The organism is Streptomyces sp. NPDC107654, assembly GCF_055639035.1.
On sequence record NZ_JBVKBI010000008.1, the window covers coordinates 114696 to 230038 of the forward strand.

Sequence of the window (115343 nt, forward strand, 5' to 3'; positions counted from 1 at the left end):
GGCAGCACCGCCGTACCGGCGACGCGGTGCTCGGCCAGCCAGGGCCGGGCCCGCGCGTCGAGTTCGCCGGTGAAGACGGAGCCCCGGATGTCGGGGGCGGACACGGCGGGGCCCAGCACGGGGTGTTCCCGGTCCGCCCGCCGGGGGGTGGCCGCGAGCCAGTACCGGCGGCGCTGGAAGGGGTAGGTCGGCAGGTCCACCCGGCGTGCGCCGGTGCCCTCGAAGTACTCCGTCCAGTCCACGTCCACGCCGTGGACGTGCGCTTCGGCGAGGGCGGTGGTCAGGGCCCGGGGTTCCGGGAGACCGGGCCGGAGCAGGGGCACCACCGCGTGCTCGCGGCCGGCGAGGCAGTCCCGGGCCGCCACGGTGAGCGCGGTCCCGGGGCCGACCTCCACGAGGACGGCCGCGCCGTCGGCCTCCAGCCGGGCCACGGCGTCCCGGAACCGCACCGGCTCCCGCAGTTGGCGCACCCAGTACTCGGGCGAGCACAGGTCGGCGGCGGAGGCGGGACGGCCGGTGGCCGCGGAGACCACGGGCAGTGAGGGTTCCCGGAAGGTGACGCCCCGCGCGATCCGCCGGAACTCGTCGAGCATGCCGTCCATGTGCGCGGAGTGGAAGGCGTGGCTGACGCGCAGCCTCCGGGTCCGGCGGCCGGCCCGCGCGAGCCGGGCGGTCAGCGCGTCCACCGCGTCCGCGTCACCGGAGACGACCACGGAGGCGGGCCCGTTGACGGCGGCGAGCGCGACCCCGTCCGTCAGCAGCGCCGCGACCTCCTCCTCGGGTGCCTGGACGGCCGCCATGGCACCGTGGACGGGCAGCGCCTGCATCAGCCGGCCGCGCGCCGCCACCAGCGTGGCCGCGTCCTCCAGGCTCAGGACGCCCGCGACATGGGCGGCGACCAGCTCGCCGAGGGAGTGTCCGGCCAGCACGGCGGGCCGTACGCCCCACGACCGCAGCCGGTGTGCCAGCGCCGTCTCCACGGCGAACAGGGCCGGCTGGGTGTAGTCGGTGCGGTCCAGCAGGGCGGCGTCGGCGGTGCCCGGCTCGGCGGACAGGACCTCACGCAGGGGCCGTTCGAGGAACGGGTCGACGTATCCGCACACCTCGTCCAGGGCCTTGGCGAAGACCGGGTCGGCCGCGGCCAGTTCGCGTCCCATGCCGGGCCGCTGGCTGCCCTGGCCGCTGAAGAGGAAGGCCACGGTGCCGTCGGCGGTGCGTCCGGTCAGGGCGCCGGGCCCGGGCGTCCCGGTGCCGGCGAGCCGCTCCAGGGCGGCCGTCCGCTTCTGCGGTCCGGCGACGACGGCCGCGCGGTGGCGGAGCGCGGAGCGGGTGGTGGCGAGGCTGAAGGCGAGGTCGGCGGCGGGGGTGTCGGGGCGGGCGCGCAGGTGCTCCAGCAGGCGCCGTGCCTGGTCGCGCAGGGCCGACGGGGTCGAGGCCGACAGCAGCCAGGGCGCGCCGTCGTCCCGCGGCTCCCGGGCGGGGTCCGCGGGCGCCGGGTCCGGGCCGGGTGCGGCCGGGTCGTCGGGGGCCTGTTCGATGACGGCGTGGGCGTTGGTGCCGCTGATCCCGAAGGAGGAGATGCCGGCCCGGCGCGGCTCTCCGGTGGCGGGCCAGGCGACGGCGTCGGTCAGGAGCCGTACCCCGCCGGCCGACCAGTCGACGTGGGGGGTGGGGCGGTCGACGTGCAGGGTCCGCGGGAGTGTCCCGTGGCGCATGGCCTCCACCATCTTGATCACGCCGCCGACGCCCGCCGCGGCCTGCGCGTGCCCGATGTTCGACTTGAGCGAGCCGAGCCACAGGGGCCGGTCGGGGTCGTGCTCGCCGCCGTAGGTGGCCAGCAGGGCCTGGGCCTCGATGGGGTCGCCCAGCACCGTGCCGGTGCCGTGCGCCTCGACGGCGTCGACCTGGCGGGCGGTCAGTCCGGCGGCGGCCAGCGCCTGCCGGATGACCCGCGCCTGCGCCGGTCCGCTGGGCGCGGTCAGCCCGTTGCTGGCGCCGTCCTGGTTGACCGCGCTGCCGCGCACCACCGCGAGGACGCGGTGACCGTTGCGGCGGGCGTCCGAGAGCCGTTCCACGAGGAGGACCGCGACGCCCTCGCCCCAGCCGGTGCCGTCCGCGCCGGCGGCGAACGACTTGCACCGGCCGTCGGGGGCGAGGCCCCGCTGGCGGCTGAACTCGATGAACGGCCCCGGGGTCGCCATGACGGTGGCGCCTCCGGCCAGGGCGAGCGAGCACTCGCCGGAGCGGAGCGCCTGGGCGGCGAGGTGCAGCGCCACCAGCGACGACGAGCAGGCGGTGTCCACGGTCACGGCGGGGCCTTCGAGGCCGAGCGCGTAGGCGACGCGGCCGGAGGCGACGCTGCCCGCGGTGCCCGAGCCGAGGTAGCCCTCCACGTCCTCGGGGGTGCCGCCCGCGGCCCAGGAGCCGTAGTCGTGGTACATCACGCCCGCGAAGACGCCCGTGTCACTGCCGCGCACCGACAGCGGGGCGATGCCCGCCCGTTCGAACGCCTCCCACGACACCTCCAGCAGCAGCCGCTGCTGCGGGTCCATGGCGAGGGCCTCGCGCGGGCTGATGCCGAAGAAGCCGGGGTCGAAGTCGGCGGCGCCGTCCAGGAATCCGCCGTGGCGGGTGGCGATGGTGCCGCGCCGGCCGGGTGCGGGGTCGGGGTCGTACCGGCCGTCGATGTCCCAGCCCCGGTCGCGGGGCATCTCGGCGATGGCGTCGCGGCCGGACACGACGAGGTCCCACAGGTCCTCGGGGGAGGTCACGCCACCGGGGTAGCGGCAGGCCATGCCGATGATGGCGATGGGCTCGTCGGCGGGGCCGCGGACCGGGGCCGCGGTCGCCGCCGTGGTCGCCGCCGTGGTCGCCGCCGTGGTGCCGGACAGCAGCACGCGCAGGCGGGCGGCGAGGTCGCCGGGGGTCGGATGGTCGAAGACCATGGTCGTCGGCAGCCGCAGGCCGGTGTGGGCGCCGAGCCGGTTGCGCAGTTCGATCGCGGCGAGCGAGTCGAAGCCGACTTCCGCGAAGGTGCGGTCGTCGGGGACGTCCCGCGCGCTCTCGTGGCCGAGGATCGCCGCGGCCTCGGCCCGCACCAGCTCGGTCAGCTCGCGCAGTTGCTCGGCCTCGGGCAGGGCGGCGAGGCGTCCGGCGGGGGCGGTGCCGCCCGGCTCCGCGGGGGACGCCGTGCGCCGCCGGCGTGCGGGCGGCGCCAGGGCGCGCAGCAACGCCGGTGCGGTGTCCGCGTCGAGCCGGCGCGGGTCCAGGTGGAGCGGTGCCACCAGCGGCTCGTCCCCGGCCAGGGCGGTGTCGAACAGGGCCAGCCCGTCCGCCTCGGGGATCGGCCGCATGCCGAGGTTCGCCAGCCGGCGGCGCGCCGGGGCGTCGACTCCGCCGACCATGCCCGTGGTGCCCTCCCACAGGCCCCAGGCCAGGGACAGGGCGGGCAGTCCGCGCCGGCGGCGGTGTACGGCGAGGGCGTCGAGGAATCCGTTGGCGGCGGCGTAGTTGGCCTGGCCGGGGGCGCCGAGCAGACCGGCCGCCGAGGAGAACAGCACGAAGGCGCACAGGTCCATGTCCCGGGTCAGCTCGTGCAGGTGCCAGGCCGCGTCGGCCTTCGGCGCCATGACGCGGCGCACCCGGTCCGGGGTCAGCGCCTCCACGGTGCCGTCGTCGAGGACGCCGGCCGCGTGGACGACGGCGGTCAGCGGACGCTCCGTCGGCAGCGCGGCCAGGAGACCGGCCAGGGCCTCCCGGTCGGCGGCGTCGCACGCGGCGACGGTCACCTCGGCGCCGAGGGCGCGCAGCGCGGCGGCGAGGCCGTCCGCGCCCTCGGCCGCCGGACCGCTGCGGCTGGTCAGCAGCAGGTGCCGCACGCCGTACCGGGCGACGAGGTGCCGGGCCAGCAGTCCACCGAGCGCCCCGGTGCCACCGGTGACCAGCACGGTGCCGTCGGGGTCGAACACCGGGGGCGGACCGGCCGGGGTGCCGGTGGGGGGCGGGGTGGGGGTGGGGCCGGACGGGTGGGCGGGCGGGGTGTCGGTGGGGGGTGGGGCGGAGGACCGGACGGGCGGGGCACCGGTGGCGGTTGGGGCGGACGACCGGACAGCCGGCGCACCGGCCGGGTCCATGCCGGACGAGCGGGCGGCCGGAGGGTTCGTGGGGGCGAGGCGGGGGACGAGGAGGCGGCCGGCTCGGACGGCGACGGCCGGCTCGTCCGCGCCGAGTGCCGTGGGCAGGTCCCGGGGCAGTTCGCCGGGGGCGTCGGTGTCCACCAGGACGATCCGTCCCGGATGTTCCGACTGGGCCGACCGCAGCAGGCCGAGGGCGGCGGCGCCCGGCAGGTCGGTGACGTCCTCCTCGGGTCCGGCGGCCACGGCCCCGCTGGTGACGACGGCCAGACGGGTACCGGTGAACCGGTCGTCGGCGAGCCAGGCCCGCAGCTGCTCCAGGGTGTGGGCGGCGCGGTCCGCCGCCGCGCGGTCCGGCCGGTCGGCGGGCGGGGTGTCGAGGAGCGGCAGGAGCAGCACGCCGGGGGGAGCGGCGGCCGAGTCGAGCGCCTCGGCGAGCGGCGCGGTTCCGCCGTACGGCGCCGGTACGACCGGTGTCCGCGGCGGGGCCCAGGTGAGGCGGAGCAGCGGTTCGCGGGGGCCCGCGCCCTCGGTGAGCTTCCCGGCCGGGCGCAGCGCCAGCGACCCGGCGGTGAGGACCGGCCGCCCGGTCCGGTCGGCCACCTCGACGGTGACCGTGCCGGGTCCGCCCGGGGTGAGCCGTACGCGGGCGGCGACGGCACCGGCCGCGTGGAGGGACACGCCGTGCCAGGAGAACGGGAGGGAGGCGGTGTCGGGGGTCCCCGGGAGCGTGCCGAGGCCCAGGGCGTGCAGGGCGGCGTCGAGCAGCGCGGGGTGCAGGCCGAACGCGCGGGCGCTGTCGTGCTGTTCGCCGTCCAGGGCGACCTCGGCGAACAGCTCCTCACCGTGCTGCCAGGCCGCGCGCAGGCCCTGGAAGGCGGGGCCGTAGTGGAGGCCCTCGGCGGCCAGGCGGTCGTAGAGCCCGTCCAGGTCGAGGGGGGTCGCGCCGGCGGGTGGCCAGGGCTCCGGGTCGTCGTCGGTCCGGGGCGGCTGTGGGGCCGTGCCGGACAGCACACCGGTGGCGTGCCGGACCCAGGGCTGCCCGGTCAGGGCGTCCTCGTCGCGCGCGTACACCTCGACCGGCCGCCGGCCGTCCTCGCCGGGCGCGCCGACCCGGATCTGCAGCTGCACGGCCCGGTCGGCCGGGATCACGAGGGGGGCGGTGAGGGTGAGTTCCTCGACGTGGTCGCAGTCCGCGTGCAGGCCCGCGCGGAGCGCCAGTTCCAGGAACGCGGTGCCCGGCAGCAGCACGGAGCCGCCCACGGCGTGGTCGGCGAGCCAGGGCTGGGCGGCGGGCGTCAGCCGGCCGGTGAACAGGTACTCCTCGGAGTCCGCCACGAGCACGCTCGCGCCGAGCAGCGGGTGGTCGGGGAAGCCGAGACCGGCCGCGGAGACGTCGACCCGGTCGCGGGCCGGTGCCGTGAGCCAGTGGCGCCCGCGCTGGAAGGCGTACGTCGGCAGCTCCACCCGGCGCGCGTGGGTGCCCTGGAAGAACGCCTCCCAGTCGACGCCGGCGCCGCGCGTGTGGAGGTGGCCGGCGGCGGTGGTCACCGTGGCGGTCTGCGGGCGGCCGGCGCGCTGTGCCGGTACGGCCGCGGAGACGGCGCTCAGGCAGGCCTCGGCCATGGGTGTGAGGGCCGCGTCGGGCCCGAGTTCGAGGAAGGTCCGCACCCCGGCGGCTTCGAGGTGGCGTACGGCGTCGGCGAACCGGACGGGCCGGCGGGCGTTGCGCACCCAGTACTCGGGGGTGCACAACTCGTCGGCGTCCGCGGGCGCTCCGGTGACGGTGGAGACGAAGCCGATGCGGGGCGGCCGGAGGTCGAGGCCGGCGGCGATCCGCCGGAGTTCCTCCAGCATGGGGGTGACGCGGGCGGAGTGCGAGGCGTAACTGACGTTCAGCCGACGGGTCTTGCGGCCCTGCCGGGCGAAGTGGTCGGCGAGCGCGGTGACGGGCTCCTCGTCGCCGGTGAGGACCACCGCGCCGGGGCTGTTGACGGCGGCGATCTCGGCGCCGTCGGTGAGCAGGGGACGGACCTCGTCCTCGGCGGCGGCGACCGCCACCATGGCGCCGCCGACGGGGAGTTCCTGGGTGAGCCGGCCCCGTGCGGCGACCAGGGCCGCCGCGTCGGGGAGGGAGAGCACGCCGGCGGCGTGGGCCGCGGCCAGCTCGCCGCCGGAGTGGCCGAGGACGTGGTCGGGTTCGACGCCCCAGGAACCGAACAGCCGGAACAGGGCCACTTCTACGGCGAACAGGGCGGGCTGGGCGTAGGCCTGTCCGGAGAGGAGCGTGTCGCCGCCCGGGGCCGGTTCGGCGAAGACGGCGGGGCGCAGCGGGGTGGGCAGGTGCCGGTCCAGTTCCGCGCAGGCGGCGTCGAAGGCGTCGGCGAAGGCGGGGAACGCGGCGTACAGGTCGCGGCCCATGCCCGGGCGCTGGCTGCCGCCGCCGGTGAACATCATCGCGAGGCCGCCGGGGGCGGTGCGCCCGTGCAGCAGCCCGGGCGCCGGCCGGCCGGCCGCGAACTCATCGACGGCGCGCAGCAGTTCCTCCCGGTCGTCGCCGGTGAGGACCGCGCGGTGCTCCAGGGGGGTGCGGGTGGTGAGCAGGGAGTAGCCGACGTCGAGCGGGCCGGCGCCGAGGTGGCGGCGCAGGTGCGCGGAGAGGCGGGCGGCCTGGGCGCGCAGGGCCTGTTCGGAGGCGGCGGTCAGGGCCCACAGGGCGGGCCTCGGCGGCGCCGTCCGGGCCGTGGACCGGGGCTCCTCGGGCCGGGGCTCCTCGGACCGGAGCCCCTCGGGTCGAGGCTGCCCGGACGGCGTCTCCTCGGACGGCACTTCCTCGGACGGTGGTTCCTCGATGACGACGTGGGCGTTGGTGCCGGAGAAGCCGAAGGACGAGACGCCGGCGCGCCGGGGTGTCCCGGCGCGGGGCCACGGGCGGGGCTCGGTGAGGAGTTCCACGGTGCCGGAGGACCAGTCGACGTGCGGGGTGGGCTCGTCGACGTGGAGGGTCCTGGGCAGCAGCTGCTCGCGCAGGGCGAGGACCATCTTGATGACGCCGCCGACGCCGGCGGCGGCCTGGGTGTGGCCGATGTTCGACTTGAGGGAGCCCAGCAGCAGGGGGCGTTCCGGGGCGCGGCCCTGGCCGTAGGCGGCGAGCAGGGCTTGGGCCTCGATGGGGTCGCCGAGCGTGGTGCCGGTGCCGTGCGCCTCCACGGCGTCGACGTCGCCGGGGCCGAGGCCGGCGTCGGCGAGGGCCTGCCGGATGACCCGTCGCTGCGCGGGCCCGTTGGGGGCGGTCAGGCCGTTGCTCGCGCCGTCCTGGTTGACCGCGGTGCCGCGGACGACGGCGAGGACGCGGTGGCCGTTGCGGCGGGCGTCGGAGAGCCGCTCCAGCAGGAGCACGCCGGCGCCCTCCGCCCAGCCGGTGCCGTCGGCGGCGGCCGCGAAGGACTTGCACCGGCCGTCCGGGGCGAGGCCCTCCTGGCGGCTGAAGTCGACGAAGGGCAGCGGGGACGCCATCACGGTGGCGCCTCCCGCCATGGCGAGGGAGCACTCGCCCTTGCGCAGCGCGGTGACGGCGAGGTGCAGGGCGACCAGGGAGGAGGAGCAGGCGGTGTCGATGGTGACGGCCGGCCCCTCCAGGCCGAAGGTGTAGGCGATGCGGCCGGAGGCGATGCTGCCGGAGGTGCCGGTGCCGAGGTAGCCCATGACCTCCTCGGGCAGTTCCTTCAGCCGGGCGGCGTAGTCGTGGTACATGATCCCGGCGTAGACGCCGGTGCGGCTTCCCCGCAGGGTGGCCGGGTCGATGCCCGCGTGCTCGAAGGCCTCCCAGGCGGTCTCCAGCAGCAGCCGCTGCTGGGGGTCCATCGCCGTCGCCTCGCGTGGGCTGATACCGAAGGGTGCCGGGTCGAAGTCGGCGACGTCGTACAGGAATCCGCCGGCGTGGGCGTGGCTGGTGCCGGCGTCCTCGGCCTGCGGGCCGTGCAGGGCGCCGAGGTCCCAGTCGCGGTCGGTGGGGAAGGCGGAGACCGCGTCCCGGCCCTCGGCGACGAGCTGCCAGAGGTCCTCGGGGCTGCGGACGCCGCCGGGGTAGCGGCAGGCCATCCCGACGACGGCGACGGGTTCGCGGGCGGCGTCCTCGGCTTCCCGCAGCCGCTTGCGGGTCTGGCGCAGCTCCGCGGTCAGCCGCTTGAGGGAGTCGAGGACCTTGTCGTCGTACGGTGTCCGGTCGGTGCCCGTCATCAGGCGTTCCCCAGTTCCTCGTCGATGATGTCGAGCAGCTCGCCGAGGTCGGCGGCGTCGAGTGCGTCGTCCGCGTCGTCCATGCCGTCGTCGGCGTCGGCGCCGGTGACGGCCTCGTCCCAGGCGGCGAGCAGGCCCTTCAGCCTGAGCCGGATCTCTGCGGCGGCCTCGGGGTCGCCGGACAGCTGCGGGAGGGTGTCGCGGAGCCGGTCGAGGTCCGCGAGGGCGGTGTCGGCCGGGTCGGGCGCGGCGGGGACGAGGGTCTCCTTCAGATGGGCGGCGAGCGCGGCGGGTGTGGGGTGGTCGAAGACCACGGTGGCCGGGAGCCGGACGCCGGTGGCGGCGTCGAGCCGGCCGCGGATCTCCACGGCCGCGAGGGAGTCGAGCCCGGACTCGGTGAAGGACCGGTCCGCCGGTACGGCGTGCGGCGAGCTGTGGCCGAGTACCGCGGCGGCCTGGGTGAGGACGAGGTCGAGCAGCAGGCTTTCCCGTCCGGCGTCGTCCAGCGGGAGCAGCCGGTCGGTGAGCGACGGCCCGCCCACGGTCGCGGGGGCGGTGGCTCCGGGGGCGGTCGCGGGGGTGGGGGCCGGGCGCACCAGGCTCCTGAGCACCGGCGGGAAGTCGGGGTTCCGGCTGCGTGGCCGGAGCAGCGGCAGGTCGAACCGGGCGGCGACGAGGACGGGTTCCGGCCGGCGGAGCGCGGCGTCGAACAGGGCCAGTCCGGTCTCGGGGGTGATCGCGCCGAAACCGGCGCGGGTGATGCGGTCGCGCTCGGCGTCGGTCAGGCCGCCCGCCATGCCGCCCCGCTCCTGGTGCCACAGGCCCCAGGCGAGGGAGGTCGCGGGCAGTCCGGCGGCGGCGCGGTGCGCGGCGAGTCCGTCGAGGAAGCCGTTGGCGGCGGCGTAGGCGCCCTGTCCGGCGGAGCCGAGGACCCCGGACGCCGAGGAGAACAGGACGAAGGCGGCGAGCGGCAGCTCCTGGGTCAGCTCGTGCAGGTGCCGGGCGGCGACGGCCTTCGGTGCCATGACGCCGGCCAGGCGCCGCGGGGTGAGGGAGCCGAGGACGCCGTCGTCCAGGACGCCCGCGGCGTGCACCACCGCGGTCAGCGGCCGGTCGGCCGGTACGGCGGCGAGCAGCGCGGCCAGCGCGTCGCGGTCCGCCGCGTCGCAGGCGGTCACCGTCACGTCGGCGCCCAGCGCGCGCAGGCCGGCGGCGAGTTCGGCCGCGCCCTCGGCGGCCGGGCCCCGGCGGCTGGTCAGCAGGAGGTGGCGCACGCCGTGCGCGGTGACGAGGTGCCGGGCGAGGAGCGCGCCCAGGTCGCCGGTGCCACCGGTGATCAGGACCGTGCCGTCCGGGACGCGGACGGTCCCGGGCTCGCCGCCCGGTGGGACCGTGCCGTCCGGGACGCGGACGGTCCCGGGCTCGCCGCCGGGTGCGGGGGTGCGGTCCAGCCGGGGGACGAGCAACCGGTCGCCGCGCAGGGCGAGTTGCGGCTCGTCCGTGGCGAGGGCGGCGGACAGGGCGGCCCAGGCCGCGTCGCTGCCGTCCAGATCGGCGACGACCACCCGGCCGGGGTACTCCGCCTGCGCGGCGCGGGCCAGTCCCCAGACGGCCGACTGGGCGGGAGCGTGCAGCCCCTCATCCGGGGTGCAGGCGACGGCTCCGCTGGTGACCAGCACCAGCCGCCCGCGCGCGGACCGCTCGCTGTCGGCCAGCCAGGACCGGAGGGTGGCGAGGGCCTCCGCGGCGGCGGCCACGGGGTCCGGGGAGCCGTCGTCGGCGGGGGTGACCGGTACGAGGGCGAAGTCGGCGTCCGTGCCGGGGTGGGTGCCGGTGAGGGCGGTGGGCGCGGGGGTCGCGCCCAGCCAGGTGAGGGTGGGCGGTTCGGTGGGCGTGGGGGCGGGGGCCGGGGTCCAGGCGACGCGGTACAGGGCCGCCGACTCGTGGGCGGGCTCGGTGCCGAGGTGACGGGCGGACACGCGCCGTGCGGTCAGGCGGGCGACGCCGGCCACCGGGTCGCCCCGGCCGTCGGCGATCCGCAGGGTGACGGTGTCCTCGCCGGCCGGGGCGATCCGCACCCGCAGGCGTGTGGCCCCGGCGGCGTGCAGCCGGACTCCGGACCAGGAGAACGGCACCGCCGCGCCCGGGCAGGAGCCCAGTCCGTCCATGGCGGCCAGGTGCTGGGCGGCGTCCCAGAGCGCGGGGTGGACGGCGAAGGCGCCGGTGTCGGCACCGTCCGGGAGGGCGACGTCGGCGTAGAGCACGTCACCGTCGCGCCAGGCGGACCGCACGCCCCGGAACAGCGGGCCGTAGCGGACGCCCTGCGCGGCGAAGTCGTCGTACAGGCCGTCGACCGGGACGGGGACGGCGCCCTCGGGGGGCCAGACGCGCAGGTCGGGTTCGGGCGTGGGATCGCCGTCGGCGAGCGCGCCGCTCGCGTGCAGGGTCCAGCGGCCCGGGTCCGTGCCGTCGTACGGGCGGGCGTACAGGCGCAGGGGCCGGCCGCCGGAGTCGTCCGGTTCGTCGAGCAGCAACTGGAGTTCGAGGTCGTCGCCGGGGCCGAGGAGCAGCGGGGCGTGCAGGGTCAGTTCCCGCACCACCGGGCTGCCCACGGCCTCCGCGGCCTGCACGGCGAGTTCCAGGGGGAGGGTGCCGGGTGCGACCGTCGCGCCGAACACCTCGTGCTCGGGGAGCCACGGCACGGTGGCCGTGGAGAGCCGGCCCGTGGCCACGAACCGGTCGCTGTCGCCCAGCCGTACCACCGGGCCGAGCACGGGGTGCCCGGCGCCGGGACCGAAGCCGGTGCCGGGTCCGGTGCCGCGGACGGCACCGCGGCGCGGCCAGTAGCGGCTGCGCCGGAAGGCGTACGTGGGCAGGTCGACCGTGCGCGCACCGCGCCCGGCGAGGACGGCGGCCCAGTCCACCGGTACGCCGTGGGCGTGCAGGCTGCCCACGGCGTGCAGCAGCGCGGCCTCCTGCGGCCGGTCCCTGCGCTGCGCGGCCACGACGGTGCCGCGGCCGTCGAGGCTGTCGGCGGCCATCGGGCCGAGCGCGCCGAGGCCCAGTTCGACGTAGAGGCTCGCCCCGGCCTCGTCCAGGGAGCGTACGGCGTCGTGGAAGAGCACGGTGTCGCGGACGTGGCGGACCCAGCGGCCGGGCGAGCACAGTTCCTCGGCGGTCGCGGGGCGGCCGGTGAGGGTGGAGACGACGGGGATGCGCGGCGGGCTGTACGTCAGCTGTCGCGCGACCCGCTCGAACTCGGCGAGCATCGGGTCCATGAGCGGGGAGTGGAAGGCGTGGCTGACCCGCAGCCAGGAGACGCGCCGGCCCCGCTCCTCCAGTACGGCGACCGCCTCGGCCACCGCGTCGCGCGCACCGGAGAGCACGGTCGCCCGGGGCCCGTTGACCGCCGCGACCGCGACACGGCCGCCGGTGTCGCCGAGCAGCTCGGCACACTCCGTCGGACCGGCCTCCACGGCGGCCATGGCGCCGCCCTCCGGCAGGGCCTGCATCAGCCGGCCCCGGGCCGCGACCAGGGCCGCGGCGTCGGCGAGGGAGAGCACCCCCGCCACGTGCGCCGCGGCGATCTCGCCGACCGAGTGCCCGGCGACGAGGTCGGGGCGGACGCCCCAGGACTCCAGCAGCCGGAACAGCGCCACCTCGAACGCGAACAGCGCCGGCTGCGCGTACTCCGTCCGGTCGATCAGCCCGGCCACGACAGGACCGGCCTCGCCACCGCCGACCGGCCCGGCCGCGACAGGACCGGCCTCGCCACCGCCGACCAGCCCGGCCGCGACAGGACCGGCCTCGCCACCGCCGACCGGCCCGGCCGTGACGGGACCGGCCTCGGCGAACACGATCTCGCGCAGCGGCCGGGGCAGATGCGGGTCGAGCGCGGCGCACGCCGCGTCGAATGCGTCGGCGTAACCGGGGTGTGCGGCGTACAGCTCCCGTCCCATGCCGACGGACTGGCTGCCCTGGCCCGCGAAGAGGAACGCGGTCCGGTGGTCCTCGCGGGCCTGTGCGTGGACGACACCGGCGACGTCCTGACCGGCGGCCAGGGCGGCGAGCGCGGCGGACGCCTGCGCGGCGGCCTCCGTGTCCTGCGTGTCCTCCACCAGGACGACGGCCCGGTGCCGCAGGGCCGCGCGGGTCGTGGCGAGGGACCAGGCGACGTCCAGCGGGCGCGGCGCGGGTGTGGCGGACGCCAGATGTCCGGCCAGGCTCCGGGCCTGGGCGCGCAGGGCGTCGGGGCTCTTGGCGGAGAGCGTCCAGGCGACCGGGCGGCCGTCCGGCTCGCAGGGGGTGTCCTGCCCCGACGGGGTCTCCTCCGGGGCGTCCGTTCCGGGGGCGGCGGGGGGTTCCTCGATGATGACGTGCGCGTTGGTGCCGCTGATGCCGAAGGAGGACACCCCGGCCCGGCGCGGGCGCCCGGCGCGCCGCCAGTCGCGGGGCTCCACCAGCAGCTCCACCGCCCCGGCCGTCCAGTCGACGTGCGGGGTCGGCTCGGTCACGTGCAGGGTCCGCGGCAGCCGCTCGTGGCGCATCGCCTCGACCAGCTTGATGATCCCGGCGACGCCGGAGGCGGCCTGGGTGTGGCCGATGTTCGACTTCAGCGAGCCCAGCAGCAGCGGGGCGCCGCCGGGGCGCCGCTGCCCGTAGGTGGCGATCAGCGCCTGGGCCTCGACGGGGTCGCCGAGCTTGGTGCCGGTGCCGTGCGCCTCCACGGCGTCCACCTCGGCGGGGGTCAGGCCGGCGTCGGCGAGCGCGCTGCGGACGACCCGTTCCTGGGCGGGGCCGTTGGGCGCGGTCAGGCCGTTGCTGGCACCGTCGGAGTTGACGGCGGAGCCGCGGACCACGGCCAGCACCCGGTGCCCGTGGCGCCGCGCGTCGGAGAGCCGCTCCACGAGCAGGACACCGACGCCCTCGCTCCAGCTGGTGCCGTCCGCGTCGGCGGAGAACGAACGGCACCTGCCGCCCGGGGAGAGCACCTTCTGCCGGTTGAACTCGGTGAACAGCAGCGGGCTGGCCATCAGCGTGACGCCGCCCACCAGCGCGAGCGAGCACTCGCCCCGGCGCAGCGCCTGCGCGGCCCAGTGCAGCGCCACCAGGGAGGAGGAGCAGGCGGTGTCCACGGTGACGGCGGGGCCGCCGAAACCGAACGCGTAGGCGAGGCGCCCGGCGAGGACGCTGGCGGCGTTGCCGGTGCCGACGTAGCCCTCCAGGTCGTCCTTGCCGGTGGCCAGCACCCTGGGGTAGTCCTGTCCGTTGGTGCCGACGAAGACGCCGACCTGTCCGGCGGTCACCCGGGTGGGGTCGATGCCGCCGCGTTCGAACGCCTCCCAGGTGGTCTCCAGCAACAGCCGCTGCTGGGGGTCCATCGCGAGGGCCTCGCGGGGCGAGATCCCGAAGAAGTCGGCGTCGAAGTCGGCGACGGTGTCGAGGAAGCCGCCCTGGCGGGCGTACGTGGTGCCGGGCCGGCCGGGGTCCGGGTGGTGGAGTTCGGCGAGGTTCCAGCCGCGGTCGTCGGGGAAGTCGCCGATGGCGTCGACCCCTTTGTCGAGCACCTGCCAGAGTTGTTCCGGTGAGTGCGCGCCGCCCGGGAAGCGGCAGCTCATCGCGACGATGGCGAGGGCGTCGGCGGCCGGGTCGTGCCGGTCGCCGCGGTGCGCGGGCGCGGCCTCGGCCGACGCCGCGTCCGCACCGCGGGCCGACTGCCCCTCGGTGCGGGTGAGGACGTGTTCGGCGACCGCCCGGGGGGTGGGGTGGTCGTAGACGAGGGTCGCCGGGAGCCGCAGTCCGGTCGCCGTGCGCAGCCGGTTGCGCAGCTGCACCGCGGTGAGCGAGTCGAGCCCGAGTTCCTGGAAGTTCTGGTCGTACCCGATCGCCCGCGGGTCGTCGTGGCCGAGGACCGCGGCGACCTGTGTGCGGACGGCGTCCAGCACGGACGCGCGGCGGGCGGCCGGGTCCGTCCCGGCCGGCGCGCCGGTGTCCGCCGGGGCGAGGGGCGCGGCGGCGCCGGGGTGTGGGGACTGCGGCAGGACGAGGACGGCCTGGCCGGCGTGCCGGTCCGCGGCGAGCCGTTCCAGCGCCTCGGCGGCCCGGTCGACGTCCCAGACGGGTACGGACGGCGGGTGCAGCGTCCCGTCGGCGAACAGCGCGGCCAGTTCGGTCAGGGCCGCGCGGATCCGGTCCGGTCCGGCGTCGGCCAGGTCGGCCGTCAGGTAGACGACGCCGGGGTGCTCCGCGGCGACCCGGCCGGCGTCGCGGATCTCCGTGCGGCCGGTCTCCACGAACCGCCCGCCGCGCGGCAGCATCCGCAGGCCGGCGTCGGTGAACTCCCCCGTCAGGCAGTTGACCACGACGTCGGCGCCGTGTCCGCCGGTGGCGGCGAGGAGCGGTGCCGCGAAGTCGGGGGTGGCCGAGGAGGCCAGCCGGTCCTCGGGCAGGCCGAGCGCGCGCAGGGCCTCCGCGTGGTCGGGGGTGTCGGTGGCGAGCACCCGGGCCCCGTGGTGCAGGGCCAGTTGGACGGCGGCGCGTCCCGTGCCGCCGCTCGCGGCGTGGACCAGCACCGTCTCGCCGGGGCGCAGCGCGGCGAGCGCGAACAGGGCGTGGTGGGCGGTCAGGAAGGCCAGCGGGGCCGCGGCGGCCTGGGCGAAGGACCAGCCGTCGGGGACGCGGACGGTGTAGCGGTGGTCGGTGACCGCGAACGGGCCGGCGGCGCCCCGCGGGAACAGGCCCGTCACCGTGTCGCCCACGGCGATGTCCGTGACGCCGGCTCCGGTGTCGAGGACGACACCGGCGGCCTCCACGCCGGGTGCCGTGCCGCCGTCGCCGTGCGTGGCGAGGCCGAGGCCGACGAGGACGTCCCCGAAGTGCAGTCCGGTGGCGCGGACGGCGACGCGGATCTCGTGCGGCGCGAGCGGGTCCCGTACGTCGGAGGCGGGCACGGGCGCGAGGCTGGCGAGGTCGCCGGGTTCCGTCACCTCCAGCCGCCAGGGGTCCTCGGACGCGGACGCGGTGGCGGGCCGCTGTGCCGGGGCGGTGTCGCCCGCCAGCCAGAACCGGGTCCGCTGGAAGGCGTAGGTGGGGAGGTCGACGCGGTGCGCGGCGCCGAAGTACCGGTCGGCGTCCAGGCGTGCCCCGGCCGCCACCGCCTCGGCGACCGCGTCGGCGAACCGGCGCGGTCCGGCGCCGCCGCGCTGCGGGACGCCCACGACGGACGCCGCGTCCCCCGCGGTCTCGCCCAGGGTCCGGGTGAGGACGGGGTGCGGAGCGCACTCGATGAACAGGTCGTGGCCGTCGGCGAGCAGGGCCCGCGTGGCCTGCTCGAACTGCGCCGGCTGCCGCAGGCAGCGGTACCAGAAGTCGCCGTCCTGGGCGGCCGGTTCCAGGAGCCCGCCGGTGGCGGCGGAGTACACGGGCAGCCGCCCGGGGCGCGGCACCACCGGGGCGAGCGCGGCGGCATGCTCCTCGCGGACCGCTTCGGCCCCCGGTGTGCGGGCGCCGTATGTCACCGGGAGGCGTCGCGCCGGGACCCCCTCGGCCTCGCACCGCGCGCGCAACGCGTCGAGGTCCGCGTCGGGCCCGGTGACGACCACGGACCGGGGTCCGTCGACGGCCGCGAGGGTCAGCGAGCCGGTTCCGGCCGCCAGCCAGGCGCGTACGGTGTCGGGTGCCGCGGAGACGGACAGCGGGCCGCCGTGCAGCGGGCCGAACGCCCGGGTGCCCAGCGCCACCGCGCGGGCGGCGTCCGGCAGCGACAGGGAGCCGCTGACGGTGGCCGCGGCGATCTCGCCGTCCGCGCGGCCCAGGACGGCGGATATCCGCACGCCGCAGGACTCCCACAGGGCGGCCAGGGAGACCATGACGGCCCACAGCGCGGGCGGGGCGACCTCGGCGCCGGCCGGCGCGGGCGCCCCGGGCATGCCGCGCAGGACGTCGGTCAGCGACCAGTCGGTGTACGGGCGCAGGGCCTCCGCGCACTCCTCGATCCGCCGGGCGAACACCGGTGAGGTGTGCAGCAGTTCACCGGCCGTGCGGACCCACAGGTCCTCCGTGTCCGAGAGGGCTTCCGGGGAGCCTCCGGGGAAGGCCGCGGGGAGGACTCCGGGGAAGACGAGGACGGCCCGGCCGGTGCCGGCCGGGGTCCGGACGTCACCGCCGGCCGCCCCGGCCGCCAGCGCGTCGACGGCCGCCAGGAGTTCCTCGCGGTCGGCTCCCACGACGGCGGCCCGGTACGGGAACGCCGTGCGGGTGCGGACGAGCGACCAGCCGATGTCGGCGGGCCGCAGCTCCGGGTGGGCGCGCACGTGCCGGGCGAGCCGCTCGGCCTGGGCGCTCAGCGCCTCGGGGCTCTTGGCGGACAGCGCCCACAGCGGCGGCAGTTCACCGTGCGCACGGCCGGCCCGCTCGGACGAGGGCACGCGGCCGTTCTGCCCGGACGACGACGCGTGTCCGGCCCGCTCGGACGACGGCACGTGTCCGGCCCGCTCGGGCCGCTCGGGTTCCGGGGTGGCCGGGGCCTGTTCGAGGAGGACGTGCGCGTTGGTGCCGCTGATCCCGAACGCGGAGACGCCCGCCCGCCGGGGCTCGCCGGTGTCGGGCCAGGGCCGCGCCTCGGTGAGCAGCGCCAGGGGGCCGGCCTCCCAGTCCACGTGCGGGGACGGCACGTCGGCGTGCAGGGTCCGCGGCAGCACGCCGTGCCGCATCGCCATCACCGTCTTGATCACCCCGGCGACCCCCGCGGCCGCCTGGGTGTGCCCGATGTTGGACTTCAGCGAGCCGAGCCACAGCGGCCTGCCGGCCGCCCGTTCCCCGCCGTACACCGACTGCAGCGCCCGGGCCTCGATGGGGTCGCCGAGCACGGTTCCGGTGCCGTGCGCCTCGACGGCGTCGATCTGTTCCGGCCGCAGCCGGGCGTTCTCCAGGGCCTGCCCGATGACACGTTCCTGCGCGGGCCCGTTGGGTGCGGTGAGCGCGCCGCTGGCGCCGTCCTGGTTGACCGCGCTGCCCCGGACGACGGCCAGGACCGGGTGGTCGTTGGCGCGGGCCGCGGAGAGCCGTTCCAGCAGGAGCAGACCGGCGCCCTCCGCCCAGCCGGTGCCGTCCGCGCCGGCCCCGAACGCCTTGCACCGGCCGTCGGGGGCCAGGCCGCGCTGCCGGCTGAACCCGACGAAGGTCGCCGGGGTGGCCATCAGCGACACCCCGCCGGCCAGGGCGAGTTCGCAGTCGCCCTGGCGCAGCGCCTGGACGGCGAGGTGGAGGGCGACGAGCGAGGAGGAGCAGGCGGTGTCGACGGTGACGGCCGGCCCCTCCAGGCCGAAGGTGTAGGCCACGCGGCCGGAGGCGACGCTGCCGGCGCTGCCGGTGCCGAGGTAGCCCTCGATGTCCTCGGCGGGGTGGCGCGACCGGCTGCCGTAGTCGTTGTACATCACTCCGGCGAACACGCCGGTGCCGCTGCCGCGGACCTCTTCCACGGGCAGGCCGGCCCGCTCGAACGCCTCCCAGGCCAGTTCCAGGAGCAGCCGCTGCTGGGGGTCGGTCGCGAGGGTCTCCTTGGGGCTGATCCCGAAGAAGCCGGGGTCGAAGTCGGCGCAGCCGTCGACGAATCCGCCGTGGCGGGTGTACGACGTGCCCGCGCGGTCCGGGTCCGGGTCGTACAGGGCGTCCAGGTCCCAGCCCCGGTCGGTGGGGAAGCCGGTGACGGCGTCGGTACCGGCGGACACCAGCCGCCACAGCTCTTCGGGCGAGCCGACGCCGCCGGGCAGCCGGCAGCTCATCGCCACGATGGCGATGGGCTCCTGTGCCGCCTGTTCGACCTCGTCGAGCCGCCGGCGGGTCGCCTGCAGGTCGGTGGTCACCCACCGGAGGTACTCGACGAGCTTCTCGTCCTCGGCCATCGGTCCTCACTCGTGTGTCATGGTCGGTCGCGGGTTGTCGGGGGCGGTCAGGACCTTCTGGGGTCGGTGCCTGCTGCCGTCATGGCCGTCTGAGGTTCTTGTCGATGAAGGCCAGGAGTTCGTCGGCGGTGGTGGCGTCGGCCAGACCGCCGTCCTCCCCCACCGGGGCCGGGGAGTGCTTCGGCACCGCGTCGGCCGGGTCCGGTCCGGTCGGCCGGGAACCGGCGGTGTCCGCCAGGGAGGCCGCCAGGGAGGCCGACAGGTGACCGGCCAGACGGGCGGGTGTCGGGTGGTCGAAGACCAGCGTGGTGGACAGGTCCAGGCCGGTCAGTTCACCGAGGCGGTTGCGGAGTTCCACGGCCGTGAGGGAGTCGAAGCCCAGGTCGAGCAACCGGTCGTGGGCGTCCACGCCCGCGGGGGACGGCCTGCCGAGGACTTTGGCCACCTCGCGGCGCACCAGGGTGAGCAGCACGTCCTCGCGCTGCTCGGGGCCGGTGTCCCGCAGCCGCGCACGCCACGGCGCGGTCTCCGGAGCCGGGTCGGCGGGCGACGGGGTCCGGTTTTCGGGGGCCGGTGACGGGTCGGTGACCAGCTCCCGCAGGACCGGCGCGAGCGTTCCCTGCCGGGCCCGCTCCCGCAGGACCTCGGTGTCCAGGCGGACCGGCACGAACACCGCCGCCTCCCGGCCGAGGGCCGTGTCGAACAGGGCGAGCGCCTCCGCGGGGGCGAAGGCGGCGACGCCCGTCCTGGCCAGCCGGGCCCGGTCGGCGGCGCCGAGTCCGCCCGCCATGCCCTCCGCGCCGTCCCACCAGCCCCAGGCCAGCGCCGTACCGGGCAGGCCCTGGGCGCGGCGGAGCGAGGCGAGGGCGTCGAGGAAGGCGTTGGCGGCGGCGTAGTTGCCCTGTCCGGCGGCGCCCAGGACGCCCGCGACGGACGAGAAGAGCACGAACGCGTCCAGCCTCCGGTCCGCGGTCAGCTCGTGCAGGTGCCAGGCCGCGTCGGCCTTCGCCCGCAGGACCCGGTCCACGCGCTCGGGGGTGAGCGACTGCAGCACCCCGTCGTCCAGCACCGCCGCGCAGTGCACCACGGCGGTGAGGGGCCGGTCGGCCGGCACGGAGTCGAGGAGCCGGGCGAGGGCGCCGCGGTCGGACACGTCACAGGCGGCGACGCGCACGTCGGCGCCCGTCCCGGCCAACTCGGCGGCCAGCCGGGACGCCCCCGGCGCCGCCTCCCCGCGCCGCCCGGCCAGCAGCAGGTGCCGTACGCCGTGCGCGGAGACGAGGTGCCGGGCGACCAGCGCGCCCAGTCCCCCGGTGCCACCGGTGACCAGGACGGTACCGGCGGGGTCGAAGGCAGGGGTGGGGGCGGCACCCGTCGACTCGGCGGCCGCGGACCCGTTCGGGATGGGGGTGAGCCGGGGGGTGGTGACGGTGCCGGCGCGCAGGGCGATCTGGTGTTCGCCGGTCAGGAGGGCCGCCGGGAGTACGGCGGTCGAGGCGGGGTCCCCGTCCGTGTCCACGAGGACGACGCGGCCGGGGTGTTCGCTCTGCGCCGAGCGTCCGAGGCCCCACACCGCGGCGGTCGCCGGGTCGGGCGCCGGGTCACCGGGTACGGCGGCCACCGCGCCCCGGGTCAGCAGCACCAGGCGGGTGGCGGCCAGCCGTGGCTCCGCCGACCAGCGTCGCAGCAGGCCGACGGCCGTGTTCAGCGCGGCCCGGGCGCGTGCGGTGACGTCCTCGTCCGGGGTCCCGGTGGCAACCGGGGCGAGGAGCAGCTCCGGTGCTGCCGTACCCCCGTCGAGCGCCGCCAGCAGGGCGTCGAGGCCGACGTACCGTACGGCGCCCGGCACGGCACCCGGCCCCTCCGCCGACACGCCCCCCGGCACCGCGTCCGGACCACCGGCCGCCCCGGCACCCGGCATCCCGCCCGGACCGTCGGCCACCCCGGCACCCGGCACACCGGCCAGGCCGTCCGCCCGTACGGCGTCCAGCAGGGCCACCGGGCTCGTGCCCGTCGGGGCCGGGCCGGCGGGGACGGGGGGCCAGTGCAGTTCGAGGAGGGACGGGGGCCGTTCGGCCGGGGTGGCGGCCGGGCGCAGCAGGAGGGAGCCGATGGTGCCGGCGGGGTGTCCGGCCGCGTCCGTGAAGCGGAGCGTCAGGGTGTCGCCTCGTGCCGTGAGCCGTACCCGGAGTCGGTCCGGGCCGTCGGCGGGCGGTGCCACGTCGGTCCAGGCGAACGGCAGGCGCGGGCCGGGGGCGTCGGTGCCGCGCGGCGCGAGCAGGGCCGCTGCGTGCAGGGCCGCGTCCAGCAGGGCGGGGTGGAGGCCGAACCGTCCGGCGTCCCGTGCGGCCTTCTCCGGCAGCGCCACCTCGGCGAGGACGTCGCCGTCGTGCAGCCAGGCCGCGCGCAGTCCGCGGAACGGGCCGTCGTACTCCACCCCGGACGCGGACAGTTCGTCGTACAGGCCCTCGACCGGCACCGGTACCGAGCCGGGCGGCGGCCAGGCGCCGGCGGGCGGACGGTCCCCGGCGGGTGCGGGCCGGGTCAGCAGGGCGGTGGCGTGCCGGGTCCACGAATCCCCGGGCGCGGCGCCGGCGCGGCGGGCGTGTACCGTCAGCCGGCGCCGGCCGTCGTCGGCGGGCCCGCTCACCCGTACCCGCAGCTGGACGGCCCCGTGGGCGGGCACGGCGAGGGGCGTGTGCAGGGTCAGGTCGGCGAGGTGGCCGCAGCCGAGCCCTGCTCCGGCGTGGCGGGCGAGTTCGACGAAGGCGGCACCGGGCAGCAGGACCTCGCCGCGCACCCGGTGGCCGGCCAGCCACGGGTGCGTGCCGGTCGACAGCGCGCCGGTGAACACCAGTTCGTCGGTGTCCGGGAGCTCCACGCAGGCTCCCAGCAGCGGGTGGTCGGGGGCGTCGAGTCCGGAGTGCGCGAGGTCCGGGGCGGACGGCTCCGCCGCGGCGGGCAGCCAGAACCGCTCCGGCCGGAAGGCGTACGTCGGCAGGTCCACGCGTCGGGCGCCGGTCCCGGCGAAGTACGCCTCCCAGTCGACCGCGACCCCGCGCACGTACAGCCGGCCGAGGGCGTCGGCCAGTGTCTCCGTCTCGGACCGGTCCCGGCGCAGTGCGGGGACGGCCCGCACGGCCGGGTCCCCGGCGCCCGCGGCGAGACCGGCGAGCGAGCCGTCGGGCCCGACGTCCAGCAGGGTCCGCGCGCCGTCGCGCACCAGTCGTCGTACCGCGTCGAGGAAGCGGACGGGCCGGCGTGCCTGTTCGGTCCAGTACGCCGGTGAGGTCAGCTCCTCGGCGGTCGCCGGCTGCCCGGTCACCGTGGACACGAGGGGGATCCGCGGCGGATGGAAGGTCAGGCCCTTGGCCGCGGCGTGCAGGTCGGCGAGCATCGGCTCCATCTCGGGCGAGTGGAAGGCGTGGCTGACCCGCAGCCGGGTGACCCGGTGCCCGCGGTCGTCGAGCCGGTCCGCGACCGCGAGGACGTCCTCCGTCCGCCCGGACAGCACCACCGCGGCCGGGCCGTTGACGGCGGCGATCGCGACGTGCTCGGTGAGCAGCGGCAGGACCTCCTGTTCGGGAGCGCCCACCGCGACCATCGCCCCGCCCGGCGGCAGGGACTGCATGAGCCGGCCCCGGGCGGCCACCAGCGCGGCCGCGTCGGGCAGGCTCAGCACGCCGGCGACGTGGGCGGCGGCCAGTTCGCCGACGGAGTGCCCGGCCAGCACGTCGGGGCGGACGCCCCAGTGGTCGAGCAGCCGGAACAGGGCCACCTCGACCGCGAACAGGGCAGGCTGGGTGTACTCGGTGGTGTCGAGCAGCGCCGACTCCTCCGTGTCGTCCTCCGCGTCGACGACCTCGCGCAGCGGTCGCGCCAGGTGGCGGTCCAGCTCCGCGCAGACCGCGTCGAACGCCTCGGCGAAGACGGGGTACCGGGCGCGCAGCCGACGGCCCATGCCGAGGCGCTGGCTGCCCTGTCCCGCGAACAGGAAGGCCAGTCGGCCGCCGGCGGTACGGCCCTGCGCCGGGCCGTCCCCGCTGTCCCCGGAGCACAGCTCGTCCAGCCGGTCCAGGAGGTCCTCGCGGCCGGCGCCGACGAGTGCCGCCCGGTGCTCGAAGGCGGTGCGGCCGGTGGCCAGCGAGTAGCCGACGTCGACCGGTCGCAGGTCGGGGCGCTCGGCCAGGCGCTGCCGCAGCCGCTCGGCCTGGGCGCGCAGTCCCTCGGCGCTGCGGGCCGACAGCAGCCAGGGCACGGTCTCGCCGCCGGCCGGCAGCCCCGTGAGCCGTGGGGGCAGCGGGAGCTGCGGGCTCCGGGGGGCCTGCGGGGCCTGCGGGCGCCGGGCGGCGGCCGGTTCCGGCGGGGCCTGTTCGAGGATGACGTGGGCGTTGGTGCCGCTGATGCCGAAGGAGGAGACACCGGCCCGCCGGGGCCGGCCCGTCGCCGGCCAGGGCACGCTCTCGTCGAGCAGCCGCACCGCGCCGGAGGACCAGTCGACGTGCGGGGTCGGCTCGTCGAGGTGCAGGGTCTTCGGCAGGGCGCCGTGCCGCATCGCCATCACCGTCTTGATGACGCCGGCGACACCCGCGGCTGCCTGGGTGTGGCCGAGGTTGGACTTGACCGACCCGAGGAGCAGGGGCTGCTCCGGCGGGCGGCCCTCGCCGTAGACCGCGAGGAGCGCCTCGGCCTCGATCGGGTCGCCGAGCGAGGTGCCGGTGCCGTGCGCCTCGACGGCGTCCACGTCGGTGGCGGTCAGCCCGGCGGCGGCGAGCGCCTGGCGGATCACCCGCTCCTGGGAGGGGCCGTTGGGCGCGGTCAGCCCGTTGCTGGCGCCGTCCTGGTTGACGGCGGTGCCGCGGACCACGGCGAGCACGGGGTGGCCGTGGGCGTGGGCGTCCGACAGCCGTTCCAGGAGGAGGACACCGACGCCCTCGCCCCAGCCGGTGCCGTCGGCGGCGGCGGCGAACGGCTTGCAGCGCCCGTCGGCGGCGAGCCCGCGCTGACGGGAGAACTCGATGAAGGGCGTGGGCGTCGACATCACCGTCACGCCCCCGGCCAGCGCCAGGTCGCTCTCGCCCGAGCGCAGGGACTGCACCGCCAGGTGCAGCGCCACCAGCGAGGAGGAGCAGGCGGTGTCGACGGACACGGCGGGGCCTTCGAGGCCCAGGGTGTACGCCACCCGGCCCGACGCCACGCTGCCCGCCGTGCCGGAACCGAGGTACCCGGCGACCTCCTCGGGCACGCGGCGCGCCCAGGAGCCGTAGTCGTGGTACATCACCCCGGCGAAGACCCCGCTCCGGGTGCCGCGCAGGGCGGCCGGGTCGATGCCGGCCCGTTCGACGGCCTCCCAGCCGGCCTGGAGGAGCAGTCGCTGCTGCGGGTCCATGGCGAGGGCCTCGCGCGGGTTGATGCCGAAGAAGTCGGCGTCGAAGTCGGCGGCGCCGCGCAGGAAGGCGCCCCGGCGGGTGTAGGTCCGGCCCGGGCGGCCCGGCTCGGGGTCGTACAGCTCCGCCACGTTCCAGCCCCGGTCGTGCGGCATGTCGCCGACGGTGTCGGCTCCGGCCGCCACCAGCGCCCAGAGGGCGTCGGGGGTGGTGATGTCACCGGTGCCGGGGGTGCCGGGGTAGCGGCAGGCCATGGCGACGATCGCGATGGGCTCGTCGTCGGCGGCCCGGGTGGGCTGCCGGGCCGGGCCGGGTTCGGGGGCGTCGGAGCCGAGGAGTTCGGCCGCCAGCCACCCGGCCAGCTCGCCCGGCGTGGGCTGGTCGAACACCAGCCCGGCGGGGAGGGTGAGCCCGGTCAGCGCGGCCAGCCTGTTGCGCAGTTCGAGCCCGGTGAGGGAGTCCATCCCCAGGTCGGCGAAGGCCCGTGTGTCGTGCGTGTCGTCCATCGGGTCCAGACCGAGCACGGCGGCGGACTCCTCGCGCACCAGGCCGGCCAGGACACGCAGGCGCTCGGTGCCGGTCATCGCGCGCACCCGCTCGGCGAGCGCGCCGGCCGGGGCGGCCGTACGCCGGGAGCGGCGCGGGCGGGCGGCCTCGGCGGGGCGCGGCAGCGCGCGCAGCGGTGCCGGTACCGGGCCGGCCGCTGTCTGACCGGAGTCGCGGTCCAGGTGCACCGGTACCAGGGCGGGCTCGTCGGCGGCCAGTGCCGCGTCGAGGAGCGCGAGCCCGTCCTCGGTCGTCAGCGGCCGGACCCCGGTCCGTGCGAGGCGCCGCAGACCGGTGCCGTCGAGCGCGGCGGTCAGTTCGCTGCGCTCCTCCCACAGCCCCCAGGCCAGTGAGGTGGCGGGCAGGCCCTGGGCCCGGCGGTGGGCGGCGAGGGCGTCGAGGAAGGCGTTGGCCGCGGCGTAGTTGCCCTGCCCGGCCGAGCCGAGCACCCCGGCGGCGGAGGAGAACAGCACGAAGGCGGACAGGTCGAGGCCGCGGGTCAGCTCGTGCAGCCGCCAGGCCGCGTCGGCCTTCGGGCGCAGCACGCGGTGCAGACGCTCGGGCGTCAGCGATCCGACCGGGCCGTCGTCCAGCACACCGGCGGCGTGCACCACGGCCGTCAGCGGGTGCTCGGCCGGGAGCGCCGACCACAGCGCCGCCAGGGCGTCGCCGTCGGCCAGGTCGCACGCGGCCACGGTCACCCGGGCGCCGTGCCCGGTGAGTTCGGCCCGCAGTTCCCCGACGCCGGGGGCGTTCTCACCGCTCCGGCTGACCAGCAGCAGGTGGCGTACGCCGTGCTCGGTCACCAGGTGGCGGGCGACGAGCCGGCCCAGCAGGCCCGTGCCGCCGGTGACGAGGACGGTACCGTGCGGGTCGAACACCGGAACGGCCGGCCGCGTCGGCGCGGTGTGCCGGACCAGGCGGGGCACGTGCGGGGTGCCGTTCCGCAGGGCCAGTTGGGGCTCGTCGCCGGACGCCGCGGACACCAGGGCGCGTGCCGAGGCCTCGGTGCCGTCCACGTCGGCGAGCACGAAGCGCCCCGGGTGCTCGGTCTGCGCTGAGCGCAGCAGCCCCCAGACGGCGGCCCCGGCGGGGTCGGCCGGCTCGGCCGCGGACACCGCCACGGCCGACCGGGTCACCAGCACCAGCCGGGCGCTGCCCAGCCGGTCGTCGGCGAGCCACTCCTGGACGAGCCGGAGGACACGGGCGACCGCCTCGGCCGCCGCACCGGGGAACGCCTGGGCGAGGCCGGGGAGGGGTTCGGCGGGGGCGGGGTGCGGGGCGACACCCGGGAGGACCTCGGCGCGGGCGGCGTCCGGCGCGACCCCGCCAAGCCCCTCGGCTCCTGCGCCCTCGGGTGCCACGCCGACCAGGACGAGGTCCGGGACCGGATCGCCCGCGGCGATCGCGGTGCGCAGGGCGGTGAGGTCGGGGTAGCGGGGTGTCGGCGTGCCGGTGGCCGGGGCCGTGGGGAGGGGGGTGGCGTCCGGGGCGAGCAGTGCCGGGCGGGGTACGGCGTCCCCGTCGGGTGTGGGGGCGAGAGGGACGGCCGGCCAGTCCAGGCGGTACAGCGCCGTCGCCCCGGCGGGCCGGCCGGCCGTCGGCTCGTCGGGTACGGGGCGCAGGACGACGGAGCCGATGGCCGCCGCGGGGCGCCCCTCCTCGTCGTACGCGGTCAGCGCGGCCCGCGCCGGTCCGGTCATCGCCAGCCGTACCCGCAGGGCGGCGGGTCCGCGGGCCGTGACGGACACCTCCTGCCAGGCGAACGGCAGCACGGCCGGGGCGTCGTCGGTCTCGCCGGCCGTGAGGCCGATGGTGTGCAGGGCGGCGTCGAGCAGGGCGGGGTGCAGCCCGTAGCGGTCGGCCTCGGCCGCCTCGGTGTCGGCCAGGGCCACCTCGGCGAGGACGTCCCCGCCGTGCCGCCAGGCCCGCAACAGGCCCTGGAACGCGGGGCCGTAGCCGTAGCCGCGGCGGGTCAGCCGCTCGTAGAGGTCGCCGACGTCGACGGGGGACGCGCCGGGCGGCGGCCACGCGCCGAGGTCTGCCGTCCCGTCGCCGGGCTCCGTCGCGGTGCCGAGCACACCGTCGGCGTGCCGGGTCCAGGGCTGGTCGGCGTCCGCGTCCTCGGGCCGGGAGAAGATCCGCACGGGGCGGCGGCCCGTCTCGTCGGGGGTCCCGACGGACACCTGGAGCGCGATGCCGGCGGAGGGCGGGGCGAGGAGCGGGGCCGTCAGGCTGAGTTCGTGCAGGGTCTCGCAGCCGAGGTGGGTGCCGGCGCGCAGCGCGAGTTCGACGAAGGCGGTGCCCGGCAGCAGTACGGTTCCGGCGACCTGGTGGTCCTCCAGCCACGGCTGCGCCCGGTCGGCGAGGCGGCCGGTGAACACGTGGTCACCGGTGCCCGCCAGGTGGACGACCGAGGAGAGCAGCGGGTGGTCCAGCGGCCGGCCGGCGCCGGGTGCGGCCGGGGCGACGGGGGCGTCCAGCCAGTACCGCTTGTGCTGGAAGGGGTAGGTGGGCAGTTCCGCCGGCGGTCCGTCGGCGCGGCCGAGGACCGCCGTCCAGTCCACCTCGCCGCCCCGGGCGAAGTCCGCGGCGGCCTCCGCCACCGGCCCGGGTGCGGGCACGCCGCCCTCGGCGGCCGGCGCCACCACGCCCTGGGCGCCGGCGGCGACGTCGGTCAGGCCCGCGAGGAGGTCCTCACGGCTGCTGCCGAGGACCACGGCCCGGTACTCGAACGCCGAGCGGGTGGTGGCGAGGGCGCGGGCGACGGCGAGCGGGTCCGCTGCGCCGGGGCTGCGTGTCACGGCGTGCGTCAGCCGGGCGGCCAGGGCGCGCAGCGCGCCGGGGGTGCGTGCGGAGAGCGTCCAGGGGACGGTGTCCGGGCCGCCGGAGGGCGCGGGGGACGGGGGGTCGGCGGGCCGGGGGCCGGGCTCTTCGAGGATGACGTGGGCGTTGGTGCCGCTCATGCCGAAGGAGGACACGGCCGCCCTGCGCGGTCCGTCCGTCTTCTCCCAGGGGGTGTTCCCGGTCAGCAGGGCGACCGCGCCGGCCGACCAGTCCACGTGCGGTGTCGGCTCGTCGACGTGCAGCGTTCGCGGGAGCACGCCGTGCCGCATCGCCATCACCATCTTGATGACGCCCGCGACACCGGCGGCGGCCTGGGAGTGTCCGATGTTGGACTTCAGCGAGCCGAGCCGGACGGGCCGCGCGGGGTTGCGGCCGCGGCCGTAGGTCGCGAGGATCGCCTGCGCCTCGATGGGGTCGCCGAGCCGGGTGCCGGTGCCGTGGGCCTCGACGGCGTCCACGTCGGCGGCGGTCAGCCCGGCACCGGCGAGGGCTTGACGGATGACGCGTTCCTGGGAGGGGCCGTTGGGCGCGGTCAGGCCGTTGCTCGCGCCGTCCTGGTTGATCGCGGAGCCGCGGACCACGGCGAGCACGCGGTGCCCGTTGCGCCGGGCGTCCGACAGCCGTTCCAGGACCAGCACGCCGACGCCCTCGGCCCAGCCGGTGCCGTCGGCGGCGGCCGCGAACGCCTTGCAGCGCCCGTCCGGCGACAGTCCCCGCTGCCGGGAGAACTCCAGGAACACCCCGGGGCCGGACATGACCGTGACGCCGCCCGCCAGGGCGAGCGAGCACTCCCCCTGGCGCAGTGCCTGCGCGGCCAGATGGAGCGCGACGAGTGAGGAGGAGCAGGCCGTGTCGACGGAGACCGCGGGGCCTTCGAGTCCGAGCGTGTAGGCGACCCGGCCGGAGATCACGCTGGCGGCGCCGCCGGTGAGGGCGTAGCCGTCGGCGCCGCCGGCCGGGTCGGCCAGGCGCGGGCCGTACTCGCCGGCGGACGCGCCGACGTAGACGCCGGTGTCGGTGCCGCGCAGGGCGGCCGGGTCGATCCCGGCCCGCTCGACGGCCTCCCAGCCGGTCTCCAGCAGCAGACGCTGCTGGGGGTCCGTGGCGAGCGCCTCGCGCGGGCTGATGCCGAAGAACTCGGCGTCGAAGTCGGCGGCGTCGTACAGGAATCCACCGCTGCGGGTGTACGTCGTGCCGGGCCGGCCCGGTTCCGGGTGGAAGAGCCGGTCCGGGTCCCAGCCCCGGTCGCGCGGCATCCCGCCGATCGCGTCGCCTCCGGACGCGACGAGCTCCCACAGTTCCTCGGGCGAGGTCACCGCGCCCGGGTACCGGCAGGCCATGCCGACGATGGCGATCGGCTCGGCGGGGTCGGCCGGGCGCGGGGAACGGTCCGGGGTGGTGCCGGTTTGGCTGGTGCCGTCCTGGCCGGTGCCGTCCTCGCCGGCGAGCAGGCCGAGGACGAACCGGGTGACGGCCTGGGGGGTGGGGTGGTCGAAGACGAGGGTCGTCGGCAGCCTCAGCCCGGTGGCGGCGCCCAGCCGGTTGCGCAGGTCCACCGCCGTGAGGGAGGTCAGGCCGAGTTCGTGGAAGGTGCGCCGGTCGCGGATCCGCCGCGTGGAGTCGAAGCCGAGCACGGCGGCGACGGTCCGGCGGACGACGGCGGCCACCTCCTCCTCGCGCTCCGCCGCGCCGAGACCGGCCAACCGCCGTACCAGGTCGGCGGCGGAGGGCTGCCGGGGTGCGGCGGCCGTCCGGCGGGCCTCGGGGAGCGTGTCGAACAGGGGGCGCGGACGGGCCGCCGCGGCGGCGGGCAGGAAGGTGTCCCAGTCGACCCGTGCCACGGTGACGCAGACGTCCTCGCCCGCGAGGGCCCGGCCCAGCGCGTCCAGGCCTTCCCGGGGCCGGAGCCGTCCCAGGCCGATCCGCGCGAACTCCCGGGCCACGGCGGTGCCCTCGGCCATTCCGGGGCCGTCCCAGGCGCCCCAGGCGAGGGAGGTGGCGGGCAGGCCCTCGGCCCGCCGGCGTTCGGCGAGGGCGTCGAGGAAGGCGTTGCCGGGGGCGTATCCGCCCTGTCCGGGCAGGCCCCAGGTGGCGGCCACGGAGGAGAAGAGGACGAACGCGGTCAGGTCCCGGTCCCGGGTCAGCTCGTCCAGGTTGCGGGCCGCCGTCGCCTTGGCGCCGAGCGCCCGCCCCAGCTGGGCCGGGGTCAGCGTGTCGAGCAGGGCGTCGTCGAGCTGCCCGGCGGCGTGCACCACGGTGGTGAGGGGGAAATCCTCCGGTATCGCGGCGAGTACGGCGCCGAGGGCGTCGCGGTCGGCGGCGTCGCACGCGGCGAACGTGACGCGCGCTCCGAGCGCCTGCAGTTCGGCACGCAACTCCCCGGCGCCCGCCGCCCGTTCGCCGCTCCGGCTCACCAGCAGCAGGTGCTCGGCACCGGACGCGGCCAGCCACCGCGCGACCTGGCCGCCCAGCGCGCCCGTGCCCCCGGTGATCAGCGCGGTACCGCGGGTCCGCCAGGGCCGGCGGGCGGCGGCCCGGACCGGGGCGTGCTCCAGGCGGCGGGCCAGTACGCCGTACGGCCGTACCGCCACCTGGTCCTCGGCGCCCACGGCACCGGCGAGCACACGGCCCAGATGCTCGGCCGAGGCGTCGTCGGAGTGTTCGGGCAGGTCGAGGAGGCCGCCCCACCGCTCGGGGTGCTCCAGCGCGGCGATCCGCCCCAGTCCCCACAGCTGGGCCTGCTCGGCGTCGCGCACGGGGTCGTCGGGGCCGGTGCCGACGGCTCCCGTGGTGGCGCACCAGAGAGGGGCGGCCACCTCCAGATCTCCGAGGGCCTGGACGACGGCGAGGAGGCGGGCCGGCCCGGCCGGCACGTGCGGATGCCCGGCGGAACGCCCCGGCGCGGACGCCGGCAGCAGCAGGATCCCGGCCGCCTCGTCCGCCTCCACATGCGGCCGGAGCAGCCTCCCGACGTCCGCACGGTCGGCGCCGGGGGTGAGACGGACCTCCCGTACGTCGGCGCCGTGGGCGGTGAGGGCCCGCGCGGCCGCCTCGGCCCACGGACCGGGCGGGGTCCCATCGGGCAGCACCACGAGCCAGGTCCCGCGGACCACGGCGGCCGGAGCGGGCCCGAGCCGCCGCCAGCCGATCCGGTACCGCAGCCCGTCCACGACACCATCGGCCTGCCGCCGGCTGTACCAACGGGACAGCAGGGGGAGGGCGGCGGTCAAGGCGGTCACATCGGGGGTGGCGGGGGCAGTGGGGGCGCCGGGACCGGCGGGCGTACCGGGGTCGACGGGACCGACGGGACCGACGGGACCGACGGGACCGACGAGCGTACCGGGGCCGGCGGACGTACCGGAGCCGGTGGGCGTACCGGAGCCGGTGGGCGTACCGCCGTCGCCAAGGCCGCCGGAAGCGCCGGAGTCACCGGAGGTGCCGGGAACGTGGAGCCCGAGTTCCTCCGCGAGTGCCTGGGGGTCCCCCTGCTCCACCGCTGCCCAGAACCGTCGTTCCGCGTCCGGCGCGGCAGACGCGGGGGCGCCGGCGCGGGGGGCGGGGGTGTCGAGCCAGTGCCGTTCCTTGCGGAAGGGGTAGACGGGCAGCTCGGCCGGGCGCGCGCCGCTGCCGGCGAACAGGACGTCCCAGTCCACGCCGACGCCCTGGACGACGTCCTCCGCGGCGGACGCCACCAGCCCGGGTACGGCACCGGCGCCCTCGTCCGTCCCCCGCGCCACCACGCCCTGCGCGCCGTCGGCGACGGCGGCCAGGCCCGCGAGGAGGTCCTCGCGGCTGCTGCCCAGCACCACGGCCCGGTGCTCGAACAGCGACCGGGCCGTGGCCAGGGTGTAGGCCACGTCCACCGGACGCGGCGGGTGTTCGGCCGTCAGGTGCCGGGAGAGCCGCAACGCCAGCTCGCGCAGGGCGTCGGGGTGCTTGGCCGACAGCACGAGCGGCAGCGTCTCCAGGGGTTCCGCCGACGCCACAGCCCCCACGAGGTCCCCAGGCCCCCCGGGCCCCGTGGAGTCCCCGAGCCCCCCGGCCTCCCCCGCCGCGCTGGACTCCGGTTCCTCCTCCGGCTCCTCAAGGATCACGTGCGCGTTGGTGCCGCTGATCCCGAACGAGGACACGGCCGCCCTGCGCGGTCCGTCCGTCTTCAGCCAGGGGGTGTTCCCGGTCAGCAGCGCGACCGCGCCCGCCGACCAGTCCACGTGGGGTGACGGCTCGGCGACGTGCAGCGTTCGCGGGAGCACGCCGTGCCGCATCGCCATCACCATCTTGATGACGCCGGCCACGCCCGCGGCGGCCTGCGGGTGGCCGATGTTCGACTTGACCGAGCCGAGCAGCACGGGCCGCCCGGCCGGGCGTTCCCTGCCGTAGGTGGCGAGGACCGCCTCGGCTTCGATGGGGTCGCCGAGCCGGGTGCCGGTGCCGTGGGCCTCGACGGCGTCCACGTCGGCGGCGGTCAGCCCGGCACCGGCGAGGGCCTGACGGATGACGCGTTCCTGGGCGGGGCCGCTCGGCGCGGTCAGGCCGTTGCTCGCGCCGTCCTGGTTGATGGCGGAGCCGCGGACCACGGCGAGCACGCGGTGCCCGTTGCGCCGGGCGTCCGACAGCCGCTCCACGAGCAGGACGCCGACGCCCTCGCCCCAGCCGGTGCCGTCGGCGGCGGCCGAAAAGGCCTTGCAGCGCCCGTCCGGCGACAGCCCCCGCTGCCGGGAGAACTCCACGAACGTGCCGGGGTTCGGCATCACGGTCACCCCGCCCGCCAGGGCCAGCGAGCACTCCCCCTGACGCAGCGCCTGTACGGCCAGGTGGAGCGCGACGAGTGAGGACGAGCAGGCCGTGTCGACGGAGACCGCGGGGCCTTCGAGACCGAAGACGTAGGCCAGCCGGCCGGAGGCCACGCTCCCGGCGGTGCCGGTGAGCAGGTGCCCGTCGGTGCCGTCCCCGGCCTCGTGCAGGCGGGGTCCGTAGTCGGACGCCATGAGGCCGGTGAAGACACCGGTGCGGCTGCCGCGCAGGGCGGCGGGGTCGATCCCGGCCCGTTCGAACGCCTCCCAGGCCGTTTCGAGGAGGAGCCGCTGCTGGGGGTCGGTCGCCCGGGCCTCGCGCGGGGACATGCCGAAGAACTCGGCGTCGAACCGGTCGGCGTCGTGGAGGAATCCGCCGTGCCGGGTGTACGAGGTGCCCGGGTGCGCGGGGTCGGGGTGGTAGAGGCTGTCGAGGTCCCAGCCCCGGTTGTCCGGGAACGGCGTGATCGCGTCCCGGCCGTCGGCGACCAGCCGCCACAGGTCGTCGGGGCCCTCGACGCCGCCCGGGAAGCGGCAGGCCATGCCCACGATGGCCACGGGGTCGCCGGCGGAGGCGGGGACCGGTTCGGCGGCGGGCGCCACGGCCGGGGCGGTGCCGAGCAGTGCGGCCCGGAGGTGGGCGGCGAGGGCGTGCGGGGTGGGGTGGGCGAAGACGGCGGTGGCGGGCAGGCGCAGGCCGGTCGCGGCGCTCAGGCGGTTGCGCAGCTCGACCGCGGCGACGGAGTCGAAGCCGAGCGCCTTGAAGTCCTGCCGGGTGTCGACCGCGGCGGCGGTGTCGTGGCCCAGCACGGCGGCGGTCTCTTCCTGGACCAGTTCCAGCAGCAGGGCCTCCCGCTCCGGTTCGGTCGCAGCGGCCGGCCGCTGCGCCGGCGACCGCGGCGACGCGGCGGACGGCGTCCCGTCCGCGGACGGGGTGCCGGTCGCGCGGTCGGCGGGCGTCTCGTCCGGCAGCCAGTACGCCCGCCGCCGGAAGCCGTACGTCGGCAGGTCCACCGCCCGGGCTCCCCCGAACACCGGTGTCCAGTCCACGTCCGCCCCGGCCACGTGGGCCTGGGCGAACGAGGTCAGCAGCCGGACCGGGTCGCCCTGGCCGCGGCGGAGGGTGCCGACCGTCACCGCCGGGTCGTCCGGGGTGGTGGTCAGGTCGATGGTCTCCTGGACGCCGACGGCGAGCACGGGGTGCGGGCTGGACTCCACGAACAGCCGGTGGCCGTCGGCGAGGAGCGCGCGGACGGTCTCCTCGAAGCGGACGGTCCGGCGCAGGTTGTGGTACCAGTACTCGGCGCCCAGCCGCGTGGTGTCCTCGACGCGCTCCGCGGTCACGGTGGAGTAGAACGCGGTGCCGTCGGCGGGCCGTGGGGCGATGTCGGCGAGGGCGTCCAGGAGTTCCTCCCGTACGGCCTCGACACCCGGCGAGTGGGAGGCGTAGTCGACGTCGATGCGCCGGGCCCGTACGTCCTCGGCCTGGTACGTGGTCAGCAGCCGGTCGAGTACGGCGCTCTCGCCCGCCAGCACGGTGGAGGACGGACCGTTGACGGCGGCGACGGCGAGCCGGTCGCTCCAGGGGGCGATGCGGTCGGCGACCTCGGCGACGGGCAGCGGTACGGAGACCATGCCGCCGGTGCCGGCGAGCCGGGCGAGGGCGCGGGAGCGCAGGGCGACGATCTTCGCTGCGTCGCACAGCGTCAGCACGCCGGCCACCTGGGCGGCGGCGATCTCGCCCTGGGAGTGGCCCACGACCGCGTCGGGGGTCACTCCGTGGGCCCGCCACACCTCCGCGAGGGACACCATGACCGCCCACAGCACGGGCTGTACGACGTCGACCCGCTCCAGTGAGGGCGCGCCGGGGGTCTCCCGCAGCACCTCGGTCAGGGACCAGTCGACGAACGGGGAGAGGGCCTGTTCGCACGCGGCGATCCGCCGGGCGAAGGGTTCGCTGCCGGTGAGCAGCCGTCGTCCCATCCCGGCCCACTGGGAGCCCTGGCCGGGGAAGACGAGGACGGTCCGGCCGCGGACGGCCGGCCCGGTGGAGACGACGGCGTTCCTGGCCGACCGGCCCTCGCGTACGGCGGTGAGTCCGGCGAGGAGTTCCTCGGTGCCGGTGCCCACGACGACCGCGCGGTGCTCGAACGACGACCGGGTGGTGACCAGGGAGTGGCCCACGTCGGCCGGGGCGGGGCCGGACCGGTCCGTCAGGAAGTCGGCGAGGCGCGCGGCCTGTTCGCGCAGCGCCTCACCGGTGTGCGCCGACAGGACCCAGGGCACGGTGGCGGTCTCGCGCGGTCCGGGCGCGGGCTGCGGCGGTGCGGGCTGCTGCGGCGCCGGCTCCGGCTCCGGTGCGGGGCGGGCGGCGGGCGGGGCCTCGGCGAGCACCACGTGGCAGTTGCTGCCGCCCACGCCGAAGGAGCTGACGCCCGCCACGAGGTCGCGCCGTTCGTCCGGCCAGGGTGTCAGCTCGGTCTGGACGCGCAGGTTCAGCTCGTCCAGCGGGATGCGGGGGTTCGGGGTCTCGTGGTGGAGGGTCGGCGGGAGCTGCCGGTGCTTCAGGCTGAGGGCCACCTTGACCAGCCCGGCGATGCCCGCGGCGCCTTCCAGGTGGCCGATGTTCGTCTTGACGGATCCGACGCGCAGCGCGGGGGTGTCCGGGGTGCGGGGCCGGCCCAGGGCGGCGCCGAGCGCGGTGGCCTCGACCGGGTCGCCGACGGGTGTTCCGGTGCCGTGGAGTTCGACGTACTGGATGTCGTCGGGGCGGGTGCCGGCGCGTGCGTGGGCCTGCCGGACGACCTCTTCCTGGGCGCGGGGGTCGGGGGCGGTCAGGCTGTCGCCGCCGCCGTCGTTGTTGGTCGCGCTGCCGCGGATCACGCACACGACCTGGTCGCCGTCGGCGAGGGCCCGTCCGAGGGGTTTGAGGACGACGAGGGCGCCGCCCTCACCGCGTACGTAGCCGTTGGCGCGGGCGTCGAAGGTACGGACGCGTCCGTCCGGGGACAGGGCGCCCATCGCCTCGGAGGCGGCGGTGCTCTCCGCGGCCAGGGCCAGATTGACCCCGCCGGCCAGGGCGAGTTCGCTCTCGCCGCGGCGCAGGCTCTCGCAGGCCAGGTGCACGGCGACCAGCGAGGAGGACTGCGCCGAGTCGACCGTCAGGCTCGGTCCGCGCAGGCCCAGGCGGTAGGACAGGCGGTTGGCGATGATGCCGCGCTGGAGTCCCGTCAGCCAGTGCCGGCTGGTGGCGCCGGCGCCCTGGCGGTGCAACAGGGTCGCGTAGTCGTCCCAGATGGCGCCGACGAAGACACCGGTGCGGCTGCCGGTGAGGTGCCCGGGAACGATGCGGGCGTCCTCCAGGGCCTCCCAGCCCAGTTCGAGCATCAGCCGCTGCTGGGGGTCCATCGCCAGGGCCTCGCGCGGACCGATCCCGAAGAAGGCCGCGTCGAACCCGGTGACGGCGGACCAGTCGAGGAACCCCCCGTGCCCGGTGCCCCACCGCTCGGGGGGCGTGGGCACGACGGCGTCCACTCCCTGCGTGAGCAGACGCCAGTACGCCGCCGGGGAGGAGGCCCCGGGCAGCCGGCAGGAGATGCCGACGACCGCGATCGGGGTGTCCTCGGCACGGGACGGCGTGGCGTCCGCCGCGGGGTGTCCGCTGTCCATGGGAACGCGACCTTTCGTGTCCGGGGCGGTCAGCCGGTGAGGGGCAGGGCGGCCCGCCGCAGGGCCGGTGAGCGGTGGGGGACGAGGACCTCGTGGATGTCCAGCGCGGCGGACGACCGGTTGAGCGTGATGGAGTGCAGCCCCGGTGTGCCTTCCGCGAGCGGCCGCCGGCCGAGCGCGGTGGCGTGGTCCACGCCGATGCGGTGGGCGGCGGCCGGATCGTCCCGTGCGCCGTCCGGCGCCTCGGCGAGCGGGGCGGGAAAGGCGGCGTTGCCGAGTTCGGCGAGGTGCCGGATCTGCCGTACGCCGGTGGCGGGCATGATCGCCGGGATGATCGGGATGTCGCGGCCGGCGCCGGCCGCGCGGTCGCGCGGCCGCGGGCGGTCCTCCGCGTGGAGGAACATCTGGGTGATGGCGTAGTCGGTGTCCGACCGGCGCTCGGCGGTGAAGTGCCGGATCCCGCTCTCCCGGTCCGGCGGCCTCGGGTGGCGTTCGGGGACGGCCGCCACGCCGACGCTGAGGTTCCCCGGCCCTCTGATGAGGCGGACGAGTTCACGGGCGTGGGTGAAGCCCTCGGGGTGGGGCACCCACGGGGCTCGCGGGCCGCCCGGCGGGTCGCCCCGCAGGGCCGGCATGTCGTGCACGCCGGCGGCGGCGTGGGAGCCGATGATCTGCCGGAGTTCGGTCACCGATTGCCCCACCGCGGTGAGGTGGGCGACCGGGCGCAGGGTGGTCTCGGCGGCGATGCGGTGCGCCGGTTCCACGGTGCGCCGCCTGGCGGATGCCGCCCATAACGGCCTTTCGGCCAGGGGTGACTCGGGAGGGGGGGACTCCGACGCGTAGCGAGCCCGGCCCGGTTCCGGCAGACGCCGCAGTGTGGTTAAGGAGTCCGTCACCGACTCCTTCACGTGCGCCCGGGCCACCGTGCCCGGCGCCCCACGCGTCGCGGTCTCCCGAGCCGAGGCGTGGGTGTCGTCCAAGCCGTGCTTCCACAAGCCCGCCGGATCGGCGCGACCCGGACGCGGGCGAGTCGGCGGCGCGTCACGGGCCGGCGCCTCCGGCTCGGCGGCCATGACCTCGGTGGGTAACACCGCGTGGTTCAAGCGGGCGAGGTTGCGTACGAACGTCACCCGCGCACGGTGTCCATGCCCCGAGCGCCGCCGCGCCAGGCGGTCCGCCACCGTCTCCGTGGTGGCCGGCACGCCGACGGGAAGACCCTCCGGCGTCGCGACCAGTGCCGGACCATGTGTGTGTGCCGCGGTCGGCAAGCGCAACCTGTTCAAGGCCGCTCCTCACCGCGGCGCGTGCCTAAGCCCACTCCGCTGCCCCCGTTCATCTCAGCGATCATAGGAGCGAGTTCGAGTGACTGGCTCCCATTGAGGCGGGGATCACACGGCCTCGCAGCGCTGCCGCGGGTCGCCATCCGCTGTCCCGTGCCCGCCGCCGAGCCACTCGGTGACGTGGTTCTCCGGTCAGCTGCCCCGTGGCCACCCCATGGACGACGACATCCCCGCGCGACGTGTGAACCGGGCAGTCCAGGGCCGGAGTTGTCGTAGGCGTTACTTTCACTAACCGGACCAACGCCTGGCTGGTTGGCCCGCGCAGGGGTCGCCAGGGTGGTCGAGCCGGCAGCCGGCATCCTCCCGACCGCCCTCGCTCGAAAGGCAGTTCACCCCGTGGACACTCCACCCACCGCACCCCCCACCCCGGCACGGTTCCGCTGGGGCTCCTACGCCTCGGTGTTCATGCTGCTGTTCCTGTTCGGCACCGAGACGTTCCTGGTGTCCCCGCTGCTCCCGACGATCGCCGGCGGCCTCGGCATCTCCGAGCAGTCGGCGGCGTACAGCGTGACGGTGTACGTGCTCGTGTACGCGGTGTGCGCCCCGTTGCTCGGCCTGCTGAGCGACCGCATGGGACGCCGTCGCACGCTGCTGCTGGGCTCGGCGCTCTTCCTGCTGTCGAACGTCGCCGCCGCCCTCTCCGACGGCCTGACGCTGCTGGTGCTCTCCCGTGCCCTGGCCGGTCTCGCGGCCGCCGCGGCGGGCCCCGCGATCTGGGCGCACATCGCGGAGACCACCGAGGACACGGTGCGCGGGCGCGCCCTGGGTCTGGGCATGGCGCTCTTCTCGTGCGGCCAGGTGCTCGGTGTGCCGCTGGGCAGCTTCCTCGCGGGTGCCGCCGGCTGGCGGGCCGCGTTCTGGGCCATGGCCGCGGGCACGCTGCCGGTCGTCCCGATGCTGCTGAAGCAGATCCCGGCCAGTGCCTTCCGGGCCGCCGGCGGCCCCGGCTTCGGAGCGGTGTTCGCCGCCTGGGGTCACCCCGCGCTGCGCAAGGCGCTGCTGGTCAACACCGCGTTCAACGCCGCCAACCTGGGCGCCTACACGTTCCTGGGCGCGGTGCTCGCGGAGCGCTTCGACCTGTCCGTCTCGACGCTGGGTCTGGTCGGCATCCTCGTCGGCCTCGGCAGCGTCGTGGGCTCCACGGCGGGCGGCCGGCTGGGCGACCGGGCCCGGGCCCAGGGCCGTACGCACCTTCCCATGCTCGCCGTGTGGGGTCTGCTGCTGGCCGCCGGTGTCGCGCTCACCGCCCGGGGCCCCGGCCTGGTCCTCACCCTGGTGGGTGTCGCCCTCTGGTTCTTCGCCGGCGGCGGCTTCGTCACCGACCAGCAGACGCTGGCGGGTACGGCCGCCCCCGAGCTGCGGGCGACCTCCAGCGCCTGGCTCACCTCGACCATGTACGCCGGTACCGGTGTCGGTGCCTGGGTGATCGGCCGGTTCTCCGACCTGACCCTCGCCACCGCCGTGGTCGGCGTGGGCCTGGCCCTGGTCGCCTCGCTCGGCGGCCTGCTGCTCAGCACCCGGCTGCGGCGCGACACCGGCGGCCGGCCGCTGGTGGACGCGGTGGGAGCCCCGAAGGAGGCCTGAGCCCCCGCTCGGGCAGTGCTCCCGACCCCAAGGACAGGGCTGAGGGCGCGGTCGGCCGGTCCCCCGCGCCGCGCCTTCAGCCCGCTTTGCGTGCCGGGCCGACACAGCGCAGGGGCCGGTTCACCAGAGCCGACACCCTGGTTCCGTCGTCCTGGCTCTCCGGCGTGAACAGCAGGATCAGCGCCGCGGGGTCGTCCACCGGGCGCAGGGACGACAGAGACATGCGGATCGGTTCGCTGCCGACGGGGGTGGCGGTGACGACCCGGCTGGTCAGCTCCCCCACCGAGTGGCAGCTCCACCAGTGGCTCAGCTCGGGCACGTCCGCCGCCAGCCGGCCGTAGAGCGCGGCGATGCGCTCGTCGGAGGGGGCCCGGCCGGCCTGGGCGCGGAAGTGCTGGAAGACGCTCATGGCGAGCGGTTCCCAGTCGGTGTCCCGCAGGGCCCCGCGCAGTCGCTCGTCGACGGTGATGAACCACAGCAGGTTGCGGCGGTCGGCCGGCACGGCCGAGGGGTCCCCCCAGACGGCGGTCCAGGCCGCGTTCCAGGCGACCAGGTCGAAGTTCCGGTCGAGCAGGACGGCCGGGCTCACCGGCCAGGAGTCCAGCATGGGCTGCACCGCCCCGTTCGCCGGCCCGCGGGCCGGGCTCGCCTCCGGCTCGTAGTAGCCGGCCAGCCTCAGCACATGGCGCATCTCGGCGTCGTCGAGGCGCAGCGTCCGGCCGACGGACTCCAGAACCTGCCGTGAGGCGGTGACCCTGCCCTGCTCCAGCCAGGTGTACCAGGCGATGCTCACCCCGGAGAGGGAGGCGACCTCTTCCCTGCGCAGCCCGGGGGTCCGGCGACGGGAGGTGGGCGGGAGGCCGACCTCCTCCGGCTTGAGCAGGGCCCGGTGGGCCCGCAGGAAGGCTCCGAGTTCCTGGTGTGCGGCGGGAGTTGACATGGCGTGTGACTCCTTACGCGGGCCATGAGGGCCCGGGCCATGATAGACCGCGCGACAAGGATCCGAGCGGACCGCACCACCGGGATCCAGGCGTCGTGTTGACATTGTCAACGTGCATACGCTTCACCGAACCTGCGTCCTCGTGTACGGTTCCAGGTGCCTCACCGCCACCCCTGACAGGATGGGCAGCGCGAAGGCAGCACAGGGCAGAGGAGCGGCAGTGGGCCACCAGCTCATCGACGGCAGATTCCGCATCGGACGTGCCATCGGCAGGGGCACCATGGGAGAGGTCCATCAGGCCGAGGATCTCCAGGCCCCCGAGGGGGCTCCCGGGCGTACCGTCGCCGTCAAGACCGTCCTGCGCCGCCGCACCGGCATACGCGTGGCCACCGGAAGCGACACCAAGGCCGTGGAGCGCTTCGCCCGCGAGGTGGCCATCATGCGCCGGCTCGACCACCCCAACCTCACCCGGCTCGTCGCGGGCGGCATCGCCGGGGACTGCGACGACCTGCCCTACCTGGCGATGGAGCTGCTGGACGGCCGCTCGCTGCGCGACCTGGTCGAGGAGGAGTCCCAGCTGCCGGTCGCCTGGGCCGCCGCCGTCGGCGCCCAGATCGCCGCGGGACTCGCCGCCGCCCACGCGCAGGGCGTCGTCCACCGTGACCTGAAGCCCGCCAACGTCATGCTCATCCGCGGCGGCACGGTCAAGGTGCTCGACTTCGGCATGGGCAGCATCGTCGACGATCCGGACCAGACGCGGCTGACCAGCACCGGCGTCAGCGTGGGCACGGCCCGCTACATGGCGCCGGAGCAGTGCCAGGCCAGGCAGGTCACGCAGGCCGCCGACCTGTACGCGCTGGGCTGCGTGCTGTACGAGATGCTGGTCGGGGTCCCGCCGTTCACCAGCGAGTCCGCCTACGAGCTGGCCGAACGGCACGTCCACCAGGAGCCCGCCCCCGTCCGCCGGATCCGCGCCGGCATCCCCGCGGAGCTGGCCCGCCTCGTGGACCGGCTGCTGGCCAAGAACCCCGCGGACCGCCCGGCCGACGCCGTGACCGTGCGGGACGCGCTGCTCCCCCTCGCCGCACCCGCGGACGAGCGGAGCCTCGTACCCGCCTGGGACGAGCTGGACCCGACGCGGCCCCTGCGGCGGGCGGCCCCCGAGCCGGTCCGTGCCCCCGCCCCGCAGCAGCCGGCTCCGGTGACCGCTTCCGGTGCGGGCATGGACGTCTTCCGCGTCCACGAGGCCCTCATCCGTGACTACCGCTCCTTCACGGAGGGCGGCACCGTCATCCGCGACGACCGCGTCAAGGCGTACGTCGCGAAGGACCTGGACGACAAGTCCCAGTGGCCGAATCCCTGGCTGTCGCTCAACCCCTTCTTCCAGGGTGGCGGTTCCGTGGTCGAGCTGGCCCAGCAGAAGGTGCTGCACCCGGAGTGCGCCCGAGTCTTCCAGGCGAGGAAGACCAAGGGCGGCACCGTGTGCGACGGCCGTCCGCTCACCCTGCACCGGCACCAGCGAGACGCCATCGACGCCGCCGCGTCCGGAGCCTCGTACGTGCTGACGACCGGCACCGGATCCGGCAAGTCGCTGTCCTACATCGTCCCGGTCGTCGACCGGGTGCTCCGCCGGCGCGACGAGGAGGGCCCGAACGCCCCGAAGCGGGTCCGGGCGATCATCGTCTACCCGATGAACGCGCTCGCCAACAGCCAGCTGGAGGAGCTGCGGAAGTTCCTGCACGACGGCTACGGCGAGGGCCGGGAGCCCGTCACCTTCGCCCGCTACACCGGCCAGGAGGACGACTACAGGCGCAGGGAGATCCGCGACAACCCGCCGGACATCCTGCTCACCAACTACGTCATGCTGGAGCTGATGCTGACCCGCCCGGCCGACCGGGCGAGCCTCATCCGCATGGCCCGCGGCCTGGAGTTCCTCGTCTTCGACGAACTCCACACCTACCGGGGCCGTCAGGGCGCCGACGTCGCCCTGCTGATCCGCCGCGTCCGCGAGGCGTGCCAGGCGGAGGACCTCCAGTGCATCGGCACGTCGGCCACGATGTCGACGGAGGGCACGCCGGAGGACCGGCGCCAGGTGGTCGCCCGCGTGGCGAGCACGCTGTTCGGTACGCCGGTGCGCCCCGAGCACGTCATCGGCGAGACCCTGGTCCGCGCGACCGGCGAGGCCCCCGCCGCCGTACCCGCCGAGCGGCTCACCTCCCCCGCCCCGCGCGGCTACGACGACCTCGTGCGCGACCCGCTGGCCCGCTGGATCGAGGACCGCTTCGGGCTGGCCGAGGACACGGCCGGCGGCCTCCTGGTGCGCCGGCCCCCGACACAGGTCGAAGTCGCCGCACGGGAGCTGCACGAGCTGTCCGGGGTGGACGAGGAGAGGTGCGCGCAGGCGATCCGGGACACCCTGGAGGCCGGCTCGCAGGCCCGCAACCCCCGCACCGAGCGCCCCCTGTTCGCGTTCCGCCTGCACCAGTTCCTGTCCAAGGGCGACACGGTGTACGTCACCCTGGAGGACAAGGCCTCCCGTCACCTCACCCGTTCCTACCAGCTCGAACAGCCGGGCAGCGGCGGCAAGTTGCTGATGCCGCTGGCGTTCTGCCGGGAGTGCGGCCAGGAGTACCTGACGGTGTGGCGCACGGAGAAGGACGGCGAGGTGCGCTACGAGGCCCGCCGCGACACCTCGGCGACGGGCGGCCGGCAGGGCGACGGCTACCTCTACGTCGACCATGAGCGGGAGTGGCCGTCCGACGTGCGGTACGCCGTGCACGACCGGCGGCTGCCCGAGTCCTGGCTGGAGCTGGACGACAAGGGGCAGGAGGTCGTCAGGCGCGTCTACCGCGACCGCGTCCCGAAGGCCGTCACCGTCGACCCGTTCGGGCAGGAGGGCCGGGGGGAGCTGAAGGCCGCGTTCATCCCGTCGCCGTTCCTGTTCTGCCTGCACTGCGGTGTGGCCTACGAGCAGACGCGCGGCCGTGACTTCGCCAAGCTGGCCACGCTCGACCAGGAGGGCCGCTCCTCGGCGACCTCGCTGATCTCGGCGTCGATCGTCCGCTCGCTGAAGTCGGTGCCGCGGGAGGCCCTCGACCCGCGGGCCCGCAAGCTGCTCACCTTCGTCGACAACCGGCAGGACGCCTCCCTCCAGGCCGGTCACTTCAACGACTTCGTGCAGATCACGCAGTTGCGCGGGGCGCTGTACCGGGCGGCTCTGGACGCCGGCGAGGAGGGCCTGCACCACGAGGAACTGGCCTCGACGGTGACCAGCACGCTGGCCGTCACCCCCGCCGACTACACCGGCGAGAGCGACCTGCCGCCGTCGCTGGCCCGCAACGCGGCCCGCACGCTGCGCGACGTCGTCGCCTTCCGGCTCTACCTCGACCTGGAGCGCGGCTGGCGCGTCACCATGCCCAACCTGGAGCAGACCGGCCTGCTGGAGATCGACTACGAGGACCTGGACTGGGTCGCCGCCCGGCAGGACCGCTGGGACGGCACCCACCGGGCGCTGCGCGACGCCGACCCGGCGCTGCGGGCCGAGATCACCAGGACGCTGCTGGACGAGATGCGCCGCTCGCTGGCCATCGACGTGTCGTACTTCCGCGACGACACCTTCGACTCCCTGCAACGCGCCAGCGAGGAACGGCTCGTGGACCCCTGGGTGCTGTCCTCCGCGGACAAGCCCCGGGTGGGCACCGCCTATCCGCACCCCTCGCGGCCCGGTACGGACCGCTCCGGCCTGTTCCTGTCGGCGCGCGGCAAGTTCGGCAAGTACCTGCGGCGCGCGGACCGCGCCTTCCGCGACCTCGACCAGGACGACCTCCAGCTGATCATCACCGAGCTGCTGAAGGTGCTGGCCGGGGCCGGCCTGGTCAAGGAGGTCGAGGCGGCGCCGCAGCGGGCCGGCCGCCACCGCAGGGCCTCCTCCGCCACCACGACCGGGTACCGGGTGGCCGCCCAGTCGCTGGTGTGGCGGGCCGGCAAGGGCGAGTCGGGCGCCCACGACCCGCTGACCCGCACCTACCAGAGCGGCGACGGGCCCCGCATCAACACGTTCTTCCTCACGCTGTACCGGGAGACGGCCGACGCGCTGTCGGGCCTGTACGCCCGGGAGCACACGGCGCAGGTGTCGCCGGAGGACCGCGAGGCGCGCGAGAAGGCCTTCCGCGAGGCCGAGCTGAAGCTGCTGTACTGCTCCCCCACGATGGAGCTGGGCGTCGACATCTCCGAGCTGAACGCGGTGATGATGCGCAACGTGCCGCCCACCCCCGCCAACTACGCCCAGCGGTCCGGGCGGGCCGGCCGCAGCGGCCAGCCCGCGCTGGTGACGACGTACTGCGCGACGGGCAACAGCCACGACCAGTACTACTTCCGCCGCTCGGAGCGGATGGTGGCCGGCGCGGTCGCCCCGCCCCGCCTGGACCTGGCCAACGAGGACCTGGTCCTCTCCCACCTGCAGGGCCTGTGGATCGCCGAGGCGGGCCTGCGGCTGGGCCGCTCGGTCCCCGACGTCCTGGACGTGTCGTACCCGGACTCCGGCGACCGCCCCGACCCCGCCCTGCACCTGCTGCCCGACGTCCAGGCCGCGGCGCACGACGAGAGCGCCCGGCGGCGCACGGTGGACGCGGCCCTGCGCGTCCTCGGCCCGCTGTTCCGGGAGTTCGCCGACACCACGTGGTGGCACGACGACTGGATCGAGGACAGGGTGCGCACGGTCGCGGAGCGCTTCGACCGCGCCTTCGACCGCTGGCGGAGCCTGTTCCGGGCGGCGCTGAACGACCAGTACGTCCAGAACCGGCGGCGCCTGGACTACAGCCTCACCGAGGCCGACCGCAACCGCGCCAACGCCCGCCGCCGCGAGGCCGAGACGCAGCTGAACCTGCTGATGAACGAGAGCGCCGACAGCAAGTCGGTGCTGTCCGACTTCAACCCCTACCGCTACCTCGCCTCCGAGGGGTTCCTGCCCGGCTACAGCTTCCCGCGCCTGCCGCTGGCCGCGTACATCCCGACGGTCGGCCGCCGCCGCGGCGACGGCGACTACCTCCAGCGCCCCCGTTTCCTCGCGATCCGCGAGTTCGGCCCCGGTGCGCTCGTCTACCACGAGGGCGCCCGCTACCAGGTGACCCGCGTCCAGCTGCCGCCGGACTCCTCGGGCGAGCTGACCACCGGCGAGGCCCGCCGCTGCGCGCACTGCGGCTACCACCACGATCCCGAGGACCGCGAGGACCGCTGCCGGTTCTGCGACGAACCGCTCGGCGCGGCGACGTACGGCCTGCTGCAGCTGCACACCGTGTACACCAGCCGCCGGGAGCGGATCTCCTCGGACGAGGAGGAGCGGCGCCGCGCCGGTTTCCGGCTGGAGACGTCGTACCGCTTCCACGACCACGGTGTCCGCAAGGGCCGTCTGAACGCCACGGTCGCCGACGGCGGCGGGCAGCTCGCCCGGATCGCCTACGGTGACTCCGCGAGCGTCCGCATCACCAACACCGGCCGGGTCCGGGCGCGTACCGACGAGCCGGCGGGTTACTGGCTGGACCTCGCCGACGGCCGCTGGATGAACGACAAGGACGCGGCGGAGGCGTCCGGTGACTCCGGCGAGCTGCCGCTGGCGGACGCCGACGGCAACGAGCGGCGCCGCAGGAAGCGGGTCATCCCGTACGTGGAGGACCGGCGCAACATCCTCGTCGTCACCCTGGACGAGGCGCTGCCCGAGCCGGTCGCGCTGACGTTCATGTACGCGCTGGGACGGGGCATCGAGGCCGCGTTCGAGCTGGAGGACGCCGAGCTGGCCGCCGAGCTGCTGCCGCCGGACCACGGCCCGCGGCGCCGCATCCTCTTCATGGAGGCCGCCGAGGGCGGCGCGGGTGTGCTGCGCCGCCTCCAGGCCGAGGACGAGGCCCTCGCCGGGGCGGCCCGCCGCGCACTGGAGATCTGCCATTTCTCCCCCGAGGGCGAGGACCGGGGCGGCGAGGAGCACCGGCCCGGGCGCCCCTGTGCGCGCGGCTGCTACGAGTGCCTGCTCACCTACGGCAACCAGCTCGACCACGCGCGGATCGACCGGCGCGCGGTGGCCGCCCTGCTGGTCCGGTTCGCGTCGGCCACGGCCCGCCGCGAGGAGCGGGGCGAGTCCCGCTCCGAGCAGTACCGGCGGCTGCTCGCCGGCCCCGCCACGGCGAGCGAGACCACACCGGCCGGGCCCGCGCCGGCCGAGCGCGCCGACGCCGGACCGGCCGCGCAGGGCGACTTCCTGGGCTGGGTGAAGGCGCGGGGCCTGCGGCTGCCGGACGAGAAGGACGTCTTCCTCACCGAGGCGAACGCCTCACCGGATTTCGTGTACCGGCTCCCCGGCGCGAACGTCGCCGTGTTCGTGGACGGCCCCGGCACCGAGGAGAGCGCCCTGCGCGACACCGACGCCGAGGAACGGCTCTACGACGCCACCTGGGACGTCGTCCGCTTCCCGCACGGCGCCGACTGGGACGCCATCGCCCGGGCCAACGCACGCTACTTCGGCTCTCCGGCCGCGAACCGACCCTGAACCCAGAGGATTTGACGATCACAATGGCATTCACGTTCTCCGCCGGATCCCTGGTGAAGGCCCGCGGCCGCGAGTGGGTGGTACTTCCCGAGAGCGAGCCCGACCTGCTCGTGCTGCGCCCGCTGGGCGGCTCGGACGACGACATCGCGGCGGTCCTCCCGTTCGAAGCCGTCGAGGAGGCCCGCTTCGCCCCGCCCGAGCCGTCCGACCTCGGCGACCAGCGCGCGGCCGGTCTGCTGCGCACGGCGCTGCGGGTGGGTTTCCGCTCGGGCGCGGGCCCGTTCCGCTCCCTGGCGGGCATCGCGGTGGAGCCCCGCGCCTACCAGCTCGTCCCGCTGCTGATGGCGCTGCGGCAGAAGACGGTCCGCATGCTGATCTCGGACGACGTCGGTATCGGCAAGACGGTCGAGGCGGCCCTGATCGCGAGCGAGCTGCTGGCGCAGGGCGAGGCGACGGGCCTGGCCGTGCTGTGCTCGCCCGCGCTGGCGGAGCAGTGGCAGCAGGAGCTGCGCGGCAAGTTCGCCATCGACGCCGAGCTGGTGCTGGCCTCGACGGTGTCCCGGCTGGAGCGCGGCCTGGACCTCGGCCAGTCCCTGTTCGACCGGTACCCGAACGTGATCGTCTCCACGGACTTCATCAAGTCCCCGCGCCACCGCGACGACTTCGTGCGGCACTGCCCCGACCTCGTGATCGTGGACGAGGCCCACACCTGCGTGACCGCCGACGACGCCTCCGCGAGCGCCCAGAGCCAGCTGCGTCACGAGCTGCTGCGCCGCGTGGCGAAGGACGCCGACCGCCACCTGCTGCTGGTGACGGCGACCCCGCACAGCGGCAAGGAGTCGGCGTTCCGGAACCTGCTCGGCCTGGTCAAACCGGAGCTGGCGCACGTCGACCTGGAGTCGGAGGCGGGCCGGAAGCTGCTGGCCCGGCACTTCGTGGCGCGCAAGCGGGCGGACGTGCGGCGGTACCTCACGAAGGAGGACGGCCTGGCGGACGACTCGTTCGCCGAGCGCACCGCGTTCCCCTCGGACCGCTACTTCAAGGACGAGACGTACAAGCTCTCCCCCGGCTACCGGGCCCTGCTCGACGACGCCATCGCGTACGCGGGCGAGCGGGTCGAGGAGGCCGGTGTCCGGGGCCGCCGGGAGGCGCGGATCGCCTGGTGGTCGGCGATCGCGCTGCTGCGCTCGCTGGTGTCGTCGCCGCGGGCCGCCGCACAGACGCTGACGACCCGCTCGGCCGCGGCGATCGCGGCCAGCGCGGAGGAGGCCGACAAGCTGGGCGCCCCGCTGAACAGCGACGCGGCCGACAGCGACGCCATGGAGGGCATGGACGTCGCACCGGGCGCCGAGACCGACGAGGGCGCGCCGAAGTCCCGGCTGCTGGAACTCGCCGAGCGGGCGCGGCAGTTGGAGGGACCGGAACAGGACCTCAAGCTGAAGGCGCTCATCAGGCAGCTCAAGGCGCTGCTGGCCGACGGCTACCACCCGATCGTCTTCTGCCGCTACATCCCGACGGCCGAGTACCTGGCCGAGCAGCTGGCGAACGACCCGGAGAGCAGGAAGCGCGGCCCGCTCGGCGCGAGGACCGTCGTCAAGGCGGTCACCGGTGAGCTGTCCCCGCAGCAGCGCATCGAACGCATCGAGGCGCTGGCCGCCGAGGCCGGCGAGGACGCGGCGGCCCGCAGGGTGCTGATCGCCACGGACTGCCTCTCCGAGGGCGTCAACCTCCAGCACCACTTCGACGCCGTCGTCCACTACGACCTGGCCTGGAACCCCACCCGCCACGACCAGCGCGAGGGCCGCGTCGACCGCTACGGCCAGCGCCGTGACGAGGTCAGGGTCGTCACTCTGTACGGCGACGACAACGGCATCGACGGGAAGGTCCTGGAGGTGCTGATCAAGAAGCACCGCCAGATCAAGAAGGACCTCGGTATCTCCGTGTCGGTCCCGGACGAGCTGTCCACGGGCGTGACGGACGCGATCGTGGAATGGCTGCTGATGCGCGGCCGCGAGGACCAGGACGCGCTGTTCGGCGCGGACGGGTTCAGGGCGAGCCGGAACAAGCTGGAGACTGACTGGAACTCGGCGGCCGAACGCGAGCGGACCTCCCGCTCCCGTTTCGCGCAGCGCTCGATCCACCCGGAGGAGGTGGCCCGCGAGGTCGCCTCGATCCGTGCGGCGCTGGGCGGCGCGGGCGAGATCCGGACGTTCGTACGGGAGTCCCTGGGCGCGCTGGGAGCGGTGCTGCGCGACCACGGCGACGACTTCACCGCCCAGGTCGGCGGCACCCCGGTGGGCCTGCGCGACGCGCTCGCGTCCACCGTGGGCGCGGAGGTCGTCGAGAAGGACCGCGAGATCCCGTTCCGCGGCGACCCCGCGGTGGCGCGCGGCGAGGCGGCCCTGGTCCGCACGGACCCGGTGGTGGGCGCGCTCGCGTCCCACGTCCTGAACGCGGCCCTGGACCCCCGGGCGGAGGGCGCCCGCCCGGCACGCCGCTGCGGTGTGGTCACCACGGACGCGGTGACCACGCGCACCACCCTGCTGCTGGTCCGCTACCGCTTCCACCTGACGCTCCCCTCGCGCGGCGGCGAACGGCAGCTGGTGGCGGAGGACGCGAGACTGCTGGCCTTCGAGGGCGCGCCGCGCAACGCGGTCTGGCTGCCGCAGGAGCGCGCGGCGGAGCTGCTGGACGCCACGGCGGCGGAGAACACCGACCCGCACTTCGGCGAGCGGACGATGACCCGCATCCTCGGGCAGCTCCCCGACGTCCACGCGCACCTGGAGGCGTACGGCGACGAGCTGGCCGCCGAACTGGACGCCGCCCACCGCAGGGTCCGTGCCGCCTCCGGCGAGATCGTCCGCGGCCTGTCGGTGACGGCCCAGAAACCGGCGGACGTCCTGGGCGCGTACGTCTACCTGCCCGCCGCCCCGTCCGCTGCCGCAGGAGCCCCCGCCTGATGTCCGCCACCACCCGCAACCAGGTGTTCACCGCCGTCCACACGGTCGGCGGACTGCTGCCGGCCGACATGCTGCTCCGCATCGCGGAGGGCAGGGACGTCCCCGGCTCCCGGGCCGCCGACTACGGCCTGCCGTCGTCCCGTTCGGTCCGGGACGAGGCGGAACGCAGCTGGGAGTACCTGAAGCCGCTGTGGCGGGAGCTGCGCGAGCGCCTGCCGGAGGACCGGGAGACGGGCGTCCCCGCCGCCGACCCGACGGGCATCGCCTTCTCCGACTGGCTGACCCCCCTCTGGCGGGAACTGGGCTTCGGCCGGCTCACCCCCGTCGGCCGGGCGGGCGTCGGCGCCGACTCCGACCCGGAGAAGACGTTCCCGGTCTCCCACCGCTGGGGCCACGCCCTCGTCCACCAGATCCCCTGGGACACGGAGCCGGACAGACGGCCGGGCGGCGCGGGCACCGTCCCGCCCCAGTCCATGCTCCAGGAGTGCCTGAACCGCACGGAGGCCCACCTGTGGGGCGTCCTGACCAACGGCCGCCGGCTGCGCCTGCTGCGCGACTCCAGCGCGCTCGCCACGGCCTCGTACGTCGAGTTCGACCTGGAGTCGATCTTCGACGGCGAGCTGTTCAGCGAGTTCACCCTGCTGTACCGGCTGCTGCACGCGTCACGGTTCGAGGGGGCGGAGGGGGCGGCGGCCGGGTGCCGGCTGGAGCAGTGGCGGACGGAGGCGATCGCGTCCGGCACGCGCGCCCTGGACCAGCTGCGCAAGGGGGTGCAGGAGGCGATCACCACGCTGGGTACGGGCTTCCTGCGCCACCCGGACAACGCGGCCCTGCGCGACCGCCTCGACGTGGGGGCGCTGCACACGGCGCTGCTCCGGCTCGCCTACCGGCTGCTGTTCGTGTTCGTGGCGGAGGACCGGGACGTGCTCCACGGCCCCGGTGCGTCCGCGCGGGCACGGGAGCGGTACGCCGCGTACTTCTCCTCGGCGCGCCTGCGCGCCCACGCGCGGCGCCGCCGGGGCACCTCGCACGGCGACCTGTACCAGTCCCTGCGCATCGTCCTGGACGCCCTCGGTGACGAGAACGGCCGGCCGGAGCTGGGGCTGCCCGGCCTGGGGGGCATCTTCACCGGCACGGAGGCCGACGCCCCGCTGCGCGGGCTGTCCCTGTCGAACGAGTACCTGCTGACCGCGGTACGGCACCTGTCCCAGGTCCGGGACAACGGCTCGCGGCGCCGGCGCGCCATCGACTACCGCCACCTGGACGCCGAGGAACTGGGTTCGGTCTACGAGTCCCTGCTGGAGCTGGTTCCGCAGCACAGCGCGGCCGAGCGCACCTTCGAGCTGGTGGAGCTGGCGGGCAACACCCGCAAGACGACGGGCAGTTACTACACCCCGTCCGGGCTCATCGAGCGCCTGCTGGACACCACCCTCGACCCGGTGCTCGACGACGCCGTCAAGCGCGGCGAGGCCGCCGCCTCGGCGGCCGGCGCGGCGGACGCGACCGACGCCATCGTGCGTGAGGTGCTGTCCCTGACGGTGTGCGACCCGGCCTGCGGTTCGGGCCACTTCCTGGTGGCGGCGGCGCGCAGGATCGCCAAGCGCGTGGCGGCGGTGCGCGAACGCCTCCCGGAACCTCCCGTCGAGGCGGTGCGGCACGCCCTGCACGAGGTCGTCGCCCGCTGCGTGTACGGCGTGGACCTCAACCCGATGGCCGTGGAACTCGCCAAGGTGTCCCTGTGGCTGGAGGCCCTCGAACCCGGCAAACCGCTCGGCTTCCTGGACGCCCACGTCAAGCGCGGCAACGCCCTGGTCGGCGCGACACCCGCCCTGCTGGAGAACGGCGTGCCCGACGCCGCGTTCAAGCCGATCGAGGGGGACGACAAGAAGTACGCCAAGGCCCTGGAGAAGCAGAACCGGCGGGAACGCGGCGGGCAGGGCGGCCTGTTCGACCTGGACACGGAGACGAGGGTCGCCAACGACGCCTTCGCGTCCCGGCTGCGCCGCATCACCACGGCCGGCTCCGACACCCTGGCCGAGGTCCGCCGCCAGGAGGCCGCCTACCTCGACTGGTCCCGGTCGGCCGAGTACACGCACGCCCTGCGCGTGGCGGACGCGTGGTGCGCCGCGTTCGTGTGGCCGAAGCGGCCCGGGGCCCCGCTCGCGGTCACCCAGGAGGTCTTCCAGCGCCTCCGGGACCCGTCGGCCGACGCCGTGCCGCGGTCCACGCACGAGGAGATCGCGCGCCTCCGGGACCAGTACGCCTTCTTCCACTGGCACCTGGAGTTCCCGGAGGTCTTCTCGGTACCGGAGGCGGGTGCGGCGGCCGGTGCCGTCGACCCGGCGACGGGGTGGGCCGGAGGGTTCGACTGCGTGGTGGGGAACCCCCCGTGGGAACGCATCAAGCTCCAGGAGCAGGAGTTCTTCGCGCAGCGCGACCCCGCCATCGCGAACGCCGGAAACGCGGCAGCCCGGAAGAAGCTCATCTCCGAACTCCGGGACACCCACGACGGGCACGTCCTGTACGCCGCGTACGAGGCGGCGAAACGGAGGTCGGAGGGCGAGAGCCATTTCCTGCGCGACGCCGGCCGCTGTCCGCTGACGGGCCGCGGGGACGTCAACACGTACGCCGTCTTCTCGGAGACGGACCGCCTGCTGACGAGCCCGCACGGCCGCATGGGCGTCATCGTGCCCACGGGGATCGCCACCGACGCGACCACGCAGTACTTCTTCAAGGACCTCGTGCGCACCGGGGCCCTCGCGGCGCTGTACGACTTCGAGAACGCCGCGCCGCTGTTCCCGAACGTGCACCGCTCGTTCAAGTTCAGCATCCTGTCCCTCACCGGCCGCGCGGCGCGGGAGCCGAAGGCCGAGTTCGCCTTCTTCCTGCACAGCCCCCACGAACTGGACGAGCCCGGGCGGTCCTTCACGCTGACCCCGCAGGAGATCACCCTGCTCAACCCGAACACGGGCACCTGCCCGGTGTTCCGTTCCCGCCGCGACGCGGAGATCACCCTGGGCGTCTACCGTCAGGTCCCCGTCCTGGTCGACGAGGCCGCACCCGGCGGGAACCCCTGGGGCTTCCGGTACGTCGAGGTGCTGCACCTGTCCCACGCGGCCGGGGAACTCCTGCACGGCGAGCCGGCGGAGGAGGCCGCGTACAAGGTGTACGAGGCCAAGATGCTCCACCACTACGACCACCGGTGGTTCACCTACGGCGACGAGGACACCGTCGTCCGCACGGACCCCGCCGCGGAGGCCCGCCCCCGCTACTGGGTGCGCCGCGGTGTGGTGGACGACCGGCTGGCCGGCCGGTGGGACGCCGGGTGGATGCTGGGCTGGCGGGACATCTGCCGGTCCACCGACGAGCGCACGGTGATCGCGGCGCTCCTCCCCCGGGCCGCCCTGGCGAACACCCTGCCGCTGGCGTCCCTGGCCGACCCCCGCCACGCGCCCCTGCTCGTGGCCGCGCTCTCCTCCTTCGCGCTGGACTACGTCGCACGGCAGAAGGTCGCCGGCACCCACCTGACCATGATCTATCTACGTCAGCTCCCGGTACCGTCCCCGCGGACGCTGGCCGCCCACAGCGCGTTCGTGGTGCCGCGCGTCCTGGAACTCGTGCACACCGCGGCGGACATGACGCCCTTCGCGCGCCACCTGGGCGACGACGGGGCGCCGTTCCGCTGGGACGAGGCACGCCGCCGGCAGATCCGGGCGGAGCTGGACGCCCTCTTCTTCCACCTGTACGGCATCTCCCGCGAAGACGTCGTCCATGTCCTCGACACCTTCCCCATCGTCAGACGGAAGGACGAGGCCCGGTACGGCACGTACCGCACCAAGGAACTGATCCTGAAGGAGTACGACCGCATGACGGAAGCCGGCGACACCTACACCTCCGCCCTCACACCGCCCCCGGGCCACGGCCCCCGCCACCCGGACGACTGCCTCCCGGCCTCCTGACCCGGGAGACAGTCCAGGCGCCTCAACTCCCGGCCGCGAACCGCACGAAGCGCGTCCAGCCGTCCCGCCCGACCGCGAAGTCCGGGCGGGTGACGTCCTTGGAGTCGCGTACGTGCACGGCCTGCTCGGTGACGGCGACCTCGATGCAGCTGTCACCCTGGCTGCCGCTGTAGCTGGACTTGAACCAGGCCAGTTCCGTCGTGCTCATAGATCTCCTCGGAATTGCTCCAGCAGACCCCGCGAGTCCTTGGCGTTCAGGGCCTGCGAGCGCAGTGTGTCATAGCGCTGCTGAAGCAGCCTCACCTCGTCGAGGCCGGAGATCAGACGCCCGTTCTGCTGCCCTTCGGAGTAGGCGAGTCGCTGCCCCTTCGGGGTCTCCAGAAGTTGGAGCGGTCCATCGAGACAGGCGTGCAACCCCGCCTTGAACGGCACGATCTGAACCGTCACGTTGCGGGGCGAGCTCAGCTCCAGCACATGGTCGAGCAGTTCCCGCATCTGCTCGACGTCGCCGAACCGCCGGTGGAAGACGTGTTCCTCCACGATGAAGCTGAAGGGGGTGGTCGGCCGCTCGAAGAGCATCCGCTGCCGCTCCATCCGCTTGGTCATATAACCGTCCAGCTTCGCATCCGGCGCCACGGGCACGGTTCCCTCGAACACCGCCCGCGCATACCCCTCCGACTGCAAAAGCCCCGGCACCAACCGGCATTCGTAGGTGCACAGGCTCACCGCGACCTTCTCCAGCTTCGCCCACTGCCGGAACCAGGCCGCCAGCCCCGCCTCCCCCCGGGTCAGGTACCGTGCCGACCGCCGCAGCGCCCCCGTGTTCCCCAGTGCCTCCTCCGCCCGCTCCACGAAGGAGTCGTCCGGCATCCGCCTGCCCAGCTCCACCGACTCCACGGTGTGCTTGGAGAACCGGACCAGTTCCCCGAACTCGGCCCTGCTGAGCCCCGCGTGCTCGCGCAGGGCCTGCACGACCGCCCCGAACGTCCGCAGACTGTCCGAGGGGTCGGGCTCCCGTTCCGTCTCGCAGACCGCCGGGCCGTCACCGTTCTCACTCGCGTCGCCGTGCGCCATCCGCGGCCACCTCCAGGTGCGTACGTACCGTGTTGCATCCCCGCCCTCGACAGCACCCAGCGTGACGGCGCACCCGCCGTACCGTCCACCGATCGTGCCCGTACGCTGACGCAGCGTACGGATCGCGCCCCTGGATCGCGCGTCGTCAGTGCGTCAGCTCCGCCTCCGCCTCCCCCTCGGTGAACGCCGGGCCGCCGATGTCGGCGAGGCGGCCGTCGGCGATTCCCTGCCAGTAGCCGGAGCCCTTGAACTTCGTGGGGCGGGCCTGGCCGAGCTTCGGGTAGCGCTGGTGGAGCTGGGCCTCGACCTCGGCCGACCGGTGGGCCAGGACGAGTTCGACGCTGCGCCCGGGCGGGTGCGCCGCGCCGTCCGCGGCCCCCTCCGCGGCCTCGCTGGCCGCCCGCTGGGCGGCGCCGATGCGCGCGGTGACCTCCCTGACGAATCCGAGCATCCAGGAGCGCTTGTAGGCACGGGCGTCCTCGCCCGCCGGCCGGTGCCGCCGGCCGGCGTCGTCCGCGCCGGCGAGCATCTGCAACCGCAGACTGGCGAAGAGCACCTCGCTCGCCTGGATGTCGGACTCGTAGCCGAAGAGGTGCAGCCGGCGCCGGTTGTCCCGGGTGTCGATGAGCACGCTCTGGCAGCGCATCTCCTGCGCGATACGGCTGAGCAGCCGGCGGACCTCCTTGGCGTACGGGGGGTGCACGTCGATCATCTTGTCCGTCGGCCGGGCGGACTCGCCGACCTCGTCGAGCATGGCCCGTTCGATCCCGTACTTGGCCATGAGTTCCATGGCCTTGTCCAGGAAGGCACGGCTCTCCTCCTGGGTCGCTCCCGGGTCCTCCGCCTTGCGCAGCAACGCCTTGACCTTGGTGAGCAGTTCGGGGGACATCGTCCGGCGGGAGGCGTCGGCGGCGCCCGGACCGGAGGCGGCGGAAGCGGGACCGCCGGAGTCCGGAGCGCCGGGACCAGGGGCGCCGGCATCAGGGGTGCCCGGGCCGGCGGCGTCCTGCTCGTGCTCCCGCCCCTCGTCCGCCCCGCCCTCCCCCGACCCGGTGATCAGATCGGCCAGGTCCTCCGGGTCGGGCGCGAGTTCGGCCAGCGCCGCCAGGGCCCAGCGCCGCCAGGCGTCCGCGTCGTCCCTGTGGACCCGGGCCCGTACCGTGCGCAGCCTGCCGATGCTGCCGTCGGCCCGGGGCACCAGGAACTCCAGGCGGGCGTGGCCGAGTTGGGCCACGGCGAGCAGGGCGCACAGGCCGGAGGCGTCGTACGGCGCGCAGCGGACGACGATGCCGGGCTCCGGGTACCAGTCGGCGGCCTCCTCGTCCTGGTCCCACAGCTCCTCGTCCCACATCCCCGCGTCCCACAGGTCGAAGCCCGTGCTCGCCTCGGCGTCGCCGGTGCGTACCCGGACGACCGACGCCGACGGCCGCCCCGAATAGGCCAGCGCCGCCGCTCTCTCCTGCGGGGACCGGACGATGTGGTACCAGACGGGGATCGTGCCGAGCATGCCCTGCCAGGTGGTCTCGTGGCGCTCGTGGCGCTCCCGCGCCTCCCAGGCGAGGTCGTGGCCCAGCTCGTCGTCGTCCCAGGCGTCCACGTCCGGCTGCTCGTACCAGTCGAGGAACGTCTCCAGGTAGTCGGCCGCGGTGCGCCGGGCACCTGGCCTGCTGTCGTGCAACAGGGCCCGTTCGCAGGCCGAGAGGGCGTCGACCACCGGCTGGAGGACCAGCGACACGTACCGCTTGACCGCCTCGGACAGCTCGGCGAGGAACGCCCGCTGGGCCTCCGAGCCGGTCTTCTGCTGGGCCCGCCGCCAGGCCTCCGCCTGCTCCACCACTGCCTGCTGCTCGGCCAGCCACCTGAGGTGCCCGGCATCCCGGAGGTGCTCCCCGCGCAGGAGTACGGCGTCCTCCACCGCGGCGACCGCCGCGGGCGCGCTCATCACCGCTCGGGCCAGCAGGCGGAGTGGTTCGGGTTCGCGGGCGAGGAACTCCGCCGGGGTGACGAGGGCACGGCCGTGCCGGCGGGGCGCCCACTCCGGCCGGTCGATGGCGCCGTTCCACGGCACCTCCGCGGACCAACGCGCCCGCCAGTCCGCGAAGTCCCGCTCGAGGTCGCCGGTGCGCGGCTGGTGGCGGCGCCACCACCACAGCAGCATCTCCTCCCAGCCCTCGGCGTTCCAGGCCCACAGGGCGGACTCGCCGCTGTCGGCGATCAGCGACCGCACCTCGCGGACGTCCGCCGCCAGGTCGTGCCGGTAACCGCCGGGTATCAGCCGCTCCAGCCAGCCGACGGACTCGGCCACCGGCTGCGCCCGCGCCTCGTCGGCCGCGATCCGCGCCAGGGTGACGGCCGCCGCCGTGCGCGGGTCGCCGAGGTCGGCGGGGAGCAGCCGGTACAGGCCGGGCGCGGTGGTCTCCAGGACGGCGGCCAGCTCCCGGATCCTGCCCTCCAGCCACTGGGAACGCGCTCGCCGGAACGCTTCGGCCGCCGGGCCGCCCCGTCTGTCGTCCGTCATGTGTCCCCTCCGGGATGCCGCACCGTGGTGATCATCCTAGGAGCGGGGCGGGTCCGTCCGCAGGGGGTTGTCAGTGTCGGCCGGTACGCTGCGGGGCAGATCGGGGCGGCATCCACAGGGGGGCGATTTCCATGGCCGAGGCGTACCCGGAGTTCCGGCTGCGACTGCCCGGCGGCGGTCCCGAGGCCCGGGGGCGGCTGCTGACGGAGAAGGGGATGAACGGGAGCCAGAAGTTCGTCGTGCTGGCCGGTTCGCCGGGGCGGCCGGAGGTGGTGCCGTCCTTTCCGGTGCGGATCCCGTCGTCGTACCGGCTGCGGCAGCGGCTGATCGCGGACGACGTCTTCGTGGAGTCGGAGACCTGGCCGGGCTGGATGGAGCTGGTCGAGGACGTCGAGTGCAACTCACCGACGGCCGCCGCCGAGATCCTGCTCGGCCGCAGTGCCAACGGCTGGCTGGAGTGGAAGTCGCCCGACGGCCATCCGCTCTCCGACTACCTGGACCAGGTGTGGTGGGGTGCCCACCGCACCTGGCTGGTCCGGGGTTCCAACGTCTCCGGTCTCGACCTCGTGCGGCGGCTGTGGCTGTCCGAGGGGCTGGTGACGCTGCAGGCGCGGCACCTGCGGCAGGGCATCGAGCAGGGCGTCAGCAAGGAACGCCTGCGGTCGGCCGTGGAGGAGGACTACGCCGCCACGGCGACGTACAACCAGAAGGTGCAACTGGTCGAGGAACTGCACATGTTCCTCTCCCGGATGCGGCCCGGCGACACGGTGTGCACGATCTCGGGCGGCCGGCTGTACCTGGGGAGGATCGCGGGGGGCGCGGAACAGGTCGCGTCCGAGGACGGCCGGTCGGACCTGCGCCGTCCGGTCGACTGGGCGGAGCAGGGGCACCCGTACGAGGACCTGCCGGAGGCACTTCAGCAGAAGCTGTCCGCCCAGCACGACGTGATCGACCTGACGGCGGTGCGGGACCTGGTCGAAGGACTGGGGATAAGCGACGAGGAGCTGATCGAGGAGGCCGAGGCGGCCGACCGGGACCCGAGCGTGGAGCTGCCCGTCCTCACCGCCCGACGGGAACCGGAGCTGCCCGTCCCCACGGAGGAGCTGGCCGCCGAACTCCTCGTCCACGACGCCGGCTGGCTCCGCGAGGTGCGCGACCTGCTGTGCGACGAGCGCCAGCTGGTGCTGTACGGGCCGCCGGGCACCGGCAAGACCTATCTCGCCCTGAAGCTGGCCGAGTTCCTCGGTGGCGGACCGGAGCAGGTCAAGCTCGTCCAGTTCCATCCCTCCTACGCGTACGAGGACTTCTTCGAGGGCTTCCGCCCCCAGGAGGACCCGCGGACACGGCAGGTCGCCTTCCGGCTCACCGCCGGCCCCCTGCGCGAACTCGCCGACCTCGCCTCCCGTGAGGGCAACCACCACATCCCGCACTTCCTGATCATCGACGAGATCAACCGCGCCAACCTGGCGAAGGTCTTCGGCGAGCTGTACTTCCTGCTGGAGTACCGGAACAAGTCGGTGCGGCTCACCTACTCCGGCGACGACTTCGCGCTGCCGCCCAACCTGTTCGTCATCGGCACCATGAACACCGCCGACCGCTCGATCGCCCTGGTCGACGCGGCCATGCGGCGCCGTTTCGCGTTCGTGGAGCTGTCGCCGCGCACCGAGCCCACGCGCGGGCTGCTGCGCCGCTGGCTGCTGCGGGAGGGCCGCGGCGCCGAGCCGGCCGATCTGCTGGACGCGCTGAACTCCCGTATCGGGGACCCGGACTTCCGCATCGGGCCCTCGTACCTGATGAAGAAGGGCGTCTACCGGGAGGGCGGTCTGGAGCGCACCTGGCGGACCCGGATCCTGCCGCTGCTGGAGGAGCACCACTACGGCGAGGACGTGGACGTCGAGAAGCGGTACGGCCTGGCGGCTCTGCGGGAGTCGCTCGGGTGACGGGCGCCGTCGACCTGGTCGAACACGCGCCCGCCGTCAGTGTCGCCCTGCCGGACGCCGTGGGGCGTGCGCTGGCGTCGGCGGGTGTCGTGGAGGCGGTCCCGGATCCGTACGCCCCCGGCCGCTGGTCTCTGCGGGCCGGCAGCAAGGTCGGTGCGGTGGCCGTCACGGCACCGGGCGGGGCCGGCTCGTTCACCGTGCGCATCGCGCCGAAGGTTCCCATCGCCCGCCTGTTCTTCCTCCTCGGCCACAGCCTGAACGTCCAGGGCTTCTGGCGGGACGGGGACGTCGGGACGGCCGGACACCGCGGTCTCCTGCCCGCGTTCGCCCACGCCGTGGAGCGGCAGGTGGACCGGGCCCTGCGCCGGGGGCTCCTCCAGGGGTACCGGGCGACGGAGGAGTCCTCCCTGGTGGTGCGCGGCCGGATCCGGGAGACGGAGCAGATCCGGCGGCGGTTCGGGGCCATGCCGCCGGTCGAGGTGGCCTACGACGAGTTCACGGCCGACATCGTGGAGAACCGCATCCTGCGCACGGCCGTGGAGCGACTGCTGCGGCTGCCCGGAGTGCCGGGCGAGGTGCGCCGCGGACTCCTCCACCAGCGTGCCCGGCTGGCCGACGTCGCGGTGATCGCGCGCGGGCGGCCGCTGCCGGCGTGGCAGCCGACGCGCCTGAACGCCCGCTACCACCAGGCCCTGCGCCTGGCCCGCGCCGTGCTGGAGGACACCTCGGCCGAGCACGCCCCGGGCGGACTGCGGGTCGACGGCTTCCTGTTCGACATGAACAAGCTCTTCGAGGACTTCGTGACGGTGGCGCTGCGGGAGGCCTGCCGTGCGCTCGGGCACACGGCGCGGCTCCAGGACCCGCACCACCTCGACGTCGCCGCCGCGATCCGGATGAAGCCCGACCTCGTGCTCTACGCACCGGACGGCGCGGTGCGCGCCGTCGTGGACGCCAAGTACAAGGCCGAGAAGCGGGACGGCTTCCCGGACGCCGACCTCTACCAGATGCTCGCGTACTGCACCGCCCTCGGCCTGCCCCAGGGGCACCTGGTGTACGCGAGGGGGAACGCCGTGCACGCCGCCCACACCGTGCGGCACACCGGCGTCGTCCTCCACCAGCACGCCCTCGACCTGGACCAGGAACCCCCCGGGCTGCTCGCGGACATCGCCGAGGTGGCCGCCCGGCTGGTGAACACCCCGCGCGCGTGATCCACCGCGCTGGACAAGGCGTACGACAGGCTGTCCGCGTCCGGGGTGCCGGTGGTCCGGGTGAAGGACCACCCCGGGCCGCGGGTGGAGGGCGGCCGGCCGGCCACCATGCACGCCGTGAAGGGACTGGAGTTGAGCTGCGTGACGGTGCTCGGCGGGACGGCGGGCGCGGTGCCCTTCGCGAGGTCATTCCGGCGTCGGTGGACGTGCTGCGGCACGAGGCGGATCTGCTACGCGAGCGCTGTCTGCTGTTCGTGGCGTGCACCCGGGCGCGGGAGGCGCCGGCGGTGTCGTGGAGCGGGGAGCCGGTCCCGTCGTCCCCCGCTGAACCGGCACCTCTTCGCCGGCATCCTGGACAACGGCCCCCGGTAGGGAGTCCTCCGGACCGGACATCGGCTGAAATCCGCGCGAGCGGGGAGCTTGCCCGCGGCCGGGAGCCGCGGTCACGCTGACGGCATGGTGCGTTCGTGGGGACCGGCCGTGCTGCGGGCATCCGGGCATGCTGCCGGGTGGCTGGGAGCATTCACCGCAACATCCTTCGTGACAACCCTTTTCACCCTGCTCACGGCATGGGCGCCGCTGGCCCTGTGGGCCCACGGACACCGGCTTCCGACGGCCGTCTTCATGGCGTGCGGCGGGGCCGCGGTCGCCCTCCTCGTCCCTGTGCCGGCGGCCGCGTACCTCCATTCCCGTGGCCGCGAGACGGCGTCCTACGTCCTCGGTGGCGGCGTGGGTCTCCTCATCATGTGCGCGTACGGAGGTGTGCTGTATTTCGGGGAGCAGGACTCCGATCAGCAGGCCCTGCACGACCGCGGGATCACGGTGACCGGTGTCGTGGCCCGGCAGTGGGAGTCGACGACGCCGGACGGGACGGCGTCCGGGGTCGTCGTACGGCTGCCGGACGGGACCACGCACCGACTCCGGGGAGGGCAGCCGCCGGCCGGGACGCGGGTCGTCATGACGACCGACCCACGCCACCACGTCGCCGGCCGCCTGGGCCCCCCGCCCGCGGCACCGGACGGCGTCGCGCTGAAGCTGTCGGCCGCCGCGGTGGCGCTCTGCTGCACGGCATCGTCCGCGTGCTGCGCGGGACACCTCGCAGAGGACCTCCGGCGCCGGCTGCGCCGCCGGAGCGCCCCTGCCGACGGACGGCCCGACCCGCACGAGGGCTGAGCACGGGAACCGGGGCGAGGTCACAGCAAGCGGTCGACCAGCCCGTCGATGTACTCCGGGGTGAGCGGGACCAGGCCGAACAGGACGCGGATGTACATCGGGGCCAGGATGTGGTCCAACACGTCGAGGGCGTCGGGTGCGGGCTCGCCACGGTCGCGGGCGCGATCGAGCATGGACTGCAGTTGCCGGGTGCGTTCGGCGCGGAGGTCGGCACCGGCCTGGAGGCCCCGCTGACCGCTGCCCGCCAGGGCGACGGCCAGGTGCAGCACCGCCGGACCGTCGGGTCCGGTGATCTCGCGGGCCACTTGGGCCGCGTAGGTGCGCAGGTCGCCGGCCAGGCTCCCGGTGTCGGGCATCGGCGACTGCGTGTTCAGGCGGGTGAGCACCACGTCGGTGAGCAGGGTCTCCAGGCCGCCCCACCGGCGGTAGATGCTGCTGTCGGCCACGCCCGCGCGGGCCGCGACGTCGCCGACGGTGAAGTTGCCGTAGCCGCGCTCACCGATCAGGTCGGTGACGGCCTGGTGCACCTGCGCGCCGACGCGGGCGCTACGCCCGCCGGGCCGCCGGGCTCGCTGTCGTTCGTTCACACCCCCCACCTTAACGCAGTCAACACTTGCGTTTATGGACACCCCTCCCTATAGTCGCCTAACGCAGTCGTCGACTGCGTTAAAGCGCTCAGGCGTACCGCACGAGGGAGAGGCACCCCCATGGCTGCATCGCATACGGCCCCAGGCAGACGATCGAACCGGGCCGTGCTCCTCACGGTGACCTGCCTGGGCCAGTTCATGGTCCTGCTCGACAACACGATCGTCGGAGCGGCCCTGCCCGACATGCAGCACCGGCTGCACACCGAGTTGACCGGTCTTCAGTGGATCGTCGACGCGTACGTACTGCTGGTCGCCATGCTGCTGATGTCCGGCGGCATCTTCGCCGACCGGTTCGGCCGCAAGCGGGTGTACCTGGCCGGCGTCGGGCTGTTCACCGCCGCGTCGGTGCTGTGCAGCCTCGCGCCCTCGCTCGGCTGGCTGGTCGCCGGCCGGGTGCTGCAGGGCATCGGGGCCGCGGCGCTGAGCCCCGCCTCGCTCGCCCTGCTCGCCGCCGCCCATCCCGTGCCGCAGGAACGCATCAAGGCGATCGGGCTGTGGGCCGGATTCAGCGGAATCGGCCTGGCCGCGGGCCCCGTGGCCGGCGGCGTACTGACGGACGCGTTCGGCTGGCCCGCCATCTTCCTGGTCAACCTGCCCATCGGCGTGGTCCTTCTGCTGATCGGTCTGCGCAGCCTCGAAGAGACCCGCAACCCGGGCGCCCCGGCCATCGACGTCCCGGGGACGGTGCTGTCCGTGCTGGGGGTGGGGACACTGACCTACGGGCTGATCGAGGGCGGCGCCCGCGGCTGGACGTCACCGGTGATCCTGGGAAGTTTCGCCGCAACCGCGATCCTCCTCGCCGCCTTCGTCGCCGTCGAAGCGCGTCGCTCCGCACCGATGCTGCCACTGCGACTGTTCCGGCAGCGGCTGTTCACCGTGTCCAACACCGCGATGACCGTGGTGGGGTTCGCGCTCATGGGCTCGTCGTTCTTCTTCTCCCAGTTCTTCGTGTACGTCCAGGGCAGCTCGATCCTGCGCGCCGGCCTGCAGACCCTTCCCACCACCCTCGCCATGGTGATCGCCAGCCCGTACGCGGGCCGGCTCGCGGCCCGGTACGGCTTCCGCGTCGTGGTCACCACCGGCCTGGCCCTGGCGGGCCTGGGACTGCTGGCCCTCGGCCTGGTGCACGCCGACACCGGTTACGGGAACGTGTGGTGGCGGCTGGGAGTCGTCGGCACCGGCTTCGCCCTGACCCTGTCCCCCCTGACGGGAGCCGCCATCCAAGCGGTCGGCCCGCAGGAGGGCGGCCTCGCCTCAGGCATCAGCAGCACCACCCGGCAGATCGGCGCGGTGCTCGGCGTGGCGGTACTCGGAGCCGTCGTCCGCACCCGGCAGTCCGACGGCGCCTCCTTCGAGACCGGCCTCGACAGCGCCTTCCTCACGGCCGGCGCCATCACCTTGACCACCGCCGTGTTCACCGGCCTGTGGCTGGCGAGGTCCAGGCCCACGGCGGGCTCCGCGGCCCCGCAGCGTTCCAACGATCCGGACACGGTGACCACCTGACTTGTGACCACTCCGGGTTACACCTGGAACCGACCACCGTCGTGACTCGGCCTGTCGGGCGTCACCGCTTTCCGGCGTCCCGGTCCCCGAAGGAGGGGGCAGCCGACGGGACCGGATCCGGAAGCCGGCGGCCGGCGCGGTCAGCTTGCGGCCGGCCGCCGGCGGGGTGCACAGGCCGGTTCAGCGCTGCAGGGTGAGGACTCCCGGCCGCCACGGCAGTTGGTCGTACGGGCCGGTCGCGGTGGGGGACTTGCCCTGGTAGAGGAGCTGCAGGTTGCAGGGGTCGATGGTCATGGTCTGGTCGGGGTTGGTGCGGACGAGGTCACCGTGGCTGATGTCGTTGGTCCAGGTGGCACCGCTGTTGGCCTTGCCCGCGAAGGGGTTGCTCTCGCTCGCGGCCTGCGGCGTCCACGAGCCGCTCAGGCTGGAAGCGGTGAAGGAGCGGAAGTAGCGCTGCTCGTTCGCACCCCGGGCCTCGACGATCATGAGGTACTTGTTCTGGCCCTGGACCTTGTAGACCTGCGGCGCCTCGAACAGGTTCTTCGTCGTGTCGCTCATGACGGTCGTGTACGACGAGCCGAAGTTGCCCGGGAAGTTCCCGATCGGCATGCTCGCCCGGTAGATCTTGCCGTTGTCACCGGCGAAGAAAAGGTACATGTTCTGGCTGTCGGCGATCAGGGTCTGGTCGATCGGACCGGTACCGGAGTCGGGAAGGCTCCCGGTGAACAGCGGCTGCGGAGCGGACCAGCCGTTGGGGTTGGTCGGGTTGCTCGACGTGCGGTAGACGAAGGGCGACGCACCCCACTGGTACGCCAGCACCCAGATGTTCCTGGGCGCGAAGTAGAACAGCGTAGGCGCCACCGCGGCCTGGCTCATCCCGGTCTGGCCGGCCGACGCCATGTCCGACCAGTTCGTGAAGGGGCTGAACATCATCGAGCCGTACGACGATCCCGACACGTTGGACGCGTAGACCAGGTGCTTGCCGTTGTACGTCACGGTGGTGAAGTCCTTCAGCGAGGCCCACCCGTTCGCCGGCTGCGCCAGCACACCCGTGGACGTCCACCGGTAGGTCGACGGAAGAGCACACGTGCCGTCCGGCGGGGTCGAGGTCCCGGACAGGCCGGTCCACTTCTGACTGCCGCCGCCGTTGCACATCCCGATCTGCACCGCCGTGCCGTTGGCCGTACCCGTGCCCGCGGCCTCCAGGCACAGCCCGGACTCGACGCCGACGACCGTGCCGTCGGAGTTCACCCGCCACTGCTGGTTCGCGCCGCCGGAACAGGTCCAGATCTGCACCCGGGTTCCGGCCGTGGTGGCGTGGCCCGGAACATCGAGGCACTTGTTGCCGTACACGGTGAGCTGGTTGCCGTCCGTCGATGTCCACTGCTGGTTGGTCCCGCCCCAGCAGTCGTAGATCTGCAGATACGTGCCGTCGGTCTGGCCGGCGCCGGGCACATCGAGGCACCGGCCGGAACCAGCGCCGCGCAAGGCGCCGCTTGAAGCCGCCTGGGCCGGGGTGGCGACGAGCATCGCCGCCAACGCGGCCACGGCCGCGACCACGGCGGCGAGCACCGCGGACGGATGCCTGTGGCTCAAACTTCCTCGGGGCATGGACACTTCCTCAACCTTGAGTAGGCGGTTGGCGTTGACCACGGACCGCGATAGGCAGGTCCATGACATGTGAGTGACTCCGTACGTTCGATATGACGAACATGGGTCGAATTATCGAGCAACCCGAATGGTAGAGAACCGGCGAACGGCGTCAACCCCTCTCGCACGTATCGCCACCGAAGTCGAAACCCTTCGCAGCCATGGGCGCCCCATGGGGTCGGAGCACAGTGATGCACGGACGGGGCCGACGCTCGGCCGACCCCGCCCACAAGGCACTCGCACCCGAAGCGGGGTTCCGAAACTTTCGAACCGCGATCGGAAATTTTTCTGCCAGGAGTATTGACGCTCCACGGTCACCACCTCAATCATCCCTGTCTGGGAAACCGGTCCCAGTTCGGGATTCCGAGGCCGTATCGGCCCGGCATCCGTGCCGCACGGCAGATCCACGACCAGCCGCACGACAGATCCGCGCACCACAGCACCTGCGCCACCCCGTTCCGTTCCGGTGAGGTTCGCACCAGCGCATCCTGGCTCTTCGCGCGGTTGGAGAGGTACCCGACGTGGAGAGGTGGGCGACGCCGCGTGACGGTCCCCCGGCCGATCCGCGTCGGAGCACCCCATGCCTGCGCCGAGACGACACCGCCACCCGCCGTACGCGGCCCGTGCCCGTCCGGCATCGCCCCAGTCCCCTGACCGGCTCCGGCCGGCCCCGCCCGTCTGCCGAAACGGGAGCGGACGACGCAGTCCACTCCTTCTCGGTCCATCCCTGATTCCTACCTCGGAGGCACAGTCATGGGCTCGTACGCCCTTCCCAGACCCGTTGTCCGCCGGAAGATCCGCGGCCTGCTGCTGGCGCTGGTCGTCGGCGTCCTCGGCGCGGTCACCGCACTGGTCACGCCGCCGACCGCACACGCCGCCGAGAGCACGCTGGGCGCCGCGGCGGCGCAGAGCAACCGCTATTTCGGCACCGCCATCGCCTCGGGCAGGCTGGGCGACTCGGCGTACACGACGATCGCGAGCCGTGAGTTCAACATGGTGACGCCCGAGAACGAGATGAAGATAGACGCCACCGAACCGCAGCGTGGCCAGTTCAACTTCACCGCCGGTGACCGCGTCTACAACTGGGCGGTGCAGAACGGCAAGAAGGTGCGCGGCCACACGCTGGCCTGGCACTCCCAGCAGCCCGGCTGGATGCAGAGCCTCAGCGGCAGCTCGCTGCGCCAGGCGATGATCGACCACATCAACGGCGTGATGGGCCACTACAAGGGCAAGATCGCCCAGTGGGACGTCGTGAACGAGGCCTTCTCCGACGACGGTTCGGGAGGCCGACGGGACTCCAACCTGCAGCGCACGGGCAACGACTGGATCGAGGTCGCCTTCCGCACCGCGCGCGCCGCGGACCCCGCCGCGAAGCTCTGCTACAACGACTACAACATCGAGAACTGGACCTGGGCGAAGACGCAGGGCGTGTACGCCATGGTCCGGGACTTCAAGCAGCGAGGTGTGCCGATCGACTGCGTCGGCTTCCAGTCGCACTTCAACAGTGGCAGCCCCTACAACAGCAACTTCCGCACCACCCTGCAGAACTTCGCCGCCCTCGGCGTCGACGTGGCCATCACCGAACTCGACATCCAGGGCGCCCCGTCCTCGACCTACGCCAACGTCACCAACGACTGCCTGGCCGTCGCGCGCTGCCTCGGCATCACCGTCTGGGGTGTGCGCGACACCGACTCCTGGCGATCGGGGGACACTCCGCTGCTGTTCAACGGCGACGGCAGCAAGAAGCCCGCCTACACCGCCGTCCTCAACGCGCTCAACGGCGGCTCCACGACACCCCCTGCCGGATCCGGACAGATCAAGGGCATCGGTTCGGGCCGCTGCCTGGACGTGCCCGGCGCCGGCACCACCGACGGCACCCAGCTCCAGCTGTGGGACTGCAACAGCGCCACCAACCAGCAGTGGACGTACACCGATGCCGGTGAACTCAAGGTCTACGGCAACAAGTGCCTGGACGCCGCCGGCACGGGCAACGGCTCCAAGGTCCAGATCTACAGCTGCTGGGGCGGCGCCAACCAGCAATGGCGCCTCAACTCCGACGGATCCATCGTCGGCGTCCAGTCCGGCCTCTGCCTCGACGCCGTCGGAGCCGGCACCGCCAACGGCACCCTGATCCAGCTCTACTCCTGCTCGAACGGCAGCAACCAGCGCTGGACCCGCGCCTGATGGGACCAGCCGAAGGAGTGGATCGATGACGGCCCGCGGTGCGCCTTCCCCCGCCCCTCCACCAAGACGTCGCCGGTGGTCCCGGGTCGCCGCCGTGGTGGCAGCGGCCCTCGCGATCGGCATGCTCACCGCGGTGAATCCGGTGCCCGCCCAGGCGGCGACGGTGGACACCCATGCCTGGTACGTCCTGGTCAACCGCAACAGCGGCAAGGCGGTGGAGGTGCGGGGCGCCTCCCTCTGCGTCAACCCCGCGCAGCGCTTCGCCACGGGATTCAGCTGGGGCGGCGGCATGAGCCACGCGCTCGCATGCGGCCGGGCGAACGCCTTCAGGGCCGTCGCGGTCATGTCCGGCGCCGAGATCAGCGGGTACGGCGGCGGCACCGAGCCCATCGCCTACTTCGGAGTCCACGGCATCAGCGACTCCGTCCTCGACATCACGCAAGGACGGTCCCTGCGCGACAGACACGTCCGCAACAACGGCTGCACGCCCCAGAGCCCGCGCGAACCCGCGCCGGGCACCCGAACGCACATCACCACCACCTATGCGGGCTGCCGTACCGGCTACCCCGTCCAATGGGCCGCGTTCGACGGAGACCACACGCCCGGTCCGGTCGACGGCTCCTCCGGCGAGAGCGGCGTGGCCACCTGGACCAAAGCAGAGATCTGGAGGTTCTTCGCACAGTTCCAGTGACAGCCCCGCACCATGGAGTGGAGCCAGGATGATCCTGGCTCCACGGGCGATCCCACGGGCGATCCGCCGCGAGGGCGACGAACACGACCCCCGGAATTCGCCCACGCCGGTGGCGCCTCACTGCTCTGTTCGGGTCACACCTGTCCGTAAGTCAGGCGGACAGGGGGAGTGCCGAACGTCGCGGAAGCCGGCTCGTACGGGCCGGTCAGGAGCGCGGATGCGGCGGTAGGGCGGGTGCGGCAGGTGAAGCCGAGTCGGGTCATGGCCCTGAGGACTTCGCCGGTGCTGAAATCGCGCCGGTCCTGGCGGGTGACGACCTGGCCGACCTGCTTGGCGGGGTAGTGGCGTCGTCCGATGATGACGAACTCACCGGTGACCGGCTCAGGTGTGACACCCTTCATCGATTCCACCACGCCGCTCCTGGTCAGGTCGAACGGGAAGCGAGCGATGACGCAGCGCATGATGCCTCCAGGGGAAGACGGGGCCGTGCAGGGGTGAAGCGGTTCAGCGAGAGAGGGCGACGACGCCCGGAGCGTTGCCGCGTCCGTCGACCACGGGCGGGACCCCGAGCCGGCGGCGGCGCATCGCACGCTCGGCTTCGGCCCTCCTGGCCAGCGGCGAGGCGAAGGGCCCGATGACGTCGGCGACGTCACGCAGGCGGATCCGGTCCGTGTATCCCGAACCGTCACGAACGGCCGTGAGCCGGTCCCGGGTGACCAGGCCGGTACACATACCGTCCTCGTCGCAGACGACCAGCCGACCTGTACGGGCGGCGGCCATCACGGACAGTGCCACCTCCACGGTCATGTCCTCCCAGACCTGCGGTCCGGCCGCGTCCATGGTGTCGGCCACCGGGCTGTAGGCGGGGTGGGCGCTCGCCGGGCGGAACTGCGTCTGGTCCAGCGTCAAAGGGTGCCTCCTGCGAAGTTGGGCCGGCTTCCTGATCACCGAGGTTCTATGCCGCCGCACCGGCGGTGGACTGCCGTACGGGCGCGCGACGGGCCGCCGGGACGGGGCGGCGCCGGCCGCGTGAGGTGGCGCCGCGCTTCTTGGGGCGTTCGACCACCGGTGCGGTGATGACGACCGGGATGCCGGAGGGGACCTGGGCGCCGGTGATGCGGTGCAGGGCCTCTTCGCCGACGCGGACCTGGGTGGTCCGCGGGACGATCCCGGCCGCTGCCATGAGGCGGGTCATGCTGCGGCGCTGGTTGGGGGTGACCAGGGTGACGACGCTGCCGGACTCTCCCGCGCGGGCGGTACGGCCGCCGCGGTGGAGGTAGTCCTTGTGGTCGGTAGGCGGGTCGACATTGACGACGAGGTCGAGGTTGTCGACGTGGATGCCGCGCGCCGCGACGTTGGTCGCCACGAGTACGTTGACGTGTCCGCTCTTGAACTGTGCCAGCGTGCGGGTGCGCTGTGGCTGTGACTTCCCGCCGTGCAGGGCGGCGGCCCGTACCCCGCTGTTCAGGAGGTGCTCGGTGAGGCCGTCGACGGCGTGCTTGGTGTCGAGGAACATGATCACGCGGCCGTCGCGTGCGGCGATCTGGGTGGTTGCCGTGTGCTTGTCGGCGCCGTGAACGTGGAGCACGTGGTGCTCCATCGTCGTGACCGCGCCGGCCGAGGGGTCGACGGAGTGCACGACGGGGTCGCTGAGGTAGCGGCGCACGAGCAGGTCGACGTTGCGGTCGAGAGTGGCGGAGAACAGCATCCGCTGGCCTTCGGGGCGGACCTGGTCGAGAAGGGCGGTGACCTGCGGCATGAAGCCCATGTCGGCCATCTGGTCGGCCTCGTCGAGGACGGTGATGGAAACCTGGTCCAGCCGGCAGTCGCCGCGGTCGATGAGGTCTTTGAGGCGTCCCGGTGTGGCGACGACGACCTCGGCGCCACCGCGCAGCGCGCTCGCCTGCCGGCCGATCGACATTCCGCCCACCACCGTGGCCAGCCGCAGCCTCACGGAGCGGGCGTACGGGGCGAGCGCGTCGGTGACCTGCTGCGCCAGCTCACGCGTGGGTACGAGGATCAGCCCCAGCGGCTGCCTGGCCTCGGCGCGCTGCCCGGCCGTACGGGCCAGCAACGCCAGCCCGAAGGCGAGGGTCTTGCCGGAGCCGGTGCGGCCACGGCCCAGTACGTCGCGGCCGACGAGGGAATTCGGCAGGGTCGCGGCCTGGATCGGGAAGGGTACGGTCACGCCTTGCGAGCTGAGCGCGCTCAGCAGCGCCCTGGGCATGTCGAGATCGGCGAAGCCCTCCACGGCCGGGAGCGCGGGAGTGATCGTCCTGGGCAGCGCGAACTCCCCCTGGACCGCGGCGGGCCGGCGGCCGTAACCACCGGAACGGCTCGACACGGCGGAGCGGCTCCTGGCCGACGAACCGAGTCGGCCGCCACCCCTTCCGGATTCGGCACTGCCGTTACGGGTGCGGGTGAAGCGGTCGTTTGTGCGTGTGCGGTTCATGCGGAACCTTCCTTGACGCGGCACATATCAAGGAATTCCCACGGCGATCAGCAGCACAGAGAATTGCAAGAATGGACCGATGGGATGCGAAAGCGAATCTGGCCGGCGAAAAATTCGTGCGGGCACAGGAGCTGTAATGAGTGGCGTAAAGCGGACGCAATGCTCGGGAGTCCACCGCGATGAGGCCGCGAAGGATGCGTGCGCCCCTGAAGGGTGCTCCGCATGCGGTGAGCCCACGGGTTTCCCGGCTGTCGTCCGCAGGCGAAACCACTGCGGGGAAATGCGAGTAGCCGGGGCCCGCACCCCGAAGGACGCGGGCCCCAGCTACAAGTACGCGACAGTCAGCGTCAGGCGAGAACGATGTTCTCGGCCGTCGGGCCCTTCTGGCCCTGCGCGATGTCGAAGGTCACCTTCTGGCCCTCCAGCAGCTCGCGGAAGCCCTGGGCGGCAATGTTCGAGTAGTGGGCGAACACGTCGGCGCCGCCACCGTCCTGCTCGATGAAGCCGAAGCCCTTTTCCGCGTTGAACCACTTCACGGTACCAGTAGCCATGTCATTTCTCCTTTGGGGCAGTGCATCGGGATCCGCACTGCGCGGACCCCGTGTCGCCGCGATGATCACCCCGTCCGGAAAAAAACCGGATAACAAAAGCGCTTCCAGTGGCACAGGGGCCGACCGGAGGCACTTGAAGTTTTTGGGAACCACAACTGCAACTGACATCGACAGTAGCACGCCGCAGCGTCCTGCGTACGGTGAAGAATCCCACTCGGCTTAATGCGGTAGAGAATCTGTCTGCCTGTTCCGTTGGAATCTCAGCTCGCGGGCACAGATTTTGACTCAGCCGGGGCGTAACGTTTCGGGAAGCATTGGGCCGGCGCACGCGCGAGAACGGCCACATCGAGACGGTGCTGTGGCCCGCCGTACGAGCTCGCCCCCGGATGACGAGGAACTGACGACCCGGGTCGAGGACGGGCATCAGCAGATCAACGATGGCGTCGCGGACATCGGATGCCTTCCTGCCGGCGATCCCGCGCGGAAGGAAAGGGGACAGCGGGCCTTCGCGCTGACACGGCAGGACATGAGGGACGAGGAAGACCTCCTCCCCTCCCGGTTGCCGGACACGATGGACACCGGCCGGCACCGCACACTCGGCACTCAGCGGGGCAAGCGGTGAAAAGGGCCTCGTCAGCGCTGTGATCGGAGAGCCCCGCCTCGGCGACGCCGCACTCGGAGGCCCGGAGTCCCGTCAGCGGGGCCGGCCCTGGTCCGCTCGCCGCGCAGCGTCCGGCCGCGGACCAGCGTCACCCGGGGGCCTGCTCCGGCAGCGCCGCCCCGTCCATGGTCTTCAAGCTCGTCGAGTCCGCCCGGCAGCGATGGCGGGCCGTGAACGCGCCCCACCTCGTGGACCTCGTCCGCGCCGGAGCCCGCTTCGAACGCGGCCATCTCATCGAACGTCCCGAAGCCCGCGCGGCACGAACGATCGCCACCGATCCGCAGAACGCCACCCGTGGATCCAGGTCACGGGCGCGGGAAGCGGGCGCGCACGGCGTCGATGCAGACGTCCCGGGACGTGGGCCCGCCGAACCGAAGGCGGTCATAGGCCGTGAACGCCGGTTCCAGCGCGTCGAGTTCGTCGACCAGGGCGTGCAGCCGCTCGGACCACTGCGCGGAACCGGCATCCGCTTCGTCCGTCGCGCCGCTGATCGCGGTCGTCAGCTGATCCTTGCGCTGAATGGCGGCCGGGGTAACCGAGTGCAGGCACACGTACTGTCCACTGAGATACGCGTTCCACTCCGCCTTCCCGGTGACTGGGTCGGCCCAATGAGCGGTGAACCACGCTTCGAGCAGCTCTACACCGCCGGCTTCGTCGGCGAGAGCGAACAGGTCGGCCGGCACCATCTCAGCACCGTCGGAGCGCAGATATCCCGGGAGCGGCAGACGCTGCTTCATCATCAGCCGGCGGACCGCATCGGCATCGCGGTCATGGACTGCGCACAGTTCTTCCAGGACAACGAACTGCGTGCTGACGTATGCATCATCGGCCTCGGTCATCGGATGGACGCCGTTGACTTCGCGGAATCGCTCGGCGAGCTGCTGCGTCAGGTCTGTCTCCGACATCGGGTCGCCTCCGGCGCTTACCAGCGCGGGTATCTCCCGCACGTGATGCGGCACGCTACTGGCCGGACGGTTCGGCACTCACCGAACAATCGATGGAAGCACGACAGCACCAGGGCCCCTCGCCATCGCTCCGCCCACCGACCCACACCTCTTCACCATCACTCCTCCCGCGCGTGCGCGTACGGCAATGCGGCTCACCATGCCGATCGGGTGCGCCGGTGTCCGTCGGATGTGACCTGCGCGGAGTGGGCGGCCGTGCGACCGTTGCCGCCCCTGCCCGCCTGACGGAACGGGCGGGGCGAGCGCCCTGACCGGACCGGCTGGCTGGCTGGCTGCGGATCTCGGCGTCGAGCACGGACGACTTGATCACCTTGACGGCGACCAGCTGACCGGCGGGTGACTCGCCCGGATAGACCCGGCCCATGCCGCCGGAGCCGATCCGGCCGCGGAGGGCGTAGCCCCCGATGTGCGTGGGGTCGTCGCTCCTCAGCGGTTCCACAGCGGCCCAGCTCCCCCTCGGCGTCCGGCTTCCGGTCCGCGGCACTCGCCCGGCCGGTGGGCCACAGTGTGGATCGACGTGCCGCCATGGCTCCGGCCCCTCCGGCCCGGTGCCCCAGCCCCGCGGCCGGAAATCGCCATGCGGGACCGGCCCGCTGAGTTACCCGGGGCGAGGCCTGGGTAAGGTCCGCACGGAGATCCGCCACGGCGACGGGGATCTCCCGCACGACGCGCGACGGGGGTGGACGCGGGTGGGGTGGCGCGAGGAGATCGCCACGGCCTTGGGCAAGCTTGTCACGATCACGGGTGGCTCGGGAAGGCAACCGCGCTGGCAGCGGGTGGGACGCGCGGTCCGAGTCAAGGAGGCGGGCTGGTACGCGGTGGACCTGCGCGGTTCGGACATCGGCCCGGACCAGCTGGACTCGCTGCGACTCGCCGGCCCGGAGCCGGAGGACGTCGAGGCGACGGGATACGCCGTTTCGGAGACAGTGCAGAACGGCTCCCTGCTCACGGTGAAGGCCCCCGAGTTCTCGGACCTGGCGGACGCGTATCTGTGGCTGTTGAAGCAACCGCCGACCTTCCTCGTGGAGGCACTGCGCGAGGGGATCGCCGGGCTGGGCGAGTCCCCGCTGGCGAGCGCCCTGGCCGCCGGGGCCATCGGTGGTGCGTCCTCCTCCGACCCGGACCCCCCGGGTTTCCATCCCGCACAGGCGGACGCATACCGCGCGTGCCTGGGCCAGGGCGTGCATCTGGTGTGGGGTCCGCCGGGCACCGGCAAGACGACCGTACTGAAGCGCGCCATCGGCGACCTGATCGCCCGCGGCGATCGCGTACTGCTGGTATCGGCCACCAACATCGCCGTGGACAACGCCCTGCTGGGCGTGCTGAAGGAGAACCGGCACGCACCGGGCACCATCGTGCGTGTCGGCCCGCCGCAGCTGAGAGAGGTCGCCGACAACGCCGGTGTGTCGCTTCCCCTCATGGTGCGTGAACGGCTGGCCGAGACGGAGGGGCGCAGGCGTGCCGCCGAGGCGGCACTCGTGGACATACGCAGCCGCGCGGCGGAACTCACCGCGCTGGACACCTCCCTCGTCCGCTTCGATCCCCCCGCCTACCACGCCGCGCTGAAGCTGCTGCGCACACCCGGACAGGATCCGCTGTCCGTACGGCAACGCGCCGAGAACGCCGCCGAGTTGCTGGAACAGGCCGAGGCTGCCCGGGAGGCGGCGGAGAGGGCCGTCGCGGCGGCGATGCGGCGCCACGAGGGAACGGCGGAATCCCGCCGTCAGTGGTCGGAGGTCGACCGCCTGCGCACTGAGCAGTCACGCATCCTCCAGGCAGTGGACCGGAAGGAGGCCGATGCCCTGCTGACCGAGGCGCAACTTCAGTCGCTGCGAGAGGACTTGGGGAAGCTGGACGCCCAGGGGTCCATGGCCAGATGGCGCACTCGGGAGAAACGGCAGACGCTCCGCGAGCTGGTGGCCGCCGGGGAGTATGAGGTCGACCGTGTACGCCGCGCCGCGCAGGCGGCACGGACGACGGCCGAGGCACACGTCGCCGCTTCGGAGAAGGAACTGGCGGCGCTGATCGCCGGCATCGCGCACACACGAGAGCACATCGCTTCCCGGGAACAGGCGCTCGCCACGGCCCAGGCAGCCAGAAGAGCGGCCGCTGACGCCGTAGCCGCCCGCAGGGAGGAGGCCACCGAGCTCGAGCGGGCTGTCGTCCGTGCCCTCGATGCCGCGGAGCTGACGGCCCGCGCCCAGCGGGAGGACTGGCCGGCCCGCCACGCCCGCGCCGAACGGCTGCGCCCGCAGGTGGCGGCCGACACCACCGGCCGCGCCGCTCTGGAGGAGCGGTTCCGGCAGGTCCAGGAGGAGTACGAACGTCTCGCCCGCAACGCCCAGGGTGAGATCATCAAGAGCGCCGCACTCGTCGCCACGACACTCGCGCGGTTCCGCACCAACAAAGCGGTCTTCGAGGGCCCGTACGACGTCGTCCTGGTCGACGAGGCCGGTGCGGCGACCCTGCCCGAGGTGATCCTCGCGACGGCCAAAGCGACCCGGACGGCCGTACTGCTCGGTGACTTCATGCAACTCGGCCCGGTCACCGAGGAGCAGTTGAAGGATCTCGACCGCCCGGACGTGAAACGCTGGCTGCTCCCGGACGTCTTCGAGCACTGCGGCGTCCGTGAACCCGCGGACGCCCACCGGCACCCGGCCTGCGTCACCCTGACCGAGCAGCACCGTTTCGGCCCTGCGGTGATGCGGCTGGCCAACTCGCTGGCCTACGGCGGAACGCTGCGGGGCGGCAAGCAGACCGTGGCACCGAGACCACCCGACGACCCGGAGATCGTCGTCGTCGACACCGACGGACTGCATGAACTGGCGCGGCCCCACCTGACCGGCCGACGCAGCGGCTGGTGGCCGGCCGGCGCGCTGATCTCCAGAGCCCTCGTGGAGTACCACGGCGGAGAGGGTGAGGAGGCGGGCATCGTCACGCCGTACGGTACGCAGGCGGCCGCGACCCTGGAGGCCCTGCGGGACGTGGAGAGCGGGGGCGGCACCCTGGCCGAAGTGGGCACGGCGCACCGGTTCCAGGGCCGGGAGTTCCCTGTCGTCGTCTTCGACACGGTCGAGGGTGCCGACGGCCGCGAACTGTGGATGTCCCTGGCGCACCGGGAACCCGACGCGTCGGACTGGGCACGCAACGGCGTACGCCTGTTCAACGTGGCGGCCACCCGCGTCCGGTCACGCCTCTACGTCATCGGCAGCTGGGAAAGAATGCGCTCGGCGCGCGACGGCAGAGCCTTCTCGCATCTGGCGGCACTGGTCGGCACCCCCGGCGTACGAAGGCTGCGGGCCAGCCATCTGATCACCCCGCCGCACGAGAAGGCGCGGGACCTCGGCGGCTTCGGGACCGCGCTCGCGGACGTCCTGGCCCGGCACATCGAGGTGACGGGCATCGACGACGAAATCACCTTCTTCAGCGCGTTCGAGGACGAGATCCGCAAGGCCCGCACCTCGATCTGGCTGTGGGCGCCGTGGGTCGCGAACCGAGTACGCGGCATCCTGCCACTGCTGCGCGAGGCGACCGGACGCGGTGTGCGCGTGACCGTGTTCCTCCGCGACGACACGGACCAGCTCCAGGGCCGCCCGGACAACCAGAGCCTCATCGCCGACCTCCGTGCCGTCGTCCACACCGTCGTCCCCGTCAACGTCATGCACCAGAAGATCGCGGTGTTCGACGAACGCACGGTGATGATCGGGAGCCTCAACACCCTGTCCCAGTCGTGGACCCGGGAAGTCATGGTGACGATGCGTGGCGGCCACTTCGCCCGCAAGCTGCTGGAGCACGAGCACGCCGAGCAGTTCACCCGCCCGCCCACGTGCGCCCGCTGCGGCGGCACAAGCATCGAGCTGCGCCGCCGCAAGAACGGCACCTGGTTCTGGCGCTGCTACGACGCGGCCTGCAAGACAGGACCGAACGGACGGAGCAGTGCCTGGAACGCGGACGTTCGCATGGGTGGGGCAAGGCCCTGAAGGTGCGGCGGTTCGACCTCCGGAGCTTGCAGCCGACACCGCGACGGGGGTGTCGGCCACGTCGACCGCATCAGCTCCCAAGCCCGTCGCACGATGGTGAGGTTCGGAGTGCCCAAGAGGGCGCCCGGCCGCTGAAGTGGCTTTGAGTGTGCTGTCCCGGGACGTTGGTGACACGCGTGCCGTGTGCCGGCGTCGTCCACGGCAGAGGCCAGACCTCAGTCGTTCCCTATCCGCGCACGTACCCGGCCGGTCAGTTCGAGACCGGCCACCATGTCGGCTGCCGCGAGAACTACCTCGCCGAGTGCCTCCGATGCGGTGACGGCCCGTTCGGCGGGTGCTTCTCCGCGGTGACGACCGCCGCGGCTACGCCCGCCGGTCAGCCGACGCGTGACCGAAGCCTATGAAGTGCTGCACGCAGCGCGCTTCGGACAACAGGTCGTGCCCTCCGGCCGGGCTCGGGAAGCTCCGAGGCAACCGCGGGTCAGACCCGCTTCGAAACAGGCTCCAGAATCGCCACGCACTCCACGTGATGCGTCATCGGAAACAGATCGAACGCCCGAAGCGTCCGCACCCGGTACCCGCCCTCCCGGAAGTACCCCAGGTCCCGGGCCAGCGCGGCGGGATCGCAGGCGACGTAGGCGATGCGGCGGGCGCCGAGGGAGGTGAGGTGGTCGACCGTGGCGCGGCCGGCGCCGGCGCGGGGCGGGTCGAGGACGATGAGGTCGACCTCGGTGATGCCGGTGCGCGGCAGCACGGACTCGACCTTGCCCTGCTCGATGCGGACCCGCGGGAAGTCGGCCAGGTTGTGCCGGGCGTCCTCCACCGCGCGCTTGCCGGACTCGATGCCGAGGACCGCGCCCTTCTCGCCCAGGCGGTCGGCGAGCGCGCCGGCGAAGAGGCCGACGCCGCAGTAGAGGTCGAGGGCCGTCTCGCCCTTGCGGGGCAGCAGGCCCTGCATGACCGCCGTGACGAGGGTGTCGGCCGCCTTCGGGTGGACCTGCCAGAAGCCGCCGCCACCCACCCGGTGCGTACGGCCGTCCGCGCGTTCGCGGACGAAGGGGCGGCCGTGGACCCGGTGCACTCCGCCGGACTTCTCGTCGACCCGGAGGACCGAGACCGGCTTGTCCAGCTCGACCAGGGGCAGGCGGCCGCCCGGGCGCGGGGTGATGATCACCTGGCGGTCCTGGGAACCGGTCGCCGCGATCGCCTCGACCGACTCCATGCCGGTCCAGTCCCGCTTCTCGATGCCCAGCTCGCTCACGCCCTCGGCCGCGATCATGCAGTGGTCGATGACCTCGACCTCGTGCGAGCGGTGCCGGCGCAGGCCCGCCTCGCCGGTCGCGGGGTCGATCGCGTACTGCACCCGGGTGCGCCACTGCGGGACCTGCCCCGCCGGCAGCTTGTCACCCTCGGCCGGGACCACCGTGCCGTCCCAGCCCGCCTCCTCCGGAGTGAGGCCGGCGAGCCGCTGCAACTGCTCGGCGATGACGTCGGCCTTCAGCCGGCGCTGGGCTCCGGGCTTGGCGTGCTGCCAGTCGCAGCCGCCGCAGCGGCCGGGGCCGGCGAAGGGGCAGGGGGCCTCGATGCGGTCCTTGGACGCCTCCAGGATCCGTACCGCGTCCGCGCGGAGGAAGCGGGCACCCTCCTCGCCCTCGGTCACCTTCGCCACCACCCGCTCGCCGGGCAGCGCGTGCCGGACGAACAGCACCTGTCCCTCGGAGGTACGGGCGATGCAGTGGCCACCGTGGGCGACGGGGCCGATCTCGACCTCGTACTCCTCCCCCACCAGCGACTTCTTCGGTTCTGCGGGCATGGTGGGGAGACTCCAGATCGACAGCGGGGGCGGCCCCGCGACGGGGCCCGACAACAGCCCACCAGTCTACGGCCTCGCCACCCGCCCTTCGGCCTCAGTCCCGGTTCCCTTCACAGTCCCGGCACCGGCACCAGCGCACGCCGGCGCCGGAACCCGCATCCGAGTCTCCGCCCCCGCCCGCAGCCGGAAGGCTCCCTCACTCCTTCCCCGACGGCTCCTTCGGCCGCTCCACGGCCGGGCCGCGCCGGACCGCGCCCGGGGCGTTCCATTCCTGCCGCTTGCGGGCACGGGCCCGGGCGGCCTCGGAGGACTGGAGCTGGTAGGGCACCGAGGTCACCATGATCCCCGGTGTGAACAGCAGGCGGCCCTTCAGGCGCAGCGCGCTCTGGTTGTGCAGCAGGTGCTCGTACCAGTGGCCGACGACGTACTCGGGGATGATCACGGAGACCGCGTCGCGCGGGGACTCCTTGCGCAGGCTCTTGACGTACTCGATCACCGGGCGGGTGATCTCCCGGTAGGGCGAGTCGAGGACCTTCAGGGGTACGTCGATGCCGCGCCGCTCCCACTCCTCGCGCAGTGCCTTGGTCTCCGCCGGGTCGACGTTGACGGTCAGCGCTTCCAGGGTGTCGGAGCGCATCAGCTTGGCGTAGGCCAGGGCCCGCAGCGTCGGACGGTGGATCTTGGAGATCAGGACGACCGAGTGCACGCGGGAGGGGCGGACCAGGTCGTCGCTCGGGCCCTCGGGCGCGGCGATCTCCTCGGCGACCCGGTCGTAATGCTTTCGGATCGCGGTCATGGTCGCGTAGAAGATGCACATGCCGAGCAGGGCCACCCAGGCGCCGTGCGTGAACTTGGTGACCAGGACGACGACGAGCACCAGGCCGGTGAAGAAGGCGCCGAACGCGTTGATCGCGCGGGAGCGGACCATGTGGCGGCGCTTGGCCTGGTCCTTCTCCACGGCGAGGTGGCGGTTCCAGTGCCGGACCATGCCGGTCTGGCTGAGCGTGAAGGACACGAACACGCCGACGATGTACAGCTGGATCAGCCGGGTGGAGTCCGCGCCGTAGATGAACACCAGCAGCATCGCCGCGCCCGCGAGGAGCACGATGCCGTTGGAGAAGGCGAGCCGGTCGCCGCGGGTGTGGAGCTGGCGCGGCAGGTAGCGGTCCTGGGCGAGGATCGAGCCGAGCAGCGGGAAGCCGTTGTACGCCGTGTTGGCGGCCAGGAACAGCACCAGCGCGGTGGCGGCGGCGAGGAGGACGAACAGGAAACTGCCCTTGCCGAAGACCGCCTCGGCGACCTGGGAGATCACCGGGTTCTGGACGTAGCCGGAGCCGAGCGGGACGCCGCCCCGGAGCAGGTCGGTGGCCGGGTGCTCGGCCATGCGGACCTTGGTGACCATCGCGAGCGCGATGATGCCGCAGAACATGGTGACGGCGAGCAGGCCCATCATCGCGAGGGTGGTCGCGGCGTTCTTCGACTTGGGCTTGCGGAAGGCGGGGACGCCGTTGGAGATCGCCTCGACGCCGGTGAGGGCCGCGCAGCCGGAGGAGAAGGCGCGCAGCAGGAGGAAGACGAGCGCGAAGCCGGCGAGGCCCTGGTGTTCGGCCTTGATGTGGTAGCCGGCCGTCGGCGCGCGCATCGTGTCGCCGAGGACCAGGCCGCGGAAGGCGCCCCAGGCGATCATGATGAAGACGCCGCCGACGAACACGTACGTCGGGATGGCGAAGAGCTTGCCCGATTCCTTCACGCCGCGCAGGTTCATCAGCGTCAGCAGCACGATCACGGCGGCGGCGCAGAACACCTTGTGCTCGACGACGAAGGGGATCGCGGAGCCGAGGTTCTCGATGCCGGAGGAGATGGAGACGGCGACGGTGAGGACGTAGTCCACGAGCAGGGCGCTGGCCACGGTGAGGCCGGCCCTCGGGCCCAGGTTGGTCGTCGCCACCTCGTAGTCGCCGCCGCCGCTGGGGTAGGCGTGCACGTTCTGGCGGTAGGAGGCCACCACCGTGAACATGAGCACGACGACCGCGACGGCGATCCAGGGGCTGAAGTGGTACGCCGACACACCCGCGATGGAGAGGACCAGCAGAACCTCCCCCGGCGCGTAGGCGACGGAGGACAGCGGGTCGGAGGCGAAGACGGGGAGTGCGATGCGCTTCGGCAGGAGCGTTTCACCCAGCCGGTCACTGCGCAGTGCGCGCCCGATCAGGATCCGTTTGGGCACGTCGGTCAGTTTGGACACGAGAGAGGATCGTAAGCCTTCGAACTGGCACCCGCCCACCCGGCGTGCGGGATCTGCCTCACGAGTGAAATCCAGGGTGCGTGGAACTGCGGAATCCGTCGTCAATGTGCCCTCCGTGCCTAGATGGCAAACCCCGCCTGTCATCGCACTTCGGAGGTTCCATGCCCGCGACCGCGGAGCTGATCGGGGCGGTCCTCGCTCTGACCTGCCTCGGAATCCTGACCCTGTGCAGCGTGCGCAGCATCACTCGCCGGCGGGTCCGGCCCGCCGCCGCCCGCGGGTGTCCGGCACGCGGCGCCCGTGTGTAGCTTTGGGCGCCGGTCTGAGACCCTGATGCTGAGCAGTAACTTTTGGACACCGGAAGGACGGTCGTGCACATCGTCATCATGGGCTGCGGACGCGTGGGTTCCGCTCTTGCCCAGACCCTGGAGCAACAGGGACACACGGTCGCCGTGATCGACCAGGACCCCACCGCCTTCCGCCGGCTGGGCCCGGGATTCGGGGGCCGCCGGGTCACCGGTGTCGGCTTCGACCAGGACACCCTGCGCGAGGCGGGCATCGAGGAGGCCGGCGCCTTCGCCGCGGTCTCCAGCGGTGACAACTCCAACATCATCTCGGCGCGCGTGGCCCGCGAGATGTTCGGCGTGGAGAACGTGGCCGCCCGGATCTACGACCCTCGCCGCGCCGAGGTCTACCAGCGCCTGGGCATCCCGACGGTGGCCACCGTGCGCTGGACCGCCGACCAGATGCTGCGCCGGCTGCTGCCCTCCGGGGCCGAGCCGCTGTGGCGCGATCCCACCGGCGGGGTGCAGCTCGCCGAGGTGCACGCCTCCGCGAAGTGGGTCGGCCACAAGATCAGCAAGTTGCAGGACGAGACGGGCGTCCGGGTGGCGTTCCTGACCCGTCTGGGCGAGGCGATCCTGCCCACCTCCCAGACGGTGCTGCAGGAGGGCGACCTCGTGCACGTGATGATGCGGACGGACGACGTGGAGAAGGTCGAGGCGGCGTTCGCCGGTGGCCCGGAAGAGGAGGGCGGTCACTGATGAGGGTCGCCATTGCCGGGGCCGGCGCGGTCGGCCGCTCGATCGCGGGCGAGCTGCTGGAGAACGGCCACGAGGTCCTGCTGATCGACAAGGCGCCGACCGCGATCTCGGTCGAGCGCGTCCCGCAGGCGGAGTGGCTGCTGGCCGACGCCTGTGAGATCACCTCCCTGGACGAGGCCGCGCTCCAGCGCTGCAACGTCGTGATCGCCGCGACCGGCGACGACAAGGTGAATCTGGTCGTCTCGCTGCTCGCCAAGACGGAGTACGGCGTCCCGCGCGTCGTCGCCCGCGTGAACAACCCCAAGAACGAGTGGCTGTTCAACGAGGCCTGGGGCGTCGACGTCGCCGTCTCCACCCCGCGTCTGATGTCCGCCCTGGTCGAGGAGGCGGTGAGCGTCGGCGACCTGGTCCGCCTGCTCCGCTTCAGCCACGGCGACGCCAACCTGGTCGAGCTGACCCTGCCGGAGGAGTCGGCGCTGGCCGGCACCCAGGTCGGCGATGTGGAGTGGCCGGAGGACACCTCGCTGGTCACGATCATCCGCGGCACCCGGGTGCTGACCCCGTCCAAGGAGGACTCCCTGGAGCCGGGCGACGAGCTGCTGTTCGTGGCCGCGCAGGCCCGGGAGGAGCAGCTGGAGGACCTGCTGTCGGTGCGGCGCGAGGACTGACCGCCGCGCACGACGCGCGGACCGGCCGCACACGAGAAGGGCGCCCTTGCCGGCAAGGGCGCCCTTCCGCGCCGTACGACGGCTGCTCAGGCCTGACGGCGGTGCCGTCCCCCGGTCGTCTCGCCGCTCTCCGCGGCCGACGGCGCCGCGTTGAGCTCCGCCTCGGCCCTCTCGGCCCTCTCGGCCCTCGCGGCTTCCTCGGCCTTCTCGGCGGCCTCCATCTCCGCGAACACGTCGATCGGCGCGGGCGCCTTCGCGAGGAAGACCCAGGTCAGCCAGACCGCCAGCAGGAACGGGGGGATCTTCAGGATGACCAGGACCCAGCCGAGCTGCGTGGTGTCGGCCCACCAGTACAGCGGGAAGAGGATCGCGCACTTGGCGAGCAGGATCAGGCCCCAGGCCCAGCTGGCCTTGGCGTACGCCTTCTTGCGGCCCGGGTTGCGGGTCCGCCAGGAGAGGTTCTCCTTGAAGACCGGGCCGAGGATGAGACCCAGCAGGGGCACACCGGCCAGGGTGGTGACGATGTAGGCCAGCGCCATGCCCAGCGTGTAGAGCATGCCGGGGAGGTAGAAGTCCTTGGCGTTGCCGGTGAACATCGCGAAGACCACGCCGAAGGCCACGCCGAAGACACCGCTGAAGGCGTGCTTGACGGTGTCCTTCATGGCCAGCCGGACGACGACCAGGATCAGCGACAGGGCCAGCGCGGAGATCGCCGCCATGTGCAGGTTCTTGTTGACCGTGAAGATCGCGACGAAGAGCAGGCCCGGCAGGACCGTCTCGACCATGCCGCGGACCCCGCCGAACGCCTCGAACAGCGCCGCCTCGGTCACCGCACGGGCGTCGTGAGGCTCGGTCGTCTGGTCGGTGTCTTGGGTCGGCTTGTCGAGGGACGTCACCGGCTACTCCCGTCCGAGGGGTCGCAGTTCGTATTTCGGATTGAACAGCACCCGGCGGCCCCGGCTCATCGAGATCCGGCCCGATGCGAGCAGCTTGCGCCCCGGTTCTATGCCCACGATGGAGCGCCTGCCGAGCCACACCACGTCCAGCGCGGCGGAACCGTCGAACAGCTCCGCCTCCAGGGCCGGGACTCCGGCGCGCGGGCGCAGGGTGACCGTGCGCAAGGTACCAGTTACGGTGACGATCTGCCGGTCCTGACAGTCGCCGATCTTCGTGCAGCCGGCCGTCTCGGCGTCTTCGCGCAGCTCCTCGGACTCCAGGTCCTCCTGCGACGAGGAGAGCCGGTCGAGCATGCGCCGGAACCGGCCGGCCGGCTTTTCGGAACGAGGAACAGCAGTCATATCTGAAGCGTACCGGGGAGCGCCGACAGGGCTGTAAGCCCGCTCACCTCCGGCTGCTTCCGCGACCGCGGCCCTGCTTTCCGCGACCGCGGCCCCGACCCGCTTCGCCTGCCGCGGCCCCGTTTCCCCGAACGGCAGCCCTACTTCTCGAACCGGTACCCCATCCCCGGCTCCGTGACGAAGTGCCTCGGGTGCGACGGGTCCGCTTCGAGCTTCCGCCGCAGCTGGGCCATGTACACCCGCAGGTAGTTCGTCTCGGTGCCGTACGACGGCCCCCACACCTCCTGCAGCAGCTGCTTCTGGCCGACCAGCCGTCCGGTGTTGCGGACCAGCACCTCCAGCAGGTGCCACTCGGTGGGGGTGAGCCGGACGTCCTTGCCGCCGCGGTTGACCTTCTTTGCGGCGAGGTCGACGGTGAAACCCTCGGTCTCGACGGTCGTCAGGTCGTCCTCGCCCGGCCCGACCGGCTCGGCCCGGCGGACGGCGGCCCGCAGCCGGGCCAGCAGCTCGTCCATGCCGAACGGCTTGGTCACGTAGTCGTCGGCGCCCGCGTCCAGCGCCTCGACCTTCTCGTCCGAGGAGTGCCGGGCGGACAGCACCAGGATCGGCACCCGGGTCCAGCCGCGCAGGCCCCTGATCACCTCGACGCCGTCCATGTCGGGCAGGCCCAGGTCGAGGACGACCACGTCGGGGTGGCGGGAGGCGGCCGTGTCGAGTGCGGTCCGGCCGTCGGGGGCGGCGTCGACCTCGTACTTGCGCGCCTTGAGGTTGATCACGAGGGCGCGCACGATCTGCGGCTCGTCGTCGACCACGAGCACCCGGGTCATGGGGCGGCCTGCCTTTCCGGTTCGGTACGGGACTCCCCGGCGGGGAGCGGCTCGGGGCGCGGTCCGGCCGCGCGGAGGCTGAGCACCATGGTGAGCCCGCCGCCCGGCGTGTCCTCGGCGTCGAGGGTGCCGCCCATGGCCTCGGCGAACCCCCGGGCGACGGCGAGACCGAGCCCGACGCCGGCGCCGCGCGGAGCGTCACCGTACCGCTGGAAGGGCTCGAAGATACGGTCCTTCGCCTCGTCCGGCACGCCCGGGCCGCGGTCCACCACGCGCACCTCCACCCGGTCGGCGATGGCGCTCGCGGCCACCAGGACGCGCCGCCCGCGCGGGCTGTACTTGACGGCGTTCTCCACCAGGTTGGCCACCGACCGCTCCAGCAGCCCGGGGTCGACGGCGACCATCGGCAGCGTCTCGGGCACGTCCAGTTCGACGCTGTCCTCGGGTACGCCGCCGAGGGCCATCGGGACGACCTCGTCGACGTCGATCTCGCGGATGAGCGGTGTGACCGTGCCGGTCTGCAGCCGGGACATGTCCAGGAGGTTGCCCACGAGGTGGTCGAGCCGGTCGGCGCCCTCCTCGATGCCCTCCAGCAGCTCGGCCTCGTCCTCCTCGGACCAGGCGACGTCGTCGGAGCGCAGGGACGACACGGCGGCCTTGATGCCGGCCAGGGGGGTGCGCAGGTCGTGGCTGACGGCGGCCAGCAGGGCGGTGCGGATGCGGTTGCCCTCGGCGAGCGTGCGGGCCCGGTCGGCCTCCTCCCGCAGGCGCCGGCGGTCCAGGACGACGACGGCCTGGGCGGCGAAGGCGGCCAGCACCCGGCGGTCGGCGGCGGGCAGCACCCGGCCGGTGAGCGCGAGCGCCATGTGGTCGCCGACCGGCATGTCGACGTCGGCGTCCTCGGGGCGCTCCAGCGGCGGCCCGACGCCGGCGCGGCCCGCGCAGGTCCAGGGCGCCACGTCGCTCTCGCGTTCCAGCAGGGCGGCGGATTCCAGGGCGAAGGTCTCACGGACCCGTTCCAGCAGTTCCTCCAGGCTGGTCTCGCCGCGCAGCACGTTCCCGGCGAGGAAGGAGAGGATCCCGGACTCGGCGCGCAGCCGGGCGGCCTGGTGTGTGCGCCGGGCGGCGAGGTCGACCACCGAGGCGACCGACATGCCGACCCCGAAGAAGATCGCGATGGCGACGATGTTCCTGGGGTCGGCGACGGTCAGCCGGTGCAGCGGCGGGGTGTAGAAGTAGTTCAGCAGCAGCGAGCCGAAGGCCGCCGAGGCCAGCGCGGGCAGCAGACCGCCGAGCAGGGCCGCGGCGACGGTGACGGCCAGGAACAGCAGCATGTCGTTGGCGAGGCCGAGGTCGACGGTGTTCAGCAGCACCGCGAGGACCGCCGGGACGACGAGGCCCACCGCCCAGCCCCAGACGATCCGGGCCCGCCCGAGCCGGCCGCCGCGGGCGACGGGCAGGCCCCGGCCCTTGGCGACCTCCTCGTGGGTGACGATGTGCACGTCCAGGTCGGGGCCGGAGTCCCGGGCCACCGTGGCGCCGACGCCGGGCCCGAAGACGTACTGCCAGGCCTTGCGGCGCGAGGAGCCGAGCACGATCTGGGTGGCGTTCACCCCGCGCGCGAAGTCGAGCAGGGCGGCCGGGATGTCGTCGCCGACGACGTGGTGGAAGGTGCCGCCGAGGTCCTCGACAAGGGTGCGCTGGACGGCCAGTTCCTTCGGGGAGGCCGAGGTCAGCCCGTCGCTGCGGGCGATGTACACGGCGAGGACCTCGCCGCCCGCGCCCTTCTCCGCGAGCCGCACGGCGCGCCGGATCAGGGTGCGCCCCTCGGGGCCGCCGGTCAGACCCACCACGATCCGCTCCCGGGAGCCCCATATCCTCGAGACCCGGTGCTCGCTGCGGTACTCGTTCAGGTACTCGTCAACCCGGTCGGCCACCCACAGCAGCGCCAGCTCGCGCAGGGCCGTGAGGTTGCCGGGGCGGAAGTAGTTCGACAGGGCCGCGTCGACCTTGTCCGGCTGGTAGATGTTGCCGTGCGCCATGCGGCGGCGCAGGGCCTGCGGGGACATGTCGACCAGCTCGATCTGGTCGGCCCGCCGTACGACCTCGTCCGGGACGGTCTCCCGCTGCCGCACCCCGGTGATGGACTCGACCACGTCGCCGAGTGACTCCAGGTGCTGGATGTTGACGGTGGAGACGACGTCGACGCCGGCGGCGAGCAGCTCCTCCACGTCCTGCCAGCGCCTGGCGTTGCGGGAGCCGGGGGCGTTGGTGTGGGCGAGTTCGTCCACGAGGGCGACGGCGGGCGCCCGGCGCAGTACGGCGTCGACGTCCATCTCGCCGAAGACGGCGCCCCGGTGCTCCAGCCGTCTGCGCGGCACCTGCTCCAGGCCGTGCAGCAGCGCCTCGGTGCGCGGCCGGCCGTGGTGCTCCACGAACGCGACGACGCAGTCGGTGCCCCGCTCGATCCGGCGGTGCGCCTCGGCGAGCATGGCGTAGGTCTTGCCCACGCCCGGCGCCGCGCCGAGGTAGATCCGAAGCTTGCCGCGTGCCATGGCCCCATTGTCTTCCCGTGCCTGTCGCCTACGCAGCGTCGACCCTATGGCCAGCCATCACGGCGAACGGGGCGCGGGGAGCCGGCGGCCGGCAACTTTGACGCAACCCTGACGACCAGCGCGGACGAACAGGGGCTCAGTGCTCGGTGATCTCCCCGTCGCGCAGCTCCAGCACCCGGTCGGCCACGTCCAGCAGGGTCGCGTCGTGCGTGGCGACCAGCGCGGTGACCCGCTCGCTGTGGACGACGGCCCGCAGCAGCTCCATGACGGCGTGCCCGGTCTCGGCGTCGAGCTGGCCGGTGGGTTCGTCGGCGATGAGCAGGGCCGGCCGGTTGGCGAGGGCCCGGGCGACGGCGACCCGCTGCTGCTGGCCGCCGGAGAGCTCCCCCGGCCGCTGCGCCGCGTGCCCGGCGAGCCCCACGAGGGACAGCAGCAGCTCGACGCGCTCCTCCCGCTCCCGCGGCTCGGCCCGGCGCAGCCGCAGCGGTACGCCCACGTTCTCGGCGGCGCTGAGGATCGGGATCAGCCCGAACGACTGGAAGACGAACCCGACCCGGTCCCGCCGCAGCCGCAGCAGCTCGCTCTCCCCGAGCCGGGCGAGGTCCCGCCCCTCGACCTCCACCCGCCCCCGGTCGGGCACGTCGAGTCCGCCGACGATGTTCAGCAGGGTGGTCTTGCCCGACCCCGAGCGCCCCTTGAGCGCGACGAGTTCGCCCCGGGGCACCTCGAAGGACACCCCGCGCAGGGCGTGCACGGCGGCGGCGCCCTGCCCGTACGACTTGTGCACGTCCTCGACCCGCACCATGGTCTCGGTGACCACGTGACTCATGTCCCCTCCCCCAGACGACCGCGCATCAGTATCACCGGTCGGGGTCGCGCTCCGTAAGGGGCGCGGGGAACCGCGCGAGCGGCCACGGCAGAACCGCTCCCGGCGACACGGGGCACCGCCGACGGCGCGCCGCGCGCAAGAGAACGGGCCGCACCCCTGAGGGGCACGGCCCGTGCATCGCCGCTGAAAGCCGTCAGCGGACCTCGGTGATCTCGGGTCCCCGCTGCAGCTGCCCCATGCCCCCGGAGAAGCGCGAGCCCTCCTCCTGCTGGACACCCTCGGGGACCATCTGCGCGTCGTTGGGCAGCTTCAGGACGATCGGGTCGCGCGGAGCCATCGGCCCCTCACCGCGGACCACCACGGTGTCCCGGAAGATCTGCTCCAGCAGTCCGGCGGCCTGCGGCTGCACCGCGCCCTGGCCGGAGATCACACCGCGCAGGAACCAGCGCGGGCCGTCCACGCCGACGAACCGTACGACCTGGAAGCCACCGGTGCCGTCCGGCAGCTGCACCGGCACCTGGGCGCGCAGCTCCCAGCCAAGCGGGCCCTCGACCTCGTCGACGATGCCACCCTGCTGGGTGATGCCGGACGCGATCTCCTCGCGTACCTCGCCCCAGATGCCCTCGCGCTTGGGCGCGGCGAAGGCCTGGAGCTGGATGGCGCTGTCGCGCAGCACGACGGTCGCGGCGACGATGGCGTCACCGGCGACCTCGACCCGCAGCTCCATGCCGTCGACGCCCGGAACGAACAGACCGCCGAGGTCCACCCGGCCCTCGGCCGGGTCGCGCACCTCGCTGCCGTCCCACGGTCCGTCGGGCCGGGGCCCGGGCTCCAGCCGGACGCGCTCGCGCTCGGCCTCCTCCTCGTCCGCCTCGGTGTCGACGCTGTCGACGACCTGCTCGGCCTCGCCGGCCGCGTCCTCCGCGGCACCCTTCTTCTTGCGACGTCCGAACACGTCACTGTCCTTCCCGGTCGGATACGACCGAAGCGTATCGATTCCCACCCGTCGGACCGCCCTTGGCGGCCTGACCGATTGTGCCGCTCCCGCCGCCCACCGCGGCATGGCCACCGGTGGACCCGAAGCCCCCCTCGGCCCGCGCCGAGCCGGGAAGCTCCGCGACCTCCTGGAAGCGGACCTTCTCGACCTGCTGGACGACCAGTTGGGCGATCCGGTCGAAGCGCTCGAACCGCACGCTCTCGCGCGGGTCGAGATTCACCACGATCACCTTGATCTCCCCACGGTACCCGGCATCAACCGTCCCCGGGGCATTCACGAGGGCGACACCGCAGCGGGCGGCGAGACCGGAGCGCGGATGCACGAAGGCCGCGTACCCCTCGGGCAGGGCGATCGACACCCCCGTGGGCAGGACGGCCCGCTCGCCGGGCTTCAGCTCGCAGGCCTCGGTGGTGCGCAGATCGGCGCCGGCGTCGCCGGGGTGCTCGTACGCCGGAAGCGGTACGTCCGGATCGACGCGCCGGATCAGCACGTTCAGGGGGTCTCGGCTCACGGGTTCACCTCGAAGGCGCGGGCGCGCCGGATCTGGTCCGGGTCGTTCATGGCGGCCTGGATCTCCTCGGCGCGGCCGTGGTCGACGAAGTGATCGACCTTGACCTCGATGAAGAGGGCGTCGGCGCGGACGGCGACCGGGCCGCCGGGGCCGCCGATGCGCCCGGTGGCGGTGGAGTAGATCTTCCGCCCGGCGACGGCGGTGACCTCGGCCTCCAGGTACAGCGTGGTGCCGACGGGCACGGGCCGTACGTAGTCCGTCTCCAGCCGTCCCGTGACGGCGATGGTCCGCAACAGCCAGTTCAGCGAGCCGAGCGTCTCGTCCAGGGCGGTGGCCAGCACTCCGCCGTGGGCGAGGCCGGGGGCGCCCTGGTGGGCGGGCTGCACGGTGAACTCGGCGGTCAGCGAGACACCCTCGCCGGCGCGGACCTCCAGGTGCAGTCCGTGCGACTGCCCGGGGCCGCACCCGAAACAGTGTTCGTAGTGGGCGCCGAGGAGCTCCCCGGGTGCGGGCGCGTCGGGGTGCCGTACCGGTTTCGCCGCGTCGGCGGGGGGCTGAAGAGCTGCGGAACTACCTCTCACAGCCGCAGACCTTACCCGCGCGTCGGGGCGATGCGGATCCCGTGCCAAGCTTGGCTTCATGCAGCTTTCCGCCACCCCCTACGAAGAACGCCTCACCGCCCCCCGCTCGTGGTGGCTGGTCAGCTTCCTGGTGGGCGTCTCGTTCGCCCTGATCCTGCTGCCCTTCGGCACTCTGCCGCTGCTCGGCGGCCTGGTCGGCGGTACGGCCGCGGCGGCGGTGGTGGCCAGTGCCTACGGCTCCCCGCGCATCCGGCTCGTGGGTGACTCCCTGGTGGCGGGCGAGGCGAAGATCCCGGTGTCGGCACTGGGCGCGGCCGAGGTGCTGGACGCGGAGGAGGCCCGCGCCTGGCGGACGTACAAGGCCGACACCCGCGCCTTCCTGCTGCTGCGCGCCTACATCCCGACCGCGCTGAAGGTCGAGGTCACGGACCCCGAGGACCCGACGCCGTACCTGTACCTGTCGACGCGGGAGCCGGAGAAGCTGGCCGCGGCGATCGAGGCGGCGCGGACGGCGCAGGCCTAGGGCGGCACCCGAAGCGCGCGTCCGGAGCGGCGGCAGCCCGTCCGGCGGCTACTGCCCTTCGGGCGGTTCGCGCAGGCTCAGGGGTTCCTCGGGCTTCTCCAGGGGCGGCAGCTCGGGCAGCTCGTCCCAGGGCACCTGGAGTTTGCGCAGGTCGGCCCGGACATGGGCCGCGAGTCTCTTCGTGTCCCGGCGGTTCATGACCGCCCCGACCGCGGCTCCCACCATGAACGGCGTCAGGTGGGGCAGGTCGCGGACCGTCCGCCTCATGATCCGCTGGCGCAGTTCGCGCTTCATCCGGCCGCCCAGGGCCGTGTCGTACGTCGACGGCTTGAGCACGTCGATGCCGCGCTCCCCCGACCAGGAGGACAGATACGCGGCGGTACGGGTCTTGAGGCCGCCCGGCGGGCGTACGCCGTAGACCTCGTGCAGTTCGGCGACCAGTTTCAGTTCGATCGCGGCGACCCCGGTGATCTCCGCGGCCAGCTCGGTGGGCATGGCGGGCGGCACCGGCAGCATCGCCGCCGCTCCGACCCCCGCTCCTACGGCCGAGGTGCCGGTGGCGGCGCCGGCCACCAGTTTGTCGGCGAGTTCCTCCGGTCCGAGGCCGGGGAACTGCCTGCGCAGGGTCGCGAGGTCGCGTACGGGGACGCGCGGGGCGATCTCGATGATCCGGTCCGCGAGGTACCCGAGCCCGGCGCGGGCCCGGCTGCCGCCCTTACGGGTGCCTTCCCGGGTCAGTTCCCGGGCCTTGTCACGCATCACCGCCGCCCTGCGCCGGGCGACGGGTGCGGGATGCCGGGCCGACGCGGGCGGGTTCTCCCGGTCGGCCTCCGGTCCGGGCGGGGCTCCCGCTCCAGGGGAGCCCCGCCCGTCGTCACGCGCGCCGTACGGGCCGTCGAGGGGCCCTTTGTCCGCTTTCCGGAGGAGGAAGCGGCGCTTCCAGGGAGGGGTCGAGCCAGACACGGCCGACCCGTCCTCAGTCGCAGTCGCGGCAGATCGGCTGACCGTTCTTCTCCCGGGCCAGCTGGCTGCGGTGGTGGACCAGGAAGCAGCTCATGCAGGTGAACTCGTCCTGCTGCTTGGGCAGCACACGGACGGCCAGCTCCTCGTTCGAGAGGTCGGCGCCGGGCAGTTCGAGGCCCTCGGCGGCCTCGAACTCGTCGACGTCCACCGCCGAGGTGGACTTGTCGTTCCGCCGGGCCTTCAGCTCTTCCAGGCTGTCCGAGTCGACGTCGTCGTCGGTCTTGCGTGGAGTGTCGTAATCGGTTGCCATATCGCTCTCCCCCTCTGGGTGTCTGCGGTGTCTCCAGCGCACGTAACGCGTGAGAGGCCGGACTTGTGCCCGACCTGAGGCGGAGATTTTGCCTCACATCAAGGTCTGTTACTCAATCGACACCCAACCCGACCCCTCAAGAGTGATCGGCTTGGATGGCGGTGAGGACCGTACACGGTTCGAATGCCGCACCTCAAAGGCGCCTCACCGTGTACTTCCCGTGATCAAGAGCCCTGAAAACCAGGACTTTCCCGGCTTTCCCGCTTCTGTCATGATCACCGTGCGTACATGGCCGGAAATCCGTCCATGTGATCGATCACACAAGAAGAAGCCCATCCGGCCGCCGAAAAATTCCGCGTACAGCGAACAATCTCCGCGTGTGTCCGACCCGTCTCACAACGGCAGCGTGACGCGCATCACCAGGCCGCCGCCCTCGCGGGGCTGGGCCAGGATGTGGCCGCCGTGCGCACGGGCCACGGACCGGACGATGGAAAGGCCGAGGCCCACCCCCTTGTCGCTGCCCGTGCGCTCGGTACGCAAGCGCCGGAACGGCTCGAAGAGGTTGTCGATCTCGTACGCCGGCACCACCGGCCCGGTGTTCGTGACCGTCAGCACCGCCTGCCCGTGCTGGATGTCGGTGGTGACCTCCACCCAGCCGTCCTCCGGCACGTTGTACCGTACGGCGTTCTGCACCAGGTTGAGTGCGATCCGCTCCAGCAGCACGCCGTTGCCCTGCACCACGGCCGGTGTGCGCTCGCCGCGGATGCCGACGCCCTTGGCCTCCGCCTCTGCGTGCACCTGGTCGATGGCCTGCGTGGCGACCTCGGCCAGGTCGACCGGTTTGCGCTCGACGATCTGGTTGTCACTGCGGGCGAGCAGCAGCAGCCCCTCGACCAGCTGCTCGCTGCGCTCGTTGGTGGCGAGGAGGGTCTTTCCGAGCTGCTGGAGTTCCACCGGCGCGTTCGGATCCGACAGGTGCACTTCCAGGAGCGTGCGGTTGATCGCGAGCGGGGTGCGCAGCTCGTGCGAGGCGTTGCCGACGAAGCGCTGCTGGGCCGTGAAGGCCCGCTGCAGGCGCTCCAGCATGTCGTCGAAGGTGTCCGCCAGCTCCTTCAGCTCGTCGTCCGGGCCGTCCAGCTCGATCCGGCGGGACAGGTCCGAGCCGGCCACCTGGCGCGCGGTGCGGGTGATCCGGCCGAGCGGGGAGAGCACGCGGCCGGCCATCGCGTACCCGAACGCGAAGGCGATCACGGCGAGGCCCAGCAGGGCCAGCAGGGAGCGGCTGAGCAGGTTGTCCAGGGCGCCCTGGCGCTGCTGGTCCACGCAGTGGGAGATCGCGTCGTTGAAGTCCGACAGCGGCAGGCTGGTGGTGTTGATCGCGGGGCAGTTGTCGCTGGAGACCCGGATCTGGGTCCCGCTGACGATCTTGAACAGTGGCTGGTTGCCGGTGCTGATCGCCTGGGCGGCGAGCAGGTAGATGATCGACAGCAGCAGGATGCCGGCGATCAGGAACATGCCGCCGTACAGCAGCGTCAGCCGTATGCGGATGGTCGGACGCAGCCACGGGAAGGGGGCCTGCGGCCTCCTGGGGTCCCAGGTGGGCTTCGGTGGCGCCTGGGGCGGCGCGTGGGTCGTGGGTGTCGTGGCCACGGCGATCAGATCCGGTAGCCGGAGCCGGGGACGGTGACGATGACGGGCGGCTCGCCCAGCTTGCGGCGCAGGGTCATCACCGTCACACGCACCACGTTGGTGAACGGGTCGGTGTTCTCGTCCCAGGCCTTCTCCAGCAGCTGCTCCGCGGAGACGACCGCGCCCTCGCTGCGCATCAGCACCTCCAGCACCGCGAACTCCTTGGGCGCGAGCTGGACCTCCTTGCCGTCACGGAAGACCTCCCGCCGGTTGGGGTCGAGCTTGATGCCGGCGCGCTCCAGGACCGGCGGCAGGGGCACGCTGGTCCGGCGGCCGAGGGCGCGGACGCGCGCGATCAGCTCGCTGAACGCGAACGGCTTGGGCAGGTAGTCGTCGGCGCCGATCTCCAGGCCCTCGACGCGGTCGCTGACGTCTCCGGAGGCGGTGAGCATCAGCACGCGCGTGGGCATCCCCAGCTCCACGATCTTGCGGCAGACGTCGTCGCCGTGCACGAGCGGGAGGTCGCGGTCGAGGACGACCACGTCGTAGTCGTTGACGCCGATGCGCTCCAGGGCGGCCGCACCGTCGTACACGACGTCGACGGCCATGGCCTCCCGGCGCAGTCCGGTGGCCACCGCATCGGCGAGCAGTTGCTCGTCCTCGACGACGAGTACGCGCACGTCCCTTGTCCTTCCTGTGTCCACCCGCGCAGCGCACCGTGAGCGCGTGCGGGCAGGGGTGTCCGTGAGGTGTGACCCCCATCCTGCCCTTTTCGACCATAAGTCGGCTGTAAGGCGGGGTCCGGGCCACGGGGACGCGGGTTCCGGGGCGGGAATACGAGAAATTCTCCTCCGGTTGAGGTTTCCGCGGGAGGGAGCGGGGGGAGGACGGCTTTACACCCCGCGATCACGCTCTGCATGTGCCGCAGCACCATGCGGTACTGCTCCATCCGCTTCGCAGAGCGGACGCGGATGTCCGGCACCGTCGCCGCCCGGCAGGGCAGCGCTGGGCACCCGCGAGAGACGTGATCGCCCCTTCCCTACGGCACATCCGTGCCACCGACCCACGACCCAGGACGAGGGGGCGCAGCATGGACGCTTTCACCGCAGGACTTCTGCAGCGCATAAGGGCGACCGAGTCCGACCTGTCGCGGGCTCGTGACGAGGGCGACGACTTCCTCGTCGAGGTGGAGCAGGCAGAGCTCGACGACCTGCGACGCCTCGCCGCCGAACACGGTGTGGAGGTCGGCGCGTCACGCGTCTGATCGGCCCGAAAGCGCGACGAGGGACCCCGGCGAATCCAGCGCCGGGGTCCCTTCGCGTGTGTACCCCTGTGATCGGCGTGCATGCCCGTGGGGCCGGTGCGCATGCCCCACGGGCTCGGCGTGCGGGCTTCCGGCCTCGACGTGCGTGCTCCCCGGGCTCAGTCGTGCCAGGCGCCGAAGTCCTCCAGCAGCCGCTGGAGCGGCTCGAACACCCCCGGCGACCCGGCGACGGTCAGCTCCCTTGACGGCCGCTCTCCGGGCCGTCCACCGGTCAGCGCGCCCGCTTCCCGGGCGATCAGGTCACCCGCCCCGTAGTCCCACGCGTTGAGCCCCCGCTCGTAGTACCCGTCGAGCCGGCCGGCGGCCACATCGCACAGGTCGACCGCCGCGGAGCCGCTGCGCCGGATGTCCCTCAGCAGCGGGACGAGCCGGGCGGCGACCTCGGCCTGGTGGGTGCGGACCTCGGTGACGTAGTTGAACCCGGTGGAGACCAGGGCCTGGTCCAGCGGGGGCGCGGGGCGGCAGGCGAGCGCACGCTCGCCCTCCCAGGCGCCGCCGGCCCACGCCCCGCCGCCGCGCACGGCGTGGTAGGTCTCGCCGCGCATCGGGGCCGCGACGACCCCGACGACGGTCTCGCCGTCCTGCTCGGCCGCGATGGACACGGCCCACGTCGGCAGGCCGTACAGGTAGTTGACGGTGCCGTCGAGCGGGTCGATCACCCAGCGGACGCCGCTCGTTCCCTCGACGGAGGCGCCCTCCTCGCCGAGGAAGCCGTCCTCGGGGCGCTGCCCGGAGATCAGATCGGTGATCAGCTTCTCCGCGGCGATGTCCATCTCGGTGACGACGTCGATGGGGCTGGACTTGGTCCTCGACACGGCCAGGTCGGCGGGGCGGCCGTCGCGCAGCAGTTCGCCGGCGCGGCGGGCGGCCTCCTGGGCGAGTGCGAGCAGGTCCCGGTGCAGGGCGTCGGTCACGGGTCTCCTCACGCGTAGGGGCTGTCGGCGCCCGCGGCGGCGGGGCGGGGGGCGCGGGCCGGGCAGCAGCCGACCGGGCACAGGTGGTGGCTCGGTCCGAGCGCGCCGAGAGCGCAGGGGGTGATCTGCTCGCCGCGCTCCACGGCGGCCCGCTCCAGGATCAGCTCGCGGACGGCCGCGGCGAAGCGCGGGTCGGCGCCCACGGTGGCCGAGCGGCGCACCGGCAGGCCCAGCTCCTCGGCCTTGGCCTTCGCCTCGGTGTCGAGGTCGTAGAGGACCTCCATGTGGTCGGAGACGAAGCCGATCGGGGCCATGACCACGGCCGGGACGCCGGCGGCGTGCCGTTCCTGGAGGTGGTCGCAGATGTCGGGCTCCAGCCAGGGGATGTGCGGTGCGCCGGAACGGGACTGGTAGACGAGCCGCCAGGGGTGGTCGACGCCGGTGCGCTCGCGGACCGCGTCGGCGATCAGCTGGGCCACGTCCAGGTGCTGCTCGACGTAGGCACCGCCCTCGCCGTGGGCCTCGGCCGGGCCGGAGGTGTCGGCGGCGGAGGTGGGGATGGAGTGGGTGGTGAAGGCGATGTGGGCGCCCGCCCGGACGTCCTCGGGGAGGTCCTCCAGGGCGCGCAGCACGCCGTCGGTCATGGGCTCGACGAAGCCGGGGTGGTTGAAGTAGTGCCGCAGCTTGTCGATTTTGGGCGGCTCCAGGCCCTCGGCCTCCAGGGCGGCCAGCGCGTCGGCGAGGTTCTCCCGGTACTGGCGGCAGCCCGAGTAGGAGGCGTAGGCGCTGGTGGCGAGGACGAGCACGCGGCGGTGGCCGTCGGCGACCATCTCGCGCAGGGTGTCCGTCAGATACGGCGCCCAGTTGCGGTTGCCCCAGTAGACCGGCAGGTCGAGACCGTGGCCGGCGAAGTCCTCGCGCAGGGCTTCCAGGAGGGCACGGTTCTGGTCGTTGATGGGGCTGACCCCGCCGAACAGGAAGTAGTGCTGCCCGACTTCCTTGAGGCGTTCCTTCGGGATGCCGCGCCCGCGCGTGACGTTCTCCAGGAAGGGGACCACGTCGTCCGGGCCTTCGGGGCCGCCGAAGGAGAGCAGGAGCAGGGCGTCGTACGGGGTGGCATCGAGCGCGTCTGGCATGAGTCGATCCTGCCACCCGGCACTGACAGCGGGGAAACAGCGGGGTGGAGAGTCGGGTTGACATGGTTTGGCGGGATAAGTCCCTGACGGATGATCCGCGAGACTTAGGGTGTCCTAACCCGTAAGCTGTTGCTCCCTTCTTCACGCCTTACGGAGACCCGCGTGCCCAGCCCCTACAGAGCCCTGTTCGCCGAGCCCGGCACCAAGGCCTTCTCCGCCGCGGGGTTCCTCGGCCGGATGCCGCTGTCGATGATGGGCATCGGCGTGGTCACGATGGTCTCCCAGCTCACCGGCCGGTACGGTCTCGCGGGCGGCCTGTCGGCCACCATGGCACTGTCCGCGGCCGCGATCGGGCCGCGGATCTCCCGGCTGGTGGACCAGCACGGGCAGCGCCGGGTGCTGCGCCCCGCGACCCTGGTGGCCCTGGCCGCGGCGGCCGGGCTGCTGCTCGCCGCCCACCTGCGCGGGCCGGACTGGGTGTTGTTCCTGTGCGCGGCCGGGATCGGGGCGGTGCCGAGCCTGGGCGCGATGATCCGGGCCCGCTGGGCGGCGCTGTACCGGGGCACCCCGAAGCTGCACACCGCCTACTCGTTCGAGTCGGTCGTGGACGAGGTCTGCTTCATCTTCGGGCCGATCATCTCCATCGGCCTGTCCACCATCTGGTTCCCGGAGGCGGGCCCCCTGCTGGCCGCCTGCTTCCTGGCCGCCGGCGTCTTCTCGCTGACCGCCCAGCGCGCCACCGAGCCGGAGCCGCACCCGCGCGGGAAGCACGGCGGCGGCAGCGCCCTGCGCTCGACGGGGCTCCGGGTGCTGGTGGCGACCTTCGTGGCGACCGGCGCGATCTTCGGGGCCGTGGACGTGGTCACCGTCGCCTTCGCCGACGAGCGCGGTCACAAGGGCGCCGCGAGCGTGGTCCTCGCGCTGTACGCGGCCGGTTCCTGCGTGGCGGGCGTGGTCTTCGGACTGCTGCGCTTCCGCGGGGCGCCGGAACGACGCTGGCTGCTGGGCGTGGCGGCGATGGCCGTGAGTATGATCCCCCTCCTACTGGTCGGAAACCTGCCGCTTCTGGCCGTGGCGCTGTTCGTAGCGGGGCTGTCCATCGCGCCGACGATGATCACGACGATGTCCCTCATCGAAGAGCACGTACCGCGCGCGCGGCTCACCGAGGGCATGACCTGGGTGAGCACCGGCCTCGCCGTCGGCATCGCGGTCGGCTCCTCCGTGGCCGGCTGGGTGATCGACGCGGCCGGGGCGCGGGCCGGGTACGGGGTTCCGGCCGTGTCCGGGGCCGTCGCGATCGCGGTCGGTTTCCTCGGGTACCGCCGGCTGCGCAGGCCGGCCGCGGGTCGGGGAGGCACCGTTGAGCAGCACGGCGAGCGGGAAGAACGGCACCTGGCGTAACTGGGGAGGCAATGTCGCGGCCCGGCCCGCCCGGCAGGTCGAGCCGGCCTCGGTGGAGGAGCTGGCCGCCGCGGTGCGGCGGGCCCGGGAGGACGGCCTGAAGGTCAAGGCGGTCGGGACCGGGCACTCCTTCACCTCGATCGCCGCCACCGACGGTGTGCTGATACGTCCTCACCTGTTGACGGGCATACGCGCCGTCGACCGGGACTCCATGACGGTCACGGTGGAGGCGGGCACCCCGCTCAAGAGGCTCAACGCGGCTCTCGCGCGCGAGGGGCTGTCGCTCACCAACATGGGCGACATCATGGAGCAGACCGTCTCCGGGGCCACCAGCACCGGGACGCACGGCACGGGCCGCCTGTCGGGCTCCATCGCCGCCCAGATCAAGGGGCTCGAACTCGTCACGGCCGACGGCTCGGTGCTCACCTGCTCCGAGAAGGAGAACCCGGAGGTCTTCGCCGCGGCCCGGATCGGCCTCGGAGCCCTGGGCGTCGTCACCGCGATCACGTTCGCCGTGGAGCCGCTCTTCCTGCTCACGGCGCGCGAGGAACCCATGCCCTTCGAGCGGGTCGTCGCCGAGTTCGACCAGCTGTGGGCGGAGAACGAGCACTTCGAGTTCTACTGGTTCCCGCACACCGGCAACACCAACACCAAGCGGAACAACCGCAGCGCCGGCCCCGAACAGCCGGTGGGACGGGTGGCCGGCTGGTTCGAGGACGAATTCCTCTCCAACGGCGTCTTCCAGGTGGCCCAGTGGGCCGGCCGCGCGGTCCCGGCGTCGATCCCGGCGATCGCGCGGATCTCCAGCAAGGCCCTCTCCGCGCGGACGTACACGGACATCCCCTACAAGGTCTTCACCTCGCCGCGCCGGGTGCGTTTCGTGGAGATGGAGTACGCCGTCCCGCGCGCGGCCCTGGTAACGGTGCTGCGCGAGCTGCGGACCATGGTCGACCGCTCGGACCTGCGGATCAGCTTCCCGGTCGAGGTGCGCACCGCCCCGGCCGACGACATCACGCTGTCCACCGCGTCCGGCCGGGACAGTGCCTACATCGCCGTGCACATGTTCCGGGGCACGCCGTACCAGGCGTACTTCACCGCCGCCGAGCGCATCTTCACCGCGCACGAGGGACGTCCGCACTGGGGCAAGGTGCACACGCGGGACGCGGAGTACTTCTCCCGGGTGTATCCGCGCTTCGGCGAGTTCACGGCGCTGCGGGATCGTCTCGACCCGGATCGGCTGTTCCTGAACGACTACTTGCGGAGGGTGCTGGGGGCGTAGGCGCCGTGGCGGACGCGCTCGGCGCACCGGGGGTGGGGGCCGGGGTGGCCGGGCCGCCGCTCGGCTCCCTGCTCTTCCCCCCGCCGCCGTCCCCGCCCGGGTCGCTGCTCGGCTCCCTGCTCTTCCCCCCGTCGCCGTCCGCGCCCGGGTCGCTGCTCGGCTCCCCGCTCGGGGAGCCGCCGGGCGCCGGGGAGGTGCCGGGGGCCGTGCCGCCACCGGGGGCCGTACCGCCGCCGGTGGACGGGGTGTCCTCGGAGGACGGGGTGTCCGAAGGGGCGCGCCGGTCGTCGGACTTGGCGCCGGAGGAGCCCCGGCCGGCGACGGCGTCGCTGACCGTCGTCCCTCCGCCGCCGCTGAAGCTGCCGCCGGACACCAGCTCGTACGCCGTGATGCCGGCCATGGTGACCCCGAAGACCAGGGCCGCTGCGACCAGCGGGCGGCGCCGGCCCCTCACCCGCGCGCGATGGACGGTGCCCTCGGTGAACTCGCCCGGCGGCACGGGCGTTTGTCCCCTCGGCGGGGCCGTCACGGCGGTCTTCTCCCGCAGCTGCTCCCCGGTCCGCTTGAAGAAGTGCTGGAAGACCGAGCCGCCGCAGGTGGCGACGACGCTGACGACGCCTGCGCCGAGGATCGTGCCGTACACCCCGAAGTACGAAGCCATCTTGGCTGCCACGACCGCCGCCAGGGCGCTGCCCGCGACCTGGGGGACGTTCAGATCGATCCGCTTCCGCCCCGTATCGGGTGTCTCACGCATACCCGGACCTTGCCTGCCTTTCCCGTACGTGGCCGACAGGAGCCGACCGGCTGCACGAGAAGGGGACGTAGGGACGAAACCATTAGTTCCGTTTCTGGCGATTCCGTGAAGTTCGCCACGTTCATGATCGGGAAAACCGGTTGCGGAGGGCCAAGTCGCAGCCCTTGCCAGAAGTTGGGCGGCGCGCCAATCCACGCACGTGGTCCGAATGGAGTACTGTTGCGAGCCCTGGGTCCGGTCTCCCACCAGGGTGCCCGCGGCCAGCCAGGACCGCCGGGAGGGGGCTAGTTGCACAGGGTGACGGAGTTGGTCACTTAGCGTTGCGAACAGGTAACCGTGCCATAACGGCGGTCCCGGGCCCGTGCCCGACACGCCGGGCAACTCGGCAAGGTTGTGGCAGGCTGCACCCGGGCAGGCCACACTCGACTAGCGGAAGCAGCGACGCACGTGACGTCGGCAGGCACCACCCGGGAGGTCCCCATGCCCGAACTGCGTGTCGTGGCCGTCTCGAATGACGGCACACGACTGGTGCTGAAGGCTGCCGACTCTACGGAGTACACGCTTCCGATCGACGAACGCCTGCGCGCCGCCGTGCGCGGCGACCGGCCACGTCTCGGCCAGATCGAGATCGAGGTCGAGAGCCATCTGCGCCCGCGGGACATCCAGGCGCGGATACGAGCCGGTGCCACCGCGGAAGAGGTCGCCCAGCTCGCCGGCATCCCCGTCGACCGGGTACGGCGCTTCGAGGGGCCGGTGCTGGCTGAGCGCGCCTTCATGGCCGAGCGGGCCCGCAAGACCCCGGTCCGCCGCCCCGGTGAGAACTCCGGCCCGCTGCTCGGCGAGGCCGTGCAGGAGCGCCTGCTGCTGCGCGGTGCCGAGAAGGACACCGTGCAGTGGGACTCCTGGCGCCGCGACGACGGCACCTGGGAGGTGCTCCTCGTCTACCGGGTCGCGGGCGAACCGCACTCGGCGAGCTGGACGTACGACCCGCCCCGGCGGCTCGTGCAGGCGGTGGACGACGAGGCGCGCTCGCTGATCGGCGAGTCCGACGACCTCGCCGTGCCGGAGCCGAGCTTCCCGTTCGTCCCCCGCATCGCCCGGCTGCCGCGTGAGCGCTCGATGGACCGCGCGCTCGAACGGCTCGACCGCGACCGGCCCGGCCTGCCCGCGCCGTCGCCGGAACCGGAGGAGGACGGCTCGGGCGAGCGTGACTCGCTGACCAGCCTGCTGGAGGCCGTACCGAGCTTCCGGGGCGACCTGGTGGTCCCGGAACGCCCGGCGGAGCCCTCGGAGGAGCCCGACGACGAGGCCGCCGCCGAGGAGCCGCCGGCGCCCGCCGCGTCCGCCGGCTCCGCCTACGCGGACGTCCTCATGCCGCGCTCGGTCAGCAGCCACCGCGACCGGCTCGTCGGCGCGACCGACCGGCAGGCGGAGGCCGACGGCGTCCGCCCCGGCCGCCGCGCCGCCGTCCCGAGCTGGGACGAGATCGTGTTCGGCACCCGGCGCAAGAAGCAGGAGTAGCTCTTCGTGGGAGGGGGCACGCGCCCCCTCCCACGGGGAGTCCCGCTACTGCGGATCGGCCCCCACCGCCACCGGCCGGGACGGATCCGAGGACCACTCGGACCAGGAACCCACGTACAGGGCCGCCGGGATGCCCGCCACCGCCAGCGCGAGGACCTGGTGGGCGCCGGAGACGCCCGAACCGCAGTACACGCCCACCTCGGTGTCCTCGGACACCCCCAGGGCCTTGAAACGGTCCCTCAGCTCCACGGCGGGCAGGAAACGGCCGTCGGGGCCCACGTTCTCCGTCGTCGGAGCCGAGACCGCGCCCGGGATGTGCCCGCCGACCCGGTCGATCGGCTCCACCTCGCCGCGGTACCGCTCCCCCGCGCGCGCGTCCAGCAGCACACCCGTACGGGCCAGGGCCGCGGCCGCGTCCGCGTCCAGCAGCCCCGCGGCCGCGGGCCGGGGCACGAAGTCGCCCCCGGCCGGAAGGGGTGTCTCTGTGGACAGTTCGCCTCCCCAGGACGGCAACCCGCCGTCGAGCACCCGCACGTCCGGGTGACCCGTCCAGCGCAGCAGCCACCACGCGCGCGCGGCGGCCCAGCCCTGTCCGCCGTCGTACACGACGACCGGCCGCCCGGCCGACACGCCCGCGCGGCGCATCGAGGCGCCGAACTCCGCGAGGTCGGGCAGCGGATGGCGGCCGTGCGCCCCGGGCGCGGAGGCCAGCTCCCGGTCCAGGTCGACGAAGACCGCGCCGGGGATGTGGCCGGCCTCGTACTCGGCCCGGCCGTCGAAGGCGGGCGCGCCCGCCGCCTTCGCCAGGCTCAGCTGCCAGCGCACGTCCAGCAGCACCGGCGGGGCGCCCCCGGTCAGCTCCTGTGCGAGTTCGGATGCGGTGATGATGGCTGTCATGGCGTCCATCCATACGCCAGGGGTGGCCGCGGCGTCCAGGTCCGGCTACTCTGCTCGGCCGGACACGCTCGATCACGAGGCGTACGGGATCGAGCACGTGCTGTACAGCCGACGGACCCCCGCCGGCCCTCGTCAGCAAGCGGCGAAAGACGGCAGATCGGGCATCCTCCTGTGGAACGGCCGAGCGGCGCGGTACGGCCCCGGGCCACCGCGGAGGGTGCGGGTACCGGCACGGGCGTACGCGCCAGCGGCGTGGACACCCCTTCCGGGGAGTGGAAGCGACACGGCCACCGCGAGGGGCCGAGAAGAGAGTGATCGATGACCGAGGCACGGGAGTCGGCCGGTCCGCACGCGCGGCGCGTGCCCGGCACGCCCTGCTGGGTGAGCCTGATGGTGCACGCGCTGGACACCACCGAGGAGTTCTACGGTGAGCTGTTCGGCTGGGAGTTCCGGCCGGGTCCGCAGCAGCTCGGCCCGTATGTGCGGGCGCTGCTGGACGGACGGGAGGTGGCGGGCATGGGCCAGCTGCCGCCGGACCGCCGGCTGCCGGTCGCCTGGACGCCGTACTTCGCCTCGGACGACGTGGACCACACGGCCGACACGGTACGGGAGTGCGGCGGCACGGTGGCGGTCGGCCCGCTGGACGCCGCGGAGGCCGGGCGGATGGCCATCGCCGCGGATCCCTGCGGGGCGGTGTTCGGCATCTGGCAGGCCACCGCGCATTTCGGCACGGCGATCACCGGTGTGCCCGGCACGCCCGTCTGGAACGAGCTGCGCACCTTCGAGACGGAGAGCGTCGCCAAGTTCTACAAGAGCGTCTTCGGCTACGCGGAGGAGCCGCTGGTCCCCGCCGACCTCGACTGCCTGACCCTGCGCCTCGGCGGCCGGCCGGTGGCCGGACTGCACGGCATGGGCCAGGCCCTGCCGCGGGACCGGGGGCCGCACTGGGAGACGTACTTCGAGGTGGCCGACATCGGAGAGACGCTGCGTCGGGTCACCGGCCTGGGCGGCCGGATCCTGCGGCCGGCCCACGACAGCCCGCACGGGCGGGTGGCGTCGGTGGCCGACCCGGAGGGCGCGGAGTTCTCGGTGGTCCAGGACCCGCGCTGAACCCGGTCCAGGACCCGCGCCGAGCCTCGTACGGAGCCGGGAGGGTCAGGAGGCGGGGACGGGCAGCACGTCCGGGGAGAGGGCCGCCGCACGGGCCGACGCGGCGGTCATCCGGCGCCGGTGGTGGCGGCGGCACAGCACCTCGTAGCCGACCTCGCCCGCGGCCTGGTTGACGTCGCCGACGACCACCTGGGCGCCCTCGACCACCATCTCGCCGCCGACCGTGCGGGCGTTGTGCGTGGCGCGGGCGCCGCACCAGCACAGCGCCTCCACCTGGAGCACCTCGATCCGGTCGGCCAGCTCCACCAGCCGCTGCGAACCGGGGAACAGCTTGGAGCGGAAGTCGGTGGTGATGCCGAAGGCGAAGACGTCCAGGTCGAGATCGTCCACCACGCGGGCGAGCTGGTCGATCTGCTCGGGTGCGAGGAACTGCGCCTCGTCCGCGATGACGTAGTCGGCCCGGCCGCCCTGCGAGAGATGGTCCACGAGGTAGGCGTACAGGTCCTGGCCGTCCTCGACCTCCACCGCGTCGGTGACCAGGCCCAGCCGGGAGGACAGCTTGCCCTCGCCCGCCCGGTCGTCCCGGGTGAAGATCATCCCGACCAGCCCGCGCGCCGAGCGGTTGTGCTCGATCTGCAGAGCCAGCGTCGACTTCCCGCAGTCCATGGTTCCGGAGAAGAACACCAGCTCGGGCATGAGACGTCGAGGACCTTTCTGCAGGGGAGGACAGGGGTGGACGGGGGGAGGGGTCAGGAACGTACTTCGAGCAGCGGGACCAGTTGCTCGGCAGGGGTCATCGAGCCGTGGTTGCCGACCAGAGCGGACTCCTTGGGCTCCCGTTCGGAGGCGATGATCAGGACGTCGTCGTGCGCGGCGGCGACCACGTCGCCGATCCGCGGGTACACACGCTCGTCGCACGCGCCGGGCGGCCCGAACCAGCCGGCCGCGATCGCCTCGTCGCGCGAGGCCACCCAGAACTGCTCCCCGAGCACCTCGCGCCAGACGGTCAGCACGTCGTTCCCGGCGCCCGGCACCGCGTACACGTGCCGGGCCCGGCCCTCCCCGCCCAGCAGGGCGACGCCGGCCCGCAGTTCCCAGTCCTCGTCGAAGTCGATGCGGTGCTGCTCGTCGAACGGCACGTCGACCATGCCGTGGTCGGCGGTGACGTAGAGGGCGCTGCGCGGCGGCAGCTGTTCCGCGAGGCGCTGGGCGAGCCGGTCGACGGTCATGAGCTGGCCGCGCCAGGTGTCCGAGGCGACGCCGTAGCGGTGTCCGGCGCCGTCCAGCTCGGAGTAGTACGTGTACACCAGCGAGCGGTCCCCGGCGGCCAGTTGCTCGGCCGCCAGGTCCATGCGGTCCTCGCCGGTGAGCCGGCCGTGGAAGCTGCCGCCGCTGAGCGCGACCTTGGTGAGCGGGGTGTGCTCGAAGGCGGGCGAGGACACCTGGGCGGCGTGCACCCCGGCCTCGTGGGCCAGCTGGAAGACGGTGGGGTACGGCTGCCAGGGGCGCGGGTCCGTGTACGGCTGCCAGCGGAGCTGGTTCATCAGCTCGCCGGTCTGCGGGTTGCGCACGGCGTAGCCGGGCAGGCCGTGGGCGCCGGGCGGCAGGCCGGTGCCGACGGAGGCGAGGGAGGTCGCGGTGGTCGCCGGGTACCCGGCGGTGAGCGGACGGCCGGTGCCACCGCGCGAGCTGCCGAGCAGCGAGTTCAGGAAGGGGGCCTCGTCCGGGTGTGCCCTGAGCTGCTCCCAGCCGAGCCCGTCGACCAGGAAGACGCAGACCCGGTCGGCGGGGGTCAGCTCCCCGATCGTGGCGGTCAGGCCGGGGACGCCCATGCCGGCGGCCAGGGTGGGCAGCAGGTCGGCGAGGGAGCCGGTGCCGTACTCGGGCAGCGGGGCGGTGTCGAGGGCGAGGGGTTCCGGATGATCCCAGGCGGAGAGCTGGGACATCAGCGGGTGAGGTCCGCGGTCGCCTCCGAGATGGACTGCGCGAAGGCGAGCGCCTGGCGCACCGTCTCCGGGCCGTCCCCGGCCTCGCTGACGCGCAGGCTGAGGTCGTCCGCCGTCGAGCTGCCCGTGTAGCCGTGGTCGGCGTCGCAGTTGGGGTCGCCGCAGGCGGCGGGCTCCAGGTCGATGCGGTTGACGGCGCCCCAGCCGATGGTGAGCACGACCTCGCGGGGCAGCGTGCCCGGCTTGTACTGCTCGGGGTTGGCGACCACCCGGCTGACCACGACCGAGGAGATCCGGTCGAGCTTCACGGACTCGGTGGAGGTGGTGGCGTACGGCGTCGGGGAGGTGCTGTCGGCGGCCTGCTCGTCGGTGTGGCTGACGATGAAGCGGTTGCCGGTGAGCACCAGGACGGTCACATGCCGCCGCACCTCGTTCTGGTCGAAGGTGGTCTCCTGGTGGACCAGGTACGACCGGACGGGCTCGCCGCCCACGGCGGCCTCCACCGCCTCGGCCACGAGGGCCGGGTAGTAGCCGCTGCGCTCGATCGCCGCGCGCAGCCCCTGGGTCGTCGTACTGGTCTTGGCCATGGCGTCCATCCTAATCCGTGGGCAAGGGGGGTCCGGGCCAGTCGCGCGGACCGGGAGGCGCCTGTGTGCCCGCGGGCGGGTGCCTGCGCACGAGCCCCGGGCGGACGGCCAACGCCTCGGCGGCGATCAGGCAGGAGACGGGCTCCCGGCCGCCGGCGTCCGCCTCGAACGCGACGACGAGGGGCGCGGCCTCCCCCAGGACCCGCGCGAGACGCTCGGTCTCCGTGGGGGTGGGCGGGCGGAAGGCGGGGTCCCGGAAGGCCGGCGGGCAGGAGACGAACAGCGGGTCGGTGAAGATCACTTCGAGGCCGTGGTGGCAGGTGAGGTCGTACCCGGCGGCGAGGCACAGCCGCCCCGCGTCGCAGGCGGTGATCTCCCAGTCCCACCAGCTGCCCTCGGGCAGCTTCCGTCCGGCGATCTCCATGCGCTCCCCCTCCCCCGGGCTCCCCCGGACTCCCCCGGGTCCGCTCAGTAGGCCGGCAGGGTCCGTGGGCCGAGGTCGTCGCGGGCGGGGGGCGGTGCGAGACGCACCGTGGCACCGAGCACGCTGACTCCGTGCGGGGCGACGACGACCGGCTCCAGGGTGACCGCGACCACCTCCGGGTGGTCGTCGACCAGCCGGGACACCCGCAGCAGCAGGTCCTCCAGGGCCGGGGTGTCCACCGGTGTGGAGCCGCGCCAGCCGAACAGCAGCGGTGCCGTCCGGATCGACCGCACGAGCGAGGTCGCCTCCCGGTCGGTGACGGGGACCAGCCGGTGGGCCATGTCGCCGAGCAGTTGCGAGGCGGCACCGGCCAGGCCGAAGGACAGCACGGCGCCGGCCGCCGGATCGATCACCGCGCGGACGACCGTGTCGACCCCGCGCGGTGCCATGCCCTGCACCACCGGTCGCAGCTCCTCCGGCTGCCCGAACAGCTCGGTCAACTCGGTGTACGCCCGCAGCAGTTGCTCCTCGTCCGCCAGGTCCAGGCGTACGCCGCCCAGGTCGGCTCGGTGCCTCAGGTGCGGGGCGGTGGCCTTGAGGGCGACCGGGTAGCCGAGCGTGCGGGCGGCCTCCACGGCGGCGTCCGGGGTGGGCGCGGGCAGGGCGCGGCGCACGGGTATGCCGTACCGGCCGAGCAGATCGCAGGTCTCCCCGTCGGAGGTGGTGAGCCCCTCCCCGCGCGCGAGCAGCTCGCCGATCAGCCGGGCGGCCCCCTTCTCGTCGATGTCGTCGAACTCCGGCACCTTCCCGGGATCGGCTGCCTCCCGCCGCCACTCGGCGTACTTGACGGCTTCGGCGAGGGCCCGGACGGCACGTTCGGCGGCGGGGTAGGCCGGGATGAGGTGGGTGCCCTCGGGAGGGGTCGGCAGCGTGGGCGGGGCCGTCGCCTCCGCCGTGCCGGGTGTCTTGTCGACGGCCCCGGGTGCGGTGCTCGCCGCGGCCGACAGCGCCTCCGCCAGTCCGCCCAGCTCCACGTGGACCACCAGCACCGGCTTTCCCGGCACCGCCGCGGCGGCCGACCGCAGCGCCTCCGCCAGCTCGGCGTCCTCCGGCGAGCCCTCGCCGATCGCGGGGATCGCCGTCACGACGACGGCGTCGTTCGTGTCGTCGGCCAGCGCCGCGGCGAGCGCCCGGTGGAAGTCCTCCGGCCTCGCCCCGGTCGTCAGGTCCACCGGCCGGGCCGGCCTCAGCCCCTCGGCGAGGCACCGGTCGTAGGTCAGCACGCCCAGCGACTCGGAGTTGCCGAGGATGGCCACGCGCGGACCCGTGGGCAGCGGCTGGCGGGCGAGGAGCAGCCCCGCGTCGACCAGCTCGGTGATCGTGTCGACACGGATCACGCCGGCCTGCCGGAGCAGCGCGGAGACGGTCGCGTACGGCAGCCGCGTCGCCCGTACCGCGTGCCCCTGCGGTGCCGTGCCGGTGCCCTGCACCACCACGAGCGGCTTGGCCGCGGCCGTCCGCCGGGCGAGGCGGGTGAACTTGCGGGGGTTGCCGATGGACTCCAGGTACATGAGGACGACGTCGGTCTCGGGGTCGTCGTACCAGTACTGCAGGACGTCGTTGCCGGAGACGTCGGCGCGGTTGCCGGCGGACACGAACGTGGAGACGCCGGTGACGCCGGTGACCCCTCCGCCGCGCCGGTGCAGCCGGGACAGCAGGGCGATGCCGATGGCGCCGGACTGGGCGAACAGCCCGATGCGGCCGGGGCGGGGCATCTCGGGGGCGAGGGAGGCGTTCAGCCGGACGCCGGCGGCGGTGTTGATGAGCCCGAAGGCGTTCGGGCCGATGATCCGCATGCCGTACGCGCGCGCGGCCCGCACGAGGGCGCGCTGCCGCTCGCGTCCCTCCGACCCGCTCTCGGCGTATCCGGCGGAGAGCACGACCAGTCCCTGGACGCCGTGTTCACCGCACTCGGCGACCACGGCGGGCACGTGCTCGGCCGGTACGGCGACGACGGCGAGGTCGACCGGCGCGTCGATGTCCCGCACCGAGCGGTGCGCGGGCACCCCGTCGACCTCCTCGAGGTCTTCGGGGAAGGCCTTGTTCACCGCGTACAGGCGGCCGGGGTAGCCGGCGTCGCGGATGTTGCCGAGGACGCCGCGGCCCACTCCGCCGGGGGCACGGCCGACGCCGACGACGGCGACGGAGCCGGGCGCGAGGAGCCGCCGTACCGACCGGGCCTCGGCGCGCTGCTCCCGCGCGTGCTGCACGGCGAGGGAACGGTCGGTGGGTTCGAGGTCGAACTCCAGGCGGACGACGCCGTCCTCGAAGCTGCGGTTCTGGGTGTAGCCGGCGTCCGTGAACACCTTGATCATCTTGTTGTTGGCGGGCAGCACCTCGGCGGCGAAACGGCGGATGCCCCGCTCGCGCGCGACGGCCGCGATGTGCTCCAGCAGCGCGGAGGCGACCCCGCGGCCCTGGTGGGCGTCCTGCACCAGGAAGGCGACCTCGGCCTCGTCGGCGGGCGCGGACGCGGGCAGCCCGTCCGTGCCGATGCGGTCATAGCGTACGGTGGCGATGAACTCGCCGCCGATGGTGGCCGCGAGTCCCACCCGGTCCACGAAGTCGTGGTGCGTGAAGCGGTGGACGTCCTTGGCGGAGAGCCGTGGGTACGGCGCGAAGAAGCGGTAGTACTTCGACTCGTCCGAGACCTGCTCGTAGAAGCTGACCAGGCGGTCGGCGTCATCGATGGTGATGGGCCGGATGCGCGCGGTGCCACCGTCGCGCAGCACCACGTCCGCCTCCCAGTGGGCGGGGTACTGGTGCCGGTCCTGCCGGTCCGCCGAGGTCTGCATGGGCCCCAGAGTACGGCTCGCGTACGACAACGGCGCGAGGCAGTCTGTGGGGGACGGAGGAGCCGGACCGAGGCCGCGGTCCGGCGCCACACCGAGAGGGGACGCGGGTCCTCTCCGGGCACGCTTCACGATGTGGGAAACTGGTCTAGACAACCCTGAACACCGAAGGGCAGCAACACATGGCTGAGCGCCGCGTCAACGTCGGCTGGGCCGAGGGCCTCCACGCCCGCCCCGCCTCCATCTTCGTCCGAGCCGCCACGGCCGCAGGCGTCCCGGTGACGATCGCCAAGGCCGGGGGCAACCCCGTCAACGCGGCCTCCATGCTGGCCGTCCTGGGCCTGGGTGCCCAGGGTGGCGAGGAGATCGTCCTCGCCTCCGACGCCGAGGGCGCGGACGCCGCCCTCGACCGTCTGGCCAAGCTGGTCTCCGAGGGCCTGGAGGAGCTGCCCGAGACCGTCTGAGCGAGCCGTCGCGCAGAGCACCGGAGCCGCGTCGCCTTTCGGGGCGGGGCGGCTTCGGCGTATCCGGGCACAGCCCGGCCTTCGTTCCGTCTATTCGCCGCCCATTTTACGCGCTCGGCCGGTTCCTTAATTCCGGGCGCGATAAACAAGGGCAGCCGAAACACCCCGCCCGGACATACATTGTCTTTGTATACGGCGCCCGTGTTAATGCCGCGAACCCGACGTGTGTACGGGGTGTTGCGAAGTCCTCACACGCTCGGCCGCCACCGAAAAGCGCAGTCGACGGGCGTCCGCCGCCCGCTCGGCGTGCAGGGTCGTGAGCGCCCGCGCGCGCTCGGCGTCCCCGCGTGCCACCGCGTCCACGATCGCCCCGTGCTCCGCCCAGGACTCCACGGGGCTCTTCGGCGCCTCCACCGTGTACATCCAGGCGATCTTGTACCGCAGCCGCGTGAGCGTGGAGGTCAGTGAGGGGCTGCCACAGGCCTGGGTGAGCGTCTCGTGGAACCAGCCGCCCAGCGAGCGGAGATCCTCGCTGCCGCCCCTCCTGGCCCGCTCCTGCCCCAGCCGGACCAGGCCGCGCAGCACCTTCAGATGGGCCTCGGTCCGCCGCCGGGCGGCCCGGGCGGCGCCCAGCGGCTCCAGCAGCATCCGCATCTCCAGCAGGTCGGCTGCCTCCTGCTCGGTCGGCTCGGCCACGCACGCGCCCGCGTGCCGGCGCGTCACGACGAACCCCTCGGCCTCCAGGGTCCGCAGGGCCTCGCGCACGGGGACGCGCGAGACGCCGTACCGGCGGGCCAGGACTTCCTCGGTGAGCCGGCTGCCGCGCCCGTGGACGCCGGCGACGATGTCGTCCCGGATCGCCGTGCACACCGAATGCGCCGGAATACGCATGACCGACCTCCGCCTCGATCCCCGTGAAACGCCGACGAAAGACGTGTACGCCGACGATGGACGGGTGTTTCCGTGACTCTATTCCAATGAGCCGGAATTTCCGACGGCGGGCGGCGATCCATGGATATTTTTTGGTCAGCACATCCGGCGGACACAGTGAAGAACGGCGAAAGCCCCGGCTCGATGAGCCGGGGCTTCGGACAGCCGTGCGGTGGCGTCAGATGTTCACGCCGTGCCTGCGGAGGTAGGCGACGGGGTCGACGTCCGAGCCGTACTCGGGGGACGTGCGCGCCTCGAAGTGCAGGTGCGGGCCGGTGACGTTGCCGGTGGCGCCGGACAGGGCGATCTGCTGGCCCGGCACGACCTTCTGGCCCACCGTGACGCCGATGGACGACAGGTGCCCGTACTGGGTGTACATGCCGTCGGCCATCCGGATCACGATCTGGTTGCCGTACGCGCCGCCCCAGCCGGTGGAGACGACCGTGCCCGAACCCACCGCGTGGACGGCCGTGCCGCTGGCCGCGTGGAAGTCGATGCCGGTGTGCGAGCCGGAGGACCACAGGGAACTGCTGGCCTGGTAGGCGGTGGAGACGTACGAGTGCGCGATCGGGGCGACGAAGGTGTTCAGCAGCTTGCGCTCCGCCTCGCGGGCGGCACGGGCCTTGGCCGCCCGCACCTCCTCGGCCCGCTTGGCGGCGGCCTTCGCCGCGGCCTCCTCGGCCGCCTTCTGCTCGGCGGCCTGCTGCTGGGCGGCGGCCTGCGCGTCGATCTGCTCGGGGACGTCCTCGGTCACGGCGAGGACGGGGACGAGACCGGTCTGCTCCGCGGAGTTCTCGGCGGCGAGCGCCGGGGAGGCGGCGAGGGTGCCGATGACACCGGTGGTGGTGAGGGCCGCGACGCCGGCCGCCTGAGCCGTGGTCCGCTTGACCCGGCCGGGCTTGCGATGCTTCCCGGTGGCGCACATGAACGCCATGAAGTGGCTGGTCCTTTCCTTCCCTCTCGCCTACCGGGTTAGCTGACGGGTTCGGAGCAGGAAGGTCTCCTACGAGCCCCCTCGCAGCCGCGCGGGCGCCCGATTCACCCCAGGGACGGTGGGTCCCCGGCTCCCCTGGCTCGCGCCGTACGGGGACTCGGCGATGACTGTCCGGTGCCGCGGGTGCGGCGCACTGCCTGACGAACAGCCCGGACGACGCTACGGCGGCCCGCTTTCAATCCTCAAACGGATCCGGGTTTTTGTAGCGCATCCCACAGGGCAGACAGGCAACCTCCGCCCCAAAACGGGCATCTGAGGGAGCGAGTGGAACAGCGGGGCCCTGACGACCCGTAGGTCGCCAGGGCCCACGCGCGCGCGGCGCTACTCGGCCGCCACCACGGTCACTTCGCCGATGCCGAGCGCCTCCACCGGCGCCTTGATCTGCGAAGCGTCACCGACGAGGACGGTCACCAGGCGGTCCACGGGGAAGGCGTTCACGACGGCCGCGGTGGCCTCCACCGTGCCCGTGGCGGCCAGCTGCTGGTACAGCGTCGCCTGGAAGTCGTCGGGCAGGTGCTGCTCGACCTGGTCGGCCAGCGTGCTCGCGACGGCCGCCGCGGTCTCGTACTTCAGCGGGGCCACGCCGACGAGGTTCTGCACGGCGACGTCCCGCTCGGCGTCGGTCAGGCCCTCCGCCGCGACGGTCCGCAGCACCTTCCACAGGTCGTCCAGCGCCGGGCCGGTGTTCGGCGTGTCCACGGAGCCGCTGATGGCGAGCATCGCCGCGCCCGTGCCGTCGGGCGCGGACCTGAGGACCTGCCCGAAGGAGCGCACGCCGTAGGTGTAGCCCTTCTCCTCGCGCAGGACGCGGTCCAGGCGGGAGGTGAGGGTGCCGCCGAGGCAGTACGTGCCGAGCACCTGGGCGGGCCAGACGCGGTCGTGCCGGTCGGGACCGATCCGGCCGATGAGCAGCTGCGTCTGGACGGCACCGGGCCGGTCCACGATGACCACGCGCCCGGTGTCGTCGGCGGTCACCGGCGGCACCGGCCGGGGCTCGCCCGGGGTGCCCGTCCAGGCGCCCAGGGTGTCGCCGAGCAGCTCGTCCAGGTCGATGCCGGTCAGGTCGCCGACGACGACCGCGGTGGCCGTGGCGGGCCGCACATGACGGTCGTAGAAGGCGCGCACGGCCGCCGCGTCGATCTTCTCGACCGTCTCCTCGGTGCCCTGGCGCGGCCGGGACATGCGCGAGGTGGCCGGGAACAACTCCTTGGAGAGTTCCTTGGCCGCGCGGCGGGCGGGGTTGGCCAGCTCGTGCGGGATCTCGTCCAGGCGGTTGCGGACGAGCCGCTCGACCTCGCCCGGGGCGAAGGCGGGCGCGCGCAGGGCGTCGGCGAGCAGGCCGAGGCCCTTGGCCAGGCGGGAGGCCGGGACCTCCAGGCCGAGCCGGACGCCGGGGTGGTCGGCGTGGGCGTCCAGGGTGGCCCCCGCACGCTCCAGCTCGGCCGCGAACTCCTCGGCGGAGTGCTTGTCGGTGCCCTCGGAGAAGGCCCGCGCCATGATCGTGGCGACGCCGTCCAGGCCGGCCGGCTCGGCGTCCAGGGGCGCGTCCAGCAGCACCTCGACGGCGACGACCTGCTGGCCCGGGCGGTGGCAGCGCAGCACGGTCAGGCCGTTGTCGAGCGTGCCGCGCTCGGGCGCCGGGAACGCCCACGGCCTGGCCTCGCCCGGCTGCGGCTGGGGGTGGAAGTCCATCGTGGCGAGCTGGGTCACTTGGCCGTCTCCTCGTTCTCGGTCTCGTCGCGGCCCGCCTCCACGGTCGCTTCCTGCTCCGGGTCCTCGGGAACCCCGGCGTCCGGGACTGCCTCAGGGGACTTCGGCTCGTAGACGAGGACCGCGCGGTTGTCGGGCCGCAGACGGGCCTTGGCCACCTCCTGGACCTCCTCCGGGGTCACCTCCAGGACGCGGTTGACGGCGGTCAGGGCGAGCTGCGGGTCGCCGAACAGGACGGCGTACCGGCACAGTTCGTCGGCGCGGCCGGCGACCGTGCCGAGCCGGTCCAGCCACTCGCGCTCCAGCTGGGCCTGGGCGCGCTCCATCTCCTCGGGCGTGGGGCCCTCCGCGGCGAACCGGGCCAGCTCCTCGTCGATGGCGGTCTCGATGACGGGCACCTCGACGTCACCGGAGGTCTTCACGTCCAGCCAGCCCATGGAGGGCGCGCCGGCCAGGCGCAGCAGGCCGAAACCGGCCGCGACGGCCGTACGGTCGCGGCGCACCAGCCGGTTGTACAGGCGGGAGGACTCGCCGCCGCCGAGGATGGTCAGGGCGAGGTCGGCCGCGTCGCACGCGCGCGTGCCGTCGTGCGGGAGCCGGTAGGCGGCCATCAGGGCGCGTGCCGGGACCTCCTCCACGACGACCTCGCGCTTCTGCTCGCCGATGACGTCCGGGAGGGATCCGTCGCGGGGGGCGGGCTTGCCGTCGTGGGACGCGATGGAGCCGAAGTACTTCTCGACCCAGGCGAGGGTCTGCTGGGGGTCGATGTCACCGACCACGGAGAGCACCGCGTTGTTCGGCGCGTAGTAGGTGCGGAAGAACTGGCGGGCGTCCTCCAGGGTGGCCGCGTCCAGGTCCGCCATCGAGCCGATCGGCGTGTGGTGGTAGGGGTGGCCCTCCGGGTAGGAGAGGGCGGTCAGCTTCTCGAAGGCGGTGCCGTACGGCACGTGGTCGTAGCGCTGGCGGCGCTCGTTCTTGACGACGTCCCGCTGGTTCTCCATGGACTCGTCGTCCAGGGCGGCCAGCAGCGAGCCCATGCGGTCGGCCTCCAGCCAGAGCGCCAGCTCCAGCTGGTGGGCGGGCATGGTCTCGAAGTAGTTGGTGCGCTCGAAACTGGTGGTGCCGTTGAGCGAACCGCCGGCGCCCTGCACCAGCTCGAAGTGGCCGTTGCCCTTCACCTGCGCGGAGCCCTGGAACATCAGGTGCTCGAAGAGGTGAGCCAGGCCGGTACGCCCCTTGACTTCGTGGCGGGAGCCGACGTCGTACCAGAGGCAGACCGCCGCCACCGGGGTCAGGTGGTCCTCGGAGAGCACCACGCGCAGACCGTTGGCCAGCCGGTGCTCGGTCGCTGTCAGGCCTCCGGAGCCTGCCTCGGCTGTGGTCGTGTGACCCATGGGCATGTACGTCCCTTCGCGAGCGGAGGCGGTTGATGGAAACCGCTGTTTTCCTGCCGGTCCTGCCACTGTATGCAAAGCGTGCGGGGGCTTCGCGAAGTTCCCGCGGGACGTACGCCCACAGCGGATCCCGGGGTGCGCCCGAGCGCCCGGGCGGGTCGGGGTCGGGTCGGGGTCGGGCCGGGTTTGGGTCGAGTCGCGGTCGCGGTCGCGGTCGAGCCGGTTCTCGGTCTGGTCGGGTCGGGGTTGGGTCGCGGTCCGGTCGGGCCGGGTCGGGTCGGGTCGCGGTCCGGTAGGGCCGGGTCGGCGCGGTCAAGCCGGGTCTTGCTCTGGTCCGACGCGGTCGGGCTGTGGTCGGGGCGCGGTAGGGCCGTGGTCGGGGCGCGGTCGCGGATGTCTTCCGGCGCCCCGGCCCGGGTGTCTCGCGCTGCCTCATCAGCCCGGCCCGGATGACTCGCGCTTCACCGGCGCCCGGTGCCTGCCGCGGCGCGCGGCCCCGCGTGCCGGGCGACGGGCGACGGGCGACGGGCGACGGGCGACGGGCGACGGGCGACGGGCGATCCTCCGGTACCGGGTCGCGGCACGGGTTGTCAGTGCCTCGGTCCACAATGGTCCGCGTCAGTTCCGTCCATCCTTTCAGCAAGGAGCCGGCAGCGATGGCCCGCCGCAGCACGAAGACCCCGCCGCCCGACGATTCGTTCGAGGAGAGGATCCTCGACATCGACGTCGTGGACGAGATGCGTGGCTCCTACCTGGAGTACGCGTACTCGGTCATCTACTCGCGCGCCCTGCCGGACGCCCGTGACGGCCTCAAGCCGGTGCACCGCCGGATCGTCTACCAGATGAACGAGATGGGCCTGCGCCCCGACCGCGGCTACGT

The 115343-nt window shown here is 73.8% G+C and carries 63 protein-coding genes, 4 pseudogenes and 1 riboswitch (2 of these 68 cut by a window edge); of the genes and pseudogenes, 24 read left to right on the forward strand and 43 right to left on the reverse strand.

The window, feature by feature from the left end:
* From ACZ7N4_RS16635 to ACZ7N4_RS16655, 5 genes and pseudogenes are all read right to left on the reverse strand, one after another.
* Positions 1-8372, reverse strand: the 5' portion of a protein-coding gene (locus ACZ7N4_RS16635; RefSeq protein WP_471358994.1) for an SDR family NAD(P)-dependent oxidoreductase. The gene continues 3271 nt to the left of window position 1, outside the view; the window shows 8372 of its 11643 coding nt (coding positions 1-8372); its start codon is at positions 8370-8372; its stop codon lies off the left edge, out of view.
* Positions 8372-18235: a type I polyketide synthase gene (locus tag ACZ7N4_RS16640; protein WP_471359168.1), complete on the reverse strand. Its 9864-nt coding sequence runs from the start codon at positions 18233-18235 to the stop codon at positions 8372-8374. Before ACZ7N4_RS16640 ends, ACZ7N4_RS16635 begins: the two co-directional genes overlap by 1 nt.
* Before the next feature lie 118 nt (positions 18236-18353).
* Positions 18354-35516, reverse strand: coding sequence for an SDR family NAD(P)-dependent oxidoreductase (locus ACZ7N4_RS16645; protein ID WP_471358995.1), 17163 nt, complete (start codon positions 35514-35516; stop codon positions 18354-18356).
* A gap of 29 nt (positions 35517-35545) precedes the next feature.
* Positions 35546-36412, reverse strand: coding sequence for a methylenetetrahydrofolate reductase (locus tag ACZ7N4_RS16650; RefSeq protein ID WP_471359169.1), 867 nt, complete (start codon positions 36410-36412; stop codon positions 35546-35548).
* 9 nt (positions 36413-36421) lie between these two features.
* A pseudogene (locus ACZ7N4_RS16655) lies at positions 36422-36799 on the reverse strand (chorismate synthase); the annotation flags it as partial.
* 393 nt (positions 36800-37192) lie between these two features.
* Between ACZ7N4_RS16655 and ACZ7N4_RS16660 the strand changes: the two are divergent.
* A complete protein-coding gene (locus tag ACZ7N4_RS16660) occupies positions 37193-38440 on the forward strand; it encodes an MFS transporter (protein ID WP_471358997.1) in 1248 nt (415 codons plus the stop codon).
* 76 nt (positions 38441-38516) lie between these two features.
* On the opposite strand, the gene ACZ7N4_RS16665 is transcribed toward ACZ7N4_RS16660, so the two are convergent.
* Complete coding sequence (locus ACZ7N4_RS16665; RefSeq protein ID WP_471358999.1) at positions 38517-39380, reverse strand: helix-turn-helix transcriptional regulator; 864 nt, start codon at positions 39378-39380, stop codon at positions 38517-38519.
* Positions 39381-39600: 220 nt separating this feature from the next.
* On the opposite strand from ACZ7N4_RS16665, the gene ACZ7N4_RS16670 reads away from it, so the two are divergent.
* The 3 genes from ACZ7N4_RS16670 to ACZ7N4_RS16680 are packed head-to-tail and all read left to right on the forward strand — an operon-like array spanning position 39601 to position 52837.
* On the forward strand, positions 39601-45918 hold the full coding sequence (locus ACZ7N4_RS16670) for a protein kinase domain-containing protein (protein WP_471359000.1): 6318 nt from the start codon (positions 39601-39603) through the stop codon (positions 45916-45918).
* 23 nt (positions 45919-45941) lie between these two features.
* The gene (locus tag ACZ7N4_RS16675; RefSeq protein ID WP_471359002.1) at positions 45942-48878 is read left to right on the forward strand and encodes a helicase-related protein; all 2937 of its coding nucleotides are present in this window, start codon (positions 45942-45944) and stop codon (positions 48876-48878) included.
* Positions 48878-52837: an Eco57I restriction-modification methylase domain-containing protein gene (locus ACZ7N4_RS16680; protein ID WP_471359004.1), complete on the forward strand. Its 3960-nt coding sequence runs from the start codon at positions 48878-48880 to the stop codon at positions 52835-52837. Before ACZ7N4_RS16675 ends, ACZ7N4_RS16680 begins: the two co-directional genes overlap by 1 nt.
* A 22-nt stretch (positions 52838-52859) precedes the next feature.
* Here the strand turns inward: ACZ7N4_RS16680 and ACZ7N4_RS16685 are convergent, their stop codons facing one another.
* The 3 genes from ACZ7N4_RS16685 to ACZ7N4_RS16695 all read right to left on the reverse strand — a co-directional run bounded on the left by ACZ7N4_RS16685 (position 52860) and on the right by ACZ7N4_RS16695 (position 56429).
* Entirely contained in the window at positions 52860-53045 is a 186-nt protein-coding gene (locus ACZ7N4_RS16685; protein ID WP_471359005.1) for a DUF397 domain-containing protein, read from the reverse strand.
* Positions 53042-53911, reverse strand: coding sequence for a helix-turn-helix domain-containing protein (locus tag ACZ7N4_RS16690; RefSeq protein ID WP_471359007.1), 870 nt, complete (start codon positions 53909-53911; stop codon positions 53042-53044). Before ACZ7N4_RS16690 ends, ACZ7N4_RS16685 begins: the two co-directional genes overlap by 4 nt.
* 145 nt (positions 53912-54056) lie before the next feature.
* Positions 54057-56429 (reverse strand): DUF2786 domain-containing protein, encoded by a 2373-nt coding sequence (locus tag ACZ7N4_RS16695; RefSeq protein WP_471359008.1) that lies wholly within the window; start codon positions 56427-56429, stop codon positions 54057-54059.
* 131 nt (positions 56430-56560) lie between these two features.
* Between ACZ7N4_RS16695 and ACZ7N4_RS16700 the strand changes: the two genes are divergently transcribed.
* The 4 genes and pseudogenes from ACZ7N4_RS16700 to ACZ7N4_RS16715 all read left to right on the forward strand — a co-directional run bounded on the left by ACZ7N4_RS16700 (position 56561) and on the right by ACZ7N4_RS16715 (position 60750).
* The gene (locus ACZ7N4_RS16700) at positions 56561-58369 is read left to right on the forward strand and encodes a DUF4357 domain-containing protein (protein WP_471359009.1); all 1809 of its coding nucleotides are present in this window, start codon (positions 56561-56563) and stop codon (positions 58367-58369) included.
* Complete coding sequence (locus ACZ7N4_RS16705) at positions 58366-59577, forward strand: McrC family protein (RefSeq protein WP_471359011.1); 1212 nt, start codon at positions 58366-58368, stop codon at positions 59575-59577. Before ACZ7N4_RS16700 ends, ACZ7N4_RS16705 begins: the two co-directional genes overlap by 4 nt.
* Before the next feature lie 9 nt (positions 59578-59586).
* Positions 59587-59900, forward strand: a pseudogene (locus tag ACZ7N4_RS16710) (3'-5' exonuclease); the annotation flags it as partial.
* A gap of 217 nt (positions 59901-60117) precedes the next feature.
* Positions 60118-60750: a hypothetical protein gene (locus ACZ7N4_RS16715; RefSeq protein ID WP_471359012.1), complete on the forward strand. Its 633-nt coding sequence runs from the start codon at positions 60118-60120 to the stop codon at positions 60748-60750.
* 20 nt (positions 60751-60770) lie between these two features.
* On the opposite strand, the gene ACZ7N4_RS16720 is transcribed toward ACZ7N4_RS16715, so the two are convergent.
* Positions 60771-61337: a TetR/AcrR family transcriptional regulator gene (locus ACZ7N4_RS16720; RefSeq protein ID WP_471359013.1), complete on the reverse strand. Its 567-nt coding sequence runs from the start codon at positions 61335-61337 to the stop codon at positions 60771-60773.
* Between the two features lie 120 nt (positions 61338-61457).
* Between ACZ7N4_RS16720 and ACZ7N4_RS16725 the strand changes: the two genes are divergently transcribed.
* The gene (locus ACZ7N4_RS16725; RefSeq protein WP_471359015.1) at positions 61458-62900 is read left to right on the forward strand and encodes an MFS transporter; all 1443 of its coding nucleotides are present in this window, start codon (positions 61458-61460) and stop codon (positions 62898-62900) included.
* A gap of 180 nt (positions 62901-63080) precedes the next feature.
* Here ACZ7N4_RS16725 and ACZ7N4_RS16730 read toward each other — a convergent pair whose 3' ends face one another.
* Complete coding sequence (locus ACZ7N4_RS16730) at positions 63081-64511, reverse strand: non-reducing end alpha-L-arabinofuranosidase family hydrolase (protein ID WP_471359017.1); 1431 nt, start codon at positions 64509-64511, stop codon at positions 63081-63083.
* A gap of 792 nt (positions 64512-65303) precedes the next feature.
* Here ACZ7N4_RS16730 and ACZ7N4_RS16735 point away from each other — a divergent pair.
* Both ACZ7N4_RS16735 and ACZ7N4_RS16740 read left to right on the forward strand, forming a co-directional pair.
* Positions 65304-66734 (forward strand): endo-1,4-beta-xylanase, encoded by a 1431-nt coding sequence (locus ACZ7N4_RS16735; protein ID WP_471359019.1) that lies wholly within the window; start codon positions 65304-65306, stop codon positions 66732-66734.
* A 235-nt stretch (positions 66735-66969) separates the two neighbouring features.
* A pseudogene (locus ACZ7N4_RS16740) lies at positions 66970-67425 on the forward strand (CE1 family esterase); the annotation flags it as partial.
* Between the two features lie 134 nt (positions 67426-67559).
* On the opposite strand, the gene ACZ7N4_RS16745 reads toward ACZ7N4_RS16740, so the two are convergent.
* The 4 genes from ACZ7N4_RS16745 to ACZ7N4_RS16760 form a co-directional block, all read right to left on the reverse strand.
* Entirely contained in the window at positions 67560-67886 is a 327-nt protein-coding gene (locus tag ACZ7N4_RS16745) for an SCO5918 family protein (protein WP_471359021.1), read from the reverse strand.
* 43 nt (positions 67887-67929) lie between these two features.
* Complete coding sequence (locus ACZ7N4_RS16750; RefSeq protein WP_471359022.1) at positions 67930-68334, reverse strand: CBS domain-containing protein; 405 nt, start codon at positions 68332-68334, stop codon at positions 67930-67932.
* 46 nt (positions 68335-68380) lie between these two features.
* Positions 68381-69877 carry a DEAD/DEAH box helicase gene (locus ACZ7N4_RS16755; RefSeq protein WP_471359023.1) on the reverse strand — a complete coding sequence of 499 codons (1497 nt, stop codon included), beginning with the start codon at positions 69875-69877 and terminating at the stop codon, positions 68381-68383.
* Between the two features lie 347 nt (positions 69878-70224).
* Positions 70225-70428, reverse strand: a complete 204-nt coding sequence (locus ACZ7N4_RS16760; RefSeq protein WP_031045667.1) for a cold-shock protein — start codon at positions 70426-70428, stop codon at positions 70225-70227.
* Between the two features lie 358 nt (positions 70429-70786).
* Here ACZ7N4_RS16760 and ACZ7N4_RS16765 point away from each other — a divergent pair, with 358 nt between their 5' ends.
* Positions 70787-71050, forward strand: coding sequence for a hypothetical protein (locus ACZ7N4_RS16765; RefSeq protein ID WP_471359025.1), 264 nt, complete (start codon positions 70787-70789; stop codon positions 71048-71050).
* 105 nt (positions 71051-71155) lie between these two features.
* Positions 71156-71334, forward strand: a pseudogene (locus tag ACZ7N4_RS16770) (IS256 family transposase); the annotation flags it as partial.
* A gap of 60 nt (positions 71335-71394) precedes the next feature.
* Here the strand turns inward: ACZ7N4_RS16770 and ACZ7N4_RS16775 are convergent.
* Complete coding sequence (locus ACZ7N4_RS16775) at positions 71395-71994, reverse strand: DUF6058 family natural product biosynthesis protein (RefSeq protein WP_471359027.1); 600 nt, start codon at positions 71992-71994, stop codon at positions 71395-71397.
* A gap of 779 nt (positions 71995-72773) precedes the next feature.
* Between ACZ7N4_RS16775 and ACZ7N4_RS16780 the strand changes: the two genes are divergently transcribed.
* Positions 72774-76034 carry an AAA domain-containing protein gene (locus ACZ7N4_RS16780; RefSeq protein WP_471359028.1) on the forward strand — a complete coding sequence of 1087 codons (3261 nt, stop codon included), beginning with the start codon at positions 72774-72776 and terminating at the stop codon, positions 76032-76034.
* A 481-nt stretch (positions 76035-76515) separates the two neighbouring features.
* On the opposite strand, the gene ACZ7N4_RS16785 is transcribed toward ACZ7N4_RS16780, so the two are convergent.
* Together ACZ7N4_RS16785 and ACZ7N4_RS16790 are read right to left on the reverse strand one after the other, a co-directional pair.
* Entirely contained in the window at positions 76516-77847 is a 1332-nt protein-coding gene (locus ACZ7N4_RS16785) for a class I SAM-dependent RNA methyltransferase (protein ID WP_471359029.1), read from the reverse strand.
* Positions 77848-78043: 196 nt separating this feature from the next.
* The gene (locus tag ACZ7N4_RS16790) at positions 78044-80092 is read right to left on the reverse strand and encodes an APC family permease (protein ID WP_471359030.1); all 2049 of its coding nucleotides are present in this window, start codon (positions 80090-80092) and stop codon (positions 78044-78046) included.
* Positions 80093-80463: 371 nt separating this feature from the next.
* On the opposite strand from ACZ7N4_RS16790, the gene ACZ7N4_RS16795 reads away from it, so the two are divergent.
* Positions 80464-81135 carry a potassium channel family protein gene (locus ACZ7N4_RS16795; RefSeq protein ID WP_471359032.1) on the forward strand — a complete coding sequence of 224 codons (672 nt, stop codon included), beginning with the start codon at positions 80464-80466 and terminating at the stop codon, positions 81133-81135.
* On the forward strand, positions 81135-81803 hold the full coding sequence (locus tag ACZ7N4_RS16800; RefSeq protein ID WP_189305043.1) for a potassium channel family protein: 669 nt from the start codon (positions 81135-81137) through the stop codon (positions 81801-81803). Before ACZ7N4_RS16795 ends, ACZ7N4_RS16800 begins: the two co-directional genes overlap by 1 nt.
* Before the next feature lie 86 nt (positions 81804-81889).
* Here ACZ7N4_RS16800 and ACZ7N4_RS16805 read toward each other — a convergent pair whose 3' ends face one another.
* From ACZ7N4_RS16805 to ACZ7N4_RS16840, 8 genes are all read right to left on the reverse strand, one after another.
* Positions 81890-82699, reverse strand: coding sequence for a DUF3159 domain-containing protein (locus tag ACZ7N4_RS16805; protein ID WP_471359034.1), 810 nt, complete (start codon positions 82697-82699; stop codon positions 81890-81892).
* A 3-nt stretch (positions 82700-82702) separates the two neighbouring features.
* Positions 82703-83101 carry an OB-fold nucleic acid binding domain-containing protein gene (locus tag ACZ7N4_RS16810; RefSeq protein ID WP_189305047.1) on the reverse strand — a complete coding sequence of 133 codons (399 nt, stop codon included), beginning with the start codon at positions 83099-83101 and terminating at the stop codon, positions 82703-82705.
* 140 nt (positions 83102-83241) lie between these two features.
* Positions 83242-83928 (reverse strand): response regulator, encoded by a 687-nt coding sequence (locus ACZ7N4_RS16815; RefSeq protein WP_471359036.1) that lies wholly within the window; start codon positions 83926-83928, stop codon positions 83242-83244.
* A complete protein-coding gene (locus ACZ7N4_RS16820) occupies positions 83925-86483 on the reverse strand; it encodes a sensor histidine kinase (protein WP_471359037.1) in 2559 nt (852 codons plus the stop codon). The genes ACZ7N4_RS16815 and ACZ7N4_RS16820 overlap by 4 nt, the downstream gene beginning before the upstream one ends.
* 136 nt (positions 86484-86619) lie before the next feature.
* Positions 86620-87312, reverse strand: a complete 693-nt coding sequence (locus ACZ7N4_RS16825; protein WP_471359039.1) for an ABC transporter ATP-binding protein — start codon at positions 87310-87312, stop codon at positions 86620-86622.
* Positions 87313-87505: 193 nt separating this feature from the next.
* Positions 87506-88267: a DUF3710 domain-containing protein gene (locus tag ACZ7N4_RS16830; RefSeq protein WP_189814049.1), complete on the reverse strand. Its 762-nt coding sequence runs from the start codon at positions 88265-88267 to the stop codon at positions 87506-87508.
* A 1-nt stretch (position 88268) separates the two neighbouring features.
* Positions 88269-88820, reverse strand: a complete 552-nt coding sequence (dut, locus tag ACZ7N4_RS16835) for a dUTP diphosphatase (RefSeq protein ID WP_471359042.1) — start codon at positions 88818-88820, stop codon at positions 88269-88271.
* Positions 88817-89401: a PaaI family thioesterase gene (locus ACZ7N4_RS16840; RefSeq protein ID WP_471359044.1), complete on the reverse strand. Its 585-nt coding sequence runs from the start codon at positions 89399-89401 to the stop codon at positions 88817-88819. Before ACZ7N4_RS16840 ends, dut begins: the two co-directional genes overlap by 4 nt.
* A 58-nt stretch (positions 89402-89459) precedes the next feature.
* Between ACZ7N4_RS16840 and ACZ7N4_RS16845 the strand changes: the two genes are divergently transcribed.
* Positions 89460-89924: a DUF3093 domain-containing protein gene (locus ACZ7N4_RS16845; protein WP_471359046.1), complete on the forward strand. Its 465-nt coding sequence runs from the start codon at positions 89460-89462 to the stop codon at positions 89922-89924.
* A 48-nt stretch (positions 89925-89972) separates the two neighbouring features.
* Here the strand turns inward: ACZ7N4_RS16845 and ACZ7N4_RS16850 are convergent, their stop codons facing one another.
* The 4 genes from ACZ7N4_RS16850 to ACZ7N4_RS16865 all read right to left on the reverse strand — a co-directional run bounded on the left by ACZ7N4_RS16850 (position 89973) and on the right by ACZ7N4_RS16865 (position 93506).
* Positions 89973-90887: a hypothetical protein gene (locus ACZ7N4_RS16850; protein WP_471359047.1), complete on the reverse strand. Its 915-nt coding sequence runs from the start codon at positions 90885-90887 to the stop codon at positions 89973-89975.
* A gap of 13 nt (positions 90888-90900) precedes the next feature.
* The gene (locus ACZ7N4_RS16855; protein ID WP_005481602.1) at positions 90901-91197 is read right to left on the reverse strand and encodes a DUF4193 domain-containing protein; all 297 of its coding nucleotides are present in this window, start codon (positions 91195-91197) and stop codon (positions 90901-90903) included.
* A gap of 393 nt (positions 91198-91590) precedes the next feature.
* Entirely contained in the window at positions 91591-92847 is a 1257-nt protein-coding gene (locus ACZ7N4_RS16860; protein WP_471359049.1) for a sensor histidine kinase, read from the reverse strand.
* A 5-nt stretch (positions 92848-92852) separates the two neighbouring features.
* Positions 92853-93506 (reverse strand): response regulator transcription factor, encoded by a 654-nt coding sequence (locus tag ACZ7N4_RS16865; RefSeq protein WP_003993508.1) that lies wholly within the window; start codon positions 93504-93506, stop codon positions 92853-92855.
* A gap of 410 nt (positions 93507-93916) precedes the next feature.
* On the opposite strand from ACZ7N4_RS16865, the gene ACZ7N4_RS16870 reads away from it, so the two are divergent.
* Positions 93917-94090: a hypothetical protein gene (locus ACZ7N4_RS16870; protein ID WP_023546087.1), complete on the forward strand. Its 174-nt coding sequence runs from the start codon at positions 93917-93919 to the stop codon at positions 94088-94090.
* Positions 94091-94248: 158 nt separating this feature from the next.
* Here the strand turns inward: ACZ7N4_RS16870 and ACZ7N4_RS16875 are convergent, their stop codons facing one another.
* Positions 94249-95064, reverse strand: coding sequence for an inositol monophosphatase family protein (locus ACZ7N4_RS16875; RefSeq protein ID WP_471359052.1), 816 nt, complete (start codon positions 95062-95064; stop codon positions 94249-94251).
* Between the two features lie 8 nt (positions 95065-95072).
* Entirely contained in the window at positions 95073-96200 is a 1128-nt protein-coding gene (locus ACZ7N4_RS16880) for a ferrochelatase (protein ID WP_471359053.1), read from the reverse strand.
* 162 nt (positions 96201-96362) lie between these two features.
* Between ACZ7N4_RS16880 and ACZ7N4_RS16885 the strand changes: the two genes are divergently transcribed.
* Together ACZ7N4_RS16885 and ACZ7N4_RS16890 are read left to right on the forward strand one after the other, a co-directional pair.
* The gene (locus tag ACZ7N4_RS16885; protein ID WP_471359055.1) at positions 96363-97601 is read left to right on the forward strand and encodes an MFS transporter; all 1239 of its coding nucleotides are present in this window, start codon (positions 96363-96365) and stop codon (positions 97599-97601) included.
* Complete coding sequence (locus ACZ7N4_RS16890) at positions 97561-98880, forward strand: D-arabinono-1,4-lactone oxidase (RefSeq protein WP_471359057.1); 1320 nt, start codon at positions 97561-97563, stop codon at positions 98878-98880. The genes ACZ7N4_RS16885 and ACZ7N4_RS16890 overlap by 41 nt, the downstream gene beginning before the upstream one ends.
* On the opposite strand, the gene ACZ7N4_RS16895 is transcribed toward ACZ7N4_RS16890, so the two are convergent.
* The gene (locus ACZ7N4_RS16895) at positions 98804-99634 is read right to left on the reverse strand and encodes a hypothetical protein (protein ID WP_471359059.1); all 831 of its coding nucleotides are present in this window, start codon (positions 99632-99634) and stop codon (positions 98804-98806) included. The two genes, ACZ7N4_RS16890 and ACZ7N4_RS16895, sit on opposite strands and share 77 nt — an antisense overlap.
* A 480-nt stretch (positions 99635-100114) precedes the next feature.
* Here ACZ7N4_RS16895 and sepH point away from each other — a divergent pair, with 480 nt between their 5' ends.
* On the forward strand, positions 100115-101155 hold the full coding sequence (gene sepH / locus ACZ7N4_RS16900; RefSeq protein WP_471359061.1) for a septation protein SepH: 1041 nt from the start codon (positions 100115-100117) through the stop codon (positions 101153-101155).
* A gap of 45 nt (positions 101156-101200) precedes the next feature.
* Here the strand turns inward: sepH and ACZ7N4_RS16905 are convergent, their stop codons facing one another.
* Positions 101201-102052, reverse strand: coding sequence for a sulfurtransferase (locus ACZ7N4_RS16905; protein ID WP_471359062.1), 852 nt, complete (start codon positions 102050-102052; stop codon positions 101201-101203).
* Positions 102053-102370: 318 nt separating this feature from the next.
* Between ACZ7N4_RS16905 and ACZ7N4_RS16910 the strand changes: the two genes are divergently transcribed.
* Positions 102371-103162 carry a VOC family protein gene (locus tag ACZ7N4_RS16910; RefSeq protein WP_471359063.1) on the forward strand — a complete coding sequence of 264 codons (792 nt, stop codon included), beginning with the start codon at positions 102371-102373 and terminating at the stop codon, positions 103160-103162.
* Positions 103163-103207: 45 nt separating this feature from the next.
* On the opposite strand, the gene ACZ7N4_RS16915 is transcribed toward ACZ7N4_RS16910, so the two are convergent.
* The 5 genes from ACZ7N4_RS16915 to ACZ7N4_RS16935 are packed head-to-tail and all read right to left on the reverse strand — an operon-like array spanning position 103208 to position 108974.
* On the reverse strand, positions 103208-103858 hold the full coding sequence (locus tag ACZ7N4_RS16915; protein ID WP_471359065.1) for a thymidine kinase: 651 nt from the start codon (positions 103856-103858) through the stop codon (positions 103208-103210).
* 53 nt (positions 103859-103911) lie between these two features.
* A complete protein-coding gene (locus tag ACZ7N4_RS16920) occupies positions 103912-105108 on the reverse strand; it encodes an alkaline phosphatase family protein (RefSeq protein WP_471359067.1) in 1197 nt (398 codons plus the stop codon).
* A complete protein-coding gene (locus tag ACZ7N4_RS16925; protein WP_189305084.1) occupies positions 105108-105704 on the reverse strand; it encodes a DUF5998 family protein in 597 nt (198 codons plus the stop codon). The genes ACZ7N4_RS16920 and ACZ7N4_RS16925 overlap by 1 nt, the downstream gene beginning before the upstream one ends.
* A gap of 1 nt (position 105705) precedes the next feature.
* Positions 105706-106119 carry a hypothetical protein gene (locus ACZ7N4_RS16930; RefSeq protein WP_471359069.1) on the reverse strand — a complete coding sequence of 138 codons (414 nt, stop codon included), beginning with the start codon at positions 106117-106119 and terminating at the stop codon, positions 105706-105708.
* Positions 106120-106163: 44 nt separating this feature from the next.
* Positions 106164-108974 (reverse strand): bifunctional acetate--CoA ligase family protein/GNAT family N-acetyltransferase, encoded by a 2811-nt coding sequence (locus tag ACZ7N4_RS16935; RefSeq protein ID WP_471359070.1) that lies wholly within the window; start codon positions 108972-108974, stop codon positions 106164-106166.
* 179 nt (positions 108975-109153) lie between these two features.
* Between ACZ7N4_RS16935 and ACZ7N4_RS16940 the strand changes: the two genes are divergently transcribed.
* On the forward strand, positions 109154-109435 hold the full coding sequence (locus ACZ7N4_RS16940) for an HPr family phosphocarrier protein (RefSeq protein ID WP_014675499.1): 282 nt from the start codon (positions 109154-109156) through the stop codon (positions 109433-109435).
* 204 nt (positions 109436-109639) lie between these two features.
* Here the strand turns inward: ACZ7N4_RS16940 and ACZ7N4_RS16945 are convergent, their stop codons facing one another.
* The 4 genes from ACZ7N4_RS16945 to ACZ7N4_RS16960 form a co-directional block, all read right to left on the reverse strand.
* The gene (locus ACZ7N4_RS16945) at positions 109640-110326 is read right to left on the reverse strand and encodes a GntR family transcriptional regulator (protein ID WP_471359071.1); all 687 of its coding nucleotides are present in this window, start codon (positions 110324-110326) and stop codon (positions 109640-109642) included.
* Between the two features lie 217 nt (positions 110327-110543).
* Positions 110544-111299: a M23 family metallopeptidase gene (locus tag ACZ7N4_RS16950; protein ID WP_471359073.1), complete on the reverse strand. Its 756-nt coding sequence runs from the start codon at positions 111297-111299 to the stop codon at positions 110544-110546.
* Between the two features lie 12 nt (positions 111300-111311).
* Positions 111312-111472, reverse strand: a riboswitch (cyclic di-AMP (ydaO/yuaA leader).
* A 208-nt stretch (positions 111473-111680) separates the two neighbouring features.
* Positions 111681-113069: a M16 family metallopeptidase gene (locus ACZ7N4_RS16955; RefSeq protein WP_471359074.1), complete on the reverse strand. Its 1389-nt coding sequence runs from the start codon at positions 113067-113069 to the stop codon at positions 111681-111683.
* On the reverse strand, positions 113066-114469 hold the full coding sequence (locus ACZ7N4_RS16960; protein WP_471359076.1) for a M16 family metallopeptidase: 1404 nt from the start codon (positions 114467-114469) through the stop codon (positions 113066-113068). The genes ACZ7N4_RS16955 and ACZ7N4_RS16960 overlap by 4 nt, the downstream gene beginning before the upstream one ends.
* Positions 114470-115119: 650 nt before the next feature.
* Here ACZ7N4_RS16960 and ACZ7N4_RS16965 point away from each other — a divergent pair.
* A protein-coding gene (locus ACZ7N4_RS16965; RefSeq protein ID WP_471359078.1) for a DNA gyrase/topoisomerase IV subunit A crosses the window boundary here: on the forward strand, positions 115120-115343 show its 5' end (the start). It continues 2236 nt past the right edge of the window; 224 of the gene's 2460 nt are visible here — the first part of the coding sequence; the start codon lies at positions 115120-115122; the stop codon falls past the right edge of the window.

Bases quoted from the DNA above. Each gene is read 5' to 3' on its own strand.
- ACZ7N4_RS16685 (WP_471359005.1), bottom strand. From the start codon at position 53,045: ATGAGCACGACGGAACTGGCCTGGTTCAAGTCCAGCTACAGCGGCAGC.
- ACZ7N4_RS16760 (WP_031045667.1), bottom strand. From the start codon at position 70,428: ATGGCTACTGGTACCGTGAAGTGGTTCAACGCGGAAAAGGGCTTCGGC.
- ACZ7N4_RS16730 (WP_471359017.1), bottom strand. From the start codon at position 64,511: ATGCCCCGAGGAAGTTTGAGCCACAGGCATCCGTCCGCGGTGCTCGCC.
- ACZ7N4_RS16745 (WP_471359021.1), bottom strand. From the start codon at position 67,886: ATGCGCTGCGTCATCGCTCGCTTCCCGTTCGACCTGACCAGGAGCGGC.
- ACZ7N4_RS16920 (WP_471359067.1), bottom strand. From the start codon at position 105,108: ATGTCCCAGCTCTCCGCCTGGGATCATCCGGAACCCCTCGCCCTCGAC.
- ACZ7N4_RS16665 (WP_471358999.1), bottom strand. From the start codon at position 39,380: ATGTCAACTCCCGCCGCACACCAGGAACTCGGAGCCTTCCTGCGGGCC.
- ACZ7N4_RS16845 (WP_471359046.1), top strand. From the start codon at position 89,460: ATGCAGCTTTCCGCCACCCCCTACGAAGAACGCCTCACCGCCCCCCGC.
- ACZ7N4_RS16930 (WP_471359069.1), bottom strand. From the start codon at position 106,119: ATGGAGATCGCCGGACGGAAGCTGCCCGAGGGCAGCTGGTGGGACTGG.
- ACZ7N4_RS16725 (WP_471359015.1), top strand. From the start codon at position 61,458: ATGGCTGCATCGCATACGGCCCCAGGCAGACGATCGAACCGGGCCGTG.
- ACZ7N4_RS16870 (WP_023546087.1), top strand. From the start codon at position 93,917: ATGGACGCTTTCACCGCAGGACTTCTGCAGCGCATAAGGGCGACCGAG.
- ACZ7N4_RS16915 (WP_471359065.1), bottom strand. From the start codon at position 103,858: ATGCCCGAGCTGGTGTTCTTCTCCGGAACCATGGACTGCGGGAAGTCG.
- ACZ7N4_RS16935 (WP_471359070.1), bottom strand. From the start codon at position 108,974: ATGCAGACCTCGGCGGACCGGCAGGACCGGCACCAGTACCCCGCCCAC.
- ACZ7N4_RS16700 (WP_471359009.1), top strand. From the start codon at position 56,561: ATGGCCGAGGCGTACCCGGAGTTCCGGCTGCGACTGCCCGGCGGCGGT.
- ACZ7N4_RS16820 (WP_471359037.1), bottom strand. From the start codon at position 86,483: ATGGCACGCGGCAAGCTTCGGATCTACCTCGGCGCGGCGCCGGGCGTG.
- ACZ7N4_RS16880 (WP_471359053.1), bottom strand. From the start codon at position 96,200: ATGCCAGACGCGCTCGATGCCACCCCGTACGACGCCCTGCTCCTGCTC.
- ACZ7N4_RS16815 (WP_471359036.1), bottom strand. From the start codon at position 83,928: ATGACCCGGGTGCTCGTGGTCGACGACGAGCCGCAGATCGTGCGCGCC.
- ACZ7N4_RS16755 (WP_471359023.1), bottom strand. From the start codon at position 69,877: ATGAACCGCACACGCACAAACGACCGCTTCACCCGCACCCGTAACGGC.
- ACZ7N4_RS16940 (WP_014675499.1), top strand. From the start codon at position 109,154: ATGGCTGAGCGCCGCGTCAACGTCGGCTGGGCCGAGGGCCTCCACGCC.
- ACZ7N4_RS16810 (WP_189305047.1), bottom strand. From the start codon at position 83,101: ATGACTGCTGTTCCTCGTTCCGAAAAGCCGGCCGGCCGGTTCCGGCGC.
- ACZ7N4_RS16645 (WP_471358995.1), bottom strand. From the start codon at position 35,516: ATGGACAGCGGACACCCCGCGGCGGACGCCACGCCGTCCCGTGCCGAG.
- ACZ7N4_RS16695 (WP_471359008.1), bottom strand. From the start codon at position 56,429: ATGACGGACGACAGACGGGGCGGCCCGGCGGCCGAAGCGTTCCGGCGA.
- ACZ7N4_RS16735 (WP_471359019.1), top strand. From the start codon at position 65,304: ATGGGCTCGTACGCCCTTCCCAGACCCGTTGTCCGCCGGAAGATCCGC.
- ACZ7N4_RS16690 (WP_471359007.1), bottom strand. From the start codon at position 53,911: ATGGCGCACGGCGACGCGAGTGAGAACGGTGACGGCCCGGCGGTCTGC.
- ACZ7N4_RS16895 (WP_471359059.1), bottom strand. From the start codon at position 99,634: ATGCGTGAGACACCCGATACGGGGCGGAAGCGGATCGATCTGAACGTC.
- ACZ7N4_RS16925 (WP_189305084.1), bottom strand. From the start codon at position 105,704: ATGGACGCCATGGCCAAGACCAGTACGACGACCCAGGGGCTGCGCGCG.
- ACZ7N4_RS16785 (WP_471359029.1), bottom strand. From the start codon at position 77,847: ATGCCCGCAGAACCGAAGAAGTCGCTGGTGGGGGAGGAGTACGAGGTC.
- ACZ7N4_RS16855 (WP_005481602.1), bottom strand. From the start codon at position 91,197: ATGGCAACCGATTACGACACTCCACGCAAGACCGACGACGACGTCGAC.
- ACZ7N4_RS16945 (WP_471359071.1), bottom strand. From the start codon at position 110,326: ATGCGTATTCCGGCGCATTCGGTGTGCACGGCGATCCGGGACGACATC.
- ACZ7N4_RS16680 (WP_471359004.1), top strand. From the start codon at position 48,878: ATGTCCGCCACCACCCGCAACCAGGTGTTCACCGCCGTCCACACGGTC.
- ACZ7N4_RS16910 (WP_471359063.1), top strand. From the start codon at position 102,371: ATGACCGAGGCACGGGAGTCGGCCGGTCCGCACGCGCGGCGCGTGCCC.
- ACZ7N4_RS16675 (WP_471359002.1), top strand. From the start codon at position 45,942: ATGGCATTCACGTTCTCCGCCGGATCCCTGGTGAAGGCCCGCGGCCGC.
- ACZ7N4_RS16775 (WP_471359027.1), bottom strand. From the start codon at position 71,994: ATGTCGGAGACAGACCTGACGCAGCAGCTCGCCGAGCGATTCCGCGAA.
- ACZ7N4_RS16960 (WP_471359076.1), bottom strand. From the start codon at position 114,469: ATGCCCATGGGTCACACGACCACAGCCGAGGCAGGCTCCGGAGGCCTG.
- ACZ7N4_RS16825 (WP_471359039.1), bottom strand. From the start codon at position 87,312: ATGAGTCACGTGGTCACCGAGACCATGGTGCGGGTCGAGGACGTGCAC.
- ACZ7N4_RS16905 (WP_471359062.1), bottom strand. From the start codon at position 102,052: ATGACAGCCATCATCACCGCATCCGAACTCGCACAGGAGCTGACCGGG.
- ACZ7N4_RS16950 (WP_471359073.1), bottom strand. From the start codon at position 111,299: ATGGCGTTCATGTGCGCCACCGGGAAGCATCGCAAGCCCGGCCGGGTC.
- sepH (WP_471359061.1), top strand. From the start codon at position 100,115: ATGCCCGAACTGCGTGTCGTGGCCGTCTCGAATGACGGCACACGACTG.
- ACZ7N4_RS16800 (WP_189305043.1), top strand. From the start codon at position 81,135: ATGAGGGTCGCCATTGCCGGGGCCGGCGCGGTCGGCCGCTCGATCGCG.